At 69.4% G+C, this 115343-nt stretch carries 90 protein-coding genes, 4 pseudogenes and 1 riboswitch (2 of these 95 cut by a window edge); of the genes and pseudogenes, 46 read left to right on the forward strand and 48 right to left on the reverse strand.

What is annotated here, in order from left to right; all coding sequences use genetic code 11:
* A protein-coding gene (locus I6I07_RS22265; RefSeq protein WP_198483749.1) for a DUF1501 domain-containing protein crosses the window boundary here: on the reverse strand, nucleotides 1–787 show its 5' portion. Its footprint begins 416 nt before the window's first position; the window shows 787 of its 1203 coding nt (coding positions 1–787); the start codon lies at nucleotides 785–787; its stop codon lies off the left edge, out of view.
* A 23-nt stretch (nucleotides 788–810) separates the two neighbouring features.
* A complete protein-coding gene (locus tag I6I07_RS22270; RefSeq protein ID WP_198483750.1) occupies nucleotides 811–2394 on the reverse strand; it encodes a DUF1800 domain-containing protein in 1584 nt (527 codons plus the stop codon).
* Between the two features lie 268 nt (nucleotides 2395–2662).
* Here I6I07_RS22270 and I6I07_RS22275 point away from each other — a divergent pair, with 268 nt between their 5' ends.
* The gene (locus I6I07_RS22275) at nucleotides 2663–2995 is read left to right on the forward strand and encodes a hypothetical protein (protein WP_080977441.1); all 333 of its coding nucleotides are present in this window, start codon (nucleotides 2663–2665) and stop codon (nucleotides 2993–2995) included.
* A 24-nt stretch (nucleotides 2996–3019) separates the two neighbouring features.
* Here I6I07_RS22275 and I6I07_RS22280 read toward each other — a convergent pair whose 3' ends face one another.
* On the reverse strand, nucleotides 3020–3892 hold the full coding sequence (locus I6I07_RS22280; RefSeq protein ID WP_198483751.1) for a LysR substrate-binding domain-containing protein: 873 nt from the start codon (nucleotides 3890–3892) through the stop codon (nucleotides 3020–3022).
* 76 nt (nucleotides 3893–3968) lie between these two features.
* Here I6I07_RS22280 and I6I07_RS22285 point away from each other — a divergent pair, with 76 nt between their 5' ends.
* From I6I07_RS22285 to I6I07_RS22295, 3 genes are read left to right on the forward strand one after another with little or no spacing between them, the layout of a single operon-like run.
* A complete protein-coding gene (locus I6I07_RS22285; RefSeq protein WP_198483752.1) occupies nucleotides 3969–5114 on the forward strand; it encodes a four-carbon acid sugar kinase family protein in 1146 nt (381 codons plus the stop codon).
* Nucleotides 5111–6136 carry a 4-hydroxythreonine-4-phosphate dehydrogenase PdxA gene (pdxA, locus tag I6I07_RS22290; protein ID WP_198483753.1) on the forward strand — a complete coding sequence of 342 codons (1026 nt, stop codon included), beginning with the start codon at nucleotides 5111–5113 and terminating at the stop codon, nucleotides 6134–6136. The genes I6I07_RS22285 and pdxA overlap by 4 nt, the downstream gene beginning before the upstream one ends.
* Before the next feature lie 38 nt (nucleotides 6137–6174).
* Nucleotides 6175–6888 carry a 4-hydroxythreonine-4-phosphate dehydrogenase gene (locus tag I6I07_RS22295; RefSeq protein ID WP_198483754.1) on the forward strand — a complete coding sequence of 238 codons (714 nt, stop codon included), beginning with the start codon at nucleotides 6175–6177 and terminating at the stop codon, nucleotides 6886–6888.
* Nucleotides 6889–6908: 20 nt separating this feature from the next.
* Here the strand turns inward: I6I07_RS22295 and I6I07_RS22300 are convergent, their stop codons facing one another.
* Both I6I07_RS22300 and phrB read right to left on the reverse strand, forming a co-directional pair.
* On the reverse strand, nucleotides 6909–8600 hold the full coding sequence (locus I6I07_RS22300; RefSeq protein WP_198483755.1) for a PAS domain-containing methyl-accepting chemotaxis protein: 1692 nt from the start codon (nucleotides 8598–8600) through the stop codon (nucleotides 6909–6911).
* A gap of 166 nt (nucleotides 8601–8766) precedes the next feature.
* Entirely contained in the window at nucleotides 8767–10185 is a 1419-nt protein-coding gene (gene phrB / locus I6I07_RS22305) for a deoxyribodipyrimidine photo-lyase (RefSeq protein WP_198483756.1), read from the reverse strand.
* 304 nt (nucleotides 10186–10489) lie between these two features.
* Between phrB and I6I07_RS22310 the strand changes: the two genes are divergently transcribed.
* Nucleotides 10490–11938 carry a CoA transferase gene (locus I6I07_RS22310; RefSeq protein WP_198483757.1) on the forward strand — a complete coding sequence of 483 codons (1449 nt, stop codon included), beginning with the start codon at nucleotides 10490–10492 and terminating at the stop codon, nucleotides 11936–11938.
* Nucleotides 11939–12032: 94 nt separating this feature from the next.
* Here I6I07_RS22310 and I6I07_RS22315 read toward each other — a convergent pair whose 3' ends face one another.
* From I6I07_RS22315 to I6I07_RS22340, 6 genes are all read right to left on the reverse strand, one after another.
* The gene (locus I6I07_RS22315; protein ID WP_054435473.1) at nucleotides 12033–12572 is read right to left on the reverse strand and encodes a peroxiredoxin; all 540 of its coding nucleotides are present in this window, start codon (nucleotides 12570–12572) and stop codon (nucleotides 12033–12035) included.
* Between the two features lie 217 nt (nucleotides 12573–12789).
* Complete coding sequence (locus I6I07_RS31750) at nucleotides 12790–14085, reverse strand: YXWGXW repeat-containing protein (RefSeq protein WP_232625685.1); 1296 nt, start codon at nucleotides 14083–14085, stop codon at nucleotides 12790–12792.
* A 31-nt stretch (nucleotides 14086–14116) separates the two neighbouring features.
* The gene (locus I6I07_RS22325) at nucleotides 14117–14260 is read right to left on the reverse strand and encodes a hypothetical protein (protein WP_006390060.1); all 144 of its coding nucleotides are present in this window, start codon (nucleotides 14258–14260) and stop codon (nucleotides 14117–14119) included.
* A gap of 256 nt (nucleotides 14261–14516) precedes the next feature.
* Entirely contained in the window at nucleotides 14517–14924 is a 408-nt protein-coding gene (locus I6I07_RS22330) for a DoxX family protein (RefSeq protein WP_006390061.1), read from the reverse strand.
* Between the two features lie 171 nt (nucleotides 14925–15095).
* Nucleotides 15096–16484: an ATP-dependent RNA helicase DbpA gene (gene dbpA, locus I6I07_RS22335; RefSeq protein WP_198483758.1), complete on the reverse strand. Its 1389-nt coding sequence runs from the start codon at nucleotides 16482–16484 to the stop codon at nucleotides 15096–15098.
* Nucleotides 16485–16602: 118 nt separating this feature from the next.
* Complete coding sequence (locus tag I6I07_RS22340; protein ID WP_198483759.1) at nucleotides 16603–17361, reverse strand: IclR family transcriptional regulator; 759 nt, start codon at nucleotides 17359–17361, stop codon at nucleotides 16603–16605.
* A gap of 160 nt (nucleotides 17362–17521) precedes the next feature.
* Between I6I07_RS22340 and xsc the strand changes: the two genes are divergently transcribed.
* The 10 genes and pseudogenes from xsc to I6I07_RS22390 all read left to right on the forward strand — a co-directional run bounded on the left by xsc (nucleotide 17522) and on the right by I6I07_RS22390 (nucleotide 30179).
* Nucleotides 17522–19333 (forward strand): sulfoacetaldehyde acetyltransferase, encoded by a 1812-nt coding sequence (xsc, locus tag I6I07_RS22345; protein ID WP_198483760.1) that lies wholly within the window; start codon nucleotides 17522–17524, stop codon nucleotides 19331–19333.
* A 4-nt stretch (nucleotides 19334–19337) separates the two neighbouring features.
* Nucleotides 19338–20267 (forward strand): bifunctional enoyl-CoA hydratase/phosphate acetyltransferase, encoded by a 930-nt coding sequence (locus tag I6I07_RS22350; RefSeq protein ID WP_198483761.1) that lies wholly within the window; start codon nucleotides 19338–19340, stop codon nucleotides 20265–20267.
* 131 nt (nucleotides 20268–20398) lie between these two features.
* Nucleotides 20399–21985, forward strand: coding sequence for an ABC transporter substrate-binding protein (locus I6I07_RS22355; RefSeq protein WP_198483762.1), 1587 nt, complete (start codon nucleotides 20399–20401; stop codon nucleotides 21983–21985).
* A 12-nt stretch (nucleotides 21986–21997) separates the two neighbouring features.
* Nucleotides 21998–22966, forward strand: coding sequence for an ABC transporter permease (locus I6I07_RS22360; protein ID WP_198483763.1), 969 nt, complete (start codon nucleotides 21998–22000; stop codon nucleotides 22964–22966).
* Nucleotides 22963–23866: pseudogene (locus I6I07_RS22365) on the forward strand (ABC transporter permease). Before I6I07_RS22360 ends, I6I07_RS22365 begins: the two are co-directional and overlap by 4 nt.
* Nucleotides 23866–25497, forward strand: a complete 1632-nt coding sequence (locus I6I07_RS22370; RefSeq protein WP_198483764.1) for an ABC transporter ATP-binding protein — start codon at nucleotides 23866–23868, stop codon at nucleotides 25495–25497. Before I6I07_RS22365 ends, I6I07_RS22370 begins: the two are co-directional and overlap by 1 nt.
* Nucleotides 25490–27169: an amidohydrolase gene (locus I6I07_RS22375; RefSeq protein WP_198483765.1), complete on the forward strand. Its 1680-nt coding sequence runs from the start codon at nucleotides 25490–25492 to the stop codon at nucleotides 27167–27169. The genes I6I07_RS22370 and I6I07_RS22375 overlap by 8 nt, the downstream gene beginning before the upstream one ends.
* A gap of 1 nt (nucleotide 27170) precedes the next feature.
* Nucleotides 27171–28193 (forward strand): CobW family GTP-binding protein, encoded by a 1023-nt coding sequence (locus tag I6I07_RS22380; RefSeq protein ID WP_198483766.1) that lies wholly within the window; start codon nucleotides 27171–27173, stop codon nucleotides 28191–28193.
* Nucleotides 28194–28316: 123 nt separating this feature from the next.
* Complete coding sequence (locus I6I07_RS22385; RefSeq protein WP_198483767.1) at nucleotides 28317–28709, forward strand: nuclear transport factor 2 family protein; 393 nt, start codon at nucleotides 28317–28319, stop codon at nucleotides 28707–28709.
* 39 nt (nucleotides 28710–28748) lie between these two features.
* On the forward strand, nucleotides 28749–30179 hold the full coding sequence (locus I6I07_RS22390) for an NAD(P)/FAD-dependent oxidoreductase (RefSeq protein WP_198483768.1): 1431 nt from the start codon (nucleotides 28749–28751) through the stop codon (nucleotides 30177–30179).
* Nucleotides 30180–30251: 72 nt separating this feature from the next.
* On the opposite strand, the gene I6I07_RS22395 is transcribed toward I6I07_RS22390, so the two are convergent.
* From I6I07_RS22395 to I6I07_RS22435, 9 genes and pseudogenes are all read right to left on the reverse strand, one after another.
* Nucleotides 30252–35618 carry a S6 family peptidase gene (locus I6I07_RS22395; RefSeq protein WP_198483769.1) on the reverse strand — a complete coding sequence of 1789 codons (5367 nt, stop codon included), beginning with the start codon at nucleotides 35616–35618 and terminating at the stop codon, nucleotides 30252–30254.
* A gap of 240 nt (nucleotides 35619–35858) precedes the next feature.
* A complete protein-coding gene (locus tag I6I07_RS22400) occupies nucleotides 35859–37382 on the reverse strand; it encodes a PLP-dependent aminotransferase family protein (protein ID WP_198483770.1) in 1524 nt (507 codons plus the stop codon).
* Between the two features lie 200 nt (nucleotides 37383–37582).
* Nucleotides 37583–38570: pseudogene (locus I6I07_RS22405) on the reverse strand (PDDEXK nuclease domain-containing protein).
* Nucleotides 38571–38742: 172 nt separating this feature from the next.
* The gene (locus I6I07_RS22410; protein WP_116521825.1) at nucleotides 38743–39570 is read right to left on the reverse strand and encodes an ABC transporter permease subunit; all 828 of its coding nucleotides are present in this window, start codon (nucleotides 39568–39570) and stop codon (nucleotides 38743–38745) included.
* Nucleotides 39563–40396: a taurine ABC transporter ATP-binding protein gene (locus I6I07_RS22415; RefSeq protein WP_116521824.1), complete on the reverse strand. Its 834-nt coding sequence runs from the start codon at nucleotides 40394–40396 to the stop codon at nucleotides 39563–39565. The genes I6I07_RS22410 and I6I07_RS22415 overlap by 8 nt, the downstream gene beginning before the upstream one ends.
* An 89-nt stretch (nucleotides 40397–40485) precedes the next feature.
* Nucleotides 40486–41514, reverse strand: a complete 1029-nt coding sequence (gene tauA, locus I6I07_RS22420) for a taurine ABC transporter substrate-binding protein (protein ID WP_116521823.1) — start codon at nucleotides 41512–41514, stop codon at nucleotides 40486–40488.
* 257 nt (nucleotides 41515–41771) lie between these two features.
* Nucleotides 41772–42317 (reverse strand): GTP cyclohydrolase I FolE, encoded by a 546-nt coding sequence (folE, locus tag I6I07_RS22425; RefSeq protein WP_006395285.1) that lies wholly within the window; start codon nucleotides 42315–42317, stop codon nucleotides 41772–41774.
* Nucleotides 42318–42417: 100 nt separating this feature from the next.
* Nucleotides 42418–43074, reverse strand: coding sequence for a response regulator (locus I6I07_RS22430; protein ID WP_198483771.1), 657 nt, complete (start codon nucleotides 43072–43074; stop codon nucleotides 42418–42420).
* Nucleotides 43071–44498 (reverse strand): cache domain-containing protein, encoded by a 1428-nt coding sequence (locus tag I6I07_RS22435; RefSeq protein WP_198483772.1) that lies wholly within the window; start codon nucleotides 44496–44498, stop codon nucleotides 43071–43073. Before I6I07_RS22435 ends, I6I07_RS22430 begins: the two co-directional genes overlap by 4 nt.
* Before the next feature lie 315 nt (nucleotides 44499–44813).
* Between I6I07_RS22435 and I6I07_RS22440 the strand changes: the two genes are divergently transcribed.
* A complete protein-coding gene (locus I6I07_RS22440; RefSeq protein ID WP_006395282.1) occupies nucleotides 44814–46901 on the forward strand; it encodes a carbon starvation CstA family protein in 2088 nt (695 codons plus the stop codon).
* A gap of 17 nt (nucleotides 46902–46918) precedes the next feature.
* On the forward strand, nucleotides 46919–47131 hold the full coding sequence (locus tag I6I07_RS22445; RefSeq protein ID WP_085943770.1) for a YbdD/YjiX family protein: 213 nt from the start codon (nucleotides 46919–46921) through the stop codon (nucleotides 47129–47131).
* A gap of 73 nt (nucleotides 47132–47204) precedes the next feature.
* Here the strand turns inward: I6I07_RS22445 and I6I07_RS22450 are convergent, their stop codons facing one another.
* A complete protein-coding gene (locus I6I07_RS22450; RefSeq protein WP_198483773.1) occupies nucleotides 47205–48068 on the reverse strand; it encodes a DMT family transporter in 864 nt (287 codons plus the stop codon).
* 116 nt (nucleotides 48069–48184) lie between these two features.
* Between I6I07_RS22450 and I6I07_RS22455 the strand changes: the two genes are divergently transcribed.
* Nucleotides 48185–49579, forward strand: a complete 1395-nt coding sequence (locus tag I6I07_RS22455; RefSeq protein WP_198483774.1) for a PLP-dependent aminotransferase family protein — start codon at nucleotides 48185–48187, stop codon at nucleotides 49577–49579.
* A 25-nt stretch (nucleotides 49580–49604) separates the two neighbouring features.
* Here the strand turns inward: I6I07_RS22455 and I6I07_RS22460 are convergent, their stop codons facing one another.
* Together I6I07_RS22460 and I6I07_RS22465 are read right to left on the reverse strand one after the other, a co-directional pair.
* On the reverse strand, nucleotides 49605–50795 hold the full coding sequence (locus I6I07_RS22460; protein WP_198483775.1) for an MFS transporter: 1191 nt from the start codon (nucleotides 50793–50795) through the stop codon (nucleotides 49605–49607).
* 104 nt (nucleotides 50796–50899) lie between these two features.
* Nucleotides 50900–51601: a DAPG hydrolase family protein gene (locus I6I07_RS22465; RefSeq protein WP_035360445.1), complete on the reverse strand. Its 702-nt coding sequence runs from the start codon at nucleotides 51599–51601 to the stop codon at nucleotides 50900–50902.
* A 115-nt stretch (nucleotides 51602–51716) separates the two neighbouring features.
* On the opposite strand from I6I07_RS22465, the gene I6I07_RS22470 reads away from it, so the two are divergent.
* Together I6I07_RS22470 and I6I07_RS22475 are read left to right on the forward strand one after the other, a co-directional pair.
* Nucleotides 51717–52373: a TetR/AcrR family transcriptional regulator gene (locus tag I6I07_RS22470; RefSeq protein WP_006395276.1), complete on the forward strand. Its 657-nt coding sequence runs from the start codon at nucleotides 51717–51719 to the stop codon at nucleotides 52371–52373.
* 155 nt (nucleotides 52374–52528) lie between these two features.
* Nucleotides 52529–53080, forward strand: coding sequence for a Dps family protein (locus tag I6I07_RS22475; RefSeq protein WP_006395275.1), 552 nt, complete (start codon nucleotides 52529–52531; stop codon nucleotides 53078–53080).
* 84 nt (nucleotides 53081–53164) lie between these two features.
* On the opposite strand, the gene I6I07_RS22480 is transcribed toward I6I07_RS22475, so the two are convergent.
* From I6I07_RS22480 to I6I07_RS31925, 5 genes are all read right to left on the reverse strand, one after another.
* Nucleotides 53165–53665 carry a hypothetical protein gene (locus tag I6I07_RS22480; protein WP_006395274.1) on the reverse strand — a complete coding sequence of 167 codons (501 nt, stop codon included), beginning with the start codon at nucleotides 53663–53665 and terminating at the stop codon, nucleotides 53165–53167.
* A gap of 201 nt (nucleotides 53666–53866) precedes the next feature.
* Nucleotides 53867–56653 (reverse strand): autotransporter domain-containing protein, encoded by a 2787-nt coding sequence (locus tag I6I07_RS22485; RefSeq protein ID WP_198483776.1) that lies wholly within the window; start codon nucleotides 56651–56653, stop codon nucleotides 53867–53869.
* 406 nt (nucleotides 56654–57059) lie between these two features.
* Nucleotides 57060–57755: a peptide-methionine (S)-S-oxide reductase MsrA gene (msrA, locus tag I6I07_RS22490; protein WP_198483777.1), complete on the reverse strand. Its 696-nt coding sequence runs from the start codon at nucleotides 57753–57755 to the stop codon at nucleotides 57060–57062.
* A 36-nt stretch (nucleotides 57756–57791) separates the two neighbouring features.
* A complete protein-coding gene (gene msrB / locus I6I07_RS22495) occupies nucleotides 57792–58295 on the reverse strand; it encodes a peptide-methionine (R)-S-oxide reductase MsrB (RefSeq protein ID WP_198483778.1) in 504 nt (167 codons plus the stop codon).
* Between the two features lie 86 nt (nucleotides 58296–58381).
* Complete coding sequence (locus I6I07_RS31925; RefSeq protein ID WP_420094593.1) at nucleotides 58382–58501, reverse strand: hypothetical protein; 120 nt, start codon at nucleotides 58499–58501, stop codon at nucleotides 58382–58384.
* On the opposite strand from I6I07_RS31925, the pseudogene I6I07_RS31930 reads away from it, so the two are divergent.
* Nucleotides 58460–58573, forward strand: a pseudogene (locus I6I07_RS31930) (hypothetical protein); the annotation flags it as partial. The gene I6I07_RS31925 and the pseudogene I6I07_RS31930 overlap by 42 nt on opposite strands.
* Here I6I07_RS31930 and I6I07_RS31935 read toward each other — a convergent pair.
* The 3 genes and pseudogenes from I6I07_RS31935 to I6I07_RS22510 all read right to left on the reverse strand — a co-directional run.
* Nucleotides 58529–58696 (reverse strand): annotated as a pseudogene (locus I6I07_RS31935) (pentapeptide MXKDX repeat protein); the annotation flags it as partial. The pseudogenes I6I07_RS31930 and I6I07_RS31935 sit on opposite strands and share 45 nt — an antisense overlap.
* A gap of 45 nt (nucleotides 58697–58741) precedes the next feature.
* The gene (locus I6I07_RS22505) at nucleotides 58742–59533 is read right to left on the reverse strand and encodes a molybdopterin-dependent oxidoreductase (RefSeq protein ID WP_006395268.1); all 792 of its coding nucleotides are present in this window, start codon (nucleotides 59531–59533) and stop codon (nucleotides 58742–58744) included.
* A 10-nt stretch (nucleotides 59534–59543) separates the two neighbouring features.
* Entirely contained in the window at nucleotides 59544–60182 is a 639-nt protein-coding gene (locus I6I07_RS22510; RefSeq protein WP_198483780.1) for a cytochrome b/b6 domain-containing protein, read from the reverse strand.
* A 151-nt stretch (nucleotides 60183–60333) separates the two neighbouring features.
* On the opposite strand from I6I07_RS22510, the gene I6I07_RS22515 reads away from it, so the two are divergent.
* Both I6I07_RS22515 and I6I07_RS22520 read left to right on the forward strand, forming a co-directional pair.
* On the forward strand, nucleotides 60334–61065 hold the full coding sequence (locus I6I07_RS22515; RefSeq protein WP_061071071.1) for a response regulator transcription factor: 732 nt from the start codon (nucleotides 60334–60336) through the stop codon (nucleotides 61063–61065).
* Entirely contained in the window at nucleotides 61062–62525 is a 1464-nt protein-coding gene (locus I6I07_RS22520) for a sensor histidine kinase (protein WP_198483781.1), read from the forward strand. The genes I6I07_RS22515 and I6I07_RS22520 overlap by 4 nt, the downstream gene beginning before the upstream one ends.
* A 64-nt stretch (nucleotides 62526–62589) precedes the next feature.
* Here I6I07_RS22520 and I6I07_RS22525 read toward each other — a convergent pair whose 3' ends face one another.
* The 4 genes from I6I07_RS22525 to I6I07_RS22540 form a co-directional block, all read right to left on the reverse strand.
* A complete protein-coding gene (locus I6I07_RS22525; RefSeq protein ID WP_198483782.1) occupies nucleotides 62590–63747 on the reverse strand; it encodes an NAD(P)H-dependent flavin oxidoreductase in 1158 nt (385 codons plus the stop codon).
* Nucleotides 63748–63931: 184 nt separating this feature from the next.
* Nucleotides 63932–65320, reverse strand: a complete 1389-nt coding sequence (locus I6I07_RS22530; protein ID WP_198483783.1) for a tripartite tricarboxylate transporter permease — start codon at nucleotides 65318–65320, stop codon at nucleotides 63932–63934.
* On the reverse strand, nucleotides 65317–65790 hold the full coding sequence (locus I6I07_RS22535) for a hypothetical protein (RefSeq protein ID WP_061071073.1): 474 nt from the start codon (nucleotides 65788–65790) through the stop codon (nucleotides 65317–65319). The genes I6I07_RS22530 and I6I07_RS22535 overlap by 4 nt, the downstream gene beginning before the upstream one ends.
* A gap of 94 nt (nucleotides 65791–65884) precedes the next feature.
* A complete protein-coding gene (locus tag I6I07_RS22540; RefSeq protein ID WP_198483784.1) occupies nucleotides 65885–67174 on the reverse strand; it encodes a hydroxymethylglutaryl-CoA reductase, degradative in 1290 nt (429 codons plus the stop codon).
* Between the two features lie 142 nt (nucleotides 67175–67316).
* Here I6I07_RS22540 and I6I07_RS22545 point away from each other — a divergent pair, with 142 nt between their 5' ends.
* A complete protein-coding gene (locus I6I07_RS22545) occupies nucleotides 67317–68747 on the forward strand; it encodes a PLP-dependent aminotransferase family protein (RefSeq protein WP_198483785.1) in 1431 nt (476 codons plus the stop codon).
* Here the strand turns inward: I6I07_RS22545 and I6I07_RS22550 are convergent.
* The 6 genes from I6I07_RS22550 to I6I07_RS22575 form a co-directional block, all read right to left on the reverse strand.
* Nucleotides 68738–69529, reverse strand: coding sequence for an anaerobic ribonucleoside-triphosphate reductase activating protein (locus I6I07_RS22550; protein ID WP_198483786.1), 792 nt, complete (start codon nucleotides 69527–69529; stop codon nucleotides 68738–68740). The genes I6I07_RS22545 and I6I07_RS22550 overlap by 10 nt on opposite strands.
* Complete coding sequence (gene nrdD / locus I6I07_RS22555; protein ID WP_006395259.1) at nucleotides 69495–69677, reverse strand: anaerobic ribonucleoside-triphosphate reductase; 183 nt, start codon at nucleotides 69675–69677, stop codon at nucleotides 69495–69497. The genes I6I07_RS22550 and nrdD overlap by 35 nt, the downstream gene beginning before the upstream one ends.
* 64 nt (nucleotides 69678–69741) lie before the next feature.
* Nucleotides 69742–71742, reverse strand: a complete 2001-nt coding sequence (locus I6I07_RS22560) for a ribonucleoside triphosphate reductase (RefSeq protein WP_198483787.1) — start codon at nucleotides 71740–71742, stop codon at nucleotides 69742–69744.
* Nucleotides 71743–71881: 139 nt separating this feature from the next.
* Nucleotides 71882–72232 (reverse strand): DUF3325 domain-containing protein, encoded by a 351-nt coding sequence (locus tag I6I07_RS22565; protein WP_198483788.1) that lies wholly within the window; start codon nucleotides 72230–72232, stop codon nucleotides 71882–71884.
* Nucleotides 72229–73839: a PepSY-associated TM helix domain-containing protein gene (locus I6I07_RS22570; RefSeq protein WP_198483789.1), complete on the reverse strand. Its 1611-nt coding sequence runs from the start codon at nucleotides 73837–73839 to the stop codon at nucleotides 72229–72231. Before I6I07_RS22570 ends, I6I07_RS22565 begins: the two co-directional genes overlap by 4 nt.
* Nucleotides 73840–74022: 183 nt before the next feature.
* Complete coding sequence (locus tag I6I07_RS22575; protein WP_198483790.1) at nucleotides 74023–74949, reverse strand: helix-turn-helix transcriptional regulator; 927 nt, start codon at nucleotides 74947–74949, stop codon at nucleotides 74023–74025.
* 110 nt (nucleotides 74950–75059) lie between these two features.
* Here I6I07_RS22575 and I6I07_RS22580 point away from each other — a divergent pair, with 110 nt between their 5' ends.
* From I6I07_RS22580 to I6I07_RS22595, 4 genes are read left to right on the forward strand one after another with little or no spacing between them, the layout of a single operon-like run.
* Nucleotides 75060–77111 (forward strand): TonB-dependent receptor, encoded by a 2052-nt coding sequence (locus tag I6I07_RS22580; RefSeq protein ID WP_198483791.1) that lies wholly within the window; start codon nucleotides 75060–75062, stop codon nucleotides 77109–77111.
* Nucleotide 77112: 1 nt separating this feature from the next.
* Complete coding sequence (locus I6I07_RS22585; RefSeq protein ID WP_198483792.1) at nucleotides 77113–78345, forward strand: MFS transporter; 1233 nt, start codon at nucleotides 77113–77115, stop codon at nucleotides 78343–78345.
* On the forward strand, nucleotides 78342–80192 hold the full coding sequence (locus tag I6I07_RS22590; RefSeq protein ID WP_232625687.1) for an ABC transporter ATP-binding protein: 1851 nt from the start codon (nucleotides 78342–78344) through the stop codon (nucleotides 80190–80192). Before I6I07_RS22585 ends, I6I07_RS22590 begins: the two co-directional genes overlap by 4 nt.
* Nucleotides 80189–81931, forward strand: coding sequence for an ABC transporter ATP-binding protein (locus I6I07_RS22595; protein WP_198483793.1), 1743 nt, complete (start codon nucleotides 80189–80191; stop codon nucleotides 81929–81931). Before I6I07_RS22590 ends, I6I07_RS22595 begins: the two co-directional genes overlap by 4 nt.
* A 39-nt stretch (nucleotides 81932–81970) precedes the next feature.
* On the opposite strand, the gene I6I07_RS22600 is transcribed toward I6I07_RS22595, so the two are convergent.
* On the reverse strand, nucleotides 81971–82954 hold the full coding sequence (locus tag I6I07_RS22600) for a Bug family tripartite tricarboxylate transporter substrate binding protein (protein ID WP_198483794.1): 984 nt from the start codon (nucleotides 82952–82954) through the stop codon (nucleotides 81971–81973).
* Nucleotides 82955–82965: 11 nt separating this feature from the next.
* A complete protein-coding gene (locus tag I6I07_RS22605) occupies nucleotides 82966–84387 on the reverse strand; it encodes a M20 family metallopeptidase (protein WP_198483795.1) in 1422 nt (473 codons plus the stop codon).
* Nucleotides 84388–84500: 113 nt separating this feature from the next.
* Between I6I07_RS22605 and I6I07_RS22610 the strand changes: the two genes are divergently transcribed.
* Nucleotides 84501–85427 carry a LysR family transcriptional regulator gene (locus I6I07_RS22610; RefSeq protein WP_198483796.1) on the forward strand — a complete coding sequence of 309 codons (927 nt, stop codon included), beginning with the start codon at nucleotides 84501–84503 and terminating at the stop codon, nucleotides 85425–85427.
* 16 nt (nucleotides 85428–85443) lie between these two features.
* On the opposite strand, the gene I6I07_RS22615 is transcribed toward I6I07_RS22610, so the two are convergent.
* Genes I6I07_RS22615 through I6I07_RS22625 form a run of 3 tightly spaced genes read right to left on the reverse strand, consistent with a single transcriptional unit; the run spans nucleotide 85444 to nucleotide 92752 of the window.
* Nucleotides 85444–88512 carry an efflux RND transporter permease subunit gene (locus I6I07_RS22615; protein WP_198483797.1) on the reverse strand — a complete coding sequence of 1023 codons (3069 nt, stop codon included), beginning with the start codon at nucleotides 88510–88512 and terminating at the stop codon, nucleotides 85444–85446.
* Entirely contained in the window at nucleotides 88509–91586 is a 3078-nt protein-coding gene (locus I6I07_RS22620; RefSeq protein ID WP_198483798.1) for a multidrug efflux RND transporter permease subunit, read from the reverse strand. Before I6I07_RS22620 ends, I6I07_RS22615 begins: the two co-directional genes overlap by 4 nt.
* A complete protein-coding gene (locus tag I6I07_RS22625) occupies nucleotides 91583–92752 on the reverse strand; it encodes an efflux RND transporter periplasmic adaptor subunit (protein ID WP_198483799.1) in 1170 nt (389 codons plus the stop codon). Before I6I07_RS22625 ends, I6I07_RS22620 begins: the two co-directional genes overlap by 4 nt.
* A gap of 180 nt (nucleotides 92753–92932) precedes the next feature.
* Nucleotides 92933–93003: riboswitch (Fluoride riboswitch) on the forward strand.
* A 118-nt stretch (nucleotides 93004–93121) separates the two neighbouring features.
* Here I6I07_RS22625 and I6I07_RS22630 point away from each other — a divergent pair.
* Nucleotides 93122–94435: a voltage-gated chloride channel family protein gene (locus I6I07_RS22630; protein WP_198483800.1), complete on the forward strand. Its 1314-nt coding sequence runs from the start codon at nucleotides 93122–93124 to the stop codon at nucleotides 94433–94435.
* Nucleotides 94436–94452: 17 nt separating this feature from the next.
* Nucleotides 94453–94821, forward strand: coding sequence for a DUF190 domain-containing protein (locus tag I6I07_RS22635; RefSeq protein WP_198483801.1), 369 nt, complete (start codon nucleotides 94453–94455; stop codon nucleotides 94819–94821).
* A 49-nt stretch (nucleotides 94822–94870) separates the two neighbouring features.
* Here I6I07_RS22635 and I6I07_RS22640 read toward each other — a convergent pair whose 3' ends face one another.
* Complete coding sequence (locus I6I07_RS22640) at nucleotides 94871–95809, reverse strand: LysR family transcriptional regulator (RefSeq protein ID WP_198483802.1); 939 nt, start codon at nucleotides 95807–95809, stop codon at nucleotides 94871–94873.
* A 128-nt stretch (nucleotides 95810–95937) separates the two neighbouring features.
* Here I6I07_RS22640 and I6I07_RS22645 point away from each other — a divergent pair, with 128 nt between their 5' ends.
* Together I6I07_RS22645 and I6I07_RS22650 are read left to right on the forward strand one after the other, a co-directional pair.
* The gene (locus I6I07_RS22645; RefSeq protein WP_198483803.1) at nucleotides 95938–97092 is read left to right on the forward strand and encodes an FAD-dependent oxidoreductase; all 1155 of its coding nucleotides are present in this window, start codon (nucleotides 95938–95940) and stop codon (nucleotides 97090–97092) included.
* Nucleotides 97093–97162: 70 nt separating this feature from the next.
* The gene (locus tag I6I07_RS22650) at nucleotides 97163–97969 is read left to right on the forward strand and encodes a hypothetical protein (protein WP_198483804.1); all 807 of its coding nucleotides are present in this window, start codon (nucleotides 97163–97165) and stop codon (nucleotides 97967–97969) included.
* 66 nt (nucleotides 97970–98035) lie between these two features.
* On the opposite strand, the gene I6I07_RS22655 is transcribed toward I6I07_RS22650, so the two are convergent.
* On the reverse strand, nucleotides 98036–99286 hold the full coding sequence (locus I6I07_RS22655; RefSeq protein WP_198483805.1) for an NnrS family protein: 1251 nt from the start codon (nucleotides 99284–99286) through the stop codon (nucleotides 98036–98038).
* Nucleotides 99287–99529: 243 nt separating this feature from the next.
* On the opposite strand from I6I07_RS22655, the gene I6I07_RS22660 reads away from it, so the two are divergent.
* The 13 genes from I6I07_RS22660 to ubiU all read left to right on the forward strand — a co-directional run.
* Nucleotides 99530–100789 carry an MFS transporter gene (locus I6I07_RS22660; RefSeq protein WP_035360438.1) on the forward strand — a complete coding sequence of 420 codons (1260 nt, stop codon included), beginning with the start codon at nucleotides 99530–99532 and terminating at the stop codon, nucleotides 100787–100789.
* Nucleotides 100790–100813: 24 nt separating this feature from the next.
* Nucleotides 100814–102199, forward strand: a complete 1386-nt coding sequence (locus I6I07_RS22665; protein ID WP_198483806.1) for a NarK family nitrate/nitrite MFS transporter — start codon at nucleotides 100814–100816, stop codon at nucleotides 102197–102199.
* 148 nt (nucleotides 102200–102347) lie between these two features.
* On the forward strand, nucleotides 102348–106103 hold the full coding sequence (locus I6I07_RS22670) for a nitrate reductase subunit alpha (protein ID WP_198483807.1): 3756 nt from the start codon (nucleotides 102348–102350) through the stop codon (nucleotides 106101–106103).
* Nucleotides 106100–107662 (forward strand): nitrate reductase subunit beta, encoded by a 1563-nt coding sequence (gene narH, locus I6I07_RS22675; protein ID WP_198483808.1) that lies wholly within the window; start codon nucleotides 106100–106102, stop codon nucleotides 107660–107662. Before I6I07_RS22670 ends, narH begins: the two co-directional genes overlap by 4 nt.
* Nucleotides 107663–107676: 14 nt before the next feature.
* Nucleotides 107677–108324, forward strand: a complete 648-nt coding sequence (gene narJ / locus I6I07_RS22680; protein WP_198483809.1) for a nitrate reductase molybdenum cofactor assembly chaperone — start codon at nucleotides 107677–107679, stop codon at nucleotides 108322–108324.
* 17 nt (nucleotides 108325–108341) lie between these two features.
* Nucleotides 108342–109025: a respiratory nitrate reductase subunit gamma gene (gene narI / locus I6I07_RS22685; RefSeq protein ID WP_198483810.1), complete on the forward strand. Its 684-nt coding sequence runs from the start codon at nucleotides 108342–108344 to the stop codon at nucleotides 109023–109025.
* Between the two features lie 17 nt (nucleotides 109026–109042).
* Nucleotides 109043–109801, forward strand: coding sequence for a peptidylprolyl isomerase (locus I6I07_RS22690; RefSeq protein WP_198483811.1), 759 nt, complete (start codon nucleotides 109043–109045; stop codon nucleotides 109799–109801).
* Complete coding sequence (moaA, locus tag I6I07_RS22695) at nucleotides 109798–110844, forward strand: GTP 3',8-cyclase MoaA (protein WP_232625688.1); 1047 nt, start codon at nucleotides 109798–109800, stop codon at nucleotides 110842–110844. The genes I6I07_RS22690 and moaA overlap by 4 nt, the downstream gene beginning before the upstream one ends.
* A gap of 3 nt (nucleotides 110845–110847) precedes the next feature.
* A complete protein-coding gene (locus tag I6I07_RS22700; RefSeq protein WP_198483812.1) occupies nucleotides 110848–111507 on the forward strand; it encodes a carbonic anhydrase in 660 nt (219 codons plus the stop codon).
* Complete coding sequence (mobB, locus tag I6I07_RS22705) at nucleotides 111504–112001, forward strand: molybdopterin-guanine dinucleotide biosynthesis protein B (RefSeq protein ID WP_198483813.1); 498 nt, start codon at nucleotides 111504–111506, stop codon at nucleotides 111999–112001. The genes I6I07_RS22700 and mobB overlap by 4 nt, the downstream gene beginning before the upstream one ends.
* A 91-nt stretch (nucleotides 112002–112092) precedes the next feature.
* Nucleotides 112093–114030 carry a type IV pili methyl-accepting chemotaxis transducer N-terminal domain-containing protein gene (locus tag I6I07_RS22710; RefSeq protein WP_198483814.1) on the forward strand — a complete coding sequence of 646 codons (1938 nt, stop codon included), beginning with the start codon at nucleotides 112093–112095 and terminating at the stop codon, nucleotides 114028–114030.
* Nucleotides 114031–114042: 12 nt separating this feature from the next.
* A complete protein-coding gene (locus tag I6I07_RS22715; RefSeq protein WP_061071092.1) occupies nucleotides 114043–114714 on the forward strand; it encodes a response regulator in 672 nt (223 codons plus the stop codon).
* Nucleotides 114715–114796: 82 nt separating this feature from the next.
* Nucleotides 114797–115343 carry the 5' portion of a ubiquinone anaerobic biosynthesis protein UbiU gene (ubiU, locus tag I6I07_RS22720; protein ID WP_198483815.1) on the forward strand. The gene runs 470 nt beyond the window's last position, so 547 of the gene's 1017 nt are visible here — the first part of the coding sequence; it begins with the start codon at nucleotides 114797–114799; its stop codon lies off the right edge, out of view.

Below are 115343 nucleotides of genomic sequence, written 5' to 3' on the forward strand. Positions count from 1 at the left end.
CGCCGACGTCGACGAAGCCCAGGTTGTAGCTGTCGCGCATGAAGCGGCCGATGCGGCGCGCTTCCTGCTCCAGCCTGTCGGCCGACACGGCGTTGCCGCTGGCGGCCTCCATTTCGGCGTCGAGTTCGGCGCGCGTGGCGCCCATGATGCGCTGGCCCTCGGCGACCGAGGCGCCCAGGTCGGTGTGCTGGTACATGGCGGCGATGGCGCGGTTGTCGGCCTCGGACAGGCGCGATTTGCGGGCCGCGCCGCCCAGGTCGATGTTGGGCACGCGCTCGGCGCCGCGGAAGATCTGCGGCACCTCGGAGGTGAAGGCGGCCGCCTGCATGCCCTTGCCGTCGAGCGCGGCGGCCAGGCGGTTCAGGAAGCCCGAGCGGAAGTCGCCGTTCCTGTCGCGGGCCGCGCCCTGGCCGAGTTCGATGCGGTTCTGGGTCTCGAAGTGGCTGCGGCTGGTGTCGTCGGTGCCGGCGAACGGCACGAAGGCCAGCTGGCGCTTCTGGTAGAAGGGCATCAGGCTCTCGGCCAGCGCCGGGTGCAGGGCCCAGCCGTCGGCCAGGGGCAGGGCGGCGCCGGCGCCGCTGCCGGGCCTGGCGATGGCGATGCTCGGGCGCGACTCGTAATAGAAGTCGCTGTTGGCGGGCACCAGCAGGCTGGCGGCGTCGTAGGCGCCGCGCATGAAGACGACCAGCAGCTTGTTGTTGGCGGCGGCTGGCGCGGCGTACAGGCGGCTGGCGCCGAAGACGAGCGGCGCCGAGGCCATGAGTTGCAGTATGCGGCGGCGATCCATGGGGTTTCTCCTGCGGCGGCGGCTCAGCGCCGCATGAATTCGGGCGAGGCCAGCAGATAGGTGTTGGCGTCCTTGGGGTTCTTCGCCTGCGCGATGGCGTCGCGGGTGGCGGGCGACAGGCGCGAGAACAGGCCGTCGGCGGCGTTCTCGCGCAGCAGGTCGGGCAGGCGCGGCAATTCCACCGGCCCCTTGTCGTCGCCCTCGCGGTAGAAGGCCTGGGGCGCGGCGGCGATGGCGCGCGCCACTTCGAAGCGCGCGGTCATCTGGCCCGAGCCGGCCCAGTCCGACTGCGCCTGCGGATAGCCGTCGGGCGTCAGGCGCTGGTTCAGCGGCTGGCCCAGCTGCCTGAGCATGGCCATGGCCGGGCGCGGATTGGCGATGGGGGGCAGGTCGGCGTAGGTCAGCCGCAAGGCCGAATACACGTAATGCACGGGGTCCTTGAACACGCCGGCCTTGAGCGACTGCGTGAATTCCGGTGAGCCGTACAGCGTCTGCAACGTGGCGGCGATGTCGCCGTCGCTGACCAGGAAGGTCCGCGCCATCTTGTCGATGACCGAGGCGGGCGGCGCGTCGCCCATGAAGTAGGCGGCCAGCTTGGCACTGATGAAGCGCGCGGTGGCGGGATGGCGCGCCAGCAGGTCCACGGCCTCGTCGACCTCGGCCAGGCCGGCGCCGCGGATGGCGTGGCCCAGGAACTGCTTGTCGCCGTAGTCGTGGCGCGCCGGGTTGAACAGGAACAGACCGTCCAGCACCACCTGGCCGCGCAGCGCGGGCCGGACCTTGGGCGGGCCCGCCTGGTTGTGGATGCCCAGGCCGGTGAGGATGCGCGCCAGTTCCTGCACGTCGGCCTGGGTGTAGCCGCCCTTGACGCCCAGCGTGTGCAGTTCCATCAGTTCGCGCGCGTAGTTCTCATTGATGTGGCCGGCGGCGTTCTGGGTGTTGTCCAGGTACGCCAGCATCGCCGGCGAACGCAGCGTGGCCGCCAGCAGGTCGCGGAACTTGCCGAGCGCGTGCGGGCGGATGGCGCGTTCCTCGTATTGGTCGATATAGGTGCCGACGTCGTTCTTGGCCGCGTAGACGTTGAAGTGGTTCATCCAGAACCAGGTCATCTGCTCCTGCAGCTGGTTGGGCGAGTACAGCGCGCGGTAGAGCGCGCGGCTGGCGGTGTCGTCGGCGCGCTGGCGCGAAATGGCGCGGGCGTCGCGCTGGGCCTCCTGCTTGCGGCCGGGGTCGGCGTCCTTGGTGTTCTGGCGCAGGCCGCGCTGTTCGGCGTGCGCGTCCTCGGCGCTCTGGCGCGAGATCGACAGCGCGTCGATGCGCTGCTGCACGGCGGCGGGCAGGCGCGCCCTGGGATCGGGATGCAGTTGCGCCTGCAGATAGCGCTGCGGACCGAGTTCGCGCATGCGCGCCAGCTCGGCCGGGGTGGCGCCCCAGGTGATGCGGTTGACCAGCGCGGCGTCGAGCGCCTGGGCCTCGGCGTCGTGGCCGTTGGCGGCGGCGTTGGGCGCGGCGGGCGGCGCGGCCAGCAGCGGGGCGGCAAGCGCCAGGGCCGCCAGCGGCGGCAGCCGGGGCGCCAGGCGGCGCAGGAAGAGGCGCATGTTCGGCATGAAGCGGCACCTTGCGGGTTGACGGTTGCGGCCTGCCGTCAGCAGGCGGTCAGGGTCGGCCGCGCGAGACGCGGCGGGCCCTGAGCGTGTGACAGGATAGTCGCACCGCCATTCCCGTCGCGACGCCGCTTGAAACGCAAGGAAACCGATGCTTGTGCAATGCGCCGCCGCTTTCCCTGCGCGGCGCGGGGCCATTGCCGCCGATGCGCGGCCAGCGGCCTATCATGTGCCATCGCAGTCAGCGCAATCGGCGCAAAGGAGGCCGGCCATGCGGGAAATGATCGATCGTCTGGAAACCATGTTGGCCAAGGGCACCGACAACATGTTGTTGCGGTTTTCGCTGGGCAAGGCCTACGCCGAGCAGGAGTGCTACGGCGACGCGGAGACGCACCTGCGCGCCTCGCTGGTGTTCGATCCGGCCTACTCGGTGGCCTGGAAATGGCTGGGCAAGGCCTGCCTCGGCCGCGGCGACAAGGCCGGCGCCCGCGCCGCCTGGGAATCGGGCCTGAAGGCCGCGCAGGCGCGCGGCGACAAACAGGTCGAAAAGGAATTGCTGGTGTTCATCAAGCGGCTCGACAAGGACGCCGCCGTGCCGCAATAACGGCGCCCGGATCCGTCCTTCGCGTCAGGCCTCGGCCACCGCCTCGGCCAGCCACCGCTTCAACGCCGCCAGCGCCGGCGCCGCGCCCGCCGGGGCGCCGCGCGACTCGATCAAGCCATAGTGCGAGCCGTCCGGGGCGAATCCGGCCGGCGCGACCAGCCGCCCGCTGCGCAGGTCGTCCAGCGCCAGCAGGCGCGGACTGAGCGCCACGCCCAGGCCGGCGGCGGCCGCTTCCACCATCAGGAAATGATGATCCAGGTGACGGCTGGCGCGCGGCGCGGGATGCCCCGCCTGGCGCAGCCAGTCGTCCCAGGCGCGCGGCCGGGTGCGCGAAGACAGCGCCACGTAGTCGCCGGCCTCGAACGCGGGCAACAGCGACGGGGCCATCACCGGCCCCATGCTCTCCGCCATCAGCGGGGTGACGATCCAGTCGGGATGCACCGGGAAATCCAGGCGCCGCAGCGCCAGCGCGACCTGGTCGCGGGCGAAGTCCAGCGGTCCGCCGCCGACCGACAGATGCAGCTCGATGTCCGGGTGCCGGTCCTGGAACCGCGACAGGCGCGGAATCAACCAGCGCATGGCGATCGAACGTTCACACGACAGCACCACGGGGCGCTGCGCGTCGCGCGCCTGCAAGGTGTCGATGGCGTCGTGGATCAGCGCCAGCGCCCGGCCCATGGACGAGGCCAGCAAGCGGCCGTCGGCGGTGACGCGCAGGCCGCGTCCGGCCGGTTCGACCAGCGTCAGGCCCAGGTCGTCGGCCAGCTTGGTCACGCGGCGGCTGACCGCCCCATGGGTCAGCGACAGTTCGTCGGCGGCGGCGCGCACGGAACCCAGGCGCGCCACCGCCTCGAAGGCGCGCAGGTCGTTCAACGAGGGACGGCGGGTAGAGGTCATTGGTGATGATAGATCACGAATAAACGTCAGAAATGATGGATTTTCCTGGCGGGTGATCTGCATTTTAATCACCGGTATGAACACACCGGAATCGTTATCCCGACAAGTCGGCATCATTGCCGACGACCTGACCAGCGCCGCCGATGGCGCCGGCCCGTTCCTGCCCTGGGCCGGTTCGGCGCGGGTGCATCGGGGCGCCGCCGCGCCGGCGGGTGAGCGCGTGCTGTCGGTCGACACCGGCAGCCGCGGGCAGGCCGAAGCCGGCGCCGTGGACGCGGTGGCGCGGGCCGCCGCCGCGCTGGCCGGGCGCGGCATTCTCTACAAGACCCTGGATTCCACCCTGCGCGGCCACGTCCGGGCGGAACTGGCCGCGGCGCTGGACGCCAGCGGGCGGCGCCTGCTGGTGGTGGCGCCGGCCTTTCCCGAGGCTGGGCGCGTGACGCGCGGCGGTATCCAGTACGTGCATGGCGAGCGGGTCGACGCCAGCGTCTATGCCGCCGATCCGGTGCATCCGGCGCGCACCGCGCGCCTGCTCGACCTGATCGATCCGGCCTGCGGGCCGGCCCGGGTGGTGGCCGAGGACGCGGACGCGGCGCAATTGCGTGACGCCGCGCGCAACGCCAGGGTGCTGGTGCTGGACGCCACCACGCAGGCGACGCTGGACGAACGGGTCGCGCAATTGTGGACGCACGGCTCCTGCCTGTGGGCCGGGTCTCCCGGCCTGGCCCGGGCGCTGGCGGCGCGCTGCGGCGACGCGGCTCCCGGCCTGGCGCGGCCGCCGCGCGCGCGCCGGGTGCTGGTGGTGATCGGCAGCGCCAACCCGGCCAGCCGGGAGCAAGGCGCGGCCCTGCGGGCCGCCGGCGCGCAGGTGGCGGACCGCGCGGACGAGATCGCCCCGGACGCCGGGCTGGCGTGCCTGATGGCGCCCGCCACGGCGCGGGCCGATCCGGCGGCGGTGCTGTCGGCGCTGGTGCGGCAGGCCATGCTCGCGCTGGCGTCGCATCGGTTCGACGGCCTGATCGCGACCGGCGGCGACACCCTGGCCGCGCTGCTCGACGCGCTGGCCATCGACGCATTTACCTTGACCTGCGAACTGGCGCCCGGCTTTCCCGCCGGAACGGCCGATTGCGCGGGTCGGCAACTGGCAATCGCCATGAAGGCGGGCGGCTTCGGCGGCCCCGAGGCCTTGCGCGACGCCGCCCGGAGACTGCTGTGCCGATGAATCCTTCCCCCGTGCGCGCCGAACGGCCCGTGCCTGCCTTGCCCATGGCCATCACCCTGGGCGACCCCGCCGGCATCGGGCCGGAGATCGTCGCCAGGACGCTGCTGTTGCCGGGTTACGCCGAGCGCTGCGTGGCGGTGGGCGATCCCGCCGTCATGGCGCGCGCGTTGGCGCCGCTGGGCGCGGCCGCGCGGCTGCGGGTGGTGGCCGACGTGGCCGACGCCGAGTTGCGGCCGGACCGCGTCTGCCTGGTGCCGTCGTCCGCGCTGCCGTCGCCGCCGCCATTCGGCCGGGTCGGCGCGGACTGTGGCCGGGCGGCGTACCAGGCCATCTGCCTGGCCATCGACCTGGCGCGCCAGGGGCGGGTGGCCGGCATCGTCACCGCGCCGATCCACAAGGAAGCGCTGGCCGCGGCCGGAGTGCCGTATCCCGGCCATACCGAGATCCTGGCAGAGCGTGGCGGCGCGGAGCGCGTGGCGATGATGCTGGCCAACGACGCCATCGCCACGGTGCTGGTCACCATTCATTGTTCGCTGCGCCAGGCCATCGAGCGCGCCGACTTCGAGGCGCAGTTGTCGGCGATCCGGCTGGCCCACCAGGGCGGCCGCGCGCTTGGCGCGCCGGCGCCGCGCGTGGCGGTGGCCGGCCTGAATCCGCATGCCGGCGAGGGCGGCCTGTTCGGCGACGAGGAGCAGCGCATCATCCGGCCGGCGATCGAGGCCGCGCGCCGCGAAGGCATCGACGCCAGCGGCCCGTGGCCGGGCGACACGGTCTTCATGCAGGCGCGGCAGGGACGCTTCGACGTGGTGGTGGCGCAGTACCACGACCAGGGCCTGATCCCGGTGAAGTACCTGGGCCTGGAGCAGGGCGTGAACATCACCCTGGGGCTGCCGTTCGTGCGCACCAGTCCCGACCACGGCACCGCGTTCGACATTGCCGGGCAGGGCATCGCCGACCCGTCCAGCCTGCGGGCCGCCATCGACCACGCCTTCCGGCTCGCCGCCCACGCGGCGGCCGCGTGAACCCCGCGCCGTTTCAGCCAATGGTTTCAGCCAATGGCTTGAGCGCTACATTCGAACCCTTCATCATCCAGGACATCATGCCCGCCGACTTCATCTTCATGCTGACCCGCAACGACCGCACCGTGGCGGACGCCGACGCCCACCTGGACACGGCGCTCGCGTGCGGGGTGCGCCACATCGGCTTCAAGGACATCGGCCAGCCGCTGCCGGTATTGCGGCGGCTCAACCGCGCCATCCGCGAGGCGGGCGCGCGCAGCTACCTGGAAGTGGTGTCGCAGGACCGCGACAGCGAGCTGGCGTCGGTGCGCGCCGCGCTGGAACTGGGCGTCGACTGTCTGCTGGGCGGCACGCACGCGGCCGACGCGCTGCCGCTGCTGGCGGACTCGCGCATCCGCTACTACCCGTTTCCCGGCCAGGTCCACGGGCATCCCAGCATCCTGGGCGGCTCGCGCGAGGACATCGCGCGCAGCGCCGCGCAACTGGCCGGCCTGCCCGGCGTGCATGGGCTGGACCTGCTGGCCTATCGCGCCAGCGTCGACGTGCCGGCGCTGATGGCGCAGGTATGCGCCGCGGGCGCGCCGGTGATCGTGGCCGGCTCGCTCGACACGCCCGAGCGCATCCGGGCGGCGTGCCGCGCCGGGGCGGCGGGGTTCACGGTGGGCACGGCGGCGCTGGATGGCCGCTTTGCCGCCGCGCGCGCCGGACTGGCGGGCCAGCTGGCGGCGATCCAGGCGGCCGCGGCCGGCGCCTGAGCGCCGGCGACAGGCGGGCCTTACGAGGCGCGCTGTTCCAGCAACGGCTGGCCCTGACGCGGCGAGGCGATCAGCGCCGCCGGCGCCGGCGCGGGAGCGCGCTTGGGCAGCACGGTCTGGGCGCTGGCGATGCGGAACACCTCGATGGCGTGGCGCAGCTGCGCGCCGCGCGTGCGCAGGTTGTCCACCGCCAGGCTGGCCTGTTCCACCCGCGCCGCGTTGCTCTGCGCGGCGCTGTCGGTTTCCGAGATGGTGCGGCTGACGTTGTCGATGCCGGTGTGCTGCTCGTTCGAGGTGGCCGCGATCTCGTTGACGATCTGGGTCACCTGGCGCACCGACTCGACGATGTCCAGCATCGCTTCGCCGGCGCGCTCGACGTGGCGCACGCCGTCCTCGACCTTGTGGTTCGAGGTCTCGATCAGTTCCTTGATCTCGCGCGCGGCGGTGGCGCTCTTCTGCGCCAGGCTGCGCACTTCGGACGCCACCACCGCGAACCCCTTGCCGGCCTCGCCGGCGCGGGCCGCCTCGACCGCGGCGTTCAGCGCCAGGATGTTGGTCTGGAAGGCGATGCCGTCGATGATGCCGACGATCTCGCTGATGCGCGAGGTGCTTTGCACGATGCCCTGCATCGCCTGCACCGCCTCATCCACCACCTGTCCGCCGCGCCGCGCCACGTCGGAGGCCTGGCTGGCCATCTGGTCGGCGCCGTGCGCGTTGGTGGCGGTCTGCTTCACGGTGGACGCCAGCTGTTCCATGCTGGCCGCGGCTTCCTCCAGCGAGGCGGCCTGGCGCTGCGTGTGGGCCGACAGGTCGGCGTTGCCGTCGGCGATCTCGGCGGCCGAGGTCAGCGCGCTTTCGATGCCGTTGTGGACGTCGCGGGTGATGCTGACCAGGCTCTTGCGCATCACTTCCAGCGAGAATTTCAGGGCGCCGATCTCGTCGCGGATGCTGGCCGGTGGCAGCGGCGTGCTGAGGTTGCCGGCGGCGATCTGGCGGGTGAAGTCGGTGGCGGTGACCAGCAGGCCGGTGATCGAGCGGGCAAAGCCCCAGCCCGAGGCGAAGATCAGGATCACGCCGCCGGCCAGCATGGCCGCCGCCAGCGCGATCTCCTCGGTGCTCATGCGATCGAGCATGCCGTACAGCGCCACGCCGGCCGCGCCCAGGAACAGCGCCGAGGCCAGCATGGCCCAGGCCAGCATGCGCGAACGCACGCCGGTCAGGCGCCAGATCTTGAGCCGCGCCAACACGCCGCGCAGGCCGGTCGGCTTGACCTGGCCGCGGCTCAGTCTGAAGCCGCGCGCGACCCCGGCGCGCAGTTGCCGGTAGGCGGCGTCCGCGGCGTCGATCTGGGCGCGGGTCGGCTTGACCCGCACCGAGGCATAACAGACCGTCTCGCCGCGCTCGATGATGGGGGTGACGTTGGCCAGCACCCAATAAAAGCCGCCGTCCTTGCGGCGGTTCTTGACCACCCCGGTCCAGGATTCGCCGCGCTGGATGGTACGCCACAGGTCCTCGAACGCCTCTTCCGGCATGTCGGGGTGGCGCACGATGTTGTGGGCGGCGCCCACCAGTTCCTCGCGGGTGAAGCCGCTGACCTCCACGAACGCGGGATTGGCGTAGATGATGCGGCCGCGGGCGTCGGTGCGCGAGATCAGGTACTGCTCGTCGTGAAGCGTGTATTCCTTGTCGTAGACCGGCTGGTTGTTGCGCATGCGTCTTTCGTCCTGTGATGGGCGGGGGCGTGTTGCTGCCGGATCATCGGGGACGGGCGATATCGCCGGGTTGATCTACATCAAGACATTTTGAAACGATGCGAAACGTAAACGGCCGCGAAAGGTCGCGGCCGTGATGTGATGAACGATTTTGGCCGGCGAGGCGTCAGGCCTTGGGCAGGTTGCCGAAGGCTTCCAGCGCGCGCAGGCGGCTCTGCGGCAGGTCGACGATGGGCATGGGATAGCCGGCCGCCGCGCGCTCCATCGGGCTGGGATCGTGGATGGCGTTGTCGTCCAGGTGGGCCAGCTCGGGCAGCCATTCGCGCAGGAATTCGCCGCGCGGATCGAACTTGCGCGACTGCGACAGCGGATTGAAGACGCGGAAGTAGGGCACCGAATCGGCGCCGGTGGACGCGCTCCATTGCCAGCCGCCGTTGTTGGCCGCCAGGTCGCCGTCGACCAGGTGCGCCATGAACCAGGCCTCGCCCTCGCGCCAGTCGATCAGCAGGTTCTTGGACAGGAACATGGCCGTGACCATGCGCAGCCGGTTGTGCATCCAGCCCAGCGCCAGCAGCTGGCGCATGGCGGCGTCGACGATCGGCAGGCCGGTGCGGCCTTCCTGCCAGGCGCGCAGGTCGTCGGGCGCGTCGCGCCAGGGCACCGCGGCGGTTTCCGGTTTCATCGGCTGGTGCATCGACAGCGTCGGGCAGGCCGCCAGCAAGTGCTGGTAGAACTCGCGCCACAGCAGTTCGTTGATCCAGGTGGCGGCGCCGGCGTTGCCGCTTTCCAGCTCGCCGTGGTTGGCGGCCTGCGCCGCGCGCAGCGCCTGGCCCGGCGACAGCACGCCGGCCGCCAGGTAGGGCGACAGGCAACTGGTGGCCGGCAGGCTGGGAAAGTCGCGTTGGTCGCGATAGGCGTCGATGACGCCGTCGGCGAAGGCGTCCAGCCGGTCGCCGGCCGCGCTCTCGCCGGCGGGCCACAGCGCGCGGATGGCGTCGCTGGCGGGCGCGTAGCCGTCGAAGGCGTCCGGCAGCGGGTCGGCCGCCCAGGCCGGCGCGGCCTGCGACTTGGGCGCCGGCACCGCGCGCAGCGGGGCGCTGCGCAAGCGTTCGCGGCAGGCGCGCGCATACGGGGTGTAGACGCGGTAGCAATCGCCCTTGCCGGTCACCACGGTGCCGGGACGCAGCAGCGACGCGCCGTGGTGCAGCTTCCAGTCGATGTCGGCCTCGGCCAGCCGCTGCGCCACGGCGTCGTCGCGGCGGCGCTCGTTCACGGCCCATTCGGTATTGGCGTGGACCTGCGCGATGTCGTGCTCGCGGCAGAACCCGGCCAGCGCCTCCGGCACCTGGTCCCAGGCGTCCAGCGTCAGCAGCTTCAGCGGAATACCCAGGCGGCCCAGGTCCTGCGACAGTTCGCGCAGGTTGCGCAGCCAGAAATCGACCTTGGCCGGGGCGTCGCCATGGTGGCGCCATTGGGCCGGCGCCGCGATGAACAGGGCGGTGACCGTGCCCGCCTGCGCCGCGGCCGCCAGGGCGGGGTTGTCGTGCAGGCGCAGGTCGGTGCGCAGCCAGATCAGGGTATGCATGAGGGCGGTCGGTCCGGAAAAGAGGCGGCGGGAGGGCGCGGCAAGGCTGGCATTCTATCGCGCCGGCCGGCGCCTCCGCGTTGGCCCGGCAGGCTGCCCACACCATGTAAAAACTACGAGTAGATGTGACGGCGCCGGCGGCCGGCGGTGCGCCGGCGGACACAGGGGCGGCGCGCGCGGGCCCCGGGGAAATCGGCAAAAACGCCGGTCAAACCATGAAACACGCTGGCGCTCCCGGCATATTGACGCAGCCACGCCCAGCGCCATGTAATTCATTCAACGCCAAAGTAAAAAGACAAACGCCATGGGACATCTGATGGATTTTCGCGCGTCCTTCCTGAGGGGACGCTCATCCGCCACCAAGACGCCACGCGACGTCTTGCAACAGCTCTGGCGTTCGCTCGACCTGCCGGACGAGTCGCTCGAGCACGCGGTGCTGATTGGCGCCGAACCGGTGCTGCCATCGTCCTTCGCGGTGGGCACCGCGGCGCAGGTCAGCATGGCGGCGGCGGCCCTGGCCGCGGCCGAGCTCTGGCACCTGCGGGGCGGCGAGCGGCAGCAGGTCGGCGTCGATATGCTGCACGCCGCCCAGGAATGCCGCAGCCATTTCCTGATCAACGGCGCCGCGCCCGATCCGCGCGATCCGATCACCGGCGTCTACCGCTGCGGTGACGGTGGCTGGGTCCGCATCCACGCCAATTTTCCGCACCATCGCGACGGCGCCCTGGCCTTGCTGGGCTGTCCGACCGGCGACGGCGCCACCCGCGAAGCGGTCGAGCAGGCGCTGGGCCGCTGGCGCGCGCAGGACTTCGAGCAGGTGGCGGCGGACGCCGGCATGGTGGTCACCGCCATGCGCAGCTTCGACGAATGGGATCGCCATCCCCAGGGCCAGGCGATCGCGGCGCAGCCGCTGCTGACGATCGAGCGCATCGGCGAGGCCGACCCGCGGCCCCTGCCCAAGTACGGGCATGATGCGCGCCCGCTGCAGGACATCCGCGTGCTGGACCTGACCCGCATCATCGCCGGTCCGGTCTGTGGCCGGGCCCTGGCGGCCTATGGCGCGGACGTGATGCTGGTGAATTCGCCGCACCTGCCCAACATCGCCAACCTGATCGACACCAGCCGCGGCAAGCTGTCGGTGCACGCCGACCTGGACACCGCCGATGGCCGCATCGCGCTGGCCAACCTGTTGCGCAGCGCGCATGTCCTGGTGCAAGGCTACCGCCCCGGCGGCATGGCCGCGCTCGGCTTCGGCCCGCAAGACGCGGCGCGCCTGCGCCCGGGCATCGTTTACGTGTCCCTGACCGCCTATGGCGCCACCGGCCCGTGGGCCAACCGGCGCGGCTTCGATTCATTGGTGCAGACCGCCGCCGGCTTCAACCACGCGGAAGCCGAGGCGGCCGGCCAGGACGCGCCCCGGGCGCTGCCGATGCAGATCCTGGATCACGCCTCGGGTTACCTGATGGCGTTCGGCGCGCAGGTGGCGCTGGCGCGCCAGGCCACCGAGGGCGGCAGCTGGCACGTGCGGGTGTCGCTGGCGCAGACCGCGCACTGGCTGCGCACGCTGGGTCGCGTCGAGGGCGGGCTGAACCGCGCCATGCCGGGTTTCGAAGGCCTGATGGAAACGGAGCCGTCGGGCTTTGGTGAATTGATCGCGATGCGCCATGCGGCGCAGTTCTCGCTCACGCCGGCGCGCTGGACCCGGCCGTCCAACCCGCCCGGCACGCATCCGACGGTGTGGCCGTTCAATTGACGACATCGCGGCCGCCGGTCCCGGACGGGCCGGGGCTTCTGAAGGAATAAAAAAGGGAGGGCTTCGGCCCTCCCTTTTTTTCACGGCGGCGGCGTTATTTCTTGCCGGCCTTCCAGTCGCGCAGCGCCTTCATGGTGTTGGTGACGTGCGCCTCGGGATTCATGTTGGTGTATTCGTACAGGATCTTGCCTTCGGGCGAGATCACGTAGGACACGCGTTGGGCGCGATCGGGGCGCGCGTCCAGCACCGCGTCGTAGGCCTTCATGATCTTGCCGTCGCCGTCGGCCGCCACCGCGAACTTGCTGCGGCATTCGCTGACCGAGAATTTGTTCAGGGTGTCGATGTCGTCGGCCGAGACGCCGATGACGGTGGCGCCCAGCGACTTGTATTCGTCGGTGGCCTCGGCGAAGTCATGGGCCTCGATGGTGCAGCCTTTGCTGAAGGCCGCCGGATAGAAATACAGCACCACCGGGCCTTGCTTGAGGGCTTCGGCCAGCTTGAAGGTGAACACGTTGCCACCGAGAGAGGCCTGGGTGCTGAAGTCGGGGGCGGGCGCGCCGACGTTGAGCGCGGCGTGGGCGGCGGTGCCGGCCAGCAGGCCGCAGGCGAGGAACAGGGGGGCAAGGCGCTTCATGGGAGTCTCCGGTAAACGCCGCGCGGCAAGGCGGCGTCAAGGCTTCCACTGTAGCCGCGCCGCCCGCCGGAAGCCAGCCCGAAGGTTGTCAGCGCAGTGTCAGTCGATGCGATGTCGGACCGGTTCGGGTGGTCGATCCGGGGGCGGCCGGCGTGGCTGGCGCGGGATCGATGCAGACCCCGCACGGGCCACGCGGCTTGGCCGCGCGGCCCGGTCGTCATTCGCGGCCGCGTTCGTGCGGCGCGCCGCCGCGGTCGCCGCCGCGCGGCGCCTCGTGGCCTCCCTGCGGACGGCCGCCACCGCCGCCGCCCGCGTGTTGCGGGCTGGCTTGCGGCGGCCGGCTTTCGGGCCGGTTCTGCGGCGCGGCGCGGTGTTCGCGCGCGGCGGCCTGGGCCAGGTTGTCAGGCGGCGGGCCGGTGCGCGGCGCCGGTTGCGGACGCGCCTGCGGCTGGGCTTGCGGCTGGGCCTGCGGGGCCGGTCCGCGCGCGGGCGGGGCGGCCTGCGGCGAGCCATGGAATTGGCCCTGGGGCTGCGCCTGCGGGCCACGCGGCTGGCCCGGGGCCTCGGCCTGCGGCGCGCGTCCCGGACCGGGCTGCTGCGCCTGGGGCGGCGTGCGCGCCTGCCCGGGGGCCGCGCCTGCCGGCATGGCGGCCGGATTGCCGCGATTCATGTCCGGCCGCGCGCCGGGCGCGGCGCCATTGGGGCCGTTGCCCGGGCCGCCGCCGGGGCGTTGGCCCTGCGGCGGCGCATGGTCGACGAAGGCTTGCGGCGGACGTCCCTGGTTGCGGTCGAAGAACTGGGCGCGGTTGCCGCCGGCATCGCGGGCGAAGCCGCGTTGCAAGTCGGTGGGCGGACGGTGCGGCTCGTTGCGCGCGGCAACCTCGCGCGGATCGGCCCGGCGCTGGATGCCCGCCGGACCGCCGTTGTAGCTGACGCGGTGGTTGTCGATATTGTTGTTGACCACCACCGTGTGGTTGTAGACGTTGGTGACGCGGGTGACGTTGATGTTGGTCACGGCGCGGTTGTAGAAGAACCGGTCGTGGTTCCAATAACCGCCGACGTAGCCGATGCCGATATAACCAAAACCATAGTTGATGCCGCCATAGAAGCCGATATGCGGCCCCCAGTAGCCGGCGTGCCACAGGTAGATGCCGTCGACGAAGCCCCAGTAGCCCGGCGTCCACAGCGCGCCGGTGTAGGGCGCCAGCACCCACGCGCCAGGCACCCAGAAGTAGCCGTAGCGGTTCAGGCTCCAGTAACCCGGCACCCACATGTAGCCGTCGCCGGGGGCGGGCGGCTGCGTGTAGACCGGCAGGGGCGGCGGCGGTTGCGGACTGCGTTCGATCGGCGCGAGGTTGGCATTGGACGGGTCGCCGTTGTCGTAGGCCGGCGCGGCTGGAGCGGGTGGCGCGGGCGGTGGCGCGTAGGTCTGCGCCATCGCGCCCGCGCAGACCGTCATCAGGATGGCGGCGGCCAGCGGACGCAAATGGGGAATCCTGGCGGTGGCATTCATGGCATTTCCTTTGCGCGATGGGGCGCGCGGATCAATAGCCGTGGTAGTAGTAATGCGGCGCAGGGTAATAGTAATAGGCGGGCGCCGGCCGGTAGTACGCCGGACGCGCCGGCACCACCACGCAACCGGAAAGGGCGCTGGCCATCGCCAGCATCAACAGAATCGTCTTCTTCATTCGGGATCTCCTGCCGAGCGCCTGGCGTGCGTCACGCCTTCCTTGGGCTCGTAGGGATTAGGCCATGGCCGCGGGGGCGAGTTCTGGCGCTGTAATGGATCCGAAACAGCTTTCGCGTGACGGATGTTTGCGCCGGCGTGACCGTTGATGTCGTTCGTAGCAATTGTTCCGGCGAGGTTGGGCCTGCTGCGGACGCCCATGAAAAAAGGCCGCCTCGCGGCGGCCTTCCAGGTTGGCGCGGGTTGCGCCGCGGCGCTCAGTTCCAGCGGCCGCCGTTGCCGGCCAGGCTGAAGCGGCCGGCGCCCATGAAGGCGATGGCCAGGGCCGTGAACAGGAACATGCCCTGAAGTTCCAGCGCCCAGCCGCCGTTGTTGGTCAGGCTGCCGATCTGGCCGGTGTGCGCCAGCAGGATCGCGACCACCATGTTGATGGCGATGATCAGGCCGCCCAGGCGGGTGTAGATGCCGACGATCAGCAGCACCGGCGCGAGGATTTCGCCGATGTAGACGCCATAGGCCAGGAAGCCGGGCAGTCCGTGCGAGGACAGCATGCCGCCAATGCCGCCGACGCCGCCGCCGGTGATCTTGAACAGGCCGTGGAGCAGAATCAGAATGCCGAGGGTCAGGCGCAGGATCAGCTTGCCGGTGTCATCGGACTTGATCATGGTGGATTTCTCTTTTGATGGTTAAGGGATGCAATGCGCCGATTGGAGCGCACGCTGAGCCTTTGGTTCCCGCTCCCACGCCAGGGTGGCGCGAGGTGGGCCATTATTGCAAATCCCGAATATGACCATCAAGCGTTTACGTCCGCGTGGCGGGCGCCCGCTGACGAATGCTTACAGTTCCTCGAGGTAGCGCATGCGGAAGCGCCGGCCCTTGATGTTGCTGTTGGACAGGCGCGAGAAGGCCTGCTTGGCGATCTTGCGGTCCAGCGCCACGTAGGCGTTGAACTCGGTGATGTTGATCTTGCCGACCTGCTCGAAGGCCAGGCCGCCGTCGCCGGTCAGGGCGCCCAGCAGGTCGCCGGGGCGCAGCTTGTCCTTCTTGCCACCCTGGATGCACAGGGTCACCATCGGCGCGCGCAGCGGCCGGTCGGCCTTGGGCCGCAGCGACTTGAGGTCGCCCCAGGTCAGGGGCGAGCCCTGGTATTGCTCGATCAGGTTGGCCCAGCGCATCTCGTCGGGCGAGCACAGGCTCAGGGCCAGGCCCTTCTGGTCGCCGCGGCCGCTGCGGCCGATGCGGTGCACGTGGACCTCGGTGTCCTTGGTCACGTCGACGTTGATGACCGCGCCCAGGTTCTGGATGTCCAGGCCGCGCGCGGCCACGTCGGTGGCCACCAGCACGGCGCAGCTCTGGTTGGAGAACTGGATCAGGATCTCGTCGCGCTCGCGCTGTTCCAGGTCGCCGTTCAGCGCCAGGGCGCTGATGCCCTCGGCCTGCAGCCGCTCGACCAGGTCGTGGCTGCGGATCTTGGTGTTGCAGAAGGCCAGCGTCGTGACCGGGCGGAAATGCGCCAGCAATTTGGCCACGGCATCCAGGCGCTCGCCCGGGTCGATCTCGTAGAAGATCTGCTCGATGCGGCTGGCGTCGTGCTGGGCCTCGACCTTGACCTCGGCCGGGTTGCGCAGGAAGCGCGCGCTCAGCTTGCGGATGTTGTCGGGGTAGGTGGCCGAGAACAGCAGGGTCTGGCGCTTGGCGGGGCAATGCGAGGCGATCGCCACGATATCGTCATGGAAGCCCATGTCGACCATGCGGTCGGCCTCGTCCAGCACCAGCGTGGTCAGGCCCGACAGGTCGAGGCTGCCGCGTGCCAGGTGGTCCTGGATGCGGCCGGGCGTGCCGACCACGATGTGGGTGCCGCGCGCCAGCGATTCGGCCTGCGGGCGCGCCGCGGCGCCGCCGCACAGCGTCAGGATCTTGACGTTGGCGATCTGGCGGGCCAGCCGGCGCAGTTCCTGCGCCACCTGGTCGGCCAGTTCACGGGTCGGACAGAGCAGCAGCGCCTGCGGCGCCAGGCGCGTGGGATCGAGCTTCTGCAGCACGCCCAGGCCGAAGGCCGCGGTCTTGCCGCTGCCGGTCTTGGCCTGCGCGATCAGGTCGCGGCCTTCCAGGATCAGCGGCAGGCTTTGCGCCTGGATCGGCGTCATGTGCTCGAACCCCAGGCTTTGCAGGTTGTCGAGCAGGGCGGGTAGGAGGGGCAGGGTGGTAAAGGGCGTCTGGGTCACGGTGAGGCTCTCGCAGGAACTGCGATAAATACGGATTCGGCCGACAGTGTAAGGCCTGGGGCCTCGGCGCGGCCCGGCGCGGTGGCGCGGCGCAGGCGGGCGCCGGCCGCCGGCGGGGTCAGGCCGACGGTTCGTAGGTGCCGGCCAGCGCACGCGCGGCCTCCTGCATGCGCGGCAGCCAGGCGCGCGCGCCGTCGATCGACAGCCGCGCCATCGGCGCGTGCAGCGCCACCGCGGCGATGGCGCGGCGTCCGCGCATGATGGGCACGGCCATGCAGACGATGCCCAGCAGGAATTCCTCGCGGTCGAAACTGGCGCCTTCCTTGCGGATCGCCAGTAGCTCGCGTTCCAGCGCGGCCGCGTCGCACAGCGTGTTGGGCGTGTAGCGCGGCAGCGGCGCCGCCGCCAGCAGCCGCGCGCGGGCCTCGCGCCGCATGTGCGCCAGGAACAGCTTGCCGCTGGCGCTGCAATGCAGCGGCACGCGCGAGCCGGGCTGCAGGTTGACGCGCAGCGGCCAGGCGGTCTCGACCCGGTCCAGGTAGATGACCTCGTCGCCGTCCAGCATGGTGCAGTTGCAGGTCTCGCCGATCTCGTCGACCAGGCTGTCGAGGATGCGGTGGCGCTCGGCCCGCAGCGGCGAATTGAGCAGGGTGTCGCGCGCCAGCAGCGCCAGCCGCGGGCCGGTGATGTAGCTCTTGCCGGCGGGCTCGCGCAGCAGCATGCCGGCGTCCACCAGCCGCGACAGGATGCGCAGCACCGACGGCTTGGGCAGGCCGGTGGCGTCGGTCAGCGCCGCCAGCGATACCGGCGCCTCGGAACCGGCGACCTGTTCCAGCAGGGTCAGCGCGCGCAGCGCCGCGGAGGATTCGTCTTTCATCTTTCAATATTTGAAGATTTGGCGAAAGGCCGCCAGGTTGGTGCGGATTCTGCAGAAAATGGAACGCTGCAGGGTGGGAAACGCCGGGCTTCTGCTGCAGTATCGGTTTACCCCGGCCAATATGCAATCCAAGCCGCGCCGGTCCGCCAGGAGAGAGACCATGAGCAGCAAGCAACACATGACCCCCAGCGAAGCGTTCGTCGAGACGCTGGTGGCGCAGGGCGTCAAGGACGTTTTCGGCATCGTCGGCTCGGCCTTCATGGACGCGCTGGACCTGTTCCCCGCCGCCGGCATCCGCTTCGTGCCGACGGTGCACGAGCAGGGCGCCGCCCACATGGCCGACGGCTATTCGCGCGTCACCGGCCGCCACGGCGTCTGCATCGCGCAGAACGGCCCCGGCATCACCAACTTCGTCACCGGCGTGGCCGCGGCCTACTGGGCCCACAGCCCGGTGGTGGCGATCACGCCCGAGACCGGCACTGCCGGCATGGGCCTGGGCGGCTTCCAGGAAACCGAGCAGCTGCCGATCTTCTCGCGCATCACCAAGTACCAGGCGCACGTCAACCGCCCCGACCGCATGGCCGAATTCACCGCCAAGGCCTTCGACAACGCGTTGGCCGAGCGCGGCCCGACCCAGCTGAACATCCCGCGCGACTATTTCTACGGCGAGATCGACGTGGCCATTCCGGAGCCGCGCCGCATCCGCCGTGGCCCCGGCTCCGAAGAGGACCTGGAAGCGGCCGCCCGCCTGTTGGCCGGCGCCAAATTCCCGGTGATCGTGGCCGGCGGCGGCGTGCTGTTCTCGGCCGGCCAGGCCGAATGCGTGGCGCTGGCCGAACTGCTGGGCGCGCCGGTGGTCACCAGCTACCTGCACAACGACGCCTTCCCGGCCAGCCATCCGCTGTGGTGCGGGCCGCTGGGCTACCAGGGTTCCAAGGCCGGCATGAAGCTGCTGTCGCAGGCCGACGTGGTGCTGGCGCTGGGCACGCGCCTGGGACCCTTCGGCACCTTGCCGCAGCATGGGCTCGATTACTGGCCGCAGGGCGCGCGCATCATCCAGGTCGACGCCGACCATCGGATGCTGGGCCTGGTGCGGCCGGTGTCGGTCGGCATCTGCGGCGACGCCAAGCCGGCGGCGGCGGCATTGGCGGCGAAACTGCGTGAGCGCGAGGTGGCCTGCGTGGCCACCAAGGCGGCCCGCGGCGAAGAGATCGCGGCACAGAAAAACGCCTGGGAAAAAGAACTGGACGGCTGGTCGCACGAACGCGACGACTGGAGCCTGGACATCATCGAGCATGGCGGCGGCCGCATGCATCCGCGCCGCATGCTGCGCGAGCTGGAGCGCGCCATGCCCAGGCACGTGATGGTGTCCACCGACATCGGCAACATCTGCTCGGTGTCCAACAGCTACCTGCGCTTCGACGAGCCGGATTCGATGCTGGCCGCCATGAGTTTCGGCAACTGCGGCTACGCCTTGCCGGCCCTGATCGGCGCCAAGCTGGGCCGGCCCGACCGGCCGGCGGTGGCCTACGTCGGCGACGGCGCCTGGTGCATGAGCTTCCAGGAACTGCTGACCTGCGTGCGTGAGCGCATCCCGGTCACGGCGGTGGTGTTCCACAACGGCCAGTGGGGCGCCGAGAAGAAGAACCAGGTGGACTTCTACGGCCGCCGCTTCGTCGGCAGCAACCTGTTGAACCCGAACTTCTCGGAGCTGGCGCGGGCCATGGGCGCCGAGGGCATCCGGGTCGAGCATGCCGACCAGGTCGGCGCGGCCTTGCAGGCGGCGTGCAAGGCGCAGTCCGAGGGCAAGACCACGGTGCTGGAGATGATGGTGAGCCAGGAACTGGGCGACCCGTTCCGGCGCGACGCGCTCAAGCAGCCGCTGCGCCTGCTGGACAAGTACAAGCGCTACGTCAACCAGCCGTTCCAGCCCGGCGAGGTGCCGCTGCCGATCGATCCGGTGCGCGGCTGACGCCATGGCCAGCGACCGCTTGTTCGAGCCGCTGCGCGCCGCGGCGCTGTCGGCCGGGCGGGTGCGCACGGCGGTGGCCTATCCGCTGTGCGCGTCCAGCCTGGGCGCCGCCGTGCAGGCCCGCGAGGCCGGCTATATCGAGCCGCTGCTGGTCGGGCCAGCGGCCCGGCTGGCGGCCCTGATGGCCGAGCTGGGCCTGCGCCCCGGCTCGCTGGAGATCGTCGACACCCCCGACGATGAAGCGCTGGCCGCGCGCGCCGCGGCCGGCCTGGCGCGCGACGGCGCGGTCGGCATGCTGATGAAGGGCAGCCTGCACACCGACCACTTCATGTCGGCGGTGGTGGCGCGCGAATCCGGGCTGCGCACCGGCCGGCGCATCAGCCACGCCTTCGTGATGGCGGCGGCGGCCTATCCCAAGCTGTTCCTCCTGACCGACGCCGCCGTCAACATCGCGCCGACCCTGCAGGAAAAGGCCGACATCGCGCAGAACGCCATCGACCTGGCGCGCGCGCTGGGCGTGGCGCGGCCCAAGGTGGCGGTGCTGTGCGCCACCGAATCGGTCAACCCCGCCATGCCGGCCACGCTGGACGCGGCGGCGTTGTCGAAGATGGCCGACCGCCAGCAGATCCGCGGCGGCCAGATCGACGGCCCGCTGGCTTTCGACAACGCCATCTCGCGCCAGGCGGCCGAGCAGAAGGGCATCGTCTCGCCCGTGGCGGGCGACGCCGACATCCTGCTGGTGCCCGACATCGAGGCCGGCAACATGCTCTACAAGGAACTGACCTGGCTGGCCGGCGCGGCCACCGCCGGGCTGGTGCTGGGCACGCGCGTGCCGGTGTTGCTGACCAGCCGCTCGGACGCGGTGCAGGCGAGGGTCGACAGCTGCGCGGTGGCGGCGTTGTATGCGCGGGCGCTGGCGGCCGGCGCGCGCTGAGCCGGGTCAACCGCCGGCCTGGCACCAACAAGTCCGGCGGTTTGGTACTAAGCGGGGGCCCCCGGGTTGACTAGGCTAGCGCTACCGCCATCGTTTGAATGGCTCATGCCAACAATACCAAGGGGTGGATGATGCGCAGCGCGACACGCGGCTTTGCCGCAATACTGACAGCATGGGCAATGGCGGCCGGCACGCACGCGGCCGTGGCCGCCGATGCGCCCAAGCCGGGCGGCACGCTGGTGATCGGCTCGACGCAGGTGCCGCGGCACCTGAATGGCGCGGTGCAGTCGGGCATCGCCACGGCGTTGCCCAGCGCCCAGTTGTTCGCCAGCCCGCTGCGCTACGACGCCGACTGGAAGCCGCAACCCTACCTGGCGCAGTCGTGGGAACTGGCGCCGGACGCGAAATCGCTGACCCTGCACCTGCGCCACGACGCGCTGTTCCACGACGGCCAGCCGGTGACGTCGGCGGACGTGGCGTTCTCGGTGATGGCGGTCAAGCAGAACCATCCGTTCCAGAGCATGCTGGCGCCCGTCGAAAGCGTCGACACGCCCGATCCGTATACCGCGGTGCTGCGCATGAGCCGGCCGCATCCGGCGATCCTGCTGGCGCTGTCGCCGGCCCTGATGCCGGTGCTGCCCAAGCACATCTACGGCGACGGCCAGGACCTGAAGAACCATCCGCGCAATTCCGCCAACGTGGTCGGCTCGGGCCCGTTCATGCTCAAGGACTTCAAGCCGGGCCAGGAGATCGTGCTGGAGCGCTTCGACAAGTTCTTCGAAAAAGGCAAACCCTACCTGGACCGGGTGGTGGTGAAGATCAATCCCGACGCCACCAACCTGCTGATCGGGCTGGAGCGCGGCGACATCGGCGTGCTGCCGTACATGACCGAGCCGACCATCCTGCGCCGCGCCAAGGACAACCCGCAGATCGTCATGACCAGCCGTGGCTACGAAGGCATCGGCGCGCTCAGCTGGCTGGCGTTCAATACCGCGCGCAAGCCGCTGGACGACGTGCGCGTGCGGCAGGCGATCGCCTACGCCACCGACAAGGGCTTCATCACCAAGGCGTTGAACGCCGGCTTCGCCCAGCCGGCGGACGGGCCGATCGTGGCCTCCAGCCCCTTTGCGACCCAGGACCTGAAGAAGTACCCGCTCGATCTGAAGAAGGCCGAGCAGTTGCTGGATGACGCCGGATTCAAGAAAGACGGCAAGGGTGAGCGCATGACCCTGACGGTCGATTACATGCCCGGCAGCGACGTGCAGGGCAAGAACGTGGCGGAGTACCTGCGCAGCCAGCTCAAGAAGGTGGGGATCGCGATCCAGGTGCGCGCCTCGCCCGATTTCCCGACCTGGGCCAAGCGCATCGCCAGCCATGATTTCGACATGACCACCGACCTGGTCTTCAACTGGGGCGATCCGGTGATCGGCGTGCACCGCACCTACCTGTCGAGCAATATCCGCGACATCATCTGGACCAACACCCAGTCCTACAAGAACCCCAAGGTCGACGAATTGCTGGAACAGGCCGGCACCGAAACCGACGAGGCCAAACGCCGCGCGCTGTATGCGCAGTTCCAGCAGATCGTGACCGAGGATCTGCCGATCGATTTCCTGACCGTCATTCCGTACCACACGCTGTCGTCAAAGAAGGTGCATGGCCTGCCCGATGGCATCTGGGGCCTGCTGTCGCCGCTGGACGATACCTATCTGCAATAACGGGAGGCGGCCATGTTGCGCTATCTCGCGCGTCGGATCGGCTATGCCGTGGTGTTGCTGCTGGCGGTGGTGACGCTGAATTTCCTGTTGATCCACATCTCGCCCGGCGATCCGGTCGAAACCATCGCCGGCTCCATGGGCGGCATCAGCGAGGAACTGCGGGCCCAGCTGCGCGTCCAGTACGGGCTGGACCGGCCGTTCCTGGTGCAACTGGGGCTGTACCTGTCGCAGGTGGCGCGCGGCGACCTCGGCCATTCGTACTTCTTCAACCTGCCGGTGGCCCAGCTGATCTGGGAGCGGGTGCCGGCCACGCTGCTGCTGGTGGTGACCGCGGTGTCCAGCGCCTTCGTCGTGGGCACGGCGCTGGGCACGCTGGCGGCGCGCAAGCCCAACGGGCCGTTGTCGCAGGGCATCACGCTGCTGTCGATCGTGGGCTATTCCGCGCCGGTGTTCTGGACCGGCATCATCCTGATCATCCTGTTCGCCTCGGCGCTGCCGTGGTTCCCGGTGTCGGACATGCGTTCGGCGGGCGGTCCGCAGGACGGCTGGGCCGGCGCGCTGGACGTGCTGCACCACCTGGTGCTGCCGGCCTTCACGCTGGCGTTCGTGTACCTGGCGCAATACAGCCGGCTGGCGCGCGCCAGCGTCATGGATGCGCTGGCGGCCGACTACATCCGCACCGCCCGCGCCAAGGGGCTGCCGGAGCGCATCGTGCTCTACCGGCACGCGCTGCGCAACGGCGTGCTGCCGGTGGTGACCATGCTGGGGCTGCAATTCGGCAACGTGCTGGCGGGCGCCATCCTGGTGGAAACGGTCTTCAACTGGCCGGGCCTGGGCCGGCTGGCGTTCGATTCCGTGCTGCGGCGCGACTATCCGACCCTGCTCGGCATCCTGCTGTTCGCGTCCCTGCTGGTGGTGGTGATGAACCAACTCACCGACCTGGCCTACCGGCTGATCGATCCCAGGATAAAGACCTCATGAGCCACGTTCCTCCCGTGTTGTCCGGCGCCGTCGCGGCGGTGGCCGCCCGCCCGGCGCGGCCGTCGTACGAAGCGCTGCGCGCGTTCGCCCGCAATCCGGGCGCGCTCGTCGGCTTGCTGTTGCTGGCCGCCATCCTGGCGGTGGTGCTGTTCGGCCCGCTGCTGATGCAGGCGGATCCGTTCGAGATCGCCAGCGCGCCCATGGAGCCTCCCGGCGGCGAGCTGCTGCTGGGCTCCGACTACCTGGGCCGGGACGTGCTGACCGGCATGATCTATGGTGGCCGCGCCACCTTGCTGGTCGGCGTGGTGGCGGCGGTGCTGTCGATGGCCATCGGCATCACGGTGGGCGCGCTGGCCGGCTACTACGGCGGCTGGGTCGATGAAACGCTGATGCGCATCACCGAGTTCTTCCAGGTGCTGCCGGCGCTGTTGTTCGCCATGGTGCTGGTGACGCTGTTCTCGCCCTCGCTGGGCACCATCGCCGTGGCGATCGGCGTGGTCAGCTGGACCGCCACCGCGCGCCTGGCGCGCGGGGAATTCCTGAGCCTGAAGCGGCGCGAATACGTGCTGGCCGAACGAGTGATCGGCTCCAGCAACGCGCGCATCATCTGGCGCGTGATCCTGCCCAACGCGCTGCCACCGCTGATCGTCTCGGCGACGCTGGCCATCGGCACCGCCATCCTGTTCGAGGCCGGCCTGTCTTTCCTGGGGGCTGGGCGATCCCAACGTGATGAGCTGGGGCCTGATGATCGGCAGCAACCGGCCCTACATCCTGACCGCCTGGTGGGCGGTGACGCTGCCGGGCGCGGCCATCTTCCTGACGGTGCTGGCGGTCAGCCTGATCGGCGACGGCCTGAACGATGCCCTCAACCCCAAGCTGGCCAGCAAACGGAGGGCCTGATGAGCGCACTGCTTGAAGTCCGCGATCTCGGCGTGTCCATCACCCACGGCGGCACGACGGTGGTGCGGGGGGTGTCCTATACCGTCAACCGCAACGAGATCCTGTGCGTGGTGGGTGAGTCCGGATCAGGCAAATCCGTCACCGCGCACGCCATCATGGGCCTGCTGCCGCCGGAGCAACTGCGCGTGACCCAGGGACAGATCCTGTACGGCGGCCGCGACCTGGTCGGCCTGTCGGCGTCGGAGTGGCAGGGCCTGCGCGGCCGAAAATTCGGCATGGTGTTCCAGGAACCCATGACGGCGCTCAATCCCGTCATGCGGGTGGGCCGGCAAGTAGAGGAAGTGCTGGCCTGGCACACCAGGCTGGACGCCGGCGCCCGCAGGCAGCGTGTGCTGGACCTGTTCGGCCAGGTGTTGCTGCCCGACCCGCGGGCCATGTACCAGGCCTTTCCGTTCCAGCTGTCCGGCGGCCAGCGCCAGCGCGTGGTGATCGCGATGGCGCTGGCGCTGGAGCCGGACGTGTTGATCGCCGACGAGCCCACCACCGCGCTGGACGTCACCACGCAGGCGCAGATCCTGGCGCTCATCAAGGACATCCAGCGGCGCATGGGAATCGGCGTCATCTTCATCACCCACGATTTTGGCGTGGTGGCCGATATCGCCCACCGCATCGTGGTGATGCGCCAGGGCGCGGTGGTCGAGGCCGGAACGGCCGAAGAGATCCTGAACCGGCCACGGCATCCCTACACCCGCCAATTGATCGCGGCCGTCCCGCACAAGCCCGAGGGCAAGGATGAAGCCGCCGCCACGCCCGCGCTGATGACGGTCGCCAATCTCTGCAAGACCTACGTCACCGGCGGGCGCCGGGTCGACGCCCTGCGCGATATCTCGCTGGAGATCCGGCAGGGCGAAACCCTGGGACTGGTCGGCGAGTCCGGCTCGGGCAAGTCGACCCTGGGCAGCGCCCTGATCGGGCTGGTGGCGCCCGACAGCGGCAGCGTGCGGCTGGACGGCCGTGAACTGGTGGGCATGACGCCACGGGATTTCCGTCCCTACCGGCGCCAGATCCAGATGGTGTTCCAGGACCCGTACGCCTCGCTCAACCCCCGCCAGCGCGTCGTCGATTCGGTCGCGCAGGGCCCCATCGGCTTTGGCGTGAGCCGCCAGACCGCGCTGCGCGAAGCCCGCGAACTGCTGGCCCTGGTGGGGCTGGGCGGCGACGCGGGCGAGCGCTATCCGCACCAGTTCTCGGGCGGCCAGCGCCAGCGGGTCGGCATTGCCCGGGCGCTGGCGCTCAAGCCGCGGCTGCTGGTGGCCGACGAGGCGGTCTCGGCGCTGGATGTGTCGATCCAGGCGCAGGTGCTGGATCTGCTCAAGACCGTCAGCGGCCAGTTCGATCTGTCGGTGCTGTTCATCACGCACGATCTGCGCGTCGCGGCGCAGATCTGCGACCGCATCGCCGTGATGCGGCACGGGCAGCTGGTGGAGCTGGACCGCGCCGCCACGATTTTCTATCACCCGCGACACGAATACACGCGCCGCCTGATGGATTCGGTGCCGGGCAAGGCCTGGAACAAGCCCGACCTGCAGGCGCTGTCGGACACCACGAACGGGAGCACGCAACATGCATGACACGCCGCATCCGGCGCAGGCGCAAGCCGCCGCCCGCACCACCATCTTTGCCGCCCGCGCCATCCTGACGATGAATCCGGCGCAGCCGCGCGCCACCCACGTGGCGGTGCGCGACGGCCGCATCCTGGGCGTGGGCAGCCGCGAAGACCTGGCCGGCTGGGGCCCCGCCGAACTGGATGAGCGCTACGCTGACCACATCCTGATGCCGGGGCTGGTGGAGGGGCATTGCCATCTGCCGGAAGGCGGCATGTGGCAGTTCGCCTACGTCGGCTATTACGACCGCCGCGGGCCGGACGGCCGCGTCTGGCCGGGCCTGAAGAGCTTCGAGGCGGTGGCGGCGCGCCTCGCCGAATTCGCCGCCGGCCTGGCGCCGGACCAGACCCTGATCGGCTGGGGCTTCGACCCGATCTTCTTCGGCGGCCAGCGCATGAGCGTGCGCGACCTGGACGCGGTATCGGCAGAGCGGCCTGTGGTGGTGATGCATGCCAGCATGCATCTGATGAATGTGAACACGCCGATGCTGGCGCGCGCCGGCATCGACCGCGATACGGATATCGAAGGCATCAGCCGCTTTGCCGACGGCCAGCCCAGCGGCGAGCTGTGCGAGTTCGCCGCCATGTTCCCGGTGATGCGGCTGATCGGCAATCCGTTCCGCACCGTGGGCCTGTCCGAAAACGGCCTGCGCATGTTCGGCAAGGTGGCGCAATGGGCCGGGGTCACCACCGCCACCGACCTGGTCAACGAGCTGGGCGACGAGGGCCTGGCGACGCTGGCGCGGGTCACGGCCGAGCCCGACTATCCGGTGCGCATCGTGCCGGCGGCGTCCGCGCTGACCTATGCCGGCGACCCGGCCGCCTGCCTGGCGAAGCTGCGCGAGGCCGGCCGGCTCAACCATGGCAAGCTGCGGCTGGGCATGGTCAAGCTGGTGGTGGACGGCTCGATCCAGGGCTTCACCGCCAGGGTGCGCTGGCCGGGCTACTACAACGGCGCGCCCAACGGCATCTGGGTCATCGCCCCGGGCGAGCTGGACGCCCTGGTACAGGCCTATCACGACGCCGGCGCGCAGCTGCATATCCACACCAATGGCGACGAAGCCACCGAACTGGCGATCGACGCCATCGACCGGGCCTTGCGCCGCAGCCCGCGGCGCGATCACCGCCACACCCTGCAGCATTGCCAGATGGCGGACGCGGCGCAGTTCCGCCGCATGGCCAGTCTGGGCATGTGCGTGAACCTGTTCGCCAACCACATCTTCTACTGGGGCGATGCCCACCATGCCCTGACCATGGGGCCGGACCGCGCCAACCGCATGGACGCCTGCGCCTCGGCCGCGCGGGCGGGCGTGCCGTTCGCGATCCATTCGGATGCGCCCATCACGCCGCTGGGGCCGCTGTTCACGGCCTGGTGCGCCGTCAACCGCCAGACCGCCTCGGGCCGGGTGCTGGGCGAGTCCGAGCGCATCAGCGTCGAAGCGGCCTTGCATGCCATCACCCTGGGCGCGGCCTACACGCTGCACATGGACCACCTGGTCGGCTCGATCGAGGTCGGCAAGCACGCCGATTTCTGCGTGCTGCGCGACGATCCGCTAGCGGCGCCGGCGCAACGGCTCAAGGACATCGAGGTGCTGGGCACCGTCATCGGCGGCCGGCCGCTGGCGCCGCGGGCGGCGTGACATGGGGCGCATTCCGCTGACGGTGGTGGGCGGCTTCCTGGGCGCCGGCAAGACCACCTTGCTGAACCACGTGCTGGCGGCCGGTGGACGCCGCGCCGCGGTGCTGGTCAACGATTTCGGGCCGGTGGACATCGACGCTGGCCTGCTGGCGGCGCGCGCCGACAACGTGATCCGGCTGGCCAACGGCTGCGTCTGCTGTTCAATGGCGGGAGGCCTGGACGACGCGCTGGCGCGGGTGCTGGCGCTGGACCCGGCGCCCGAGTGGATCGTGATCGAGGCCAGCGGGGTGTCCGACCCCGGACGCATCGCGCAAGTGGGCCTGTCGGATCCGTTGCTGCAACGGGAGGCGGTGCTGGTGCTGGTGGACGCCGGCGGCATCCGCGACACGCTGGCGGACCCGCTGCTGGCCGACACGGCGCAGCGCCAGCTGCGCGCGGCCGACCTGCTGGTGCTGAACAAGACCGACCTGCTGCCGCCGGACGAGCTGCCGGCGCTGCGCGATTGGCTGCGGGCGCAGTCGGACGGGGCGCCGATCGTGTCGACCCGGGAAGCGCGGGTGGATCTGGGCGCGTTGGCCGGAGCGACGGCATGCGGCCATGCGACGTGCGCGGGCGCTTGCGACGACCTGGCGCACGGCCATGATTACCCGGCGCACGCCCACGGCGACCCGGCGCATGTCCATGGCGCGCCCGCGGATGCCGCGCGCCCTGCGCACGCAGCGCCCGCCGACGATCCGAGCCATCCGTTCCAGAGCTTGCTCTGGCCGGCGCCGGCGGTGCTGCATGCCGACCGCCTGGCCGAGGCCCTGCGGCGGTTGCCGCGCCACTGGCTGCGCGCCAAGGGCTGGGTGCGCACCGAGCGCCACGGCTGGGTGCTGGTGCAGTTGGCGGGGCGCCGGGTGCGCTTCGATACCCAGGCGGCGCGCCCGTCCGAGGTGCGGGCGCCGTCGCTGGTGTTCATCGGCATGCGGGGCATGACGCAGGGCGATGAGGTGGCGGCGCGGTTGGCGCAGGCCGCCGCCTGACGCCGGCGCCGGTCTGGTGCAAGCGATTTGCCGTGTCTGGTTCTAGACCCTTCCTGACCCCCCGCGTACCTTGGGTTTACAGCCTGGGCGCATGCCGCGCCCGGCGATCGAGGAGGGTAGGCAATGCACAAGACCGTCACCGTGGACATGCTGGCCGAGTTCGCGGCCGCCTGGAACCGCCACGATATCGACGCCCTGATGTCCTTCATGAGCGACGACTGCGTCTTCGAAACGGTGGGCGGTCCCGAGCGCTGGGGCGCCCGGCACAGCGGCCGCGAGGCCGTGCGCGCGGCCTTCGAGGCGGCCTGGAAGAGCTTTCCCGATGCGCAATGGAACAACGGCGGCCACTGGGTGGCGGGCGACCGCGGCGTGTCCGAATGCACCTTCACCGGCACGGCGGCGGACGGCTCGCGGGTCGAGGCCGACATGGTCGACGTCTTCACGTTCCAGGACGGCAAGATCCGCGTCAAGAACGCCTTCCGCAAGCAACGCCCGGCGCTGTCGGCCCGCGCCTGAGCCGACGCCGCCACCGGACACCGCCCCATGGATGCCGCTATGTCTTCCGATCTGTCGAATACCGCCGGTACGTTCGTCGATCCCGCCGGCGCGCCGGCGGCCAGCCCGGCCGCCAGCGCCTACAACCCGACCTACGACCCGCTGGTGTCGCCGCCGGGGCGCGGACAGGAATACGCGCCCACCTACTGGGTCGCCACGGCCGGACCGCCGCCGGCGGACGACGGGCCGATCCAGAGCGACATCGAGGCCGACGTGGTCATCGTCGGATCAGGGTTCACCGGCCTGTCGGCGGCGCTGGCGCTGGCGCGCGACTACGGCGTGCGGGCGGTGGTGCTGGAGGCCAACCGCGCCGTGTGGGGTTGCACCAGCCGCAACGGCGGGCAGGGCCAGAACGCCTCGGGCCGGCTGTACCGCTCGCAATGGATCGAACGCTGGGGGCTGGAGACCGCGCGGCGCCTGGATGCCGAGATCCACGAGGGCTTCGACTACTGGAAGAGCCTGGTGGCGCAGATCGACTGCGACGCGCAACCCGGCGGCCATCTCTACACCGCGCACCGCGAGAAGAAGATGGACTTCCTGCGCAACGAGGCGCGGGTGATGCGCGAGCAGTTCGGCTACGACACCCGCATGCTGACCCGCGACGAGCTGCGCGAACGCTACGTCGATGACCACGAGGCGATGGGCGCTCTGCTCGAACCGGACGGCATCGGCGTGCATCCGCTGAAACTGGCCTATGGCTACATGCGGCAGGCCCGCGCGCTGGGGGTGCGGCTGCATCCGGGCAGCCCGGTGCTGGGCTGGACCGAAGAGGGCGGCGGCTACCGCCTGCAGACCCCGGGCGGCACCGTGCGCGCCCGGCGCGTGGCGTTCGCGACCGGCGGCTACACGGCGCAGGGGGTGAACCGGCTGCTGGACAACCGCATCATGCCGATCCTGTCCAATTCCATGGTGACGCGGGCGCTGACGCCGGACGAACGGGCGCAGGCCGGCCTGAAAAGCACGGTGTTCATCACCGATACCCGCACCCTGCGTTTCTACTACCGGCTGTTGCCGGATGGCCGCATGCAGATCGGCAGCCGCAGCGCGCTGCGCGGCGCCGACGCGCAACACCCGCGCCACCTGGCGCTGCTGCGCCATGGCCTGGCGCGCAAGTTCCCGGCGCTGCGCGGCATCGACGTGGACTACGCCTGGACCGGCTGGGTCGACGTCAGCCACGACATGATGCCGCGCATCACCCAACCCGATCCGGCGCGCCAGGTGTTCTACGCCTTCGGCTACGGCGGCAACGGCGTGGCGTTCTCGGCGCATGCCGGCCGGCGCCTGGCGCAGCGCATGATGGGGCAGGATGGGGTCAGCTGGAATTTGCCGATTTACAACACGCCGCTGCCCGGCCACCTGTTCGCGCCGTTCCGCCGGATCGGCCAGGCGCTGCTGTACCGGTGGTACTACCTGCGCGACGAGGTGCTGTAGCGGCGATGGCGGCGGCCTGTGCCGGCGCGCGCGGCTACCGGCGGACGGTATCCGGGGGCGCGCCGGCTTCGTTCAAAACTGATAGCGCACACCGACCTGGCCGCTGTAGTCGTGTTTCAGTTTGCCGGCGAAGCTGCTTTCGACCTGGCTGTAAACGCGCCAGTTGGGCGACAGCCTGGCGTTGAGCGACACGTTGACCAGATAACGGCTGTCGTCCGCCATCGGATTGCTCAACCTGTCTCCCGGAACGCTGTTGTTCAGGATCTCGACACTGCCGCCGCGCCGCAGGTTCTGCAGCCGGAACAGCCCCGCGGACAGGGTCAGCGCATGCTGTTCGTCCGACTCCAGGGTCAACCCGGCAGCGGCGCCGATCTTGGCATAGATCGGCGTGCTGGCATTGATCCGCACATCGACGCTGTTGTCGGCGCCATGCAGCGTATAGGCGCTGGCGCGGCCGGTGGCCACTTCGATCGAGGGTTCGACGAAGGCGCGGCCATTGAACAGGTTCTGCCGCCATCCCGCCTGCACGCTGGCCAGCAGCGACGTGGATCGCGCGTCCTGGCCGTCGATGTTCAGGTTGGCCGGCAGATGGTAGGCCTGGCGGGTTTTCAAGTACTTGGCGACGACGTCGATGAAGGGGCCGTTCTCGTTGATCCACGCGTAGTAGACGCCGATGCCGCCCGTGGTGTGCTTTTCCGACAGATCGCCTTCTCCTCGGGCGGACCCTTGGGTGTAGCTTCCCATGACGCCATACAACTGCCTGCCCAGCTTGCGGTCAAGACCCAGTTGCAGCGTGGTGTGTTTCAGGTGCAGTTGCTCGTAGTCGGCCTGGCCCTGGCTGGTCTTGAACCATAGCCCGGCTTGTTCATTCAATTGGCGCACGTCTCCCAACCGTTTGTTGAGCTGGTTGGTCTCAAGCACGAAAGCGACCTTCGGCAGGCTGGCCAGCACGCTGGTGCGGAGGATTTGCCGCCGTACCGAGGTAATCTGCTTGATGGTGTCATCGTTCGCGGTGATGCCGGATTGTTGCAACCGGTCGATGATTCCCCCGCGCGATTGCAGGGCGTCCAAGTCGGACAGTCTCAATGAGAATGGCGTGAACAGCGACAGGCCGCCCGTGCCGCGCGCGGCGGTACCCGTATCCGGTGTACCGACAGGGGTCGGATCCAGGCCGGGTTCCTTCTCGGCTTGCGGGGCGGCGGGACCGGTGGAACCCGTGTCGGTGGGGGTATCGACGGGACCGGTGACGCCCGTGTCGGCGGGGTTATCGGCAGGGCCGGTGGAACCCGTGTCGGTGGGGGTATCGGCGGGACCGGTGGAACCCGTGTCGGTGGGGGTATCGGCGGGACCGGTGGAACCCGTGTCGGCGGGGTTATCGGCAGGGCCGGTGGCGTCCGCGCCGGGAGGCGTGTCGGTCGATCCGGTGCCGAGCGGGGGCTCTGCCTTGTCGCCGCCACCGGCATCGCCTGGCAGCGGCGTCGTCGGCGCATCGCCGGGCGTCGGTGTCTCGCCGGGCGGCAAGGCCTCCGGGCGCCCCTTGTATGCCAATTGCCATTTCTTCAGCGTGCCGTTGCTGACGATTTCCAGATTGGGCGTGTAGACGGTGAGCCCCTGCGTGACGGAGCCGGGTTTGAAATAGCTGTCCGCCGTCGTCACGGGGGCGGCTGCCAGCAGCAGGGCGCCGCTGCTGTCGGGCGGCACGGGGTCGTGTACCAGGAGCGTGAGATCCAGGCTGTTGTCGCCGCCCTGGGCCACGGTGGTGATGAGGATGCTGTCGCTTTCGCCGCTTTGCGGCCGCGCGCTCAGGGCGAAATGCACGCCGCTGGCGATCAGCGTGTCGGTCTGCAGGGTGTGCGGGGTCCAGTCCGCGCCGGGTTGGGACAATTCCACGCGACCCGCCGTCGGCAGATGCAGCAAATCGAACTGGCGATCTTGCGTCAGCCGCCAGGGGGCATCGCTGCGCAGGCTGATGAGCCGCCATTGCCGTTGGTCCGCGTCATGGCTGACCGCAAGGCCGCCCAACCATGGATTGCCCTGGGCTGGCGTATCGGCGACATCGACGTTTGCGAAAGCCTGCTCCAGCGTGAACAGGTCTGCCGGCGTGGATGATGGGGCGCTCACCAGCAGCGTTTCCCTGGCTTGCGTGGCAGCGCCGCTTCGAGGGATGCCGAAATCGGTGATTCGCAAGCGGTTGCCGCTGCCGTCAAGCTGGGTGCTGACCGTCAACTGGTCATGCTCGCCGCTGGTCGGGTCGACGCGCAGGGCAAACACGCTGTCCGATGCGGCAACGGTGTCGACGGTCAGCGTGTAGGACGCCTTCGTCGTCCCGGCCGGAGGCGGATTCAATGCCAGCGCAGAGCCGGGATTCGCCCGCGTCATGAACGCCTGTTGCGTCAGGTCCTTGTCGTCGAAACCCAGGATCGCGTTGCTGGCGCGCAGCGATTTCAGCGTGGAATCGCCCGTGATGATCCAGCGGGAATGGTCGTTTGCCTGCATGTCCGCCTGGGCGGCGCTCACGGCTCCGGCATACACGGTCTGGGGCGGCGCGGTTGCGGCCGGCGTGCCCAATGTGATGTGGCTTGCCGTCAGGCTGGAGATATCGCTGAACGAATGGCTGCCGGGCGCCATGTGCACGCTGGCATCGCTGCCCAGCAGATGGATGCCGTTGGTGAAGTAATCGGCCGGGCGGATGTCGGTCGATGGCAGGCTCGCGGTGTTGCCGGACAGCGTCAGCGCCGCGCCGTCGGCCACCGTGATGACGCTGTCGCCATACCAGCCGGCGGCTCCCCGCAGATGCGCGCCGCGGTGCAGCGTCAATGCGCTGGCGGTGAAGCGGCTGTAGCCGGTCAACGTCGCCTGATCTGAAAAGACATTGATGGCGCTGTCGCCGGCATCGATGGCGCCCGCGAATTGCTCGTGGATGTCCAGTGTTGAGTGTCCGCCCACGGAAACCTTGCCCTGGTAACGGCTCTTGTCGGCGTCCGTGCTGGCGATGGATGTGCCTTTCAGCGGTTCCTGGCCCAGGGGTCCGCCATCGTTCCTGTTGAGGTACAGCAGCGGGCTGCCCAGGATGACCTGCGCGCGCTCCGCGACAATGTCGCCCAGCAGGGTGGCGTTGCGTGACAAGCGGAAAGTGGTGTCTGTCAGCGCCAGTTTCCCGACGGCGAACTCGCGCGTTTCCCAATCCGGCTGGTCAAACGACACGGATTGCGTCCGGACGGAGTCATCCCCGAGATCGAGCAGCTTGCGCGCATCATCCGGGGTGTTGATCGCATGGATCACCGGGTGGCCCTGGAAGACCAGTTCGCCTTGCCGCTGCGTGAACGAGTTTTCGCCGAGGTCCATGCCGCCGTCGGCGATGAACACCGCCTGCGACGGGTTGGCGATGCTGACGTCGATATTGCCCTGCAGAGTTCCCGGGAAGATGAATTCCGACTGTCCGGGGAAGTACGCCCGTTTGCGTTCATTCGCCTTCGTCAGCGCGACCTCGCGGACTTGTCCCACGTATTCCCAGTAGTCCTCGCTGACGGGGGTGCTGTAGGCGGGGAAATTGTCTTGTTTCAAGACATAGTAGTCGGCCCCTTTCTTGTACAGGTCGCCCCGCTGTCCGGTTCCCGACCTGATGGGCATCAGTATGTAATCGCTTACCGTTGGCGGGGCCACGGGCGCGACGTTGATGGTTACGGTTGCGGTCTTCGTCGCGGTGTTGGTGATCGTGGCGCCATGGTCTTTGGCATTGGCGTGCAGTCGATTGAACGTGATGTCATTGCCATTGAGGTTCAGGACCCCGCCGCGAGCGCCCCATTGGATACGGTCGGGGTCGACCTGCCTGCCGTCGCCAAGCACGACTTCGGCGCGGCCGCTGGACAGGGTGATGCCGTCGAACGCCTGGACGCTGCCGCCTGCGTCCGGCCGTTGCGACAGAATCACCTTGCCGTCACCCACTTTCAGGCCGCCCGGGTTGACGCCTTGGCCCGCGATGGTCAGGGTGCCGCGGCCGATCTTGTGCAGGTTGTCGCCGGCCACGCCGTTGACGCGCCAGACGACGGTGGCGCTTTCCTTGACGTCGATGCCGCCGCCCATCCAGGTCTGGTCCGTTTCCGGGGAAACCTCGTAGCTGTCGTGGAAGGTCAGCGAACCGGCTCCCTGGTTGATGGTGTCTTGCAAGGTGATTTCGCCACGGCCCGTGCCGTCTGCGGTGCGCAAGGACAGGTTCTTGCCGGCGTCGAGGCCTTCGAAGTCGAGCGCGCTGTTGGCGTCCGCATAGCTCAGGCCCGGCGTCTTCTTGTAGCCATGCATCAGGAACTGGCGGTCCTGCTGGGTCAGGCTGCCCACGCCCTGCGCGCGATCGAATGACCATTGCAACGGGCCTTTGCCTGCCGCGAAGACCACTTCCGGATCATTGTCCTTGTCGAAAACGCTGGCGATAAAGTCCGATGGAAGGTGCGACCAGTAGACGTAACTCGCATCGTCGGGCAATTTAAGATCCGCCGTCACGCCAGCAAGCACCCACTGCTTATGCTCGGCATCCCAGGCGAACAATGGGGAACCGCTGTCGCCGTGCAGCGCGAATGAGGGCAACAGGCCGTTGTCTCCCCGCGCGACGACAAACGTCTCATTCGACCATGTCGGCGTCACGATGCCGCCTGTCGCCCATTTGTACGCATAACCGAGCTTATGCGCGCCGGGCGGGATTGCGATCGTTTCGTTCGCGGAGTCGAGGCCCCTTTCGGGATGATCGCCGACGAACTGGATACCCATGCCGACACGATAGAACAATGGGAATCGCTTTTTCTCTTCTTCTGTCCAGAGATCCGCATCGCCCATGGAAAGCAATGGTGTCGACGTGCGCGCCACCGGAAAGGTGGCGACTGGCGCCACGTCGGTGGCCAGTTTGCCCAGCCGGTTGAGATCGAAATCCCATTCCTGGGTCCAATCCCTCTCGCGGTGGTAATCCGGGTGCACGTCCCTGCGGATCTGGGAGTAGGTCGCGCCGGCAAAGCGGGTGCTGTCATGTCTGCCATTGTGCGCCACGCCGGCGGTGTATTGCGGTGCGATCAACGTTGCGATCCCGTTGTCGTCGCTGACGCTGGAGAAATCGATGAACGGAATGTCGCCGCTCAAGCGGCCGCGCAGGGCGCCCGATTTGTCGTGGATGGGAGCGCCCAGCGCGCCAGGCTGGAAAGCCCCCTTGTTTTCGGCGAAATCCCGGTAGGTCTGGTAGGGGATGTCGATGCTTACGTAACTGGCGCCCGCGATGCCTGGACACAGGCTGGCGAACAACAGGGGCAGGGCGGCCGATAGCTTGCCGATCGGCATTCTTGCGCTGGCCGACCGGGGGGTGGCCGTCGTCGAGCCACGTTTGCGTCCGCCGCATAACTCGGATACCGCGATCAACTGGTGCCGATGATCATATTTGAGTGAGTAGATCTTGTTCATGGTGATGGGACGTGCGCCCGTTGGAAGGGGGGGCTGTCGCGGCGGGTTTTCTCGACATCGCTGCAAACGCGGCGGGCGGCATTTCCTGGCCGCCCGTTCGGAAATCAAGCAAGGACGCGCAGGAGGATTCCCGGAAGAAATCCTCCTGCGCGTCCTTGCTGGAATGGGATTGAACTTGAGTTTGGCGAGCCCTGCGTTGAATCAGCCGATAAATCGGACTGCTTCCATTTCAACGCCGGTTCAGGCGGCCGCCCGCAGGCGGAAACGGCGCACCACCTGCGCCAGTCTCTCGATGCCCGGACCGATATGCTCGGCGCGGATCGAGGTGAAGCCGACCCGCAGGAAGTTGCGCGGCGCGCCGGCCGCGTCCATGAAGAACACCTGGCCCGGTTCCACCACCACGCCTTCGGCCAGCGCGGCCTGCGCCAGTTCGGTGGCGTCCAGCCATTCCGGGCCTTTCAGCCAGCACGAGGAAGAACCGGTGATGGGCACGGCGGTGAAGTCGGGCAGCCAGTGCGCCAGCGCCTCGGCCAGCTCAGTGCCGCGCTTCTGATAGGCCTGCGATTGTCGCCGCAGCAGCGAATGATGGTGCCCCAGCGAAATGAACAGCGAGAACGCCCGCTGGATGTAGGCCGAGGGATGGCGCAGCATCAGCCGGCGCAGCGCGCGCAGTTCGGCCGTGAGTTCGCGCGGCGCGACGATGTAGCCGATGCGCAGCCCCGGCGCGAACGACTTGGCCAGGCTGCCGACGTAGATCACGCGGCCGTCGCGGTCCAGGCTCTTGAGCGCTGGTATGGCGCCGTCGCCCCAGCGGCTTTCGCTTTCGAAATCGTCTTCGATGATGAGGCTGTCGGCCTGGCGCGCCAGCGTCAGCAGCGCCTCGCGGCGCGCCGGCGACAGCGTCACGGTGGTGGGGCACTGGTGGCCGGGCGTGACGAACAGATAGTCGCAGCCCAGCAGCTGGGTGCCGGTGCACAGCCCCTGTTCGTCCACCGGCAACGGCAGCAGGTGGCGGGTGTGGCTGGCGAAGATGTTGCGGGCATCGGGATAGCCCGGGTCCTCCATGCCGACCACGGTGTCTTCGTTGACCAGCAGGTCGGCCAGCAGATAGAGCGCGTGCTGCGCGCCGACGGTGACCACGATCTCTTCGGCGTCGGCCCAGATGCCGCGGCGCGGCAGCACCTGGGTGCGGATCTGCTCGATCAGGGCGCTGTCATCGTGGGTGATGAGGTCCGGCGCCCAGCTGCGGATGTCCAGCACCGACAGCGCCTTGATGCAGCATTCGCGCCAGTCGGCGGTGGGGAACAGGTCCTGGTCGAACTGGCCGTAGACGAACGGGTAGGGCTGCGTCTGCCAGTCGCGCGGCTTGACGATGTTGCGTTGCCGGCTGGGCCGGAAGCGCAGCCGCTCGTCCCAGCGGACCTGGTCGGCCGAGGGCGTGGCGTCCACTTCGGCGGCGAGCGGCACCGCGCGGCCCTCCAGCACCCCGTCATGGACGAAATGGCCGCTGCGCTCGCGCGATTCCAGGTAGCCCTCGCTGACCAGCTGCTGGTAGGCGAACACCACCGTATTGCGGGCGATGCCCAGCTGGTCGGCCAGGTAGCGGCTGGACGGCACCGGCGCGCCCGGCGGCAGGTGGCCGCTGAGGATGGCCGACACCAGCATCTGCCGCACACGGCCCTGCAGGCTCAGGTTGGGCGCGCTTTCCCGTTCGAACAGGCGTTCCCACAACACAGGCTTGAGCATCGAGGCCTGGCTGGACATGGCGGCTCCTTGTAGTGGCGGCGCGTCCCGGCGACGCCGGCGCAAGAGGCCAGGCGAGACCAGGGACGGAACCCCAGGATAGAGGAGCGGCATGGGCGAAAGGAATGCGGGATTGCCCTGCCGGCGGGGTGGGTCTGGACGCGCCGGCAGGAAAATGGAACGAGATAGGTCCTGGAATGCAACTCGTGGTGGGATCCGCGTCAGTCCGGCCTGGGTCGAAACGCGCTGCGGGACTCCAGCAGTCGACGGGTGTTTTCAAGCTCTTTCTGCAGCAATTCCGTATCGGGTAGCACCGTCCGGTAGTTCGCGGCCATCACCTGGGTCGGCAAGCCGTCCAACGCATATCGCGCCAGCGCGCTGCCCCGGTCGGCGCAGAGAATCAACCCCCACGGGCGGATTCTCGTCGGGATAGGCCCAATGTGCCTTGGCATAGTTGCAATACATGTGCATCTGCCCCACGTCGGAATGGCTCAGGCTACCCAGCTTCAGGTCGATGATGACCAGGCAGCGCAACTTGCGGTGGTAGAGCAGCAGATCCACCCGGTGCCAGGTCTGGTCGATGCGCAGCCGTCGTTGCCGCCCGACAAAAGTGAATCCTTCGCCCAGTTCAAGCAGAAAGTCCTCCAGCCGTTGGGTGAGCGCGGCCTCAAGATCGGACTCTGAGTATTCGTCCTTGAGATCGAGAAACTCCAGGACGTACGGATCCTTGATTGCCTCGCCAGGGGTCATGGCATCCGCGGTCTGTGGCCTGGCTCCCTGGGCCAGCATCGCGACCTTGTCGCCGGACAGTGCCGTGCGTTGGTAGAACTGGCTTTCGATCTGCCGGTCGAGCTGGCGTACGCTCCAACCTCCCCGTAGCGCCTCGGCGTGGTAGAACCGGCGGGCGTTGTCGTCCTTGACTGATAACAGCCGGACGTAGGCCGACCACGGCAGCGTGAATGCTTGTGTCAGGGCCGACAGCCTCAATTTCCCAGACACTGTCTGGGAAATTGAGGGTCTGCCTTTCTGCTCCGCCTCGACAATGCGGCGGCCAATATCCCAGTAGCTGGCCGTCATCAGGGCATTGACGTTGCGTGCGGCCGCCTGCCGTGCGGCATCGAGCAATTCGACGATGCCGTCGTGAATACCTTCGTAGCCAGCAGGTGGGGCTAGTCGCTTTCCGGTTTCTGAAGGGGGCATCCTGGTCATGCTGTCATCTCCGTAGGATGCGGCGCATCGGCGATCCATCGGGGCCGACACGTGACCCATTTGGGGCGTGACGCACCGCATCATCTTCGGCATCAACATAACGCAGGAAAACGTGGCCGCGGGACGCCCCGTGAGCTTTCAGTCCACACCGGATTGGCCCGCAGTCTGACGTTCAAATCCGTCCCTTCCAAGGAATCGCGAACTTCTCCAGATACCGCACCAGCAGATCGAAGGCGAACGCGAACACGCCGATCACGATGATGCCCATGATGACCGTGTCGCTGGCCAGGAATTGCGCCGCGTTCAGCACCATGAAGCCCAGCCCGCGGTCGGCCGCCACCATCTCGGCGGCGACCAGCGTGGTCCAGCCGACGCCGATGCCGATGCGCATGCCGGTGAAGATCTCGGGCATGGCGGCTTTCAGGATCACGTGCCATACGATCTGCATGCGGGTGCCGCCCATGGCATAGGCGGCGTGGATCTGCTCGATCGAGACCGAGCGCACGCCGGCGCGCGCGGCGATCGCCATGGGCGCGAAGATGGCCAGGTAGATCAGCAGGATCTTGGGGAATTCGCCGATGCCGAACCAGATGATGATGAGCGGCAGGTAGGCCAGCGGCGGCAGCGGGCGGTAGAACTCGATCGGCGGATCGAAGATGCCGCGGGCGTAGCGGTTCACGCCCATCAGGATGCCGACCGGGATGGCGGTGGCGCAGGCCAGGAAGAAGGCCGAGAACACCCGCGTCAGGCTGGCCAGGGCGTGCTCGGCCAGGGTCGAGTTGGCCACGCCGTCGGTCATGGCGGACACGAACTTGCCGTACACCGCCTGCGGCGACGGCAGGAACAGCGGCTTGACCCAGCCGGCGTTGGTGGCCAGGAACCACAGCGCCAGCAGCGCGATGCTGGTCAGCAGGCTGATGTGGCCGCTGTAGCCCGCGCCCGGCGCGCCGTAGACCTTGCCCGGCGCGGCGGGCCGGCGGCCGCCCAGGCCGCTAGGCATGAGCGACCTGCGTGTCGGACGCGGCGAGTTCGTCGCCGTAGATGATGCCGAGGACTTGCTCGCGCATGGCGATGAAGTCGGGACTTGATTTGATACCGCGGCCATCGCGCGTCTCCAGGTAGCGCCGGTTGAAGTCCGGCTGGAAGGTGTGGGTGATGCGTCCGGGACGCGGCGACATGACGATCAGCCGCGAGCCCAGGAACAGCGCCTCTTCCACGCTATGGGTGATGAAGAAGAACATCTTGCCGGTCTGGCGCCAGATATCCAGCAGCAGCTCCTGGATGGTCTCGCGCGTCAGCGCGTCGAGCGCGGCCATCGGCTCGTCCATCAGCAGCATGGCCGGATCGCAGGTCAGGGCGCGGGCGATGCCCACGCGCTGCTGCATGCCACCGGACAGCTGGTAGATCATGTGGCGGTGGAAGTCCTTCAGGCCCACCAGCTCCAGGTTGCGGCGGGCGCGGGCGCGGCGGGTCTCCTTGTCCACGCCCTGCAGCTTGAGGCCGAATTCAGTGTTCTCCAGCACGTTCAGCCAGGGCAGCAGCGCGTGTTTCTGGAACACCACGCCGCGATCGGCGCCGGGGCCGATGATGGGCCGTCCGCCCAAGGTGATCTCGCCGTCGGTGGGCGACAGGAAGCCGGCCAGCAGGCTCAGCAGCGTGGTCTTGCCGCAGCCCGAGGCGCCCAGCGCGACGACGAATTCGCCGGGCTCGATGGTCAGGTTGACGTCCTGCAGCGCGACCACCGGCCCGCTGTCGTGCAGCCCGGGGTAGGTGACGCTGACGTGGTCCGCGCGCAGGGCCTGCGCGGGCGTGGCGGGTGTGGTCATGCGAGGTCCCCTTGCATGGTGCGGCGCCCGCGGCCAGGCGGGCGCCGGGGCCGGACGCGGCTGGTGGCGCGCCCGGGGCATTGCCGCGGCTATTTGGCGGCCGCTTTGGCGTACTGGTCGGTGACGTGGGCGCTGTAGTCGCCCAGCGCCTTGTCGATCTGCTTCTGGTCCTTCAGGAACTTGGCGCTGGCGGCGAAGGCGCGCGCCGCGCCCGAATCCTTGCCGCCGCCCAGCCATTCGGGCGAAGCCTGTTCCTGGGCGGTCGGGAAGGTCAGCAGCTTGAGCGCGGTGGCGACGTCATCCGGTTTGCCGCCGATCAGCTTGACGATACTCTTTACCTGGGCCGAATCGGCGGTCCAGGCGGCGGGGTTGGCGCGGTAGGCGGCGTACGACTTGGCCAGCACGGCGGTGAAGGCGGCCATGAACTTGGGATTCTTGGCGGCCCAGGCGCGGTCGACCACCAGGCCGTCGAAGGTCGGCACGCTGGCGTGGCCGATGGCTTCCGAATCGGCGATGACCTTGCCGCTCTTCTCGATCTCGGTCAGGGCGGGCGGCCAGACGTAGGCGGCGTCGATGTCGCCGCGCTGCCAGGCGGCGACGATCTGCGGCGGTTGCATGTTCAGGATGCGCACGTCGCGCGGGTTGATCTTCCAGACCTGCTCCAGTCCCACCAGCAGGTGGAAGTGGGAGGTCGATACGAACGGGGTGGCGACGCGCTTGCCCTTCAGGTCGGCGGTGCTGTTGATGCCCGAGCCATTGCGCGCCACCAGCGCTTCCGATTTGCCGATGTTGTCCAGGATCCAGAACAGTTCCAGGTCGACGCCGCGGGTGGCGGCCGAGGTGATGCCGGTGGAACCGAGCACGCCGACCGGCACGTTGCCCGAGGCCAGCGCGGTGGAAATGTCGCCGCCCGAGGTGAACTGGCGCCAGTCGACCTGGTAGCCGGCGTCCTTGAGGGCGGCGTCGAAGCTGCCATCGGCGATGGCGGTCAGGAAGGGGCCGACGATGAGCTGGTAGCCCACGGTCAGGCGGGTCTGGGCGTAGGCGGGGGCGGCCAGCAGGGCGGCGGCCAGGCCGGCCAGGATGCTGCGGCGGATGAGGCGGTATAACGCGTTCATGGTGAGCTCCGGTGGGGAATGGGCCGCGCCCCGACGCGACCGGCTTGTGCCGGTGCGGCCTGTGGTGCCAGTTTGCCCGGATGGGGCCACAGCGCTAGGGCCAGATGCCGTATTCGATAGGAGCCAATAGGCGGCCCGGCGGTGGGACGGGCGTTCTTGTGTGCGATCGCGGGCTCGCCCTAGGCCTTTTGGCGGAGGACGCGCAAAAAAAAGCCGCCCCCGAAGGGACGGCCGTTTCTGGCGATGCGCGGGGGCGTTCAGCGGATCAGGCTGAGGAACTCGGCGCGGGTCGACGGGTTGTCGTGGAACTCGCCCAGCATCACCGACGTGACCATGGACGAATTCTGCTTTTCGACGCCGCGCATCATCATGCACATGTGCTGGGCCTCGATGACCACGGCCACGCCGGCGGCGCCGGTGACCGACTGCACCGCCTCGGCCACCTGGCGGCTGAGGTTTTCCTGGATCTGCAGGCGGCGGGCGTACATCTCGACGATGCGAGCCACCTTCGACAGGCCCAGCACCTTGCCGTTGGGCAGGTAGGCCACATGCGCCTTGCCGATGAAGGGCAGCATGTGGTGCTCACAGAGCGAATACAGCTCGATGTTCTTGACCAGCACGATCTCGCGCGTGTCGGACGTGAATAGCGCGCCGTTGACGATCTCGTCCAGGTCCTGGGTGTAGCCGCGGCACAGATGGCGCATGGCCTTGGCCGCACGCGCCGGCGTGTCCGCCAGGCCTTCGCGGGACGGATCTTCCCCCAGTGCTTCAAGAATGGCGGTGTAGTGATTTTCCAATGACATGGGAACTCCAGGGGGCTGCGCGCCTGCGGTGGCGATGAACACGCAAGTCTACTCCAGCGCGGGCCCGCTTCGCAGGCGGGAGACCCGACGGCCAGAGGGGTTATACGCCGCGGTTCTCGACCGCGTACTTGATCAGTTCGGCCTGGCCGTCGATGCCCAGCTTGCGCTTGATGTTCAGGCGGTGGGTCTCGACCGTGCGCACCGACAGGCCGAGCGCCTGGGCGATCTGCTTGTTGGCGTGGCCGCTGGCGATGTGGCGCAGCACATCGCGCTCGCGTTGCGTCAGCAGGGTGGCCGGGGCGCTGGCCTGGGACAGGCGCAGCGACACGGCGGCGCTGAAGTAGGTGCGGCCGGTCATGACCGCGTCGATGGCGGCCAGGATCTCCTGGGCCGGCTCGTCTTTCAGCAGGTAGCCGCGGGCGCCGGCGCGCACCGCCTGCACCATGTATTCGGCGTTGTCGTGCATCGACAGCACCAGCACCGCGATCTGCGGATAGCGCTCGTGCAATTGCGCGGTCAGTTCCAGGCCGCCCACGCCGGGCATGTTCAGGTCCATCAGCGCCAGTTGCGGCAGGGCGCCGCCCTGCGGGTCCTCGGCCAGGCAGGCCTGCAGGAAGGCCAGCGCGGCGGCGGCGTTGCCGGCCTCGCCCACCACCTGCAGATGGGGCACGGTCTCCAGGCGCAGGCGCAGGCCGTCGCGCACCAGCGGGTGGTCGTCGATCAGCAGCAGTCGGATGGGGGAGCTAGGGTCGGTCATGCGGGGCGGGAGGCGTCGGAGGCGTCGGAGAAGGGCGGCGGCAAGGGCAGCCAGGCCTGCAGGGTGGTGCCCTGGTCGGAGGTATGGAAACTGAGGCTGCCGGACAGCGCCGTCATGCGTTCGCGCATGTTGCGCAGGCCGATGCCGCGGCGCGGGTCCTGCTGCACCTCGGCGTAGTCGAAGCCGCGGCCGTCGTCGTGGATGGTCAGACGCAGGTCGCGTTCGGTGTAGGCCAGCGTCAGGTCGGCGCGGCGGGCGCCGGCGTGGCGCACGACGTTGGTCAGGGCTTCCTGGGTGACGCGGAACAGCGCGGTGGCGTAGGCGTCGGGCAGCTTCACCGGCCGGCCCTGGGTCGACAGGCGCACGGCCAGCGGGGCCGCGCCGTGCTGGCTGGCGCCGGCGAATTCGCGGCCCAGGTGTTCGAGCGCGGCCGGCAGGCCCAGGTCGTCCAGCAGCGTCGGGCGCAGGTTGTGCGAGATGCGGCGCACCTCGCCCACGGCGGTGTTGAGGCGGTCGAGCGCGCCGCCCAGCGGCGTGTCGATGTGCGCCAGCGCGCGCGGCTCGGCGCCCAGGGCCTGGCGCAATCGTTCGCGGGCGGCCTCCAGCGCCAGCTTGATCGACACCAGCACCTGGCTGATGCCGTCGTGCAGTTCGCGCGACAGGCGGGCCCGTTCGTCTTCCTGCGAGCGCACCAGCTGCTGCGCCATCAGCCGCAGCTTGGCGTCGGACTGGCGGTGGTCGCTGATATTGAGCGCCAGGCCGCAGGCCGCCACCCCCAGGATCGAGACCGCGGCGATGCCGGCGACCCAGGCGAACATGTCGCGGATGTTGGACTGGGCGGCCGCGTCGATGTGCGCCAGGGTCTGCTCGACGTCGTCCAGGTAGATGCCGGTGCCCAGCATCCAGCCCCAGCGTTCCAGCACCACTACGTAGCCGAGCTTTTCCACGGTCTGGTGGGTCGAGGGCTTTTCCCACAGGTAGTGCACCGCCTGGCCCTGGCTGCCGCCGCGGCGGGCGGCCGCCAGCAGGTTCTGGATCACGGGCTGGCCGCGGGTGTCGTGCAGGCTCCAGAGGTCCTGGCCGACCAGTTCCGGCTGGCGCGGGTGCATCAGGTTCTTGCCCTGCAGGTCGTAGACGAAGAAATAGCCGTCGTGGCCGAATTCCATCTGCGCCAGCAGCGCCAGCGCGCGCTCGCGGGCGGCGTCGCCGTCGCTGGCGTCCTGCAGCGGGGCGATGGCGCTGTAGGCCAGGCTGACGTAGTGGCGCAGCTCGCTTTCCTTGCTGCCGAGCCAGGCGCTTTCCACCACCTCTTTTTCGCGCTGGGCCAGTTGCAGGCCCTGCACGTAGACGGCCACGGCGATGGCCGCCAGCGCCACCAGCAGGGGGACGGCGGCCAGCAACAGGATTTTCAGGCGCAGCTTCATCAGGGGATTTGTATCAGCGCGGCAAGCGCGTGTTGCGGTGCATCAAGAGTGTTGGGCCATGCCGGACGGGCGGGTGTGCCGCCGATTTTACGATCGCGGCGCAAATATGCTGCGGCGCTTTCCGTAGTACCACGTAGCGCGATTGCGTAGTTCCGCGCTTGTTGCGTCCAGGTCAAACCGAAATACTAACGCCCGCGTCGACCGGACGCCGCGTGGACGTTCGCGTCCGCCACCCTACAACAATGAGTCTGCCCACCCGCAGGACGAAAAAAGCGTTGCACGCCAAAAGCATGGCGGGAGGCAAGAGGAGCACTTATGCATACCAGCAGTAAGGGACTGGGTCAGCACCTGGTCTGGCTGGCGGTTGCGGTATTGGGCGCGTTCGCGCTCGGCACCGTGGCGCTGGCCAGAGGGGAGACCATCAATGCGCTATGGGTGGTGATTGCCGCCGTCTGCGTGTACTTGATCGCATACCGCTATTACAGCCGCTTCATCGCCAACAAGGTGTTCCGCCTTGACCCGACGCGCATGACGCCGGCCTGGAAGCACAACGACGGCCTGGACTACGTCCCGACCAACAAGCACGTGCTGTTCGGCCACCATTTCGCCGCCATCGCCGGCGCCGGCCCCCTGGTCGGCCCGGTGCTGGCCGCGCAGATGGGCTACCTGCCGGGCATGCTGTGGATCCTGGCCGGCGTGGTGTTCGCCGGCGCCGTGCAGGACTTCACCATCCTCTTCATCTCGACGCGCCGCGACGGCCGTTCGCTGGGCGACCTGGTCAAGTCCGAGCTGGGCAAGATCCCGGGCGTGATCGCGCTGTTCGGCGCCTTCATGATCATGGTCATCATCCTGGCGGTGCTGGCGCTGATCGTGGTCAAGGCCCTGACGCACTCGCCGTGGGGCACCTTCACGGTGGCCGCCACCATCCCCATCGCGCTCTTCATGGGCGTGTACCTGCGCTACATCCGCCCGGGCAAGATCGGCGAAGTGTCCATCATCGGCTTCGTCGGCCTGATGGCCGCCATCACCTTCGGCCAGGACGTGGCCGCGCACCCGGTGATCGGCCCGATGTTCGACTTCGACGGCAAGGGCCTGACCTGGATCCTGATCGTCTACGGCTTCATCGCCTCGGTGCTGCCGGTGTGGCTGCTGCTGGCCCCGCGCGACTATCTGTCGACTTTCCTGAAGATCGGCACCATCGTCGGCCTGGCCATCGGCATCGTGGTGGTCGCGCCCGAGCTGAAAATGCCGGCGCTGACGCAGTTCGTGGACGGCTCCGGCCCGGTGTGGTCGGGCAACCTGTTCCCGTTCCTGTTCATCACCATCGCCTGCGGCGCGGTGTCGGGCTTCCACGCCCTGATCTCGTCGGGCACCACGCCCAAGCTGATCGAGAACGAAACCCAGGCCCGCTACATCGGTTACGGCGGCATGCTGATGGAATCGTTCGTCGCCATCATGGCGCTGGTGGCCGCTTGCGTGATCGAGCCGGGCATCTACTACGCCATGAACAGCCCGGCGGCCGTCATCGGCACCACCCCCGACCAGGTCGCCCAGGTGGTGTCCAGCTGGGGCTTCGTGATCACCCCGGCCGACCTGGTGCAGACCGCCAAGGACGTCGGCGAGAGCACCATCATCTCGCGCGCCGGCGGCGCGCCGACGCTGGCCGTGGGCATGGCGCACATCCTGCACCAGGCCATCGGCGGCCCCAGCATGATGGCGTTCTGGTACCACTTCGCCATCCTGTTCGAAGCGCTGTTCATCCTGACGGCCGTGGACGCCGGCACCCGCGCGGGCCGCTTCATGCTGCAGGACCTGCTGGGCACCTTCGCCCCGTCGCTCAAGCGCACCGAGTCGTTGCCCGCCAACCTGATCGCCACCGGCCTGTGCGTGGCGGCCTGGGGCTACTTCCTGTACCAGGGCGTGGTCGATCCGCTGGGCGGCATCAACACGCTGTGGCCGCTGTTCGGCATCGCCAACCAGATGCTGGCCGCGATCGCGCTGACGCTGGGCACCGTGGTGCTGTTCAAGATGAAGCGTGACCGCTACGCCTGGGTCACCGTGCTGCCCACGCTGTGGCTGCTGGCGTGCACCCTGACCGCCGGCTGGCAGAAGCTGTTCCACGCCGACCCCAAGGTCAGCTTCCTGTCGCACGCGGCCAAGTACAACGCCGCGATCGCCGAAGGCAAGGTGCTGGCCCCGGCCAAGTCGCTGGCGGAAATGTCGCGCGTGGTGCTGAACGACTACATCAACGCCGGCCTGTGCGCGATCTTCATGTTCGTGGTGGTCAGCATCGTGGTGTTCGGCATCCGTTCGGTGCAGCGCGCCCGCGCCGAGAACAAGCCGACCGCGCGCGAAACGCCCTACGAAACCCTGCCGGCCACCGCTGCCGCCGGCGCGGACTGACCCAAGGAGGCGCCGCCATGCTGTTTTCCAACATGACTTCGGCGGCCGGCGCCGCCGGCCGCTACCTGGGCCAGACGCTCAGGCTGATGGTCGGCGTGCCCGACTACGAGACCTACGTCGAGCACATGCGGCGCACCCATCCCGACCAGGAGCCGATGAGCTACGAGGACTTCTTCCGCGAGCGGCAGGACGCCCGCTACGGCGGCAAGAAACGCATCGGCTGCTGCTGACGGGACCCGAGGGTCCGTTGACCGCAACGCAACAGGCGCCGGCTTTGTCCGGCGCCTTTTTTCTGGCCGGCCCTCAGCGCGCGTGCTTCTTGGCTCCGGCCACGCAGATCACCGCGGCCAGCGTCACCAGCAGCATGCCCCAGCTGACCTGCTCGTGCAGCAGCAGCGCCGCCAGGCCCAGGCCCATGAAGGGCTGGAACAGCTGCAACTGGCCCACCGCCGCGATGCCGCCCTGGGCCAGGCCGCGGTACCAGAACACGAAGCCGATCAGCATGCTGAACAGCGACACATAGGCCAGGCCGATCCAGCCGGCCGGGGTGACCTGCGCGAACGAGGGCGGCCAGGTGAGCAGCGTCAGCGGCAGCATCACCGGCAGCGACAGCACCAGCGCCCAGCTGATGACCTGCCAGCCGCCCAGCGTGCGCGACAGCTTGGCGCCTTCGGCGTAGCCCATGCCGCAGACCACGATGGCCGCCAGCATCAGCAAGTCGCCCTTGAGCGACACCGCCAGCCCGCCCGTCAGCGCGTAGCCCACCACGAAGGCCGCGCCCGCCACCGAGAACAGCCAGAAGGCCGGCCGCGGGCGTTCGCCGCCGCGCAGCACCGCGAAGACGGCGGTGGACAGCGGCAGCAGGCCGAGGAACACGATCGAATGGGCCGAGGTGGCGTGCTGCAGAGCCAGCGCCGTCAGCAGCGGGAAGCCCAGGACCACGCCGATGGCGGTCAGCGCCAGCGCCGGCAAGTCCGCGCGCCGCGGCCGTGGCTGGCGCAGCAGCCGCAGCAGGGCCCAGCCGAGCAGGGCGGCGATGGTGGCGCGGGCGCCGGTCAGGAAGAGGGGGTCGAGTTGCGCCACCGCCACCCGGGTCGCCGGCAGGGAGCCGGCGAAGATCGCCACGCCGATGAAACCATTGATCCAGCCGCTTGTTGCCTTGTCCATCCACTGCTCCGCGCAAAGCGTCCAGTGAAGCATCCGGGCGCCGGATTCCCCAGAGACAGTCCAGTACAATTTAAAATAACTGTTATGCAAAACAGTCCAGTACAGACGGAGGCGGAATGACATCAGGCGGCACCCGGATCGAGACGGTCATGGCGCAGGTGCGGTCGCGCATCGCATCGCGCGCGTATTCGCCGGGCGCGCGCCTGCCGTCGGTGCGGGCGCAGGCCGGCGCCATGGGCCTGTCGGTGTCGACGGTGGTGGAGGCGTATGAGCGGCTGGCGGCGGAAGGCAGCATCACGTCGCGGCCCGGTTCGGGCTTCTACGTCGCCGGCCCCGTGGCGCCGCTCGCGCTGACCGAGATCGGCCCCAAGCTGGACCGCGAAATCGATCCGCTGTGGGTCTCGCGTCAGTCGCTGGAGGCCCGGCCCGACGCGCTGCGGCCCGGTTGTGGCTGGCTGCCGGCCGACTGGATGTACGAGGCCGGCATCCGCCGCGCCTTGCGCGCGCTGGCCAAGGCCGATTCCATGGCGCTGACCGAATACGCCACGCCGCTCGGCCACCCCGGGCTGCGCCAGGTGCTGTCGCGGCGCCTGGCCGCCGCCGGCATCGAGACGATGCCTGAACAGCTGATGCTGACCGAGTCCGGCACCCAGGCCATCGACCTGATCTGCCGCTTCCTGCTGGAGCCGGGCGATACGGTGCTGGTCGACGATCCCTGCTATTTCAATTTCCACGCCTTGCTCAAGGCGCACCGCGCCCGCGTGGTCAGCGTGCCGTACACGCCGAACGGGCCCGACGTGGCGCGCTTCGAGGCGGCGCTGCGCGAGCACGCGCCGCGCCTGTACATCACCAATTCGGGCATCCACAACCCCACCGGCGCCACGCTGTCGCCGCTGGTGGCGCATCGGCTGCTCAAGGCCGCCGACGGCGCCGGGCTGGTGATCGTGGAAGACGACATCTTCGCCGACTTCGAGAATACGCCGGCGCCGCGGCTGGCGGCCTTCGACGGGCTGTCGCGCGTGATCCAGATCGGCAGCTTCTCCAAGACCGTGTCGGCCTCGCTGCGCTGCGGCTTCATCGCGGCGCGGGCCGACTGGATCGACAGCCTGGCCGACCTGAAGATCGCCACCACCTTCGGCGGCGGACGGCTGGCGGCCGACGTGGTGTTCCGTACCCTGACCGACAGCGGCTATCGCAAGCATATGGAGTGGGTGCGGCAGCGGCTGGCCGAGGAACGCGACAGCGCCACCGCGCGTCTGCGGACGCTCGGCATCGTGCCGTGGCTCCAGCCGAAGGCGGGCATGTTCCTGTGGTGCCGGCTGCCGGCCGGCACCGACGCCGCGACGGTGGCGCGCGCCTGCCTGCGCGACGGCGTGGTGCTGGCGCCGGGCAATGCCTTCAGCGTGTCGCTGAGCGCGGGCGACTGCCTGCGCTTCAACGTGGCCCAGTCCACCGATCCGCGCGTGTTCGACACGCTGGCGCGGGCGCTGGCCTCGGCGCGTAACGCGTGAGCCGTCTTGCGGATAGGCCCGCGCGCTAGGGGTTCCTGGCCGGCGTGTCCCGGCGCGCCCGTTTCTCGGCGGCCAGCACCAGCGGAATGGCGCAGGCCGCGCACAGCGCCATCACCAGGAAGCCGCCCGGCGCGTAGTTGCGATACAGCGCGCCGCCCAGCTGGATGCTGCCGAACATGAACACGCCGCCCGACAGCAGCGCGTACAGCGCGATGGCCGAGGTCTTGCAGGCCGTCGGCACGCGGCGCGCGATGTACCACATGATGGCGGCGTTGTTGCCGGCCAGCGTGAAGCATTGCAGCACCTGCAGCGCCGCGATCCAGGCCGGGTCGGTGGTGGCCGACAGGCCGGCCCAGCGCAGCGCCGTCATGGCGGCCGAGACCACGATCAGCCATTGGGCGCCGACCCGCGCCAGCACCTTGGGCGCCAGGAAGAAGAACAGCACCTCGCTGGTCACGCCCACCGCCCACAGCATCGAGATCAGTGCCGTCGACAGGCCGCGATCGGTCCAGTAGAGCGTGGAATAGGAATACAGGAAGCCGTTGCTGGCCTGCACCAGCGAGGCGGCGGCGATGCACAGCAGCAGCGGCCGGTCGCGCAGGATCTCGCGCATCGGCAGCCGCACGCGCTCGGCCGGCGCCTCCTCGGCGCTCGGGCGGGCGGCCTGCGGCAGCAGCCGCACGCAGGCCAGGCAGGCCACGATCAGCAGGATCGACAGCCACATCACCCAATTGGCGTCGAAGGTCTTGATGAGGTAGCCGCCGGCCACCGTGACTACCGCGAAGCCCAGCGAGCCGCAGGCGCGGATGATGGTGTACGAGTTGCCCTGGCCGCGGCCGCTGGCGATGGCCATGCGGTCCAGCAGCGGCAGCACCGCCGGGAATACCGCGTTCAGCAGCAGGGTGACGGCGAACAGCCAGGCGGGCGCCGCGCTGAACGGGTAGCAGATGAACAGCAGCAGCGACGCCGCCAGCGCCGCGAAGATCAGGCCGTGGGCGCGGCCGCTCTGGTCCGCGACGTGCGCCACCACCGGCGTCGACAGGATCTTGGGCAGGAACGAGGTCGCCACGATCAGGCCGATCAGCGCCGGATCGAGGCCGCGGCTGGCGAACCACAGGGGAAGAAACGGGATGCTGACGCCCTGCAAGCCGTAGTACAGGAAGTAGAACCCATGCAGGGCGATAGCGCCTTGCCGGGCGTCGGGGTTGCCGCGCATAGCGATGTGACAGGAGTGTGGCCGGTGTGAAGCGCCGTAGCATACTCCTTCCGCGGGCCCGGCTCGGCGGCGCCGGCGGCCCCGTCGCCCGGGGCGCGCTGGCGCTACCAGGGCAGGGGCGCGGCTTCGCCGTTGGCGTGCTCGCCGTAATAGAGCGACGGCAGGAAGCGCGACAGGAAAGTGAACTCCGTATAGCAGTGGCGCAGCAGGTTCAGCCCCAGCGCGTCCGGCACGTCCTGTTCCGGCCGCTCGCTCGACAGTCCCAGGTAGAAGCGGCTGCGCAGCACGCAGCCAAACGGCGTGTCGCGCGTCAGGTGGATCATCTGGCCGTCCATCGGATCGCCGTCCGCGTCGAGCTGGACGTGGTCGCCAAAGCCGATGCGGGCGTAGACGGCCGCCGACATGTCCTGCTTGTCCTGCGCCGCGCGCAGGCGGTCGGCGTCGAAGGCCTCGGCGGGCGCATGGAACTTCAGCCTGGCCGCCACCGGCGGCAGGTCGGCCAGCGATTCGACCGCGTGGATCGAGGCGCCGATGTAGTTTTCGCCCCGGCGCCAGGCGCTGTCCCAGCCGCGATGCTCGACGTGGTCCTGCGGATGCCACCACTTGATGTGCTGGGTGGTCTGGAAGAACTTGAACCACCAGTCGAACATGCGGCCCTTGCAACCGTGCAGGTCGGTGCGCGCGGCCACCACCAGGCCGCCGCCGGGCAGCCGGGCGATGCCGGTCTCCAGGCGCAGCGGCGCGGGGTCGAGCAGGCTGTCCATGTCGGCGGCGATGTGCGCCATGTCGGGGTGCGGGGAAGTCATCGTGGGGCTGTCCGGAAACGGGGAACGCGGATTCTACAATAAAGAAACGTTAATCGTTTCCAAAATAATCGCAGCGTGTAAGATCGCACCTCAACCACAGGAGCATCGCCCGACCATGGCATCGTCCCCCCCGCCACGTCCGCGCGGCCGTCCCGCCCGGCCCGACGCCGAATTGCGCGCGGCCGCGCTGGAGGCCGCCACCTGGCTGCTGCTGAACGAAGGCTACGCCGCGGCCACGCTGGAGGCGGTGGCCAGGCGGGCCGGCATGGCCAAGAAGACCGTCTACCGCTTCGCCGCCAATCGCGAGGACCTGGTGGCGCAGGTGGTGCGGGGCTGGACCGACACCTTCGTGCCGGTGATGGCGCAGGAGGTCGGCGGCGCCGCCGACGTGCTGCCCGCGCTGGCGCGGGTCCTGCAGGCGATCGCCGACCGGGCCTTGTCGGCCGAGGCGGTGGGCATGTTCCGGCTGTTGACCGCCGACTTTCCGGCGCGCGCGGCGCTGCTGGCCGTCTACCAGGAAAACGGCATCGAGCGCGGCACGGGCCTGCTGGCGGGATGGTTCGAGAAGCTCGCCGGGCGCGGCTTGATCCGTATCAAGGAACCGCGCGTCACCGCCGGCCTGCTGCTGGCCATGACCATCGCCGAACCCCTGCGGCAAATGGCGCTGGGGTTGGCGCAGCCGCTGCCGCAAGGCTCGGTCGCGGATCGCATCCAGGCTTGCGTGGCGCTGTTTTCCGGTCAGGGCCGGGTGTTCGAGATCCTGCCGGACTAGTGCCGGCGTCACGCCCGCGCGGGCGTGTCCATTCAGCTTGGCGCCAGCCGCGCGCGGCCATTGGCAAAGCGCGCGCACGGCATTACCCTGGCATGTCGCGGTGTGAACGATCGCGCCGCGCGTGTTTTCCGAATCATTTCCAGGAGCTGCGATTCATGGCCAAGAAACTGAATGAGAAGACCACCAAGGCGGCGAAGACGCTGCGCAAGCGCCCGCTGGCGACCCCCACCGATCTGGCCGCCGCCGCCACCCGCGATATCTCCGCGGTGCTGAACCAGGTGTTGGCCGATGTGTTCGCGCTGTACCTGAAGACCAAGAATTTCCACTGGCACGTCAGCGGGCCGCACTTTCGCGACTACCACCTGCTGCTGGACGAACAGGGCGACCAGTTGTTCGCCATGACCGATCCCATCGCCGAACGCATCCGCAAGATCGGCGGCACCACGCTGCGGTCGATCGGGCATATCTCGCGCTCGCAGCGCATCGCCGACAACGACGCCGACTACGTCCAGCCGCTGGACATGCTGGCCGAGCTGCGCGAAGACAACAAGACCCTGGCGGCTTCGCTGCGCGAAGCCCACAACGTCACCGACGAGCATCGCGACATCGCCAGCTCCAGCCTGATCGAGAACTGGATCGACGAGACCGAGCGGCGCACCTGGTTCCTGTTCGAGGCCAGCCGCCAGGGCGACAGCACGGGCCATTGATAGGCGTTGGCGGCCCTTGTATCGTGCCCTTGTATCGGGAGGCGGGAGAGGGCGGGGCGAAGGGCGGGCCGCCGGTTGCCGGCGTCAGCCCTCGCGCCCAAATCCGCCGCGGGCCCATTCCGAGGCCCGTTGCACGCTCAGCTTGTAGTTGGGCGCCACGTGGATTTCGGCCAGCTGTTCGCCGGATTCGTCATAGGCGCTGAGCACGGCATAGGGCTCGTCCTCGTCGGGAACGATATCCAGCTTGACGGTCAGGCGGCCCGCGGCCGCATCGATCTTCACGCTCTTGTGCAGCGTCGCGTGCAATTGCTGCTCGTGGCGGCGCAGGACTTCGTTGGCGGTCTTGACCAGGGTGTGGAAGGCGGGGGTATCGAGCGGCTTGGGGTTCTTCTTGTCGCGGCCCATGGTCCACGGGCCCACCAGGGCCGGTTCGGCCTGTCCGTCCAGGGTCATCTCGACGGCCCAGCCGTCGTCGTCTTCGTTCTTGATGATACGGGCGGTCCAGCCATCATCGCGCCACAGGGTGGCTTCGTGTTCCTTGCGATATTCGGAGGCGCCGTCGTCCGGCATGCGGGTGTCAGTCACTGCTGTGCTTTTCCTGGATTCATGGATTCGCGGCCTGGCGGCCGCTGGCCTCGCGGGAGGCCGACGAGATCTTGAGGCGGGCAGGGCGGATTTCCGGAGGTCCGGATTCCGCCTGCCCCCCGCACTGTAGCGCAATGCGCGTGAGCTTTCCCGGCGCGGCGGGCGCCGCGATGGCGACACCCGCCGTCTTGCGGCGTGGGCCTAGAAGCGCACGGCCAACTTCAGCAGGCCCGACTGCTGGCGGTTGCCGCCGCCGAACTGCGCGTCATAGGCGACGCCGGCCGTGGTGTTGCGGGCCAGGGCGATTTCGGCGCCCAGGCCGACCACCGCGGCGTTCTTGGCGATCGGCACGCCGCGCACCGAGAACGTGCTGCCGCCGTCGAAGGCCAGTTGCTGGCTGGGCTTGACGTCGCCCATGGCATGGCGCCAGCCGAGCGAGGCGGTCAGGCGGCCCGGCGCGCCGCTGGACTCGAACTGCCACGCGCCGCGCATGCCCAGCGTGCTGCTGGTGACGTCGTCGGTGCGGCCCTTGCCGCGCAGGGCGGCCGATCCGCCCGATTCCTCGAAATCACGCGTGCGCAGCTGGTTCCAGGCCAGGCCGGCATAGGGCTCGATGCTGTAGGCATCGTTCAGCGGCAGGTGGTAGCCGAGCTCGCTGAACACCTGCGTCGACGACGCGCGGTAGGACGATTCCAGGCGCTGGTTCAGGCTGCCGGCGGCCACGTCGCGCTTGGTGTCGATGTCGTGCCAGGTGTAGGCGGCGCCGGCCATGAAGCGGATGTGGCCGGGACCGGCCTGGAAATTGCGTCCGCCGAAGATCGTGGCGGTATAGCTGTCGACATCGGTGCGCGACGCGGAATCGGCGAGCGAGCTGTGGCTGCCGACGTAGCCGACCGCGCCGCCCAGGCGCCAGCCGCCGCCGACCGCGCCATCGCCGCCGACGAACAGGCCGCCGGCCGATTGGCTGACGCTCGAGGCGTTGCCGTCGCTGGCGAAGGTGCTCCAGTTGCCGAACGCCTGCGCCCAGACCGGCGAGGCGCCGCTTTGCGGCAGGGCATCGGACGACGGCGAACCCAGCTGGGCCGTCGGCTGCCCGGCGCGCACCGGCGCGTCCAGATTGCCGCGCAGGTGATCCAGCGGCATCGTGCGCACGGTGTCCGCCTGGCCCTGCAGCACCGTGGCGGTGCTGGCGTAGGCCTCGCCGGACAGCTGCTTGAGGGCCGAGCGCGCTTCATTGGGCGTCATCGACAGCACCGCCGTCGTCACCTGGCGCGCGCCGGTGCCGGCGGCCGCGCTGGTGCCGCTACCGACCACGGACGAGCCGCTGCCGCTGGTCGCCGAGCCGTTGCCGGTGGTGGTCGAACCGGTGCCGCTGGTGGGCGGGTCTTCCTGGTCCAACGCGCCGCCGACGCTGGTCTCGTTGCCGGTGTTGCCGACGCTGCCGATCGGCACGTCGTTGCGCGTCAGCGTCATGAAGGCGTTCTTGGCGTCGTAGCTGAGCGTCGGGGTGAGGAAGGCGTAGGCGCTGGAGGCGCCGGTGAAGCGGCCCTGGATGCCGCCGTCGGCCGTCAGGATGTTGTAGGTGGTGCGCGGCGCGTAATTGCCGGCGGGGCCGACGTGCGCCACGGTGCCGTCCAGCACGGCCACGCCGGTGACGTGGATGCGGTCGCTGGCGCTGCCGGCCGGATCGGCGTGCACGCGATAGATGGTGTCGGCGCCGAAGGTCAGGTTGCCGTTGATCGTCAGCGTGCCGATGGGCGAACCGTCATTGCCGGGCGAGATCACGGCGGTGGGGTAGAGCGTGGTGGTGCCGAGCTGGCCGACGCCCGCCAGCACGACTTCGCGGCCGATATCGACCGGGCCGTTCAACTTGCCGTCGATTTCCAGGGCGCCGTCGGCGATCAGGATGGGGCCGCTCAGCCCGCTGCTGTCGCCGGTCAGGATCAGCGAGCCAGGGCCGGTCTTGACGAAGCCCTGCGTGCCTTGCAGCGGGTTGTGGATGGTGTCGACGAACTGGCCCGAGGCATAGGTGCCGTCGCCCACGACCAGGGCGGGCGGGTTGCCGCCGTTGCCGACCAGGGTGATGGGCGCGCCCTGCACGGTATAGCGGTCGGTGGCGAACTGGATGCCCGACACGCGCACCGGGCCGGCGCCGCCGTCGACGGTGACCGTGCCGGCCGCGCCGGTGAAGATGGCGTAGCCGCCGTCGGGCAGGGCGCCGGTGGCGTTGGTGGGGCTGTTCCAGTTGGCGCTGGCGGCGCTCCAGGTGCCGTTGCCGCCGCCGGCGCGCGTCGCCGACGCCGCGCCGTTGCCGTTCCACAAGTTGGTGGTGCTGGGGCCCAGGATCAGGTTGATCTGCTTGTCGCCGGTCAGCGACTGGATGGTCGCGGCGGGCTGCGAGTCGCCGGTCACGGTGCCCAGGGTCAGGCCGTTGCCGCTCAGGGTGCCGCCGTACGACAGGATGCGGTAGTAGCCGGCGTTGACGCCCAGCGTGTTGACGGACACGTTCAACGTGGTGTTGTTCAGGGTGGCGTTGCCGGCGACCGTGATGTTGTCGCCGGTGCCGGGTTGCGTGATCGGCAGGCCCGCGTAGCCGGTCTCGAAGTCGAACACGGCGTTGTTCATCGACAGGTCGCCCCTGACGACGAGGTTGCCGTTGGACACCCCGGTCGGCGTGCCGACCGGGTAGCCGGGCGCAACGCGCGCGCCATTCACGTTGAGGTTGCCGTTGATCGCCCCGAAGCCCGAGACGGTGCCATTCGCGGCGGCGTTGACGTTCCCCGTGAGGGTGACGCCGGCGCCGCCGCCATTGCCGCCGATCACCAGCGTGCCGCCGTTGACGTCAACGCCGCCGGGGAAGGCGGCCGAGCCGTCGAACACCTGCGTATTGCCGGGCGCCACCGTCAGGTCGGCGGCCATGGCGGCGCCGCAGCAGGTGGTACTCAATGCGACCGTGGCGGTTAGCCACTTGTTCGTGCCGTATATCAAGACAGGGATCCTTTTTGTCGCGGCCCGAGGTCCGGATGCCATACGCGATTGCCCACGGAAATCGTGTTTCCGTTTGCTGAAATACTTTGTATGGAATGGACTGACCGGTGGAAAAAGGACGCAATTTATACCTGCTTTTTTGCAAATTAAAAAACTGCCTGAAAGATACCATCCAATAGTGTTGTTTTTGGCTGTTTGGATACCAACCAATTGTTTTTATTGGGTTTTCAGATACCGTCCATATTATCAATATGGCGTGAATTGATACATTCGATATTATCTGTCAGGCACGATGGATGCTGATTTTCAATTTTTGAAATCAGCGCGATTTTTATTATTCATTCTGTTTATCGAGGGGGCGCGAAAAGCGGGGGCGGCACACGCTTGGCCGCCCCGCGCGGGCCGTCTACGGATTCACCAGCACCGGCTTGTCGCGATAGGCCGTCGGGAAGGTCTTGGCCAGGTTTTCCACCTTGGGCACGTCGTTCACCATGATGTACATGCTGTACGGATGCCGCACCAGGTAGTCCTGGTGATAGCCCTCGGCGGGATAGAAGCCCTTGAGCGGTTCCACCGTGGTCGCCAGCGTCTTGGCGTAGACGCCCGACTTGTTCAGCTGCGCGATGTAAGCCTCGGCCACCTTGCGCTGGTCGTCATTGGCGGGGAATACCGTGGAACGGTATTGCGTGCCGCTGTCCGGGCCCTGGCGGTTGAGCTGGGTCGGATCGTGCGCCACCGAGAAGTAGATCTGCAGCAGCTGGCCGTAGCTGACCAGCTTGGGGTCGTAGGTGATTTCCACCGATTCGGCGTGGCCGCTGCGGCCGCCGCTGACGGTGTCGTAGTCGGCGGTGGACGACTGGCCGCCGGCGTAGCCGGAGACCGCCGAGGTGACGCCCTTGACGTGCTGGAACACCGCCTGCACGCCCCAGAAGCAGCCGCCGGCGATCACGGCTTTTTCCTGGGCCGCGCCGGCCGCCGCGTCGAGCGTGGGCGGCGGAATGATGAAGGCGGTTTCGGCGGCGCTGGCCGAGCCGAGGGCCAGCAGGGCGCCGGCGGCGGCCAGCACGGCCTGGCGGGCGCGGGAGAGGGGACGAAGGGGCATGATGCGCAATCCTCGGAAAAAATACGCGGGCCGGGGTCAGGCCTGCGGGGTGAAACTCATGGCCACGCCGTTCATGCAGTAGCGCAGTCCGGTCGGGCGCGGGCCGTCATCGAAGACGTGGCCCAGGTGGCCGCCGCAATTGCTGCAATTGACGGCGGTGCGGGTCATGCCGAAGCTGCGGTCCTCGAGCGTGTCGACGGCGTGTTCCAGCGGCTGCCAGAAGCTGGGCCAGCCGGTGCCGCTGTCGAACTTGGTGGTCGACGCAAACAGCTTCTGGGCGCAGCCGGCGCAGGCGAAGGTGCCGGCGCGGTGCTCGTCGTTCAGCGGGCTGGTGTAGGGCCGTTCGGTGCCCTCGCGGCGCAGCACGTCGTATTGCGCGGCGGTGAGCTTGGCGCGCCACTGCGCGTCGGTCAGCGTGTAGGGATAGGCCTGCCGCGGCTGGGCGGCGCGCGCGCCGCGACCGGCCAGCAGCGGCGCCAGGCCGGCGGCGGCCGCGAAGGCGCCGCCCGCGCCAAGGAAATGCCTGCGTGTCAGTCTCATCGGAAACTCCTGGTGTAAGGGGCCGCCCGGAAGGGTCCGCCTGCGGCGCGGCCGCAGCGGCGCCAGCCGGGCGGTGGGCGGGGGGCTTACTTGCCCATGCTGTCTTTGCTCATGGAGCCGCCCTTGGACATGCCGTCTTTCGACATGCCATCCTTCGACATGCCATCCTTGGCCATGCCGTCCTTCTTCATGCCGTCGTGCGACATGCCGTCCTTGGACATGGAGTTCTTCGACATGCCGTCCTTGGCCATGCCGTCTTTCGCCATGCCATCTTTCGACATGCCGCTCTTGGCCATGCCGTCCTTCGACACGTTGTCCTTGGACATGCTGTCGGCCGCGTGCGCGGCGACCGCGCCAAAGGCCAGGCACAGCGAAAATGCGGCGGTGGTGAGTGTCTTCATGATGCGTTCCTCTGGTGTGTCGTGGTGAGAAGGGAAAAAAGCCACCTAGCTGCCGCCGAACCAGTTGTAGCCCTGGTCCTCCCAGTAACCGCCCGGGTAGGTGTTGGTGACGAAAATCGCCTGGATATGCTTGGGGTTCTTGTAGCCAAGCTTGGTGGGCATCCGCAGCTTCATCGGGAAGCCGTACTCCGGCGGCAGGGTCCTGCCGTCGTAGGTCAGCGCCAGGATCGTCTGCGGGTGCAACGCGGTGGGCATGTCGATGCTGGTGTAGTAGTCGTCGGCGCACTTGAAGCCCACGTATTTCGCGGTCAGGTCGGCGCCCACGCGCTTCAGGAAGGTCGAGAACGGCACGCCGCCCCACTTGCCGATGGCGCTCCAGCCCTCGACGCAGATGTGGCGCGTGACCTGGTCGATCTGCGCCATGGCGCGCAGCTCGTCCAGGCGCCAGCGGCGCTTGTCGGCCACCATGCCGGTGACCTCCAGCCGGAAGCTCTCTTCCTCGACCTGGCGCACCTCGTCGATGCCGTAGTAGGCATTGAAGGGAAACGGGCGGGTGATCATGGATTCCGGATAGGTCGGCGCCAGCTTGTTGGGATCGAAGATCCAGCCCTGCACGCGGTCGTTGAAGCGCGACACGGCGGTCAGCGCCTTTTCGACGTTTTCGTCGTCGGACAGCGTGCAGCCGGACAGCATCGCCAGCCCGCCCAGCGTCAGGCTGCTGCGCAGGAAGGCCCGGCGCGACGGCGCCTCGACCCGCTTGTCCAGAATCTTCACGGCTTCCTTGAGAATGGCGGGGCCGTCCAGGCCCAGCAGCGACAGGCGTCGTTTTGCGCTCACGTCAGGCTCCTTATTTGCCACGGATCATGGCGATCAGGCTGCGCGGCACCAGCGCCACCATGACCAGGTGGACCGCCACGAACGCCACCAGCAGCGCCATGGCGAAGAAATGGATGCGGCGCGCGAATTCATAGCCGCCCAGCAGCGTGCGCAGCGTGTCGAACTGCACCGACTTCCACAGCACCAGGCCCGACAGGACCAGCACCGTGATGTCGGCGATGACGAACAGGTAGGCGAGCCGCTGCACCTGGTTGTAGTGGCGCGGGTCGGCATGCGACAGCTTGCCGCGCAGTGCCGCGGCCAGGTCACGGGCGACGCCGCGCGGGCCGACCGGAAAGAACTTGCGCCACAGGCGGCCGGTGGTGAGATTCAGCCCCAGGTAGAGCAGGCCGTTGACCAGCAAAAGCCACATGCCGGCAAAGTGCCATTGCAGCGCGCCGCCCAGCCAGCCGCCCAGGGTGATTCCGTTGGGAAAGGTAAAGTCGAAGAACGGCGCGGCGTTGTAGACGCGCCAGCCGCTGGTCACCATAATGACCACGGCCAATGCGTTCAGCCAGTGCACGATGCGCAACCAGCCGGGATGCACCGGGCCGCGGGTGTCGGGCGCCGGGGCGGCGGGGGCGTCTGGGGTGGCGGGCGTGGCCATCATGGCGGGGCTCCTCGGGGAGGCGGTTGTTGTCGTTGGAGCCATTCTTCCCCGGGGCCGATATCGAAGTCCTCACGCAAACTTAAAATAAATGTGATAACTCGCCGGCCCTGGATTGGCGACAATATGAGCCTTGCTTCCTGACCGGACCCCTATGGATACGCCTCGCCGCGTCCTGATCGTCGAAGACGACGCCCACATCGCCGAATTGCTGCGCCTGCACCTGCGTGACGAGGGTTACGCGGTCGAGCACGCGGCCGACGGCAACGAAGGCATGCGCCGGCTGGAAGAGGGCGGCTGGGACGCCCTGGTGCTGGACCTGATGCTGCCCGGCATCGACGGGCTGGAAATCTGCAAGCGCGCCCGCGCCATGACGCGCTATACCCCCATCATCATCACCAGCGCCCGTTCCAGCGAAGTGCACCGCATCCTCGGACTGGAACTGGGCGCCGACGACTACCTGGCCAAGCCGTTCTCGATGCTGGAACTGGTGGCGCGGGTGCGCGCGCTGCTGCGCCGCACCGAGGCGCTCGAGCGCAATGCCCGCATCGATGCCGGCAGCCTGCGCCAGCACGGCGTGGCCATCGACCCGATCGCCCGCACCGCCTCGGTCGACGAGCGCCGGCTGGAACTGACGCCGCGCGAGTTCGACCTGCTGCATTTCTTCGCCCGCAACCCGGACAAGGTGTTTTCGCGGCTCGACCTGTTGAACCAGGTCTGGGGCTACCAGCATGAAGGCTACGAGCACACGGTCAATACCCACATCAACCGGCTGCGCACCAAGATCGAGGCCGATCCGTCCAATCCGCAGCGCATCCTGACGGTCTGGGGCCGTGGCTACAAGTTCGCGGCCGAGCCGGGCGCGCCGGCGGAGTCCGCATCATGAAACGCCTGACCCTGACCCAGCGCCTGTCGGCCGTGTTCGCCATGCTGCTGCTGGCCTGCTGCGGCGCGTCGGCCTGGTTGCAGATCTCGGCCAACCTGCGCTACGAGCAGGAAGTGGTGCAGCGGCTGTCCAGCGGCCTGGCGCAGCACATCGCCGGCACCAACGAGCTGATGGACGCCAACGGCTGGAAGCCGGACGCGGTGCGCTCGCTGTTCTCGATGCTGATGATGGTGAATCCGGCGGTCGAGGTCTACCTGCTGGACAACGACGGCCGCATCGTCGGCGATGCCGCCTCACCGGGCCAGATCAAGCGCGACCGGGTCGACCTGGCCCCGGTGCGCCGTTTCCTGGCGGGCGGGGCGCTGCCGATCGAGGGCGACGACCCGCGCCACCTGGATACCGCCAAGGTGTTCTCGGCCGCGCCGGTGCGGGTGGCCGGGCGCGACGAAGGTTACGTCTACGTGGTGCTGCAGGGCGAGGCGCACGACGCGCTGGCCATGGCGGCCTCGCGCAGCGCGGTGCTGCGCACCACCCTGTGGTCGATCGCGCTGGTGGCGCTGCTGGGACTGGTGGCCGGCCTGGCCGCGTTCGGCCTGATCACGCGGCCGCTGCGCGGGCTGACGCGCGCGGTGCGCGCCTTTGGCGATGACGACGGCCGCGCGCTGGCGACGCTGGAAAAGCCGGCCGACGCCAGCGGCGACGAGATCTCGCTGCTGCGCCGCAGTTTCGTGCAGATGGGCCGGCGTATTTCCGAGCAATGGCGCGAGCTGACGCGGCAGGACCAGCAGCGGCGCGACCTGGTGGCGAACATCTCGCACGACCTGCGCACGCCGCTGACCTCGCTGCACGGCTATCTGGAAACGCTGCGGCTCAAGGACGAGACGCTGGACGCGGCCGAGCGCCGCCGCTACCTGGACATCGCGCTGGCGCAGAGCCGCAAGGTCGGCCGGCTGGCACAGGAGCTGTTCGAGCTGGCGCGGCTGGAGTCCGGGCTGGTGCGGCTGGAGCCGGAGACCTTCTCGCTGCCCGAACTGGCGCAGGACGTGATCCAGAAATTCGAGCTGGCCGCCGAGGCGCGCCAGCAGCGCCTGACCACCGCCATCGACCAGGAATTGCCGGCGGTGCGCGCCGACCTGGGCATGATCGAACGGGTGCTGACCAACCTGCTGGACAACGCCATCCGCCACACGGCGCCGGGCGGGCGCATCGAACTGAGCCTGGAACAGGCGCGTGGCGGCGTGCAGGTGCGAGTCAGCGACAACGGCGCCGGCATTCCCGACGCGTTGCGGGCGGGCCTGTTCACCCGCGCCTCGGTGCTGGCCAATGGCCCGCGCGATGGCGGCGGGCTGGGGCTGGTGATCGTGCACCGCATCCTGCAGCTGCACCACAGCGACATTCGGCTGGTGGAACGGCCGGAACCGGGAGCGGTGTTCGAATTCGACCTGCCGACGGCGCCATAGGCGACGGCCCGCCATCCTGCCTGGCGGTGGCGTGGCGCGGTCGCGCCGGCCACGCCTGATCGGATCAGGCCGCCGTCGGCATCCTGCCGTTGAGCAGGTAGTCCATCAGTTCGCGCACGCTGCGCATGGCGTCGCCGAACGGCAGCTTCGAGGCGCCGCGGAAGAACAGGCCGCGGCTGACTTCGCCGCGCATGGCGGCGGCCAGTTTCAGGTCGATGCAGAACTGGCCGAAGCGCGCGATGCCGTCGCGCAGCCCGCATTGCGTCAGGCAATCCATGCGCTGGCTGCAACGGCGCGCGTCGCAGCGAGTGTTGTCCTGCAGCGTCTTTTCCTGGCGCAGGTAGCGCGTCAGCCACGGCGTCGGCACGGCGCGGGCGGGCAAGCCGGCCACGCTGGTGAATTCGGCCAGCTTGTCGGGATCGGCTTCCATCAGCACGCGCTTGAAGTTCTCGTGCGCGTCGCCTTCGTGGGTCACGGCGAAGGCCGTGCCCACCTGCACGCCGTCGGCGCCGTTGCCGAGCCAGTGGCGCACCTGCTCGTGGCTGCCGACGCCGCCGGCCACGATCAGGCGCGGCGCGTCGCGGCCCAGCTGCAGGTCCTGGAACAGCTGGCGGCATTCGGCCAGCACGCGCTTGAAGTCGAAGCGTTCGTCGTGGATGTCGTCCAGGCGCGCCGCGCCCAAGTGGCCGCCGGCGTAGCCGGGGTGCTCGATGACCACCGCGTCGGCCATGCGGCCCTTCTTCATCCACTTCTTCAGCACGGCGGCCACGCCGCGCGCTTCCGACAGGATCGGTATCAGGGCCATTTTGGGATAGTCGGCGGTCATGTCGGGCAGGTCCAGCGGCAGGCCGGCGCCCATGACGATGGCCTGGGCGCCGCTTTCGCAGGCCTGGCGCACCAGGGCGGGATGGTCGCGCACCGCCTTCATGACGTTCACGGCGACTACGCCGCGGCCCTGCGCGGTGTCGAGCGCGGCGCGTACTTCACGGTCCAGGGCGATCCGGTTGGCGTTGTCGATCTGCTCGCGGTCGCGGCAGTCCTCGGTCTGCTCGATCAGGTCGGGATGGTGATGGCGCAAGTCCACACTGGCGATGGTGCCGACCGCGTTCTGGCTGGCGACCGCGCCGGCCAGGCGGTGGGCGGAAACGCCAACGCCCATGCCGCCCTGGACGATGGGCAGCAATTCGCGTCCGGCGAGAGTGAGGGATTTGAACCACGTCATGAAATGGGAGCCTTTATTGGGAACAGTGGCTCCGAGGCTAGAGCAAGGCATGACGCGCCGCCTTGCGCGGAATCAAGCGGGCGGGGGAAAGCGGAGGGAATGACGGGTCAGGACGGGCGGCCCCGCCAGGCAGATGAAAAAAAAGGGGCGGAGCAAGCCGGCTCCGCCCCTTGTCGATGACGTTTCAGGCCACCAGCTTGACCAGCGCCGGCACGGTCAGCACGGCGGTGTAGTAGCCCATGAACTGCACGCCGGTGTTGAAGCCGAACAGGCGCGACAGCAGGCCACCGAACAGGCCCATGGTCAGGATCACCAGCAGGCCCAGGAACTGGCCTTCCCACACGCTGATCACGATGATCAGGCCGACGAAGGTGGCGATGATGGCCTCGTGGCTGACCTTGCGCGACACGAACAGCGCGGCGCGGCGCGCGAAGTTCATGGCGAACGGGTACGACACGATGGCCGCCAGCAGCACCGCCAGCATGCCGTAGCCCAGGAATTCCCAGTGGTTCAGCAGGTTGTGCAGGTTGTGGGTCTGGCCGCTGGCCGCGTCCACCGTGAAGCGCGGCGGCGCGTTGAACAGCGGCGCGGCCGGGCCGGCGGCGACCGGGCTGAGCGGCAGGCCGAAGGCGATCAGCGGGATCAGGGCCTCGGCGATGTAGGTGGCCTCGGTGACGCCGTTGCGCGCGCTCAGCACCGTGGTCAGGCGGTGATAGGCATGCTTGACGCGCGAGCCCACCAGTTCGCCCAGCACCACCGTCATCGCCACCGGGCTGAACACGAAGGTGGCGCTGGAGATGGTGGCGGTGGCCAGCGTCCAGCGGGTCTGGATGCGGTCCATCACCTTGAGCGGGTTGGGGAAATAGCCCGACCAGCCCTTGACGTCCGGCGCCAGCGAGAACGTGCGCACCTTGTCGCGCATCATTTTCGCGCGGCCCTGCGGCGCGATCACGGTGAACAGGTCGGCGATCAGCGGGCCGATGGCGATGCCCAGGAAGTAGCTGATGCTGAGCTTGACGCCATATTTGGCGGTCAGGCTCTGCAGCGCCACGATCACCACCACGAACGGCACCAGCAGCGCCACCGCGGCCCAGCGGCCGGCCGAGAAGTAGGCGATCAACACCGCCGCGGCCAGGAAGATCCACGGCGCCGACTTGGTGATGGCGGCGCCGAACGGCGCCAGCAGCACGGCGAACAGCACCGCCAGCGGCACCGCCACGAAGGCGGCGACGATGGCGCCCGACACCATCTTGCGCAGCGCGATGTGCGGCACGCCCAGCTTGCGCAGCATGTTGGCGTCCTGCAGCAGCGGCGTGGCGAGCGTGTCGCCGGGAATGCCCAGCAGCGCCGTCGGCACCGCGTGGGTCATGTGCTTGGCGACCGCGCCGGCCAGGAAGAAGGTGAAGACGCCGGCGGGCGGCACGCCCAGCAGCACCACCAGCAGCGTCAGCGGCGCCAGGGTGGTGGTCTCGTCGGTGCCGGACACCAGGCCGATGGCGGCGAACACCACCGCGCCCAGGAGGCCCATGCCGGCGGCCACCATGATCTGTTCGAGCAACACGGGATCGCTCATGCCGGCACCTCTTCGCGCACGGTTTGCGGGCGGCCCTGCGGCGCCGGCGCGGCGGCGGGCGCGGCGAACAGCTCGTACAGGTCCAGTTCCTTCAATTCCTTGACCACCGCGGGCGGCAGGTCCGCCAGCGTGCCCAGGCCGCCGGGTTGCGCGGCCAGTTCGGCCAGCACCTCGGCGCGCCAGGCCGGATCGTGCGAGGCGCTGTGCTCGACCACCTCGCGCTTGGGCGGGAACAGGCGGGCGCAGATCACGCCCGCCAGCACGCAGCCGGCCAGTCCGGCCAGCATGGCGTAGGCATGCGCCAATTCGGGCGAGGCGACCTTGTCGCGCAGCCAGCCGCTGGCGGCGTAGAAGCCGGCCACGCTGACGGCGATGCCGATGGCGATCGCCCACGCCAGGTGGCGCAGGTCGACGGTGTCGTTCCATACTTCGGCCAGGCGTCCGGCGGACGCCTTGCTGTCTCTTTCCATGTCTGTCTCCTTGAGGGACGGGCGGCGCGGGAGGTTCCCGGCGCCGCCTCTGTTCTTGTGCGGCCGGCGTGCGTGCGCCGGCCGTGCCGTGCCGTCAGGCCGGTTTCCGCAGTTCCTCCAGCAGCGCCAGCGCGCGGTCGGCGCGCACGTCCTTTTCCTCGGCCATGCGTTTGGCCAATTGGTCGATCTCGGCGCCCACCGCGCCCACCGTCAGCGCGATGTTGCGCGCGTGCAGCGCCATGTGGCCGCGCTGGATGCCCTCGGTGGCCAGGGCGCGCAGCGCGCCCAGGTTCTGCGCCAGGCCCACGGCCACGGCGATCTCGCCCAGTTCCTGGGCCGAGCGCACCGCCATGATCTTGAGCGCCAGCCGCGCCAGCGGATGGGTCTTGGTGGCGCCGCCGACCAGGCCCACCGGCATCGGCATTTCCAGCGTGCCGACCAGGGCGCCGCTGGCGTCCTTTTCCCAATGGGTCAGCGAGGTGTAGCGGCCGTCGCGGCAGGCGTACGCATGGGCGCCTGCCTCGACCGCGCGCCAGTCGTTGCCGGTGGCGACGATGACCGGGTCGATGCCGTTCATGATGCCCTTGTTGTGGGTGGCGGCGCGGTACGGATCGGTGGCGGCGAACACGTAGGCATCCAGCACGCCCTCGATGATCTCGGCGCCGCTGCGGTCCTTGGTGTCGAGGGTCTGCGGCGTCAGGCGCACGCGGGCCCGCGACAGGCGCAGGTCGGCCAGGTTCGACAGGATGCGCAGCCGCACCGTGCCGCCGGTGATTTCCTCGACCAGCGGCGCCACCGCCTCGGCCATGGTGTTGACGGTGTTGGCGCCCATGGCGTCGCGCACGTCGACGATCAGGTGCAGCACCAGCATCGGGCCGCGCGGCGTGTCGGCGAACACGTGCGCCTCGATGTCCTGGCAGCCGCCGCCCAGGCCGATCAGCACCTGGTCGCGGCTGTTGGCCAGCTTGACGATGCGCTCGCGTTCGCGCAGCAGGGCGACGCGCGCGCCGTGCGGATCGGTCAGGCCCAGCACCTGCACCTGGGCGCGCATCAGCGGCCGGGTGCTGGAGGTCTCGAAGCCGCCGTTCTCGCGCGCCAGCTTGGCCATGAACGAGGCCGCCGCCACCACCGACGGTTCTTCCACCGCCATCGGCACCAGCACGTCGCGGCCGTTGACCTGGAAGTTGCCGGCCACGCCCAGCGGCAGCTCGAAGGCGCCGATGACGTTCTCGATCATGCCGTCGGCGCGCTCCAGGCCGAGCGCGCCCGGTTCGGCCAGTTGCTGGCGTTCCTCGGGCGTCAGGCCGGTGGCGTCGGCGATGGCGGCGAGGCGTTGGGCGGGGGTGAGGGCGCGGAAATTGGGCAGGCGTGAATCGGCCACCATGGCATCTGTCTCCATCGGAAAATCTAAGAATTGGGTGGCCAGATTCTAGGTAAACTGTACCGGCATTCAGAGGTACAGTTTGGACGAACAGTACCATCGCACTGCACCAATTTCCGACCTTTCCCCTGCTGGAAACCACCCCGTGGACGCCGACAACTCCCTGGGCCGCGCCCCGCGCGCCGCGCCCATTGCCGAAAGCCTGGCGCGCCTGATCGGCCGCCAGATCGCCGAGGGCGTCTACCGCCCGGGCGACAAATTGCCGTCGCTGCGCGAACTGGCGCAATTGCACCGCTATGCCAAGAACACCGTGGTGGTGGCGTTTGAGATGCTGGTGGCGCGCGGCCTGGTGGAACCGCGCCGCGGCTCGGGCTTCTACGTGCTCGATACCGGTCCGGCGCAGCGCGCCGCCGACGAGGAACCGGGCCAGTTGAGCCGCGCCATGGACATCGTCTGGCTGATGCGCGAGCAGCTCAAGACCCAGCCCGACGCCATCGCCGCCGGCGACGGTTTCCCGCCGGTGGAGTGGCTGGCCGACATGCGCATGGACCGCTATCACCAGAAGGTGGTGCGCACCGGGCTGGGCACGCTGTTCCGCTATGGCAGCCGCTTCGGCTACGCGCCGCTGCGCGAAAGCCTGGTGCGCAAGCTGGGCGACGTCGGCATCAGCGCGGCGCCGTCGCAATTGGTGCTGACGCATGGCGCCAACGAGGCCATGGACCTGGTGATCCGCTACTTCCTGCCGCCGGGCGCGGCGGCGCTGGTGGACGATCCGGGCTATTACCCGCTGTTCGGCAAGCTCAAGCTGGCCGGCGTGCGCATGCTGGGCGTGCCGCGCCTGTCGGACGGCCCGGACCTGGCGGCGCTGGAGGCGTTGTTGCAGCGCGAGAAACCGCGCCTCTTTTTCACCCAGTCGCTGGCGCACAATCCCACCGGTTCGGACATTTCGCCGGCCAAGGCCTACAAGCTGCTGCAGTTGTCCGAGCGCTACAACCTGATCGTGGTGGAGAACGACCCGCTGGCCGACTTCAAACCGACCTCGGCGGTGCGGCTGTCGGCGCTGGACCAGCTGGAACGCACGGTCTACATCGGCAGTTTCTCGAAATCGTTCTCGGCGGCGCTGCGGGTCGGCTTCATCGCCTGCGGCGCGGGGCTGGCCAGCGACCTGGCGGACCTGAAGGCGCTGGTGCACGTCAGCAGTTCGGAATACTGCGAACGCATGGTCGACGTGATGCTGCGTGACGGCCACTATGAGCGCCACCTGGTGCGCTTGCGCCAACGGCTGGAGGCGGCCACCGGCGACGCGCTGCGGGCGCTGGATTCGCTGGGCGCCGCGGTCTACACGCGGCCCACCAGTTCGCTCTATCTGTGGGCGGCGTTTCCCGGCATCGACAATTCGCTGGCGCTGGCCGAGGACCTGATGCCGGAGAAGGTCATCATGGCGCCGGGCCGCGTGTTCAGCGTCGACCCGACGGCGGCCTCGCCCTGGTCGCGCTGCAATGTGGGCGCGGTGGCCTCGCCGCGCTTTCATGCCGCGCTGGCGGCGCGCCTGGGCCGCGCTGGCGCTCAGCGGTAGGCGAACTCCTCGAACCAGCCGCGCAGCATGGCCTGCGCCTGCGGGCCCAGCAGCCGCGCGGGCGGGGTGCTGGGGCAGCTGCGCGCGCCTTGCACCGCGAAGCGCTTGACGCCGCGCCGCGCCAGTTCGCGCGCCAGGCCCAGCAGCCGGGTCTCGTCGAGCCAGTCGGGGTGCCAGGTGATGCGGCATTCGAAGTCCACGCCCGCCGTCAGCAACTGCGTCAGGCAGGCCTGCGCCGGGCGGTGCGAATCGCGGCGGCCAGTGATGTCGTCATAGCCTTGCGCGTCGGCCTTGATGTCCAGGCCGACCCAGTCCAGGTAGCGCAGCACGTCGGCCAGGCGCAGCGGATAGATGCCGGCCGTGTGCAGGCCGATGCGGTATCCCATGCGCCGCGCCTCGCGGATCATCGACGGCAGGCGCGGTTCGCTCAGCGGCTCGCCGCCCGAGAACACCACCCCGTCCAGCAGGCCCTGGCGGTTTTCCAGGAAGGCGCGCACGTCGCGCCAGTCGTAGCGCGCGTTGCGCGTCTGCAATTCGGGGTTGTGGCAGTAGTGGCAACGCCACGGGCAGCCGGCAATGAAGATGACGGCGGCCAGCGTGCCGGGCCAGTCCACGGTGGAGAAGGGCGTCAGCCCCCCCACCGCCGGGGAATGGCGCGGCAGCGGCTGGGCCGCCGGCCGCGGCGGCGCGGCATGGACCATGCGTGGCGGCTGGCGGGCGGGAGCGGCCTTGCGGCCGCCCGCCGCTTCAGGCACGTTGTTCGACGAAGAAGCGGCGTTCATTGAATTCGCCTTGTTTGCCGGTATTGAAGGAAGACACGGGGCGGTGGTAGCCCATGACGCGGGTCCAGACTTCGCAGCGCACGCGCTGGCTGTCGTCCAGGCGCAGCGCCTGCGGGGCGGCGGCTTCGGGGGAGATCACGGTTTGCATAATGGCTCCTGGGGGAAAGGCCGGGCGGGGATCGCCCGGGAAAAAAAAGCGGTGGGCGGCGATATCAGGCCGGCGCGCAGCAAGACGCCTGTTTGGCCAGCAATTCGGCGTCGCACTTCGGGCAGAACTCGTGGTGCCCGGCCAGATAGCCGTGGTTCGGGCAGATCGAGAACGTCGGCGTGACGGTGATGTAAGGCAGCCGGAAATTCGACAGCGCGCGCCGCACCAGCTCTTTGCAGGCGCTGGCCGAGGACACGGCCTCGTTCATGTACAGGTGCAGCACGGTGCCGCCGGTGTACTTGCCCTGCAGCGCTTCCTGCAGGGCAAGCGCCTCGAACGGATCGTCGGTGTGGCCCACCGGCAGCTGGCTGGAGTTGGTGTAGTAGGGCTGGGCCTCGGTGCCGGCCTGCAGGATGCCGGGGTAGCGCTTGCGGTCCTCGCGGGCGAAGCGGTAGGTGGTGCCCTCGGCGGGCGTGGCCTCCAGGTTGTACAGGTGCCCGGTCTCTTCCTGGAACTCGGTCATGCGCGCCCGCACCCGGTCCAGCAGCCGCACCGCCAGCGCGTGGCCGGCCGGCGTGGTGACGTCCTCGGCGTCGTCGCTGAAGTTGCGGATCATCTCGTTGATGCCGTTCACGCCCAGCGTGCTGAAGTGGTTGCGCAGAGTGCCGAGGTAGCGCCGGGTGTACGGGTACAGGCCCTGGTCGATGTAGCGCTGCACCACCTTGCGCTTGGTTTCCAGCACGTCGCGGCCCATGCCCAGCAGCAGGTCCAGGCGCGCCATCAGCGCGGCCTCGTCGCCGCGGCAGGTGTGGCCCAGCCGCGCGCAGTTGACCGTCACCACGCCCACCGAGCCGGTCTGCTCGGCCGAACCGAACAGGCCGTTGCCGCGCTTGAGCAGCTCGCGCAGGTCCAGTTGCAGGCGGCAGCACATGGAGCGCACCATGTGCGGCTCCAGGTCGGAATTCAGGAAGTTCTGGAAATACGGCAGGCCGTAGCGCGCGGTCATTTCGAACAGGCGCTCGGTGTTGGGGTGGTCCCAGTCGAAGTCGGGCGTGATGTTGTAGGTGGGGATCGGGAAGGTGAACACGCGCCCCTTGGCGTCGCCGGCCATCATCACCTCGATGTAGGCGCGGTTGATCATGTCCATTTCGGTCTGCAGGTCGCCATAGGCGAACGGCATTTCCTCGCCGCCGACGTAGGGGATCTGCTCCTTCAGGTCGGCCGGGCAGGTCCAGTCGAAGGTCAGGTTGGTGAACGGCGTCTGCGTGCCCCAGCGGCTCGGCACGTTGAGGTTGTAGATCAGTTCCTGCATGCATTGCTTGACCTCGGTGTAGGTCATCGCGTCGCGGCGGATGAAGGGCGCCATGTAGGTGTCGAACGAACTGAACGCCTGGGCGCCGGCCCATTCGTTCTGCAGCGTGCCCAGGAAGTTGACGATCTGGCCGATGGCCGCCGACATGTGGCGCGGCGGTGTGGCCTCGATCTTGCCGGGGATGCCGTTGAAGCCCTCGGTCAGCAGCTGGCGCAGCGACCAGCCGGCGCAATAGCCGCTGAGCATGTCCAGGTCGTGGATGTGGATGTCGCCGTCGCGGTGGGCCTGGCCGGCCTCGGGCGTGAAGACGTTGGACAGCCAGTAGTTGGCGGTGACCTTGCCGGCCACGTTCAGGATCAGGCCGCCCAGGCTGTAGCCCTGGTTGGCGTTGGCGTTGACGCGCCAGTCGCGCTGTTCGAGGTATTCCTCCATGGCGCTTTCCACGTCCACCAGGGTGTGGCGCAGCGCGCGCAGGCGGGCGTGCTGTTCGCGGTAGACGATGTAGGCGCGGGCGGTGCGCCAGTAGCCGGCCTTGACCAGCGTTTCCTCGACCTGGTTCTGGATGGTCTCCACGCCGGGGCAGACGTTGCCCTCGGCGGCCAGCGCCGCGATCACCGCGCTGGCCAGTCCCTGCGCGACGTCGGCGTCCAGTTCTCTGGTGCTGCGGCCGGCGGCGGCGAGCGCCGCCGCGATCTTGTCGCGGTCGAATGCGACGACCCGGCCGTCGCGCTTGAGGATGTGTTGGAGTTGCATCGCTGACACCATATGTTGTGGGGTAGGAAAACTCTACCACCACCTATGGTGTTGAAGACCCGGCTGCCGAGGCGTTTGTCAGCCTGGCTTGACGCTGGTCAAACGGCGCCGGCCGGGCCGGCGCGGGCGCAATACGGCCCTAGAATCCGAAGCCGACCCCGGCGATCGAGATCACCACCGCGAGGGCGGCGGTGCGCATCGCCGGGCGCGGCGACCACGACAGCATGCCGACCCACAGCAGGGCGCCGGCCGACAGCCAACCCAGCCAGGCCACCACGCCGACGGTGTTGCCCCACAGGCCGACGCAGGGCAGCAGCGCCAGCAGCAACAGCAGGATGCCGGCGGCGCGCAGCACGCGGGTATGGCTGGCGGAGGGATCGCGGCCCCACACCTGGTCGTAGTGGCGCGGCATCGCCAGGCTCAGGCAGGCCATGCCCGAATAGGTCAGCAGCAGCGCCATGGCGATGCCGTATGCGTCGTTCAGATTCATGCCGTGGCTTCCTGGGGCGGTCGGGCGTTGCGCGGCGGCGGGGCCGACAGCGGTTTCCGGTGCAATCGTAGCGCAGCCCAGCCGGCCGCCAGGCCGGTGGCCACGGCCGTGAGCTCGACGCCGGCGCTTTCCCAGTCGCCGCGCGCGATCTGCGCCAGCGGATGGTCGCCCAGCGTCAGCAGCGACAGCAGCGGCAGCAGCAGGCACAACGCCGACAGCAGGCCCAATTGCCAGATCCACGCGCGCCGCGGCGCGCACAGCCAGGCGTGGGCCAGCGTCAGCGCCCAGACGATGAAGAAGGCGCGCAGTTCCCAGCCGGCGCGCTGCGGCAGCGACACCGGCAGCAGGCGGTTGGCCCACAAGTAGGCCACGCAGGCGATCGCCAGGCCGGCCAGCGCGGCCACGTTCAGGCCTTCGATCAGGCGATACACGCGCGCCGTGGCGGCGCCGAATTCGTGGCCCATCTTGTTGCGGCGCTTGACCATGAACAGCACCGCGCCGGTGCCCATCATGGCGGTGCCCGCCAGGCCGCACAGGAAATACAGCCATTGCATCGCCAGTCCGCCGAACTTCACCATGTGCAGGTCCGACATCACCTGGCGCGTCAGCGGCGCGGCGCCGCCGTGCACGCCGCCGGGCATGCGCATGCGCAGCAGCTCGCCGGTGGCGGCCGAGAATTCCGCCATGCCGGTGGTGCTGCTGATGTGGGCGCGCATGTCCGCGTCCTCGTTCCAGCCATAGACCGCGATGCGCATGGCGCCGTCTTCGGGGTTGTTGATGACGATGGCGCGGGCGCTCTGGCCGATCATCTGCTCGGCGCGCGCCACGATCGGTTCCAGCGGCGGCACCGCCAGCGGCGTGCCGGCGCGGGCCGGACGGTCTTCGCCCATCAGTTCCGCCAGGTATTGGCGCGAGGCCTCGGCGCCGGAACCGTAGGCGGCGGTGACCGGCGCGGGCATCAGCGTCACGCTGGAAATCACGATGCCGGTGTAGGCGATCATGAACTGGAAGGGCAGGGTCAGCACCGCCGTGGCATTGTGCGCGTCGAGCCACGAACGCTGGCCCTTGCGGGCGCGGAAAGTGAAGAAGTCCTTGAAGATGCGCTTGTGCGTCACCACGCCCGAGACCATCGCCACCAGCATGGCCATGGCCGCGAAGGCCACGATCCAGACCCCCAGCGGCTGGGCGTGCAGGTTGTAGTGGAAGTCGACGAAGTGGCTGCCGCCAAGCGTGGCGCGCGCCGCCGCGTGGTCCGTCTCGTGCAGTTCCTGGCCGGTCTCGGGGTCGAGCTCGGCGTCGGCGTATTCGCCGTTCTGGTCGAACCAATAGGCCACCAGGCCGTTGTCGTGATGGCGGTTGACCGGCCAGATCTCCCACATGCCGGCGCCCGGATGCTGGCGCGTCATGTATTGCACCGCCAGGTCGAGGCGGCGGCCGCGGTCCACCTGGGCCGGCTCGCGCGCCGCGGCAGCGGCTTCGGCGGCGTGGTGCTCCGGCGTCATCCAATGGGTGATGGCCTCGGAAAACACGGCCAGCGTGCCGGTCAGGAAGACGGCGAACAGCAGCCAGGAAAACCACAGGCCGACCCACGTGTGGAGCCAGGCCATGGACAAGCGGAAACTGGGTTTCAGAACGAGCCTCTTTCTTTTTGCGACCTGCCGCGAGCAGGCGTTGGTCTTATATTGAGAATGGTTCTGATTCTAGTCGAAATGGGGCCGGATTGGCGCGTTCACACGCCGCGGTGGCCGGCCGGCGAAGGGCCGGGCGGGACAGGCCAGGATGTCAGCGGATCATCCGCCGCGCTTGACCTGATTCGGCAACACGTCGTGGACCCGCTTGAAGGCGCTGGAGAAATGGCTCATGTTGGTATAGCCCAGCCTGAGACCGGCCTGCGACACGCTGAGCCCGCCCGTGGCGATCAGGTCCCAGGCCGCGCGCATGCGTTCACGCTGGTAAAGCGTGTGCACGGGCAGGCCGAAATATTGCTTGAACGCCTGCTTGAGCTTGAAGGTGTTCATGCCGCATTGGCGCGCCAGGTCGGCGATGGAAGGCGGTTGCGCCAGATCGGCCAGCAGCAAATCGCGGGCGTGGTTCAGGCGTTCATGGTCGGCGCGGCGCACCACGGCCGGCGGGGCGGTGGCGCCGTCCGACCGGATGGTCCCGCGCACGCGCAGCACCTGGATCAGGAATTCCAGGCTCTTGGCCTCGCGCAGCAGCGGCGAACTGGCGCCGCCCATCAAGGCGCTGTCCAGCTCCTGGGCCGCGTGCAGCAGCCGCGGGTCGCTGGGCGCCAGCCACAGGCCGAGGCCGCGTTCCAGGTCGGCCGCCAGGGCATCGCCGTCTTCGCCGGCGATCTGGCGCAGCAGGGCGGGGGACACCAGCAGCCCGACGTGCGGCATGTCGCCATTCATCTGCGTATGCCACGGCCCGGCCCCTAGCGTGCCGCACAGCAGTTGACGGCTCTGCAATTGCCGTTGACGGCCGTCCACCGCGACCTCCATGCCGCCCTTGGGCCAGATCGACAGCAGCAGGCGCCTGTCGGAATCGCAGATCAGGCAACCGACCGGCTGCTCGTAATGGCTGTGGCTGGCAAAGGCCGTCAGTCCGGTGCCGGTCTGGTGTACCGCGTTGGGCTGGGGCACGGCGGGCCACAGCTCGGGCGGCGGATTGGGGTCGTCGGGCAGATGCCGGGCAAGGTCGATCAACGGCAGGTCCATCGCAAATGCTCCCGATCCGGGCAGGAATACTGCCGATTCGGGCAGTAATTGTTAATGAGAATCGCTATTGTATGGCGGATTCCTTCCCACCCCTGTGCGATTTCATGCCCATGCCTACCCGAACTTCCCTGGCCCTCGGCCTGTCCCTGGCGCTGGCAGCGCCCCTATCCCTGCGCGCGGCGCCGCCTGCGCCGAATGGCGAGGCGGCGCCTGATGCCGTCAGGCTGGCCCCGGTGGTGGTGACCGCCACCAAGCAGGCCGCGGCCGAGCAGGTCACGCCGGCCAGCGTGACGGTCATCGACGGGCTCGCCGTCGAGCGCGAGGGGCTGGACAGCCTGTTCGACGTCGCGCACCGCTCGCCCAATGTCTACTTCACCAGCTTTACGCAGAACACGCCCAGCATCACCATCCGCGGCCTGGGCTTTTCGGACGATGAATCCGACAGCACCAGCACCAGCGTGCTGATCGACGGGGTACCGATGACCGTCATGACATTGGGCCAGTTGTTCGACGTCGAGCAGATCGAGGTGTTGCGCGGCCCGCAAAGCACGCTATACGGGCAGAACAGCATGGGCGGGCTGGTGGCGGTGCGCACCCGCGACCCCGGCTTTGCATTCGGCGGCAACGCCCAGCTGGAGTACGCCACCGGCAACCGCCGGCGCGAGACGGCGGCCCTGGACATTCCCTTGTCCGACCGCACGGCCATCCGCATCGCGGGTGGCGCCGAGAATGCCGACGGCTACGTCAGGAACGACGTCCTGGACCGGGACAACACCGGCGGCTGGCGCAGCCGCTTCGGACGCATCAAGTTGCTGCACGTGGACGAGGCGGGCGGCGAGTGGCGGCTGGGCCTGCACGGCGTGGACACCAAGGGCGGCAACGATTTCTTCACGACGCGCCAATTGGCGGACGAGCACCATTCGGCCAATGGCGACGCGGGGCGCAACGACCTGTCCTACACGCTGGTCACGGGTTCGTACGATCGCCAGCTGGCCAACGGCAACCGGCTCGCCGTCAACCTGGGCGGCAGCCACATGAAATGGGGCTACTGGATGCCGGAATCCGCGCTCGGCGGACCCAGCGGCTTCGATTCCTCCGTCGAGCAGTACAGCGGCGAGGCGCGTCTTTCCCACACGCCCGCCGGCGACACCGGCCTGGACTGGATGGGGGGCGTCTACGGCTCGAAGATACGCCGTGATTCGCCCTATACCTTCGAGATGCCGAACGTCTTTGGCAGCGTCACGTCGGCTCGCATCAAGGGGTCGACCGCGGCGATCTTCGGTGAACTGGGCTGGCGCTTCAACCCCCGCTGGCGCATCGCCGGGGCGTTGCGCGTCGAACGCGACGAACGCCGCATGGACTGGCGCAGCACGCAGAGCGCCGGCCCCTTCCAGTCGGTCGAGACGCTGCGCAGCAAGACGCACGACACCGTGCTGCTGCCGCGGCTGACGCTGGAATACCGTCCGGATGCGCAGCAGTTCGCCTGGACCACCCTGGCCCGCGGCTACAAGGCGTCGGGCTTCAATCAGTACGCGACCGACAGCGCGTCCGCCGCGCAGGCCTACCAACCCGAATACGGCAATTACGCCGAGCTGGGCTATCGCCTGCAGGGGCTGGACGACACCTGGAGCGTGAGCACCGTCGGCTTCTACACCCAGCTGCGCGACCAGCAGGTCGTGACGATCGGCAGCGGCGGCCAAAGCCTGACGTCCAACGCGGGCCGGTCGCACAACCTGGGACTGGAACTGACCGGCACCTGGCGGCCGGTTCGCAGCGTGGACCTGAGCGCCTTCGTCGGGCTGGTCAAGGCGGTCTACGACGACTACAGCAAGGGCGGCGTGGACTACGCCGGCCAGCAGTTTCCCAACACGCCGCGCCAGAGCTATGGCGTGACGGCAGCGTGGCGCTTCGCGCCGGGCTGGGAGGCGGGCCTGGCGGTGCGTCACCAGGGGGCGTCCAACCTGTATCCCACCACCACGGCCAGGAACGACGCCTATACCCTGCTGGATGCGCAACTGTCGTACCGTGTCGATCGTCACTGGACCATCGGCGTCTACGGCAAGAACCTGACGGATCGCGTCTACTACACCCGCGCGCTCAATGACCTGGTGGTGGCCGGCACGGGCCGGGTGGTGGGCGTGCGCGTGGGCCTGGACTTCTAACATGGCGCCGCGAACCTTGCCGGACCGGCGCAGCCAGTTCGTCGCCCTGGGCCTGATGTATTTCGCGCAGGGCCTGCCCAGCGGCCTGGCCTTCAACGCGCTGGGCGTGCTGATCCGTGACGCCGGCCACAGTGTGTCCGAGGTCGGCCTGACCGGCCTGGCGTTCCTGCCGTGGGCGCTGAAATTCCTGTGGGCCGGGCCGATCGAGAACTGGTGCGCCCGGCGCAGCCATGCCTATGTGATCGGCGCGACGCAATGGCTGGCCATCGTGCTGTGCCTGCTGTTGTCGTACGCTGCGCCGTCCACCGGCCTCTATCTGTGCGTGGCCGGCGCGGTGGCGTTGAACCTGGTGTGCGCCACGCAGGATATCGTGACCAATGCCTATGCCGTGACCCGCATGCGGGGGCGCACGGCGGGCGCGGCCAACGCGGTCCAGGTGACGGCCTTCATCGGCGGCATGCTGGCCGGTGGCGGTGGCCTGCTGGCCCTGCACCAGCAATGGGGCTGGACCGTGGCGATGCAATGCATGGCCGGGCTGATGCTGCTGCTCTATCTTCCGTTGCTGCTGGGCCGGCGCTGGCGCCAGGCGCCGGCGCCCGCGCCCGATGGCGCGCCGGTGACCGGCCCGGTCGGGCGCGTCCGCTTGCGCGACCTGCGTGAACATCGCGACCTGGGCTGGGCGCTGTTGATCGCCGTCATGTTCAAGTGCGCCGGCACGGCCGTGGCGACCTTGCTGCAACCGTGGCTGGTCGATCGCGGCATGTCGGTGGCGCAGGTGGGCGGCCTGCAGGTCAGCAATCTCGTGTCCAGCGCCGTGGGCGGCGTGCTCATCGGCATCCCGTTGATCCGCTGGCTGGGCGACCGGGGCGCGGTGCTGGTCTCGCTGGCGGGGGTGACGGCGTTGCTGGGCACGGCATGGATGCTGCAGTGGGCGCAGGTCGACGACATCCGCCTGATCTTTGCCGCGTTTGCCGCGCAGTCGCTGGTCGAAGGCGCCATGTACGTGGCGGTCTGGGCGCTGTTCATGAACTGGGCTTCGCCGCGGCGTCCGGGGACGGACTACACCGTCATGCAGTGTTGTGAGAGCCTGTCCAACGCCATCGCGGCGGCGGCCATCGGCGGGCTGGGGCAGGCGCTGGGTTACCGCGACGCGTTCGCGCTGGCCTGGGCCGTGGCGCTGGTGGCCCTGCTGCTGATCGGGTTGGGCCTGCGCCGGCTGGAGGGTGCGCGATGAGCGCGCCCACGGCATGGCGGGACGCCGGCGCTGCCGACGTGGGCGCGTCGGCGGCCCCGGCCGGCGCGGCCAAGGATGCGGCGGATCCGGTGATGGACGCGGGCGGCCACCGCTTCGCCAGCCTGGTCCGGCATTCCCCCGGGTTGCTGGGCCTGTCGGTGGCGACCGCGGTCCTCTCGGCGGCCTTGAGCGTGGCGCCGTTCTGGTTGATCTATCGGATGGCGCTGGAATGGCTCGCGCCGGCGCCCGATCTGGCGCATGTGCGCCGCCTGGCCGGCTGGACGCTGGCCGCGTTGGCGTTGCGCTGGGCCGCCATGGCGGCCAGCCACATCCTGGCGCACCGCGGCGCCTTCTGTATCCAGCATCGCCTGCGGCTGGCGCTGGCGCGCAAGCTCGGCCGGGTGCCGCTGTCGTTTTTCGCGGCGCGCGGCCGTGGCGGCTTGCGGCGGGTGCTGACGGACGACGTGAACGGCCTGGAGGGCTTTCTGGCCCACATGCTGCCCGACGCGGTGGCCGCGGCCGTGGTGCCGCTGGCGGCGCTGGCGGTGCTGTTCGGGGTGGATTGGCGCCTGGCATTGGCCGCGGTCGCGCCCTTGCCGGCGGCGCTGGCGGCGCAGGCCATCCTGATGCGGCAGGCCGCCCGCGGGGCGGGGCGCTGGAACGCACTGCAGCGCGAGATCGCCGACCAGGTCGGCGAATACGTGCGCGGGGTGCAAGTGGTGAAGTCGTTCGGGCTGGACGCGCGTTCCTTCAGCCGGCTGGCCGTCGCCATCCGCGGCTCCGCGGACTGGGTGGCGCAATACGCGCGTGCCAGCGCCCGCGGCTGGCAGCTGTACGTCGGGTTGCTGTCGTCCAACCTGTTGCTGGTGGCGCCCCTGGGCGCGTGGCTGCATGCGCGCGGGACGCTGGACATCCCGACCCTGTTCCTGTTCCTGTTGCTGGCGCCCGCGGTGTTGCAGCCCTTGCTGCGCCTGACGTTCGCGCTGGGCGAGCAGTCGCAGCGGGCGCAGGCGCTGGCCAATATCAACGCCGTGCTGGCCGAGCCGGCGCTGGCGGACAAGGCCGACGGCCCCGTGCCGACCGGTCCGCTGCATATCGAGTACGACGCCGTCAGCCATCGCTATGGCGAGCGGCTGGCGTTGGACGGCGTGTCGTTGCGGGCCGAGGCGGGCCGGCTGACCGCCCTCGTGGGCGCGAGCGGATCGGGCAAGAGCACGCTGGCGCGGTTGTTGCCCCGGCTGTACGACGTCAGCGCCGGCGCGGTGCGGGTGGGCGGACGCGATGTGCGCGACTGGCCGCTGGATGCGTTGCTGTCCCAGGTCAGCGTGGTGTTCCAGGACGTGTTCCTGTTCCACGGCACCATTGCCGACAACCTGCGCCTGGCGCGCGCCGACGCCAGCGCCGCGCAACTGGAAAGCGCCGCGCGGGCGGCCGGCGCGCACGGGTTCATCATGGCGCTGCCGGACGGCTATCAGACCTGCATCGGTGAGCGCGGCGCGCGGCTGTCGGGCGGAGAGCGCCAGCGCCTGTCGATTGCGCGGGCGTTGCTCAAGGACGCGCCGATCCTGTTGCTGGACGAAGCCACGTCCAGCATCGATGCCGAGAATGAGGCGCTGGTGCAGGACGCCTTGTCCGGACTGTGCCGGGGCCGCACCGTGCTGATGATCGCGCACCGGTTGCATACGGTGATGCAGGCGGACCACATCGTGGTGATGGCGCATGGCCGGGTGGCGGGGCAGGGCACGCACGAAGCGTTGCTGGCCGGCTGTGCCGCCTATCGGGAACTATGGCGCGACCATCAGGACGCGCGCGACTGGCGCCTGGCGGCGCGGGGAGAGCAGGCATGATCCGAGCGCTGGCGCAGGCCGGGTTCCGGTTGGCGGGACGGCGCGATGCGCGCCTGGCCCGCGGTATCGCGTGGGCGGTGGCGGAAGGCGCGCTGAGCGCGGCCTTCTATGGCGCGCTCTATCTGCTGTTGCGGCGGGCGTTCGCGGGTGAGGCGTCGCCGGCGTTCATTGCCGGCTCGGCGGTGGCGCTGGGGACGCTGGTCTGGCTGCGCATCGCGGCGGGGCAGCGTGCCATGCCCCTGATATTCGCCGGCGCCTACGCCATGATGGGCGAGGCGCGACTGCGGCTGGCGGACCATCTGCGCCGCTTGCCGATGGGCTGGTTCGAGCGGCAGCGCGGCGGCGACCTGGCCGCGCGCCTGACCTCGGACCTGGAGATGGTCGAGTCGATCTGGTCGCACTTTCTGGGGGTGTTCGTCTCGGGTCTGGCGATGCCGTGTTTCCTGCTGTTGTTGCTGGCCTGGCTGGACGCACCGATGGCGTTGTGGGTGGCGGCCGTGGTGCCGTTGGCGGCGTTGGCGATGGCCTGGACGCAACGGGTGGCGCGGCGGCCCGGCAAGCGCATGTTCGCCGCCAACGAGGCGGCCCAGGCGGCGCTGGCCGAGTACGTGGCGGGTGTCCCGGTGTGGCGCGGCTTTGGCCGCCATGGCCAGGCGTGGCGCCGGCTGCGCGGCATCCTGGACGAACAGCTGGCGGCGGTCACGGCGGTGGAGTCCCGCCCGGCGCCCTGGCTGGCGCTGTTCGGTTTCGTGCTGGAAGCCGGTTTCGTCGGGCTGGCGCTGGCGGGCGCGGCGCGCCTGGCCGACGCCGCCTACACGCCGCAGCAGCTGCTGTTGTTCCTGGTCGTGGCGCTACCGCTCTACCGGCAATTGTTCGAGGTCGGCCTGTCCACCTTGCTGTTGCGTTTCGCGCACCGCGCCATGCAGCGCATCGAGGCGGTATTGGCGGAACGTATGCTGCCGGAACCGTCGCACCCGGCGCTGCCGCAAGGCCTGGATTTCGAGCTGGACGGCGTGGCGTTCGCCTACGATGGCGGCGAGCCGGTGCTGGCGGACGTATCGTGCCGCATTCCGGCCCGGGGCGTGACCGCCATCGTCGGCCGCAGCGGGGCCGGCAAGACGACGCTCGTGCATCTGCTGGCGCGGCTGTGGGATGTCACGGCGGGCGCCATCCGCCTGGGGGGCGTGGACGTGCGGCAGCTGGGCACGCGGGCGCTGCATGAGCGGGTGGCCATCGTGTTCCAGGACGTGGTGCTGTTTTCGGGTTCGGTGCGTGACAACCTGCTGATCGGCAAGCCGGATGCGATGCCGGCCGAGGTCGAGGCGGCGGCGCGTCGCGCCCATGCCCACGACTTCATCATGGCGCTGCCGCAAGGCTATGACACGGTGCTGTCCGAGAATGCGGAGTCGCTGTCCGGCGGCGAGCGCCAGCGCTTGTCGATTGCCCGGGCGCTGCTCAAGGATGCGCCGATCCTGCTGCTCGACGAGGCGACCGCGAGCGTCGACCCGTCGGCCCAGGCCGAGATCCAGCGCGCCATTGGCGACCTGGCGCGGGGGCGCACCGTGATCGTCATCGCCCATCGCCTGAACGCGATCCAGCATGCGGACCAGATCCTGGTGCTGGACGGCGGGCGCCTGTGCGAGTGCGGCACGCATGCCGAGTTGCTGGCACGGGAGGGCGCCTACGCCGCGATGTGGCATCGCCAGCAGCGGGCGCGGGGGTGGCGCTTGCAGTCGTAGCGGCGTGGCCGGGCCCGCCGCCATGGGCGGGCGCCCGCCTCAATCCAGCTTGATGTTCGCGCGCCGGCCCACTTCGCCGAAGGTCTGCAATTCCTGCGCCATCCGCGCCGTGAAGGCCGGCCCATCCAGGTAGACCGGCTCGAGCGCCAGGTCGTTGACGGCGCGCTGCACCTGCGGATCGCGCATGATGTCCGCGACCGCGTGGTTCAGCGTGGCCAGCACCGGCGCGGGCGTGCGGGCCGGCGCCACCAACCCGTACCAGCCCACCATCGAGACGCCCGGCAGGCCGCTTTCGATGAAGGTCGGCACGTCCGGCAATTGCGGCACGCGGTGTTCGCCGGTGACGGCCAGCGCGCGCACCTTGCCCGCCTTGACCTGTGGCGCGGCCGAGGACACGGTGTCGATGCCGAGCGCGACTTCGCCGCCTATCAGCGCGGTGATGAATTGCGCGCTGCCCTTGTACGGCACCGGCGTCATGCGGGCGCCGGCGGCCTCGGCGAACATTTCGCCCACCAGGTGCGGCGCCGATCCCGGGCCGAAGGTGCCGTACATCAGGCCGCCGCTGGCGGTCTGGCGCCGCGCCAGCTCGGCGGCCTGCTGCGCGGTCTCGGCAGGCAGGCTGTTCTGCACCAGCAGCACCACCGGCGCCAGCGCCACGATGGCGATGTGTTCGAAGCTGCGGCGCGGATCGTAGGGCAGGTTGGGCTTGAGCGCCGGCAGCACGGTGTAGGTGGTGCTGCCCGACAGCATCAGCGTGTAGCCGTCGGGCTGGGCCTGCGCCACGGCATTGGCGCCGATGACGGTCGACGCGCCGGGCCGGTTTTCGACGATCACGGCCTGGCCCAGCTTGCCCGACAGCCGGTTGGCCAGCAGGCGGGCGACGGCGTCGGTGGCGCCGCCGGGCGTGAACGGCACCACCAGCTTGATGGGCTGTTCGGGATAGGCGGCATGCGCGGCGGGGGCGGCTTGCAAGGCAAGGGCCGGCAGGCAGGCCAGCGCGGCGGCGCGGAGTCGGGAGATCATTGAGGATCCGGTCAGAGGGTGGGAGAAGCGGTTTCGGCGGCGGCCTGGCGCAGCGCGAGGCCCTGGTCGCCCAGGTCCCAGAACAGGCCGGCCATGATCGCCAGGCCCTCGCGCGCCACGCTGCCGAGCAGGTGCTCGTTGGGCGCGTGCTGGGCGCAGGCGGGATACGAATGCGGCACCCACAGGGTGGGCAGGCCGAGCAGGTCGGCGAAGATGTCGTTGGGCAGCGAGCCGCCCAGGTTGGGCAGCAGCGCCGGACGCAGGCCGGTGCTGCGTTCGATCGAGGCGGCGGCCCAGCGCACCCAGGGGTTGTCGGGCGACAGGCGGGTAGCGCCGGCCTGCATGCCGACGCGGATCCGCACGTCGGCGAAGCCGGCCGCGTCCAGGTGCGCGCGCAGGTGCCGTTCCAGCGCCCGCCAATCGGTGCCGACCACGAAGCGCAACTGGCACCAGGCCGTGGCGGCCGGCGGAATGGCGTTGACCGGCTTGGCCGGATCGCCGGCGCCGAAGGTCAGCACGTCCAGGCTGTTCCAGCCGAATACCTGCTCGGACGGCGACAGGCCGGGCTCGCCCCAGTCGTGGTCGATGGCGGGGTCGTCGGGGCCGCCGCCGACCTCCAGGTCCGCCAGCGCGGCGGCCACCGCGGCGGGGATGGGCGGCGGACGCAGGCCCGGCACCAGGATGCGGCCGCGCGCGTCCACCAGGGTGGCGATGGCGTGCGAGAGGATGATGGCGGGATTGGCCAGCAGGCCGCCCCAGTTGCCGGAATGGTAGCCGCGTTCGCGGGCGCGCAGGCTCAGTTCGAAATTCACCGCGCCGCGCGAGCCCATGAACAGGGTGGGGCGGGCGGCGGCCAGGCGCGGACCGTCGCTGGCGATGAAGACGTCGGCGGCCAGCGTCTCGCGCTGTGCCTCGCAGAACGCGGCCAGGCCGGGCGAGCCGGCTTCCTCGCCGGTCTCGATCAGCCAGGTGGCGTTAAAGCCCAGCTTGCCGCCGCGCGCGTGCAGGGTCTGGCGCAGCGCCGCCAGGTTGATGGTGTGCTGGCCCTTGTTGTCGGCGGTGCCGCGGCCATACCAGCGGTCGCCTTCGACCCGCAGGCGCCACGGATCGCGGCCCGCGTCCCACTTGGCGGCGTTGCCGCGCACCACGTCGCCGTGGCCGTACAGCAGCACGCCCGGCAGCGACGGCGATTCGATGCGTTGCGCGACCAGGATCGGCAGGTCGACGCCCGCCGGATTGGGATGCACCCGACAGGTGAAGCCGAGCCGTTCCAGCTGCGGCGCCAGCTCGTCATTCAGGTAGGCGTGCTGGCAGGACGCCTGGCCGGGCTCCTCGCTCTCGGTCTGATAGGCGACGCGGCGGGCCAGTTCGGCCTGCAGGCTGCCGTCGTCATAGGCTTGGGTGGCGTGGAGGATGGCTTGTTCGCGGATCACTGCGGTCTCGGGTAGCGGCACAGCCACAAAGTTATTACGCTTATGCGCATGCCACAATTAGATAATTCGCATTTGATCGTTGCTATTCAGGCAATGGTTTGGGGACGCTTGCCATGATTTCGCTGGGCCTGAGATATTTCCTGGAAGTGGCGCGCTGCGGCTCGATCGCCGCCGCGGCCACCGCCCAGCACGTGGCGGCCTCGGCGGTCAGCCGCCAGATCGCCAAGCTGGAAGACGAACTGGGCATCGCGCTGTTCGAGCGCCAGGCGCGCGGCATGGCGCTGAGCGAAGCCGGCCGCCAGCTGGCCGCCTACGCCAACGCGGCGGCGCTGGAGGCCGAGCGCGTCACCACCGGCATCCGCCAGCGCAGCGCGCTGGGCGACGTGACCATCCGGCTGGCCTGCACCGAGGGGTTCGCCCACCGCTTCCTGCCGCAGTGCATGGCCGACTTCAAGCGCACCCGGCCCGAGGCGCGCTTCCACCTGCTGGTGGAGCGGCCCGAGGAGGTCAACCGCCTGGTCCTGGAAGGGTTGTCGCAATTGGCCTTGCGCTACACGGTGGCGCCGGACGAGCGGCTCAAGACCGAGCTGCATTGCCGCGCGCCGGTCTACGCCATCATGTGCCGGCGGCATCCGCTGGCCGCGCGCCGCAGCGTCGGCGTGCGCGAGCTGGCGCAGGTGCCGCTGTCGCTGGGCGATCCGGGCACCACGGTGCGCGACCTGTTCGACGCGGCCTGCGCCAATGCCGGCGTGCATATCGAGCCGGCCTATGTGTCGAACCACTCGGCGGCCTTCCTGCCGATGCTGCCCGGCAGCCAGATCGTGGCCCTGTCGGGCTACCTGACGCTGATGGGGCAGCCGGACAGCGCGCGCCTGGTGGCGGTGCCGTTCAGCAATCCGGAAATGCGCCAGCGCAGCATCCAGGTGGTGACGCTGCGGGGATGCACCTTGCCGCCGCTGGCGCGCGAATTCCTGGCGTTGCTGGCCGAGCGCCTGAGCGCGGCGCCGCGCGCCCCGGAAGCGGAACGCGAGACCGGCTGAGTGAAGCCGGACCGGGTCAGGCGCGGCGCGCGCGCCACCCCGCCACCTTCAAGCGCAGCCGCTCCAGCGCCAGGTACACGATCGGCGTGGTGTACAGCGTCAGGAACTGGCTGATCATCAGCCCGCCGACGATGGTCACGCCCAGCGGCCGGCGCAGTTCCGAGCCTTCGCCCATGCCCAGCACCAGCGGCAGCGCGCCAAGCAGGCCGGCCAGGTTGGTCATGACGATGGGGCGCAGGCGCAGCATGGCGGCGCGGTGGATGGCCTGTTCCGGCGTCAGGCCCTCGCGCCGTTCCAGCCCGAGGGCGAAGTCGATCATCAGGATGGCGTTCTTCATCACCACCCCCACCAGCAGGAACAGGCCCAGCAGCGCGATCAGGCTGAATTCGATATTGGCCAGCCGCAGCGCCAGCAGCGCGCCGACGCCGGCCGAGGGCAGGGTCGACAGGATGGTCAGCGGATGCAGCGGGCTTTCGTACAGGATGCCCAGCACCAGGTAGATCGCCACCAGCACGCCCAGGATCAGCCAGGGCTGGTCCTGCAGGCTCTGCTGGAAGCTGCGGGCGTCGCCGCCCAGGCGCGTCTGGATGTGGGCCGGCACCATCAGCCGCGCCATGGCGGCGTCGATGGCGGCCAGGCCCTGCTGCAGCGAGACGCCCTCGGCCAGCGAGAAGCCGACGCCGACGGCGGCGAACAGGCCGTCGTGGAAGACGCGGTCGTTGACCAGGCCGTGCTCGTAGGTGGCGAAGGCCGACAGCGGCACGCGGCTGCCGTCGGCCGCCACCACCTGCACGCGCTCGAGCACCTCGGGGTCCTCGGTGTAGCGCGGATCCAGCTCCAGCACCACGCGATACTGGTTCATGGGGTCGTACAGCGTCGCTACCTGGCGCTGGCTGAAGGAATTGCTGAGCACGCTGGCGATGGTGCGCATGTCCACGCCCAGGCGCTGGGCGGCGGCGCGGTCGATGTTGATGACGACCTGCTGGGTGGCGGCATCGCCGACGGCATCGACGTCGCGCAGCTCGGGAATGTCGCGCATCGCGCGCGAGATCTTGCGCGACCATTGCCGCAGCGCCGGCACGTCGCTGGCCATGATGGCCAGCTCGTGGTCGCCGGAATTGCCGAAGCCGCCCGGCATGCGCAGGTCCTGGTCGACGTTCAGGAAGAACATGCCGCCCGGCACCGGCGGCGCGTTGGCGCGCAGCCAGTCGATCACCTGGGCCGAGGATTCGCGCCGCTCGGCAACCGGCTTCAGGCGGATCAGGAACAGCGAATTGCTGATGCCCAGGCTGCCGCCGTTGTAGCCGATCACGTCCTGCACCGCGGGATGCCTGAGCACCAGCTGGCGGTAGACGTCGATCTTGGGCTGCATCACCTGGAACGAGAAGCCGTCGTCGCCGCGCACGAACCCCATCAGCTGGCCGGTGTCCTGCTGCGGCAGGAAGCCCTTGGGCGCCTGCGCGTACAGGTAGGCGTTCAGCGCCACCACGGCGGCCAGCAGCAACAGGGTCAGGCGGGCGTGGCCCAGCACCCGCGCCAGCGACGCGCCGTACCACTGGTGGACGCGGGCGAACACGGCGCGCAGGCGCGAGGCGCGCGGCGGGGTCTCGGCCGGCGACCGCAGCCAGCGCGCGCACAGGCTGGGAATGATGGCGACCGAGACCACCAGCGAAATCAGGATGGCGGCCACCAGGGTGATCGAGAATTCGCGGAACAGCCGTTCGACCAGCCCGCCCATGAACAGGATCGACACGAACACCACCGACAGCGCCAGCGTCATCGCCACCAGCGTGAAGCCGACCTCGCGCACGCCGCGCAGGGCCGCCTGGCGCGGACCCAGGCCGCGTTCAAGGTGGCGCGAGATGTTCTCCAGCACCACGATGGCGTCGTCCACCACCAGCCCCGCGGCCACGATCAGCGCCATCAGCGACAGATTGTTGAGCGAGAAGCCCCACAGGTACATGACGGCGAAGGTAGCCACCAGGCACACCGGGATCGCCACGCTGGGAATGGCGGCGGCGCGGGCGCTGCCCAGGAACAGCCACACCACCAGGATGACCAGGCCGACGGCCAGCCCGAGCGTGACGTGGGCCTCGCGCAGCGTGGCGTGGATGCCGGGCGAGCGGTCCAGCACCACCGTCAGGTCGACGTCGGCCGGCATCAGCGCGCGCAGGCCGGGCAGGGCCTGGTTGATGGCGGCGATGGTCTCGATGATGTTGGCGCCCGGCTGGCGGCTGATGGTCAGCACCACCGCCGGGTCGTGGTTGTGGAAGCCGCTGCTGTAGCGGTTCTCGACCGAGTCGCTGACGCGCGCGATCTGCGCCAGCCGGATGGTGGCGCCGTCCTGGTGGCGCACGATCAGGCCGTTGTAGTCGTCGGCCGTGCGCGGCTGGCCGGGCGTGCCGACCTCCCAGCGCTGGCCGGCCGAGTCCAGCTGGCCCTGCGGGCCCATGGGGGCGGCGTCGGCGATGGACTGGCGCAGGTCGTCCAGCGCCACGCCATAGTGCGCCAGCGCGTTCGGGTTGACCTGCACCCGCACCGCCGGCAGCGAGCTGCCGCCCAGCGTCACTTCGCCGACGCCGACGATCTGCGAGAGCTTCTGCGCCAGCACCGTGGCGCCCAGGTCGTACAGGCGCCCGGCGGGCCGCGTCGGGGAACTGAGCGCCAGCGCCATGATGGGCGCCTGCGACGGGTTGACCTTGCGGTAGCTGGGGTTGCCCGGCATGCCGGACGGCAGCTCGGCGCGGGCGGCGTTGATGGCGGCCTGCACGTCGCGCGCGGCCGCGTTGATGTCGCGGTCCAGCGCGAATTGCAGCAGTACGCGGGTGGCGCCCTGGTTGCTGGACGAACTCATGGCGCTGACGCCGGCGATGCTGCCCAGCGCGCGTTCGAGCGGCGCGGCCACGGTGCTGGCCATGCTCTCGGGACTGGCGCCGGGCAGGTTGGCGCGCACCTCGATGGTGGGAAAGTCCACCTGCGGCAGGGGCGCCACCGGCAGCAGGCGCCAGGCCACCGCGCCCAGCAGCGTCAGGGCCAGCGCCAGGAAGATGCAGGCGATGGGCCGGTGCAGCAACGCGCGGATCATGGCGCCGGCGGGTCCGCGGGCGTCGGCGCGGCCTTGCGGCGGCCCGCGCCCAGCTGGTGGAAGAACAGGTAGACGGCGGGCGTGGTGAACAGCGTCAGCACCTGGCTGACCAGCAGGCCGCCCACCATCACCCAGCCCAGGGGCTGGCGCAGCTCGGCGCCCGAGCCGGTGGCCAGCATCAGCGGCAGGGCGCCGAACAGCGCCGCCAGCGTGGTCATCAGGATCGGCCGCAGCCGCAGCAGCGCCGCCTCGCGGATCGCCTCGCGCGGGGCCAGGCCGCGGCTGCGTTCGGCTTCCAGCGCGAAGTCGACCATCATGATGCCGTTCTTCTTGACCAGCCCGATCAGCAGGATGATGCCGATGACGGCGATCAGGTCCAGCGGCCGGCCGGTCAGCAGCAGCGCCAGCAGCGCGCCGACGGTGGCCGACGGCAGGGTCGACAGGATGGTGACCGGGTGGATCGCGCTTTCATAGAGCATGCCCAGCACCAGGTACATGGTGACCACCGCCGCCAACATCAGCCACAGGGTGTTCGATAGCGAGGCCTGGAAGGCGGACGCCGCGCCTTGCAGGCGCAGCTCGACGCTGGCGGGCATGGCGATGTCCTGGCGCGCCGCCTCGATGGCGGCGATGGCCGCGCCCAGCGAGCCGCCCGGCGGCAGGTTGAACGAGAAATTGACGGCCGGGAACTGCGACAGGTGGTTGACCGCCAGCGGCACGGCGCGCTCGCTGACCGTGGCCAGCGCCGACAGCGGAATCGGCTGGCCGTCCGCCGTCCGCAGGTGGATGCGCTCCAGCGCCTCGGGGCTGGCGGCCAGGCGCCGGTCCACCTCCAGCACCACGCGGTACTGGTTCGACTGGGTGAACAGGGTGGCGACCTGGCGCTGGCCGAAGGCGCTGTAGAGCGCCTGGGTGACGTCGTCCATGGTCAGGCCCAGGCGCGCGGCGGCGTCGCGCGACACCTCCAGGTAGGCCTGGCGGCCGCCGCCCTGCAGGTCGGACGAGACGTCGGCCAGCTGCGGCGTGGCGTCCAGGCGCTGGGTCAGGGCATGGCTCCAGCGCGCCAGCAGGGCGGCGTCGGGCGAGGTCAGGGTGAACTGGTACTGGCCGCGGCTGACGCGGTCCTCGATGTTCAGCTCCTGCACCGGTTGCAGGAACAGCGAGATGCCCTGCACCTGGCGGGCGCGGGCATCCAGCCGCGCCATGATGTCGGCCAGCGGCGCGCCGCGCTCGCTCCAGGGCTTGAGGTTGACCAGTAGGCGGCCGGTGTTGAGGGTGGCGTTCATGCCGTCGATGCCGATGAAGGACGACAGGCTGGCGACGTCGGGGTCTTGCAGCAGGCTTTGCGCCAGCGCCTGCTGGCGCCGCGACATGGCCTCGAACGAGGTGTTCTGCGCCGACTGGGTCACGCCTTGCAGCACGCCGCCGTCCTGCACCGGGAAGAAGCCCTTGGGCACCGCCAGGTACAGCAGGCCGGTCAGCGCCACGGTGGCCAGCATCGCCAGCAGCGTCAGGCGCTGGTGGCGCAGGGTGATGTCGAGCCAGCCGGCGTAGCGCGCCTGCAGGCGGTCCAGCAGGCCGGGCGGGCGCTCGGCGTGCGGCGGCAGCAGGCGCGCGCACATCATGGGGGTCAGCGTCAGCGACACCGCCAGCGAGATCAGGATGGCCACCGCCAGCGTGATGGCGAATTCGCGGAACAGCCGGCCGACCACGTCTTCCATGAACAGCAGCGGGATCAGCACGGCGATCAGCGACAGCGTCAGCGACACCAGGGTGAAGCCGATCTGCCCGGCGCCCTTGAGCGCGGCCGCCATCGGGCTGTGGCCCTGTTCGCGGTAGCGGGCGATGTTCTCCAGCATGACGATGGCGTCGTCGACCACGAAGCCGGCGCCGATGGTCAGGGCCATCAATGTCAGGTTGTTGGTCGAAAAGCCCGCCAGGTGCATCACGCCGAAGGTGCCGATCAAGGACAGCGGCACCGCCAGGCTGGGAATCAGCGTGGCCGGCAGGTTGCGCAGGAACAGGAAGGTCACCAGCACCACCAGCCCGACGGCGAAAGCCAGCTCCCACTGCACGCCGCGCACCGAGGCGCGGATGCTTTCGGTGCGGTCGGTCAGCACGCGCACCTGCACCGCGGCCGGCAGGCTGGCGGTCAGCTGCGGCAGCAGCGCCTTGACCTGGTCGGCCACCGCGATGACGTTGGCGCCCGGCTGGCGCTGGATGTTCACCAGCACCGCCGGCTGGCGGTCGACCCAGGCGGCCAGGTAGCGGTCTTCGGCGCCGTCCTCGACCGTGGCGACGTCGCCCAGCCGCACCGGCGCGCCGTTGCGCCAGGCCACGATCAGGTCGCGGTATTCCTGCGCGCTTTGCAGCTGGTCGTTGGCGTCCATGATGACCGAGCGCACCGGGCCGTCGAAGCTGCCCTTGGGCTGGTTGGAGTTGGCCTTGGCGATGGCCTCGCGCAGATCGGTCAGTTGCAGCCCGCGCGCGGCCAGCGCCATGGGGTTGGCCTGCACCCGCACGGCGGGCCGCTGGCCGCCGGCCAGGCTGACCATGCCGACGCCCGACAGTTGCGCCAGGCGCTGCGTCATGCGGGTGTCGACCAGGTCATAGACCTGCGGCAGCGGCAGGGAATCCGAGGTCACGGCCAGCGTCAGGATCGGCACGTCGGCGGGGTTGACCTTGCGGTACACCGGCGGCGTCGGCAGGTCGGACGGCAGCAGCGAGCCGCTGGCGCTGATGGCGGCCTGCACCTCCTGTTCGGCCACGCCCAGCGACACGTCGAGCGAGAACTGCAGCGTGATCACCGAGATGCCGCTGCCGCTGGCAGACGACATCTGCTTGAGCCCCGGGATCTGGCCGAAGCGGCGTTCCAGCGGCGCGGTCACGGCGCGCGCGGTGACGTCGGGGCTGGCGCCGGGGTAGGGCGTGGTGACCTGGATGATGGGGTAGTCGACCTGCGGCAGCGCCGCCACCGGCAGCATGCGCCAGGCGAGGATGCCCGACAGCAGCAGCGCCAGCATCAGGAAGGAGGTGGCGACCGGGCGCAGAATGAAGGGGCGGGACAGGCTCATTGGGTTTCCACGATCAGCACGTCGCGGCCGTCGTGCAGGCGGTCCACGCCTTCGACCACCACGCGTTCGGCCGCGGCCAGGCCCGAGCGGACTTCGACGCGGCCGGCGTTGGCGCGGCCCAGCGTCAGTTCGCGCCGGGTGGCGCGCTGGTCATCGCCGATGACGAAGACGAACGCGCCTTCGGCGCCGTACTGCACCGCCGCCGTGGGAATCGACAGCACGTCTTCCTGCCGCGCCAGCGCCAGGCGGATGTTGACGAACTGGTTCGGGAACAGGGCTTCGTCGGCGTTCTCGAACAGGGCGCGCAGCTTGACGGTGCCGCTGGCCACGTGGATCTGGTTGTCCAGCGCCTGCAGGGTGCCGAGCGCGATCAGGCGGCGCTCGTCGGCGTCCCAGGCCTGCACCTGCAGCGCGGCGTCGCCGGCCTGGGCCTGGGCCTGCCGCAGCAGGTCCAGATGGGTCTCCGAGATCGAGAACAGCGCCGAGATCGGGCGCGTCTGCACCAGGGTGGCGAGGCCGTTGGTGTCGACGGCGCGCACGTGGTTGCCGGCGTCCACCCGGCGAAAGCCGACGCGGCCGTCGTGCGGCGCCAGGATGCGGGTCTGCGCCAGCAGGCGGCGGGCATCGGCGACGCCGGCCGCCAGGCGCTGGCGCTGCGCGGCGTAGCTGCGCACCTGGGCCTCGGCGGTGTCCAGTTGCTGTCCCGCCACGGCTTCCTGCCGCGCCAGCTGCCGGTAGCGGCGCAGGTCGATCTCGGCATTGCCCAGCAGCGCTTCGACGCGCGCCAGTTCGCCTTCGGCCGCCGCCAGCGCCGCCTGGTAGGGGCGCGGATCGATCTCGGCCAGCAGCTGGCCGCGTTGCACCGCCTGGCCTTCCGTGTAGTGCAGGCGCTGCAACTGGCCATCGACCTGGCTGCGCAGCACCACCTGCGCCAGCGGCGTGATGGTGCCCAGCGCGTGCAGGTCGCGCGGCAAGGGGCCGCTACGCGCGGCGGCGACGCTGACGGGGACCGGTTGCTGATCGTAGTTGGGAATGGCGGCGGGCGCGGGGCCTTGCAGGGCGTAGCGCCATAGCGCCCACGCGGCCACCAGGGTCACGGCCAGGAGGGTGGCCAGCGCCAGGCGGCGGCGCAGGGCAGCGGGGCCCGCGGAAGGGGGCAGGGACATCGTGGTACTGCCGGAAACAGTTAGTTGGGGACAGGACGGATTCTATCTGAATAATAATTATTAGCGTTTTAGCATCAGTTTTCTGTCAGGTTCGGACTCGCCGCCGGAGCCACAAGGACGCTGAATCGACCGTGGCGCGCGACCTGCTTGCCTCGCCGTTGCCGGACTGCTAGCATTCGTCCGTTCGTCGGAGATGGCATTCCTCCACCAACCGCCGCGTATCCTGCGCGGCTGATGATGCCTACAGATCCCTGGTACCGCCGGGGCTGTAGGCATTTTTTTGCGTCCGCGGTTTTCGTGCCCGCGCCCGATGCATCCCGCAGCCTGGTGGATCAGGGGAATTTTTTTTCCCCTTGCATCCTGAACCCCATGCCGCGCTCCCCACGCCTAGAACAGTTGGAACTCCTGCCGTACATCGGCAAATGGCTCGTCATCGCTTTCGTCGTCGCCTGCCTGGCGGGCGCCGCTTCGGCGCTTTTCCTGCACGCCCTGGATTGGGCGACCGCGACGCGGCAGGCGCATCCGGCGCTCATCTGGTTTTTGCCCTTCGCGGGCTTTTTCGTCGGCTGGTGCTATCTGCGTCTGGGGCGGCCCGTCGAGGCGGGCAACAACCTCATCATCGATGAGATCCACGATCCGAAGAAGGTGATTCCCCTGCGCATGGTGCCCATGGTGCTTGGAGGCACCGTGATGTCGCACCTGTTCGGCGCGTCGGTGGGGCGCGAGGGAACGGCGGTGCAGATGGGCGCGGCGCTGGCCGACCAACTGACCCACCTGCTGCGCCTGCGCCCCGAAGACCGGCGGATCGTCCTGATGGCGGGAATCGCGGCGGGCTTTTCCTCGGTGTTCGGCACGCCCCTGGCCGGCGCCATCTTCGGGCTGGAGGTGCTGGCGATCGGCCGCATGCGCTACGACGCGCTGTTTCCCTGCGTCGTCGCGGCCATCGCGGCGAACCAGGTCGGCCTCGCGCTGGGCATCCACCACACCCACTATGCCGTGCTGGCGGTCGCTCCCCTGGGCGTGGTGAGCGTGCTGAGCGTGGTGGCCGCCGGCATCCTGTTCGGCCTGATCGGCATGATCTTCGCCAACGGCGCGCACGCCATCGGCGCCTTCATGAAACGGCATATCGCCTATGCGCCGCTGCGGCCCCTGGCGGGCGGGGCGGTGATCGCGGTGGCGGTGTGGGCCACCGATGGCTATCGCTACATCGGCCTGGGAATTCCCTCGATCGTGCAGGCGTTCCAGCAACCGGCCGCGCCCTGGGACTTCGCCGGCAAGCTGCTGTTCACCGTGGCCTCGCTGGGCAGCGGGTTCAAGGGAGGCGAGGTGACGCCGCTGTTCTACATCGGCGCGACGCTCGGCAACGCGTTGGCGCCGCTGCTGCAGTTGCCCTTCTCGATGCTTGCGGGGCTGGGTTTCGTCGCCGTGTTCGCCGGCGCCGCCAACACCCCCATCGCCACCATCGTGATGGCGATCGAATTGTTCGGGCCGGACATCGCGCCCTTTGCCGCCATCGCCTGCATCGCGGCGTACCTGTTCTCGGGACACAGCGGCATCTACCACGCGCAGCGCGTGGGCCACGCCAAGCACCGCGTGCTGCCCGAGGAACTGCGGCTATCGGAACTCGGGGCGTACCGGAAGCGGCTACGCCAGCAGCCCATGGCCCGCACCCCCGAAGAATGAGCCGAGGAACCCACCCGATGACGACCGACCTGACCGCGTTGCGCCTGTACTTTCCCATTTCCGCCAGGGCCCGCGCCACGCGCTTCTGGCACAGGCTGAGCGCGCCGGCGCTGGCCCAGCACCTGATCCATGCCGCGCGCCACGCCGGCATCCAGCAGGCAGTGCTGCATTCCATCCAATCCGGCTACCTGGCTGGCGAGAGATTGAGCCACCATCATCCGGAGGTCACGCACATGAAGCACCCGCAGTGCATCGAGCTGATCGACCGCGAAGCGGTGCTGCGGGCGTTTCTGCATGACCATGCGGCGGAACTGCACAAGGTTCGGGCGGTATTGCTCACGTGCGAAATCCCGCTGATTCCCGCCTCGGGGCCGGTCGTTCGGTGAGCCCGCGGCGGGAGCGGGCGCGGGGCCCCGTCAGGGTGGGCGCTCGCTCTTACGTTCGCGGCGACGGCGCGGCGGAAGGACCGAGGCCGGCCTCGGCCAGGCGTTGCTGGATCAGTTCCAGCAGCGCCCGGGCCCGCGCGCTGACCGACTGGCGGTGGCTGTAGACGCCCAGCAGTTGCAAGGGCGCAGGTTGCAGGTCCAGCCGCACTTCACGCAGGCGGCCGGTGGCCAGGTCGTCGCGGCAGGCGCCGGCGGCCAGGATCGCGAAGCCGATGCCCTGGCGCGCGCCCATCAGCGCCAGTTCGCCGCTGTTGACGCGGTAGCGGCTGCGCACCGGCACCTTGACGATGTCGCCGGCGGCGTCCACGAATTGCCACGGCATGCCCTTGAGCGCGCTCAGGGTGGTGATGCAGGGCAGCGCCTTGAGCTGGCTCACCTGGCGCGGTTCGCCGACGCGCGCCAGCAGCGCCGGCGCGGCGACGACGATGCTGGGCAGGACGGCCAGTTCACGCGTGATGAGGCTGCTGTCGTCCTGGCGGCCGCGATGGAACACGATCGACAGGTCGACATCCTCGCGCAAGGCGTCGAGGCCATCGAGGCGGGTGTCGCAGGCCAGTTCGATGCCCGGGTGGCGGTCGCAGAATTCCGCCAGGATCGGCGCCAGCAGCCGCGGCGCTTCGCCCGGCATGCACAGGTGCAGCGGCCCGCGCAGCTCCTGCCGCACCGCGCCCAGTTCCTCTTCCGTGGCGGCCAGGGTGTCCAGCAGCGGCTTGGCCCGCTGGTACAGCAACTGGCCGGCTTCGGTCATGCGCAGGTGGCGGGTGCTGCGTTCCAGCAGCCGCACGCCCAGCCGCCGTTCCAGCCCGGCGACATGGCGGCTGACGTTCGACGACGGCATCGCCAACCGCCGCGCCGCGCCCGCGAAGCTCTGTTCGTCCACGACCGCCGCGTAGACGCGCACGCTATTCAGATCCAGGGCCTGGCCCATGATTATCCCGTTTGAGATATGAAAGGAACCCATTTTTCCATACTAGTTCTCGTATCCGGCGGAATCTACGATGCGATTCCCGTGTCCGGTGTGGGATCGGCGCGCGGGACGTGAAGCAAGGATTCAATATGGATATCGGAATACTGGGCGGCGGGATCGCCGGCCTGAGCGTGGCGCTCGCCCTGCATCGGTCGGGGCACCGGCCGCGGGTCTACGAACGCGGGGCCGTGCCGGCCAGCATGGGGGCCGGCGTGACGCTTTGGCCCAATGCGGGCGCCGTGCTGGACCGGCTCGGCCTGCTGCCGGACATCGCCGCGCTGGGGGGCAGGCCGGTGGCGATGCGCCGCTACGACCCCGCGGGCAACGCCCTGGGCGGACTCGACATCACCGCGCTGGATCGCCTGATGGGCTACCCGACCCATGCCATCCTGCGCCGCGACCTGCTGGCCGTACTGCTGGCGCACGTGGCGCGCGCCGGCATTCCGATCGAATACAGCCACCGCGCCGTGGCGATCGAGCCGGGCGACGATGGCCGCGCCACGGCGCGGTTCGGCAACGGCGCCACCATCCGCCCGGCGCTGCTGATCGGCGCGGATGGCCGCATGGACTCGGTGGCGCGCCGCTTCGTCACCGGCGACAACACGCCGGTCTACCAGGGCTTCGTGAACTGGATCGGCGTGGCGTCCGGGCCCGGCCTGGCCGATGACATCGCCATCCGGGACTATTGGGGCGTCGGCGAGCGTTTCGGCTGCGTCGCGGTGCGGCCGGACCTGGTCTATTGGGCGGGGGCCGAGGCCCGGCCGCTGTCCGCCGCCGCCCCGGGGGCGGATCCGCGCGCGGAAGCCGCCGGCATTTTCGCCGGCTGGGCCGAACCGATCGCGCGCATCATCCAGGCCACGCCCGCCGACGCGGTGCGCCTGATCGCCGTGCATGACCTGGACACGCCGGCGGTGTGGCATCGCGACAACGTGTTGCTGGTGGGCGATGCCGCGCACGCGCCGTTGCCCACGTCGGGCCAGGGCGCCTGCCAGGCGCTGGAGGATGCGTGGCATCTTGGGCAGTGCCTGGCGGCCATGCCGCGCGGCCTGGACGCGGCGCTGGGCGCCTTCACCGCGATCCGCCAGCCCAAGACCGCCGGCTTGACCGAGTTGGCGCGCGTCCATGCGCGCGGCCTGTTCGAGCGCGATGCGGAGGTCTGCCGGTTGCGCGACCAGCAGGCCAGGGCGGCCGATCCGGCGGCGGCGCTGCGGACCTTGGCGAGCGCCTGGGGCGAGGGGCTGTGAACGGGGATAATACGGGTTTCCGAACAGTCTCCGTCCCGGCGCGCGCCGGGGCGCTCACAGGGTTTCATCCATGCAAGAGAATACGTCCGCCGCCGCGCTGATCGATGCGCTGCGCACCGACCGCGCCGCGTTGCAGTTGTGGCAGTCCGTGGCGCGCGAGTACCAGGCCAGGCACGCCGAGGTACTGGCGCCGCTGGAGGTCACCGAGATCGAGCTCAAGGCCAGGCTGGTGTTCTGCTTCGACCATGCCTGCAAGCAGAAGGAATTGACCAAGGCGGAACGCCAACTGGTGTCCGAGATCGCCGCGCAGCTGGGGCAGGAAACGCTGTTCTCGATGCTGCTGGATGGCACGCCGGCCGAATGCGACGTCGAGCGCCTGAAGGCGGTCTACCGCAAGCACAGCGATTCCGACATCGACGCGGAAGTGGCCGAGGAACGCGAGGCCGAGGCGGCCGACAGGGCTGCCTCCGCCCAGGCGCAGGCCGACGAGCCGGCCGCCGCCGTGACGTTCGCGCCGGACGCGCTGGCGCAGGCCGAGGCGTTGCTGGCGCAGGGGCCGGACGGATTGGACGGCGTCGCCGAAGACAAGCTGGCGCTGGCCATCCCGGTGCTACAGGAGCAACTGGCCGCCCTGAACCGCGAGCTGGCCGCGTTCGAACGCGATTTCAAGGCCGAATACCGCTTCGATCCGGAACAGCCGATCGACCCCGCCGACCTGATGGAAGACGTGGACGCCGAGATCGCCGACGTCCAGGAATACATTGGCGAGCTGGAGTTCGAACTGTCGCAGTTCGTCGACATGCAGCAGGTCAAGGCGTGGCTGAAGGCGATGAAGAAGCAGTTGGACGCCGACCGGCGGCGCGGCATGAAGGGCTGAGGCCGCGGCCGCAGACGGCGTGCGCCGCGGGGCTGCCCCCGCGCGCCGCCGCGCATGGCCACCGTGTCAGGGCGCCCGGCGCGGCCCGGCCGGCACGATCTTCATCATCGGCGCGGCGGGCTTGGCCGCGGCGTCCGCGCGCGGCCGGATCATCCACGGCAAGAAGCGCCACAGGTACAGGCCGAATGCCAGCGCCCAGGCGCAGGCCGAGGCGTGCAGCAGGCCGAGCGTGGCGCCGGTCGGCAGCAGGGCGGCCAGGCGCAGCAGCGCCGCCAGGATCACCAGGGCGTAGCTCAGCACCATGCTGCGGTCGGCGCGCAGCGGCCGGCCCAGGTGGCCCATGGCGGTGCGCGTGGCCATGCCGATGATCAGCACCGAGAAACCGGCCACGCCGATGACGTGCGCCGGCCAGGCGGGCCGCGCCACGTAGCCGGCCAGTTGCGCGGCGCCCACCAGCAGGCCGAGGCCCAGGCCCAGGTAACCCACGTACAGGATCCACAGCAGCGGCACGCGGCGCGCGGCCCACGGCTTCCAGGCCAGCCACTGCACCAACGCCAGGACGCCGGTGACGGCGAGCAACAGCGCGGCGGCGCGTGGCGCGCCGGCCAGCAGGCAGGCGATGGCCAGCACGCCGGCGCCCAGCTGCCAATGGCCGCTGCGGGTGTGGGGCGGAATCTCCAGGCCCGCAACGGCGCGCTTGGCGAAGAACGGCAGCACGCGGCGCGCGATCAGCAGTGTCAGCACCGCCATGGCGAGCAGGCCGCTGTTGAAGTAGCGCATCAGCGCCAGGTAGTCGCCGGCCAGCGCGGCGCGCAGGTACAGCGCATGGGCCACGGCCAGCGCCAACAGCAGCAGCGGCACGCCGTAGTTGCGGCGGTTGCGCGTGATCCAGACGGCGCGCGCCAGCGCGGCGGCGGCCCACAGGAAGAACAGCAGGTCGGCCGCCGCGGCGATCGCGAACGCGGTCATGCCGGGCGCCAGGTAGGCGCCGCGCGCCACCAGCCAGACCGCGCACAGCGCCGCCAGGGGGCCGCCGCGCAACGGATTGCGGCCGGTCCAGTTGGCGCCCGCGGTCATCAGGAAACCGACCGCGATGGTGGCCACGAAGCCCCACAGCATCTCGTGCGCGTGCCACGGCATGGCGGTCAGCACGCCCGTCAGGCGGGCCGGCGCGAACACCCACAGCAGCACCGAGGCCAGCGCCCAGAAACAGCCGGCCAGGTACAGCGGGCGAAAGCCCATTTCGGTGAAGGCGCGCCAGTTCGGCCGCGCGGCGTCGCCGGCGGTGGGTTCTTCGAGGGTGAGCAGGGGGGACATGGGGGCCTTTGCGCGGGGCTGCCTGGGCAGCGGTCTTTAATGTGTATTTGAAATACATATTAACGCCGCCGGCCGCAGCGCGCACAGCGCGCGCGTTTGATCCCGCGCAAACGCGGCGGTCTTTGCGGGGTGACTAGTCACATCGACAGGGGGGATTTGGTCGGCCGGCGAATGGTGGCGGACGGCGCGGATGCCTAGGCTTGGGGCTGTCGTATTCCGTGTGCAAAAAAAGCGAGAACCACCATGGCATCAACCCACCCCTCGGCCAGCGCGCCCATGCGGGTCCTGGTATCCAGCACCTTCGCATTCACCATCTGTTTTGCGGTATGGATGATCTTCGCGGTGCTGGGCATTCCCATCAAGACACAGCTCGGCCTGTCCGAGACCGAATTCGGCCTGCTGGCCGCCATGCCCGTGCTGACCGGCTCCCTGGTGCGGGTGCCCCTGGGCATCTGGACGGACCGCTACGGCGGCCGTCCGGTGTTCTTCGTGCTGATGCTGCTGGCGGTGGTGCCGATCTGGCTGCTGTCGTATGCCACCGAGTACTGGCAGTTCCTGGTGCTGGCGCTGTTCGTCGGCCTGACCGGCGGCTCGTTCTCGGTCGGCACGCCCTATGTGGCGCGCTGGTTTCCGCGCAACAAGCAGGGCCTGGCCATGGGCGTGTTCGGCGCCGGCAATTCGGGCTCGGCCATTACCAAGTTCGTGGCGCCGGCGCTGATCGCCGCCGCCGGCGGCGCCTGGGTGATCGTGCCGCAGGTCTATGCGGTGGCCCTGTTGGTGACGGCGATCCTGTTCTGGCTGTTCTCGGCCTCGGATCCGTCGCACCGGGTGGCCGGCGGCGCTTCGCTGCGCGCCCAGTTCGCGATGCTGAAGGACCCGCGCGTATGGCGCTACTGCCAGTACTACTCGGTGGTGTTCGGCGGCTACGTGGCGCTGGCGCTCTGGATGACCAAGTACTACATCGGCGAATACGGCTTCGACATGAAGCTGGCAGCGCTGCTGGCCGCGTGCTTCTCGCTGCCGGGCGGCGTGCTGCGCGCCATGGGCGGCTGGATCTCGGACCGCTACGGCGCCTACAAGACCACCTGGTGGGTGATGTGGGTGTGCTGGGTGGCGTTCTTCCTGCTGAGCTATCCGCAGACCCATTTCACCATCCTGACCACCGGCGGCCCGCGCCAGTTCGACATCGCCCTGGGCCCGACCAGCTTCACCATCCTGCTGTTCATCGTCGGCATCGCCATGGCCATCGGCAAGGCCTCGGTCTTCAAGTTCATCTCGGATGAGTTCGGCGAGAACATCGGCGCGGTCTCGGGCATCGTCGGCCTGGCCGGCGGCATGGGCGGCTTCATCCTGCCGATCCTGTTCGGCGTGCTGCTGGACCTGACCGGCGTGCGTTCCAGCGCCTTCATGCTGCTGTACGGCACGGTCTGCGTCTCGCTCATCTTCATGCACTTCAGCTTCCGGCCCGAAAGCGCCGCCACCGCGCGGCGGCAAGCCGCCTGATCCCGACCTCACCGGAGAAAACCTATGTCTTCCCATGTCCTGGCGCGCTGGGAGCCGGAAAACCCCGGCTTCTGGAAACAGACCGGCGCCCGTATCGCCAACCGCAATCTGTGGATTTCCATTCCCGCGCTGATGCTGGCGTTCAGCATCTGGATGCTGTGGAGCGTGGTGGTGGTCAACCTCGACCGCGCCGGCTTCATGCTGTCCAAGAACCAGCTGTTCTGGCTGACGGCGCTGCCGGCGCTGTCCGGCGCCACGCTGCGCATTTTCTATTCGTTCCTGGTGCCGGTGTTCGGCGGCCGCAAATGGACCGCGATCTCGACCGCCTCGCTGCTGATCCCGGCGCTGGGCATGGGCTTCGCGCTGCGCGACCCGACCACCTCGTTCCCGACGCTGCTGATCCTGGCGCTGCTGTGCGGCCTGGGCGGCGGCAACTTCAGCTCCAGCATGGCCAACATCAGTTTCTTCTTTCCCAAGGACAAGAAGGGCCTGGCCACCGGCCTGAACGCCGGCATCGGCAACCTGGGCGTGTCGCTGGTGCAGTTCGTGGTGCCGGTGGTGATCTCGATGGGCGTGTTCGGCGCCCTCGGCGGCGAGTCGCAGACGGTGACGGCCGGCGACGTCCAGCGCAGCCTGTGGCTGCAGAACGCCGGCTTCATCTGGGTCATCCCGATCGCGCTGGCCTCGCTGGCGGCGTGGTTCGGCATGAACGACATCGCCGACGCGCGCGCCTCGTTCGCCGACCAGGCGGTGATCTTCAAGCGCAAGCACAACTGGCTGATGTGCTGGCTGTACGTCGGCACCTTCGGCTCGTTCATCGGCTTCTCGGCCGGCTTCGCCATGCTGACCAAGACGCTGTTCCCGCAGGTCGACCCGACCACCTACGCCTTCCTGGGGCCGCTGGTGGGCTCGCTGACCCGGCCCGTGGGCGGCTGGGTGTCCGACAAGGTGGGCGGGGCGCGCGTCACGCTGTTCACCTTCGTCGGCATGATCGCCGCGGTGCTGGGCGTGGTGATGTTCCTGCCGCTGAACGGGCAGGGCGGAGATTTCAACGGCTTTTTGGCCATGTTCATCGTGCTGTTCGCGCTGACCGGCGTGGGCAACGGCTCGACCTTCCGCATGATCCCGGTGATCTTCCTGCGCGAACGCACCCAGGCCGCGCAAGGCAAGGGCGAGGCCGCGCAGAAGCAGGCGCTGACCGATGCCGCGCGCGAATCGGCCGCGGTGCTGGGTTTTTCCGGCGCGATCGGCGCCTACGGCGGCTTTTTCATCCCGCGCAGCTTCGGCACCTCGCTGGAGCTGACCGGCAGCGCCCAGGCGGCCCTGTATTGCTTCATCGGCTTCTACGCCACCTGCGTGCTGATCACCTGGTGGTTCTACGCGCGCCGCAACGCGCCCGTGCCCTGCTGAGGCCGGGTTGGCCGGGGTGACTAGTCACTCTGCCGCGCCCGCCCTGTGCCACCGGCGAATGGTCGGCCGGGCGGGCGACGCCTAAAGTGGTTATGACAGCACAGATTGCAGTACGCGCCGGCCGCGCCGGCGCTCTTGGAGAAACGCAATGAGTCATTTTCTGGACCGGTTGAAGTTCATGTCGCGGGTGAAATCCACCTACGCGGACGGTCACGGCGAAGTGGTCAATGAAGACCGCAAGTGGGAAAACGCCTATCGCGCCCGCTGGCAGCACGACAAGGTGGTGCGCTCGACCCACGGGGTCAACTGCACCGGCTCGTGCTCGTGGAAGGTGTACGTCAAGAACGGCCTGATCACCTGGGAAACCCAGCAGACCGACTACCCGCGCACCCGTCCCGACCTGCCCAACCACGAGCCGCGCGGCTGTCCCCGTGGCGCGTCCTACAGCTGGTACGTCTATTCGGCGCAGCGCGTGAAGTACCCGATGATGCGCGGCCGCCTGATGGAAATGTGGCGCGAGGCGCGCAAGACCATGGACCCGATCGCGGCCTGGGAATGGATCAGCCAGGACCCGGCGCGCGCCAGGCGCTACAAGTCGGTGCGCGGCCTGGGCGGCTTCGTGCGCACGGACTGGGACACGGCGATGGAAATGATCGCCGCCGCCAACGCCCTGACGATCAAGAAGTTCGGCCCCGACCGCGTCATCGGCTTTTCGCCGATTCCCGCCATGTCGATGGTCAGCTACGCCGCCGGCGCCCGCTACCTGAGCCTGCTGGGCGGCGCCTGCCTGAGCTTCTATGACTGGTATTGCGACCTGCCGCCGGCCAGCCCGCAGATCTGGGGCGAGCAGACCGACGTGCCGGAATCGGCCGACTGGTACAACTCGACCTACCTGATGGTATGGGGCTCGAACGTGCCGCAGACCCGCACCCCCGACGCCCACTTCTACACCGAGGTCCGCTACAAGGGCACCAAGACGGTCGCCGTGTCCAGCGACTTCGGCGAAATGGTCAAGTTCGGCGACATCTGGCTGGCGCCCAAGCAGGGCACCGACGCCGCGCTGGCGATGGCCATGGGCCACGTGATCCTCAAGGAATTCCACCTGTCGGGCGCCTCCGCCTATTTCCGCGACTACGTGCGCCGCTACACCGACATGCCGATGCTGGTGCTGCTCAAGGAGCGCGATGGCTTTTATGCGCCCGACCACTTCCTGCGCGCCTCGCAGCTGGACGGCGCGCTGGGCGAACAGAACAACCCCGACTGGAAGACGCTGGTGTTCGACGAAACCAGCGGCGACCTGGTGGCCCCCAACGGCAGCATCGGCTTTCGCTGGGGCGAGGGCGCGGTCAATGGCGGCGAGAAGGTCGGCCGCTGGAACCTGGAAGCGCGCGACGGCGGCAGCGGCCGCGCGATCGAGCCGCGCCTGAGCCTGGTGGACGGCGCCGACGCCGTGGTCGGCGTGGGTTTCCCGTACTTCGGCGCCGAGCACGACGAACTGCTGGTGCGCAACGTGCCGGTGCGCCGCATCCGCCTGGCCGATGGCAGCGAGGCCCTGGCGGCCACGGTGTACGACCTGCAGATGGCCAACTACGGCCTGGACCGCGGCCTGGGCGGCGGCAACGTGGCCACGTCCTATGACGACGACGTGCCCTACACCCCGGCCTGGCAGGAAAAGCACACCGGCGTGCCGCGTGCGCAGGTGATCCAGGTGGCGCGCGAGTTCGCGCAGAACGCCCACGATACCGAAGGCAAGTCGATGGTCATCGTCGGCGCCGGCCTGAACCACTGGTATCACATGGACATGATCTACCGCGGCATCATCAACATGCTGATGATGTGCGGCTGCGTCGGCAAGAGCGGCGGCGGCTGGGCCCACTACGTGGGCCAGGAAAAGCTGCGTCCGCAGTTCGGCTGGGCGCCGCTGGCGTTCGCCTCCGACTGGGTCCGTCCGCCGCGCCAGATGAACGGCACCTCGTTCTTCTACGCTCACACCAGCCAGTGGCGCCATGAAAAGCTGAACGTGCAGGAAGTGCTGGGCCCGACCGCCGACCGCGGCCGCTACGGCGACCTCAGCATGATCGACCTGAACGCCCGCGCCGAGCGCATGGGCTGGCTGCCGTCGGCGCCGCAGCTGCGCACCAACCCGCTGGACCTGACCGCGCAGGCCGAGGCCGCCGGCAAGGACCCGGTGGCCCACGCCGTCGAGCAGCTCAAGTCCGGCGAACTGCGCATGTCCTGCGAAGACCCGGACGATCCCGCCAACTTCCCGCGCAACATGTTCGTGTGGCGCTCCAACATCCTGGGCTCCAGCGGCAAGGGCCATGAGTACTTCCTGAAGTACCTGCTGGGCACGCAGAACGCCGTGTTCGGCGACGAGGCCGACGCCATCAAGCCGGTCGAGGTCACCTACCAGGAAGACGCGGCCGAGGGCAAGCTCGACCTGCTGACGGTGCTGGACTTCCGCATGAGCACCACCTGCCTGTACGGCGACATCGTGCTGCCGACGGCCACCTGGTACGAGAAGGACGACCTCAACACGTCCGACATGCACCCCTTCATCCACCCGTTGAGCGAGGCCGTGCAGCCGCTCTGGGAAAGCAAGACCGACTGGGAGATCTACAAGCTGCTGGCCAGGAAGTTCAGCGAGATCGGCGGCCCGTACCTGGGCAAGCGCCGCGACCTGGTGCTGACGCCGCTGATGCACGACACCCCCGGGGAACTGGGCCAGGCCTTCGAACCCAAGGACTGGAAGCTGGGCGAGTGCGACCTGGTGCCGGGCAAGACCGCGCCTAACATGACCGTGGTCGAGCGCGACTACAACGACATCTACCGCAAGTTCACCTCGGTGGGTCCGCTGCTGGACAAGCTGGGCAACGGCGGCAAGGGCATCAACTGGAACACCGAGCATGAAGTGGGCGAACTGGCCGGCATCAACGAGCGCGTGGACGAACCCGGCGTGAGCCAGGGCCGGCCGCGGCTGGACACCGCCATCGACGCCGCCGAAATGATCCTGACCTTCGCGCCCGAGACCAATGGCCACGTGTCGGTCAAGGCCTGGGAAGCGCTGGGCAAGATCACCGGCCGCGACCACACCCACCTGGCGGTCGGCCGCGAGCACGACAAGATCCGCTTTCGCGACATCCAGGCGCAGCCGCGCAAGATCATCTCGGCGCCAACCTGGTCGGGCCTGGAAAGCGAAGAGGTCAGCTACAACGCCGGCTACACCAACGTGCACGAACTGATCCCATGGCGCACCCTGACCGGCCGCCAGCAGTTCTACCAGGACCACCGCTGGATGCTGGACTTCGGCGAGGGTTCGTGCGTCTACAAGCCGGCGATCGACACCAAGACCGTCGCCCCGATGCTGGGCCGCTATCCGAACGGTGAAAAGGAGCTGGTGCTGAACTGGCTGACGCCGCACCAGAAGTGGGGCATCCACAGCACCTATTCCGACAACCTGCGCATGCTGACCCTGAGCCGCGGCGGTCCCCACGTGTGGATCTCCGAGACCGAGGCCAAGCAGGCCGGGCTGGTCGACAACGACTGGGTCGAGGTCTTCAACGTCAACGGCACGCTGACCGCGCGGGTGGTGGTGAGCCAGCGCGTGCCGGCCGGCATGTGCCTGATGTACCACGCCCAGGAAAAGATCGTGAACGTGCCGGGCGCGGAGACCAGCGGCAAGCGCGGCGGCATCCACAACTCGGTGACGCGCACCGTGCTCAAGCCGACCCACATGATCGGCGGCTACGCGCAGCAGGCCTACGGCTTCAACTACTACGGCACCGTGGGCGCCAACCGCGACGAATTCGTGGTGCTGCGCAAGATGAAGAAGGTGGACTGGCTGGAAGGCCCGCTGGTCGAAGACCCCGCCGTCCAAACGCAACAGGAAGAGAAGCAATCATGAGGATACGCGCCCAAATCGGCATGGTGCTGAATCTGGACAAGTGCATCGGCTGCCACACTTGCTCGGTCACCTGCAAGAACGTCTGGACCAGCCGCGACGGCGTCGAGTACGCCTGGTTCAACAACGTCGAGACCAAGCCCGGCATCGGCTATCCCAAGGAATGGGAGAACCAGGAAAAGTGGAAGGGCGGCTGGCGCCGCACGGCGGCGGGCAAGCTGGAACCGCGCCAGGGCGGCAAGCTGCGCATCCTGGCCAACCTGTTCGCCAACCCGAACCTGCCGCAGATCGACGACTACTACGAGCCGTTCACCTTCGACTACGAGCACCTGAAGAACGCGCCGCTGTCGCAGACGCCGCCCACGGCGCGCCCGGTGTCGGTGCTGACCGGCAAGAAGATGGACAAGATCGTCTGGGGCCCGAACTGGGAAGACGACCTGGGCGGCGAATTCGCCGCGCGCAGCCGCGACGCCCTGTTCGAAGGCGTGCAGAAAGAGATGTACTCGACCTTCGAGAACACCTTCATGATGTACCTGCCGCGCCTGTGCGAACACTGCCTGAACCCGGCCTGTGTCGCCAGCTGCCCGTCGGGCTCGATCTACAAGCGCGAGGATGACGGCATCGTGCTGGTCGACCAGGACAAGTGCCGCGGCTGGCGCATGTGCATCTCGGGCTGCCCGTACAAGAAGATCTACTACAACTGGCACAGCGGCAAGGCCGAGAAGTGCACCTTCTGCTACCCGCGCATCGAGGCCGGCCAGCCGACCGTGTGCTCGGAAACCTGCGTGGGCCGCATCCGCTACCTGGGCGTCATGCTGTACGACGCCGACCAGATCGAACGCGCCGCCGCCGTGGGCAACGAGCAGGACCTGTACGAGTCGCAGCTGGACCTGTTCCTGGATCCGCATTCGCCCGAGGTGATCGCCGCCGCGCGCGAGCAGGGCATCCCGGAATCGTGGCTGGAAGCCGCGCGCCAGTCGCCGGTCTACAAGATGGCGGTGGAGTGGCGCGTCGCCTTCCCGCTGCATCCGGAGTACCGCACGCTGCCGATGGTCTGGTACATCCCGCCGCTGTCGCCGATCCAGACCGCGGCCGAGGCGGGCAAGATGCCGCAGCGCACGCTGGGCAAGAGCGCCATGATCCCGGACGTGGCCAGCCTGCGCATCCCGGTGCGCTACCTGGCCAACCTGCTGACCGCGGGCAAGGAAGCCCCGGTGCTGCAGGCGCTCGAACGGATGCTGGCGATGCGCGCCTACAAGCGTTCCGAGACCGTGCACGGCGAGCACGACACGGCCCTGCTGGAGCAGGTCGGCCTGTCGGAGGAAACCGTGCAGGACATGTACCGCATCATGGCCATCGCCAACTACGAGGACCGCTTCGTGGTGCCCAGCAGCCACAAGGAAATCGTCGAGGACAGCTTCAACGAGAAGGGCAGCTGCGGCTTCACCTTCGGCAACGGCTGCTCGGGCGGCGTCTCGGAAGGCACGCTGTTCGGCCGCAAGCCGCAGGGCAGCGAGATCTTCATCGAGATGCCGAAGTCGCGCAAGAAGGCCACGGCCTGAGACGGGAGAACACCATGAGCCTTTATCGCCTGCTTTCCGCGCTGCTCTGCTACCCCGAACAGGAGCTGCTCGACGCCCTGACCGAGGTCGAGAGCGCGCTGGCCGCCTATCCGGAGGCCGAGGAGACCCTGCAACCGCTGATCGGTTACCTGGCCAGCCAGGACCTGATTCCGTTGCAGGAGAACTACGTCGCCACCTTCGACCGCAACCGCGCCCATTCTCTGCACCTGTTCGAGCACGTGCACGGCGAAAGCCGCGACCGTGGCCAGGCCATGGTCGACCTGCTCGAGACCTACCGCCAGCACGGCTTCGAGCCGGTGGTGTCGGAACTGCCGGACCACGTGCCGCTGTTCCTGGAGTTCCTGGGCGTGATCGACCCGGCCGTGGCGCAGGACCTGCTGGACGACGCCATCCACGTGCTGGCCGCCATCGGCGCGCGCCTGGCGCGCAACGAAAGCCCGTACGCCAGCGTCTTCGTCGTGCTGCGCGGCCTGTCGCGGGTCACGCCGCGCGAACAGACCGCGCCGCCGGTGCGCGACATGGACGAAGCCATGGAGACCTTCGGCACCGGCGCCGACGGCGTCGAGCCGCTGCTGCGCCCGTTCTCGGGCGACGGCGCGCAAGCCGTGCGCTTCTATCCCCGCGCGCCGGCGACCCGCTAATTTCCAGGACACGCATCATGAATTCCCTGAACCAGTTCTTCTTCGGCATCTATCCCTACATCGCCCTGACGGTGTTCCTGCTGGGCAGCCTGGCGCGCTTCGAGCGCGAGCAGTACACCTGGAAGACCGACAGCTCGCAGCTGCTGCACCGCGGCCAGCTGCGGCTGGGCAATATCCTGTTCCACGTCGGCATCCTGGGGCTGTTCTTCGGCCACCTGGTCGGCCTTTTGACCCCGGTGGTGGTGTGGGACACGCTGGGCGTATCGCACACGCTCAAGCAGACGGTGGCCATGGTGGCCGGCGGCGTCATGGGCGGGCTGTGCCTGATCGGCCTCCTGATCCTGATCCACCGCCGCCTGAGCGACCCGCGCATCCGCAAGACCACCCGGCCCGGCGACAAGCTGTTGCTGCTGTGGATCCTGGTGACGCTGCTGCTGGGCCTGTCCACCATCGCGCTGTCGGCCGGCCACATGGACGGCGAGATGATGGTGCGCCTGATGCACTGGGCGCAGCACATCGTCACCTTCCGCAGTGGCGCCGCCGACTTCGTGGCCGAGGTGCCGCCGTTGTTCAAGGCGCACCTGTTCATGGGCCTCACCCTGTTCGTGATCTTCCCGTTCACGCGCCTGGTGCACGTCTGGAGCGGCTTCGCCTCGGTCGGCTACCTGGGCCGCGCCTGGCAACTGGTGCGTCCGCGCTGAGCGACAAGGAGGCCGACATGCCTGTGACCATCAACGGCGTCGAACTGACCGACGCGGATATGGAACAAGAACTGCCGCTGCACGCGGACGCGCCCAACCCGATGCGCGCCGCCACCACGGCGCTGGTGCTGCGGCGGGTGCTGCTGGACGAGGCGGCAAGGCAGGGGCTGGACCCCGCCTCGGAAGACGACGCCATCGGCGCCTTGCTGGCGCGCCACGCGCCGGCGCCCGAGGCCGACGAGGCGGCCTGCCGGCGCTACTACCAGGCCAATCCGCAGCGCTTCATCGTGGGCGAGCTGATCGAGGCCGACCACATCCTGTTCCAGGTCACCCCCGGGGTGAACCTGGACATGCTGCGGGCCCACGCCAGCGCCGTGCTGGCCGACCTGCTGGCCGATCCTTCCACCTTCGCCGAAGTGGCGCGGCGGCAGTCGAACTGTCCGTCCGCGGCGGTCGGCGGTAACCTGGGACAGCTGGGGCGCGGCGACACGGTGCCCGAATTCGAGAAGGCCGTGTTCGCCTTGCCGGCCGGCGGCCTGCTGCCGCAGGTGCTGGAGACCCGCCACGGGCTGCACATCGTGCGGGTGACGCGGCGCATCGAAGGACGGCTGCTGCCGTTCGAGCAGGTGCATGAATCGATCGCCTCGGCCCTGACCGCCGCCAGCCGCGACACCGCCTGGCGCCAGTACGCCAGGCTGCTGGTGGAACGCGCCGACGTGCGCGGCATCGACCTGGGCGGCGCCGAGGACGACCGGGTGTTCGGGAGCCCGTCATGACGCCCGCTCCCGCCCTGGCGGTGGCGCCGGCGGCTTCGGTTGCCACCCTCGCGCCCGCCGCGCCGCGGGGGCTGGTCGACGGTTTCGGCCGCCGCATCGACTACCTGCGCGTCTCGGTCACCGACCGCTGTGACCTGCGCTGCGGCTACTGCATGCCCAAGGGCTTCAAGGGTTTCGAGGAGCCCGCCAACTGGTTGCGCCACGACGAAATGGCGCGCCTGGTGGATCTGTTCGCCGGCCTGGGCGTGCGCCGCGTGCGCCTGACCGGCGGCGAACCGCTGCTGCGCCGGGGCGTGACGGACCTGGCGGCCACCATCGCCGCGTTGCCGGGGGTGGACGACCTGTCGCTGTCGACCAACGGCACCCAGCTGGCGCGCCATGCGGCCGCATTGCGCGCGGCGGGCGTGGATCGCCTGAATATCAGCCTGGACACGCTGGACGCGGCCGAGTTCGGCCGCATCACCGGCCGCGACTGCCTCGACGCGGTGCTGGCGGGGCTGCGCGCCGCGCGCGACGCGGGCTTCGCGCCGATCAAGCTCAACAGCGTGGTGCACGCCGCCACGCCCGAAGCCGACGTGCGCAGGCTGCTGGACTACGCCGTGGCGCAGGGCTTCATCCTGCGCCTGATCGAGCCGATGCCGGTGGGCGATTGCGGCCGCCGCTACGCCCATGCCGACCTGGGCGCGCTGGGCGCGCGGCTCGCGGCCGACGCCGGCCTGGTGCCGGCGCTGGCGGGGCAGGGCGCGGGCCCGGCGCGCTACTGGAGCGCCGGCGGCGGCGCCCCGGTGCTGGGCGTCATCACCCCCATGTCGCGCCATTTCTGCGCCGCCTGCAACCGCGTGCGGCTGGGGGTGGACGGCACGCTCTACCTGTGCCTGGGCCAGGAAGACCAGGTGCCGCTGGGCCGGCTGCTGCGCGACGGCGCCAGCGACGCCGAGCTGGAACAGGCGATCCGGGCCGGCATCGCCGCCAAGCCGGAACGCCACGAATTCACCACCCGGCCCGAGCGCATCGTGCGCTTCATGTCGCAGACCGGAGGCTGAACCATGCGCGACCTGGAACGGCTGGTGGACGGCTTTCAACGCTTCCAGCAGCAATACTACGAAGAGGCGCCGTCGCTCTACCGCAACCTGCGCGACGGCCAGCACCCCAGCACGCTGCTGGTGGGCTGCTGCGACTCGCGGGTCGATCCGGCCATGCTGCTGGGCTGCGATCCGGGCGACATCTTCACCGTGCGCAACGTCGCCAACCTGGTGCCGCCGCCAGACCGCGACCAGGGCCATCACGGCGTGCTGGCCGCGATCCAGTTCGCGGTCGAGCAGCTCAAGGTCAGCCGCATCATCGTGCTGGGCCATGCCCAGTGCGGCGGCATCCGCGCGCTGATGGAACGGCCGGCACGCGGCGACGGCGAGCCGGATTACCTGAACCGCTGGATGGACATCGCCGAACCGGCGCGCCAGCGGGTGCTGAACCAGATGCCGGCGGCCTCCGCGGCCGAGCGCCGGCGGGCCTGCGAGCAGGCCTCGATCCTGATCTCGCTGCGCAACCTGGAGGCGTTGCCGTGCGTGCAGCGGCGCCTGCAGGCCGGCGACCTGACCCTGCACGGCTGGTATTTCGACCTGGTGGCGGGCGCTTTGCTGGCATACTCGGCGCGGGCGGACGCGTTCCTGCCCATCGTCTGTCCCTTGTTCACGGAGCCCGCATGACCCCCGTTTTCGGCATCGCCGGCCGCTCAGGCAGCGGCAAGACCACCCTGATCGAGGCCATGCTGCCGCTGCTGGGCGCGCGCGGCCTGAAGGTCAGCGTCATCAAGCACAGCCACCACGACTTCGAAATGGAGCCGCCCGCCAAGGACAGCGCGCGCTTTCGCCAGGCCGGGGCGCAGGAGGTGATGGTGGCGTCGCCGTTCCGCTACGCCATCGTGCATGAGCTGCGCGGAGCGCCCGAGCCGTCGCTGGCCGAGCAGGTGGCCCGCCTGGCGCCGGCCGACCTGGTGCTGGTCGAGGGCTTCAAGCAGGCCGCCATCCCCCGCATCGAGGTCTACCGCCCGGCGCTGGGCAAGCCGCCGCTGCACGCCGAGGACGCCAGCTTCCTGGCCGTCGTGACCGACGCGGCGCTCGATACCGGCTTGCCCTGCCTGCCGTTGAACGACCCGGCGGCGGTGGCCGATTTCATCGTCCGCGCGCTGGGGCGGGGCTGAGCGAAAGGACTACACTTGACCGGGTAGGCCGCGCCGCGCGCGGCCGTCCCCGGCCCAGCCGTCCCGCCCGTCCACCCGCAAGCCTTTCCTGATGACCATGCCCGATTCCTCCGCCGACGCCCAGGGGCTGCCGTCGCCGCGCCACCGGCTGTCGACGCGCATCGTCGCCAGTTCGCTGCTGGCGCTGATCGTGGTGCTGGGCATGATTGGCCTGACGCTGTGGCTGTCGTGGCAGCTGGAAGGGGCGGGCGCGGCCATCAACGACACCGGCAGCCTGCGCATGCGCGCCAACCGCGTCGCGGTCGAGCTGATGCGGCCGCAGGCCGGGCGCCAGGTGCGCACCGAGGAACAGGTGCGGCTGATGGACGACACCATTGCCCGGCTGGAGCGCGGCAACCCGGCGCGGCCGCTGTTCATTCCCAACGACCCGACCATCCGCCAGCATTGGCATGGCGTGGCCGACTACTGGCGCGACATCATGCGGCCGGCGGCGATGCGCGCCATCGCCCGCGAGGACGCGGCGGAATACCTGCAGACGCTGCCCGATTTCGTCGCCCGCGCCGACGAGCTGGTGCGCATGATCGAACAGGACAACGCCGGCAAGACCACCTCGTTGCGGCTGTCGCAGGGCGTGCTGGCGGCCATCGCCAGCGCCGGCACCCTGGCGATGATCTACCTGCTGTACCTGTGGATCATCGCGCCGGTCCTGCGCCTGCGCGACGGCCTGCAGCGCATGGCGGCGCGCGAGTTCAGCACCCGCCTGCCGGTCGAGAGCGAGGACGAGTTCGGCGTGCTGTCGCGCGGTTTCAACCGCATGGCCGACGAGTTGCAGAGCCTGTACACCGGCCTGGAGCAGCGCGTGGGCGAAAAGACCGCGCAGCTGGCGGCGCAGAACCGCGACATCGGCGCGCTGTACGACATGGCGGCGTTCCTGAACCAGCCCAACGACATCGAGGCGATGTGCCAGGGCTTCCTGCGCCGCGTCATGCTGCAGTTCGACGCCGAGGGCGGCAGCATCCGCGCGCTCGATCCCGACAACGAAAAGCTCAACCTGGTGGTGTCGGTGGGGCTGTCCGAGGAACTGGTCGAGTCCGAGCACTGCATGCGGGTCGACGACTGCTATTGCGGCGTGGCCACCCGCCAGGCCGGCGTCATCGTGATCCAGGACCTGCGCCAGGTGCCGTCGCAGGCGGACCTGAACTGCCAGCGCGACGGCTTCGCCAGCGTGGCCGTGTTCCGCATCGTTACGCGCGACGAGGTGCTGGGCTCGTATTCGCTGCATTTCCGCGAGCCGCGCAAGCTGGCCGCGTCCGAATCGCAGCTGCTGGAGACCCTGGGACAGCACCTGGGGGTGGCGCTGGACAACCGCCGCCTGGGCGCCCAGGCGCGCCAGCTGGCGGTGGTGCAGGAGCGCGGCCTGGTGGCGCAGGGGCTGCACGACAGCCTGGCGCAAGGGTTGAATTTCCTGAACCTGCAATTGCAGCTGCTGGACGCCGCGGTCAAGCGCGGCGACCAGGCCGAGGTCGAGGAGATCCTGCCGCTGCTGCGCACCGGCGTGGATGAAAGCTACAAGGACGTGCGCGAACTGCTGACCAATTTCCGCGACAAGCTCGGCCAGGGCGACCTGAAGACCGCCATCCAGGACACGGTCGAGCGTTTCCGCCGCCAGACCGGCATGCGCACGGACCTGGCCTTCAGCCAGGGCGTGGGCGCGCCGCTGGCGCCCGAACAGCAGTTGCAGGTGCTGTTCATCCTGCAGGAAGCGCTGTCCAACGTGCGCAAGCATTCCGAGGCGGACCGGGTCGACATCGTGGTGCGCAACGACCGCGATTTCAACCTGCTGATCGCCGACAACGGCCAGGGCTACGACCCGGCCGAGGTGTCGGAGCGCGGCGAGGCCCACATCGGCCTGCACATCATGCGCGAACGCGCCGCCCGCATGCATGGCACGATTACAATGAAGTCCCGGCCCGGCGGCGGCACGCGCATCGCGCTGACCCTGCCCGGGGCTGAACGCCAGGCCGCCTGAGCCATCAAGACCATGCCCATCCGTATCCTGCTCGTCGACGACCACACCCTGTTCCGCTCGGGGATGCGCCTGCTGCTGCAGCGCCAGCCCGATTTCGAGATCGTGGCCGAGGCCGGTGACGGCGTCGAGGGCCTCAAGCGCGCCAAGGAACTCAAGCCCGACGTGGTGCTGCTGGACCTGAACATGCCGGGCCTGTCGGGGCTGGAGACGCTGCAGCTGCTGACGCAGGACCTGCCGTCCTGTGCGGTCATCATCCTGACGGTCTCCGAAGAGGCCGACGAGCTCGGCCAGGCGCTGCGCGACGGCGCCCGCGGCTACCTGCTCAAGAACATCGACGCCGAGGCGCTGACCACCGCCATCCGCCGCGCCGCCGGCGGAGAGCCGGTGATCGCCGAAAGCATGACGGCCAAGCTGGTCGAACAGTTCCGCGGCCAGGCCAGTCTGGCCGCGCAGGCGCCGGCGGGGCAGGCCGAGCGCCATCGCCTCACGGCGCGCGAACGCCAGATCGTGCAATGCCTGGCGCGCGGCGCCAGCAACAAGGTCATTGCGCGCGAGCTCGACGTCAGCGAAAGCACGGTCAAGATCCACGTGCAGAACGTGCTGAAGAAACTCAACCTGACCAGCCGCGTGCAGGTGGCCGTCTACGCCGTCGAACACGGCCTGCACGGCGACGATCCGGTCTGACATCGCGCGGCGGCGGCGCCGCCGCCGCGGGGTTTGATCTGCGACAAGGCCCCGCGCCGCGCCGGCCCCTAGACTGGCCGGCATGCAAACCCGAACCTCCCCCCTAGAACTCGTGGCGCCGGCAGGCAGCCTGGCCGCGCTGAAGGCGGCGATCGAGGCAGGCGCCGACACCGTCTACCTGGGCCTGAAGAACGCCACCAACGCCCGCAACTTCGCCGGGCTCAATTTCACCGAAAGCGACATCCGCGCCGGCGTCGAGCTGGCGCACAGCAGGAACCGCCAGGTGCTGTTCGCCATCAACACCTTCGTGCAGGCGGGCCGCGGCCACGAATGGCGCGAGGCGGTCGATGCCGCGCATGCGCTGGGCGCCGACGCGGTCATCATGGCCGATGCCGGCCTGCTGGGCTATGCGCGCGACCGCTATCCCGACCTGCGCCTGCACCTGTCGGTGCAGGGCTCGGCCACCCACACCGACGCCATCGAACTGATGAAGGAACAATTCGGCATCCGCCGGGTGGTGCTGCCGCGCGTGCTGACGCTGGCCGAGATCGCCCGCATCTGCGCCAACGTCAGTGTCGAGGTCGAGGTGTTCGGCTTCGGCAGCCTGTGCGTCATGGCCGAGGGCCGTT

The sequence above is a fragment of the Achromobacter deleyi genome (assembly GCF_016127315.1).
Classification (GTDB): Bacteria; Pseudomonadota; Gammaproteobacteria; order Burkholderiales; family Burkholderiaceae_B; genus Achromobacter; species Achromobacter insuavis_A.

Coding starts and splice junctions, on each gene's coding strand:
- msrB (WP_198483778.1), bottom strand. CDS start 58,295: ATGAGACTGACACGCAGGCATTTCCTTGGCGCGGGCGGCGCCTTCGCG.
- I6I07_RS22615 (WP_198483797.1), bottom strand. CDS start 88,512: ATGATCCGCGCGTTGCTGCACCGGCCCATCGCCTGCATCTTCCTGGCG.
- I6I07_RS22280 (WP_198483751.1), bottom strand. CDS start 3,892: ATGACCTCTACCCGCCGTCCCTCGTTGAACGACCTGCGCGCCTTCGAG.
- I6I07_RS22435 (WP_198483772.1), bottom strand. CDS start 44,498: ATGAAGCTGCGCCTGAAAATCCTGTTGCTGGCCGCCGTCCCCCTGCTG.
- I6I07_RS22715 (WP_061071092.1), top strand. CDS start 114,043: ATGCCCATCCGTATCCTGCTCGTCGACGACCACACCCTGTTCCGCTCG.
- I6I07_RS22590 (WP_232625687.1), top strand. CDS start 78,342: ATGAGCGCGCCCACGGCATGGCGGGACGCCGGCGCTGCCGACGTGGGC.
- I6I07_RS22665 (WP_198483806.1), top strand. CDS start 100,814: ATGTCTTCCCATGTCCTGGCGCGCTGGGAGCCGGAAAACCCCGGCTTC.
- I6I07_RS22620 (WP_198483798.1), bottom strand. CDS start 91,586: ATGAGCCTGTCCCGCCCCTTCATTCTGCGCCCGGTCGCCACCTCCTTC.
- I6I07_RS22625 (WP_198483799.1), bottom strand. CDS start 92,752: ATGTCCCTGCCCCCTTCCGCGGGCCCCGCTGCCCTGCGCCGCCGCCTG.
- I6I07_RS22610 (WP_198483796.1), top strand. CDS start 84,501: ATGATTTCGCTGGGCCTGAGATATTTCCTGGAAGTGGCGCGCTGCGGC.
- xsc (WP_198483760.1), top strand. CDS start 17,522: ATGAGCAGCAAGCAACACATGACCCCCAGCGAAGCGTTCGTCGAGACG.
- I6I07_RS22355 (WP_198483762.1), top strand. CDS start 20,399: ATGCGCAGCGCGACACGCGGCTTTGCCGCAATACTGACAGCATGGGCA.
- I6I07_RS22700 (WP_198483812.1), top strand. CDS start 110,848: ATGCGCGACCTGGAACGGCTGGTGGACGGCTTTCAACGCTTCCAGCAG.
- nrdD (WP_006395259.1), bottom strand. CDS start 69,677: ATGCAAACCGTGATCTCCCCCGAAGCCGCCGCCCCGCAGGCGCTGCGC.
- moaA (WP_232625688.1), top strand. CDS start 109,798: ATGACGCCCGCTCCCGCCCTGGCGGTGGCGCCGGCGGCTTCGGTTGCC.
- I6I07_RS22535 (WP_061071073.1), bottom strand. CDS start 65,790: ATGGAAAGAGACAGCAAGGCGTCCGCCGGACGCCTGGCCGAAGTATGG.
- I6I07_RS22465 (WP_035360445.1), bottom strand. CDS start 51,601: ATGACTTCCCCGCACCCCGACATGGCGCACATCGCCGCCGACATGGAC.
- I6I07_RS22410 (WP_116521825.1), bottom strand. CDS start 39,570: ATGCCTAGCGGCCTGGGCGGCCGCCGGCCCGCCGCGCCGGGCAAGGTC.
- I6I07_RS22400 (WP_198483770.1), bottom strand. CDS start 37,382: ATGTCCAGCCAGGCCTCGATGCTCAAGCCTGTGTTGTGGGAACGCCTG.
- I6I07_RS22510 (WP_198483780.1), bottom strand. CDS start 60,182: ATGATGGCCACGCCCGCCACCCCAGACGCCCCCGCCGCCCCGGCGCCC.
- I6I07_RS22600 (WP_198483794.1), bottom strand. CDS start 82,954: ATGATCTCCCGACTCCGCGCCGCCGCGCTGGCCTGCCTGCCGGCCCTT.
- I6I07_RS22470 (WP_006395276.1), top strand. CDS start 51,717: ATGGCATCGTCCCCCCCGCCACGTCCGCGCGGCCGTCCCGCCCGGCCC.
- pdxA (WP_198483753.1), top strand. CDS start 5,111: ATGAATCCTTCCCCCGTGCGCGCCGAACGGCCCGTGCCTGCCTTGCCC.
- I6I07_RS22670 (WP_198483807.1), top strand. CDS start 102,348: ATGAGTCATTTTCTGGACCGGTTGAAGTTCATGTCGCGGGTGAAATCC.
- I6I07_RS22525 (WP_198483782.1), bottom strand. CDS start 63,747: ATGACGTGGTTCAAATCCCTCACTCTCGCCGGACGCGAATTGCTGCCC.
- I6I07_RS22385 (WP_198483767.1), top strand. CDS start 28,317: ATGCACAAGACCGTCACCGTGGACATGCTGGCCGAGTTCGCGGCCGCC.
- I6I07_RS22375 (WP_198483765.1), top strand. CDS start 25,490: ATGCATGACACGCCGCATCCGGCGCAGGCGCAAGCCGCCGCCCGCACC.
- I6I07_RS22585 (WP_198483792.1), top strand. CDS start 77,113: ATGGCGCCGCGAACCTTGCCGGACCGGCGCAGCCAGTTCGTCGCCCTG.
- I6I07_RS22650 (WP_198483804.1), top strand. CDS start 97,163: ATGCAAGAGAATACGTCCGCCGCCGCGCTGATCGATGCGCTGCGCACC.
- mobB (WP_198483813.1), top strand. CDS start 111,504: ATGACCCCCGTTTTCGGCATCGCCGGCCGCTCAGGCAGCGGCAAGACC.
- I6I07_RS22595 (WP_198483793.1), top strand. CDS start 80,189: ATGATCCGAGCGCTGGCGCAGGCCGGGTTCCGGTTGGCGGGACGGCGC.
- I6I07_RS22315 (WP_054435473.1), bottom strand. CDS start 12,572: ATGAAGCGCCTTGCCCCCCTGTTCCTCGCCTGCGGCCTGCTGGCCGGC.
- folE (WP_006395285.1), bottom strand. CDS start 42,317: ATGTCATTGGAAAATCACTACACCGCCATTCTTGAAGCACTGGGGGAA.
- I6I07_RS22690 (WP_198483811.1), top strand. CDS start 109,043: ATGCCTGTGACCATCAACGGCGTCGAACTGACCGACGCGGATATGGAA.
- I6I07_RS22565 (WP_198483788.1), bottom strand. CDS start 72,232: ATGAATCTGAACGACGCATACGGCATCGCCATGGCGCTGCTGCTGACC.
- I6I07_RS22340 (WP_198483759.1), bottom strand. CDS start 17,361: ATGAAAGACGAATCCTCCGCGGCGCTGCGCGCGCTGACCCTGCTGGAA.
- I6I07_RS22395 (WP_198483769.1), bottom strand. CDS start 35,618: ATGAACAAGATCTACTCACTCAAATATGATCATCGGCACCAGTTGATC.
- I6I07_RS22445 (WP_085943770.1), top strand. CDS start 46,919: ATGCTGTTTTCCAACATGACTTCGGCGGCCGGCGCCGCCGGCCGCTAC.
- narJ (WP_198483809.1), top strand. CDS start 107,677: ATGAGCCTTTATCGCCTGCTTTCCGCGCTGCTCTGCTACCCCGAACAG.
- I6I07_RS22455 (WP_198483774.1), top strand. CDS start 48,185: ATGACATCAGGCGGCACCCGGATCGAGACGGTCATGGCGCAGGTGCGG.
- I6I07_RS22440 (WP_006395282.1), top strand. CDS start 44,814: ATGCATACCAGCAGTAAGGGACTGGGTCAGCACCTGGTCTGGCTGGCG.
- I6I07_RS22550 (WP_198483786.1), bottom strand. CDS start 69,529: ATGAACGCCGCTTCTTCGTCGAACAACGTGCCTGAAGCGGCGGGCGGC.
- msrA (WP_198483777.1), bottom strand. CDS start 57,755: ATGCCCCTTCGTCCCCTCTCCCGCGCCCGCCAGGCCGTGCTGGCCGCC.
- I6I07_RS22325 (WP_006390060.1), bottom strand. CDS start 14,260: ATGAAGAAGACGATTCTGTTGATGCTGGCGATGGCCAGCGCCCTTTCC.
- I6I07_RS22640 (WP_198483802.1), bottom strand. CDS start 95,809: ATGGGCCAGGCCCTGGATCTGAATAGCGTGCGCGTCTACGCGGCGGTC.
- I6I07_RS22360 (WP_198483763.1), top strand. CDS start 21,998: ATGTTGCGCTATCTCGCGCGTCGGATCGGCTATGCCGTGGTGTTGCTG.
- I6I07_RS22655 (WP_198483805.1), bottom strand. CDS start 99,286: ATGTCCCCCCTGCTCACCCTCGAAGAACCCACCGCCGGCGACGCCGCG.
- I6I07_RS22270 (WP_198483750.1), bottom strand. CDS start 2,394: ATGCCGAACATGCGCCTCTTCCTGCGCCGCCTGGCGCCCCGGCTGCCG.
- I6I07_RS22710 (WP_198483814.1), top strand. CDS start 112,093: ATGACCATGCCCGATTCCTCCGCCGACGCCCAGGGGCTGCCGTCGCCG.
- I6I07_RS22275 (WP_080977441.1), top strand. CDS start 2,663: ATGCGGGAAATGATCGATCGTCTGGAAACCATGTTGGCCAAGGGCACC.
- narH (WP_198483808.1), top strand. CDS start 106,100: ATGAGGATACGCGCCCAAATCGGCATGGTGCTGAATCTGGACAAGTGC.
- I6I07_RS22460 (WP_198483775.1), bottom strand. CDS start 50,795: ATGCGCGGCAACCCCGACGCCCGGCAAGGCGCTATCGCCCTGCATGGG.
- I6I07_RS22580 (WP_198483791.1), top strand. CDS start 75,060: ATGCCTACCCGAACTTCCCTGGCCCTCGGCCTGTCCCTGGCGCTGGCA.
- I6I07_RS22570 (WP_198483789.1), bottom strand. CDS start 73,839: ATGGCCTGGCTCCACACGTGGGTCGGCCTGTGGTTTTCCTGGCTGCTG.
- I6I07_RS22560 (WP_198483787.1), bottom strand. CDS start 71,742: ATGCAACTCCAACACATCCTCAAGCGCGACGGCCGGGTCGTCGCATTC.
- I6I07_RS22520 (WP_198483781.1), top strand. CDS start 61,062: ATGAAACGCCTGACCCTGACCCAGCGCCTGTCGGCCGTGTTCGCCATG.
- I6I07_RS22330 (WP_006390061.1), bottom strand. CDS start 14,924: ATGATCAAGTCCGATGACACCGGCAAGCTGATCCTGCGCCTGACCCTC.
- I6I07_RS22635 (WP_198483801.1), top strand. CDS start 94,453: ATGACGACCGACCTGACCGCGTTGCGCCTGTACTTTCCCATTTCCGCC.
- I6I07_RS22380 (WP_198483766.1), top strand. CDS start 27,171: ATGGGGCGCATTCCGCTGACGGTGGTGGGCGGCTTCCTGGGCGCCGGC.
- I6I07_RS31925 (WP_420094593.1), bottom strand. CDS start 58,501: ATGTCGCACGACGGCATGAAGAAGGACGGCATGGCCAAGGATGGCATG.
- narI (WP_198483810.1), top strand. CDS start 108,342: ATGAATTCCCTGAACCAGTTCTTCTTCGGCATCTATCCCTACATCGCC.
- I6I07_RS22530 (WP_198483783.1), bottom strand. CDS start 65,320: ATGAGCGATCCCGTGTTGCTCGAACAGATCATGGTGGCCGCCGGCATG.
- I6I07_RS22645 (WP_198483803.1), top strand. CDS start 95,938: ATGGATATCGGAATACTGGGCGGCGGGATCGCCGGCCTGAGCGTGGCG.
- I6I07_RS22475 (WP_006395275.1), top strand. CDS start 52,529: ATGGCCAAGAAACTGAATGAGAAGACCACCAAGGCGGCGAAGACGCTG.
- I6I07_RS22310 (WP_198483757.1), top strand. CDS start 10,490: ATGGGACATCTGATGGATTTTCGCGCGTCCTTCCTGAGGGGACGCTCA.
- I6I07_RS22515 (WP_061071071.1), top strand. CDS start 60,334: ATGGATACGCCTCGCCGCGTCCTGATCGTCGAAGACGACGCCCACATC.
- I6I07_RS22285 (WP_198483752.1), top strand. CDS start 3,969: ATGAACACACCGGAATCGTTATCCCGACAAGTCGGCATCATTGCCGAC.
- I6I07_RS22660 (WP_035360438.1), top strand. CDS start 99,530: ATGGCATCAACCCACCCCTCGGCCAGCGCGCCCATGCGGGTCCTGGTA.
- I6I07_RS22415 (WP_116521824.1), bottom strand. CDS start 40,396: ATGACCACACCCGCCACGCCCGCGCAGGCCCTGCGCGCGGACCACGTC.
- phrB (WP_198483756.1), bottom strand. CDS start 10,185: ATGCATACCCTGATCTGGCTGCGCACCGACCTGCGCCTGCACGACAAC.
- I6I07_RS22390 (WP_198483768.1), top strand. CDS start 28,749: ATGTCTTCCGATCTGTCGAATACCGCCGGTACGTTCGTCGATCCCGCC.
- I6I07_RS22630 (WP_198483800.1), top strand. CDS start 93,122: ATGCCGCGCTCCCCACGCCTAGAACAGTTGGAACTCCTGCCGTACATC.
- I6I07_RS22350 (WP_198483761.1), top strand. CDS start 19,338: ATGGCCAGCGACCGCTTGTTCGAGCCGCTGCGCGCCGCGGCGCTGTCG.
- I6I07_RS22370 (WP_198483764.1), top strand. CDS start 23,866: ATGAGCGCACTGCTTGAAGTCCGCGATCTCGGCGTGTCCATCACCCAC.
- I6I07_RS22300 (WP_198483755.1), bottom strand. CDS start 8,600: ATGCGCAACAACCAGCCGGTCTACGACAAGGAATACACGCTTCACGAC.
- I6I07_RS22575 (WP_198483790.1), bottom strand. CDS start 74,949: ATGGACCTGCCGTTGATCGACCTTGCCCGGCATCTGCCCGACGACCCC.
- tauA (WP_116521823.1), bottom strand. CDS start 41,514: ATGAACGCGTTATACCGCCTCATCCGCCGCAGCATCCTGGCCGGCCTG.
- I6I07_RS22430 (WP_198483771.1), bottom strand. CDS start 43,074: ATGACCGACCCTAGCTCCCCCATCCGACTGCTGCTGATCGACGACCAC.
- I6I07_RS22450 (WP_198483773.1), bottom strand. CDS start 48,068: ATGGACAAGGCAACAAGCGGCTGGATCAATGGTTTCATCGGCGTGGCG.
- I6I07_RS22540 (WP_198483784.1), bottom strand. CDS start 67,174: ATGGTGGCCGATTCACGCCTGCCCAATTTCCGCGCCCTCACCCCCGCC.
- I6I07_RS31750 (WP_232625685.1), bottom strand. CDS start 14,085: ATGAATGCCACCGCCAGGATTCCCCATTTGCGTCCGCTGGCCGCCGCC.